This window comes from Burkholderia sp. AU30280, from assembly GCF_020420125.1.
Lineage (GTDB): Bacteria > Pseudomonadota > Gammaproteobacteria > Burkholderiales > Burkholderiaceae > Burkholderia.
The window spans coordinates 1-113,711 of record NZ_JAIZRY010000015.1 but is presented as its reverse complement, the minus strand read 5'-3'; the positions used below and the strand labels follow the sequence as shown (position 1 = coordinate 113,711).

The following is a 113,711-nucleotide window of genomic DNA, read 5'->3' as shown; positions in this document are numbered from 1 at the left end:
CCGCCTCCGCGCACAGCGCGACGCTGTCGCGCGGACAGCTCAGGTAGCCGAGGCGCAGCCCCGGCGCGAGGATCTTCGACGTCGCGCCGATATGGAACGTCAGCTCCGGGCACAGCCCCGCGATCGCCGGCAGCCGGTCGCGCACGAGCGGGCCGTATACATCGTCCTCGATGATCGTTACGTGATGACGCCGCGCGATGTCGACGAGCGCCATCCGGCGAGCCAGGCTCATCGTCGTCACGGTCGGGTTCTGCAGGTTCGGCACGACGAAGATCGCCTTGACCGGCATGCGCTCGCAGATCCGCTCGATCTCGTCGGGCAGCAGGCCGTCGTCATCGGAAGGCGCGCTGACGATCTCGAACTGAAACACCGGCGCGAGCGCCTTGAGCCCGTAATACGTGAGGCGATCGGCGACGATCACGCCGTCGGTGCCGATCAGGCTGTTCAGCACCGCATACAGCCCGTGCTGCGCACCGCTCGTGACGACCACCTGATCGCTCGACGGCGCGAAGCCGGGCGCGGCAAGCCACCGCGCGCCGGCCGCGCGTGCCCAGTCGGGCCCCTGCGGCGGCTGGTATTCCTGCAGCGCGGCAAAACGCGGATCGTTCGGCAGCGTGGCGAACGTCTGCGCGAGGCTCGCGAGAAATTCGCCGGTTGCCGGACGGTTCACGGTCAGGTCGATCACGCCGTTGCCCGCCGCGAGCGACGCGCGGGCCGGCGCGATGCTCGGCATTGCGCCGCCGGTGACGAGCGAGCCGCGGCGCTTGCTGCCGATCACGAGGCCGCGCAGTTGCAGTTCCTTGTACGCGCGGGACACGGTCGACACGTTGATCCCGAGCTCGGTCGCGAGCTGGCGCTGCGGCGGCAGGCGGCTGCCCGGCGGATACGTGCCGTTGCGGATTTCCGCCTCGATCGAGCTCGATACCTCGACGTAAGTCGGCCGCTTCGCCGCTGCCGGCAGGCTGCCATCCCGCTCGCCGGAAAGTTTGTCTGATGCCATTTGTCGCCCGTGACCACACAAAAAGCGTTTGTCTGCCATTTTGACCTGCCCAGCGATTGTATCCGACATCCCCTCCCCGTCAAACGTCAGTTCAAATATCCGTTGAATCAATAAGTTGAAATCGGGTAAACACCAGCACCACACAATCTGATTTTGATTGCACACAAAAAATTGCTGTGTGATTCTTTATCTCAACTTTGTGTGACTCATGTGGACCGGAGGAGATGCGTCATGGCGAACGTCGCCATCGTGGGTGCAGGCTTCATCGGGCTCGGCGCGGCGGCATGGCTGCAGCGCGACGGGCATCGCGTGACGCTGTTCGATCCGGCCGGCGTCGGCCAGGGCGCGTCGTTCGGCAATGCGGCGACGTTCGCGCCGTATGGCTGCGTGCCGGTGAACGGCCCGTCGGTATTCCGCAACATCCCCCATTTCCTGTTCGCCGCCGACAGCCCGCTGCGCATCCGCTGGCCGTACCTGCTGCACGGCGCGCCGTGGCTCGCGCGGTTCCTGCTCGCATCGACGCCGGCGCGGCACGAACGGAGCGCGCGTGCGCTAGCCGCGCTGCTGTCCCATGCCGCCGACGGTTATGCACCGCTCCTCGAAACGCCGCGGCTCGCGGCGTTCGTGCGGCCGCGCGAATGCCTGTACCTGTACGCGCGGCAGGCGTCGTTCGACGCCGCGCAGCCGTCGCTCGCGCTGCGGCGCCGGCTCGGCGTGCCGTTCGAGACGCTCAACGCCAGCGCAATCCGCCAGCTCGAACCCGCACTCGCGCCGATCTTCACGCGCGGTGTGCTGTTCGTCGGAAGCTGGCATTTCTCCGATCCGTGCGGCTTTCTCGGCGAACTGTTCGCGCACCTCGCCGCCGGCGGCGCGACGCTCGAACGCGCGCGGGTCGACCGGATCGAGCCCGCCGGCGATAGCGTGAACCTGCATGCGGGCGGCGCCGCGCGCGCGTTCGATCACGTCGTGATTGCCGCCGGCGCACGCTCGCGCGCCTTCGCGGCCGCGTGCGGCGACGCGGTGCCGCTCGATACCGAGCGCGGCTATCACGTGCAGTTCGGCGCGCATGAACCGGCCGTCACGCGGCCGGTCGGCTGGGCCGAGCGCGGCTTCTACATGACGCCGCTCGACGAAGGGCTGCGCGCGGCCGGCACCGTCGAACTCGGCGGCTTCGACGCGCCGATGAATCCGTCGCTCGTCGCACTGCTCACGCGTTCCGCACGCGAAGCCGTGCCGTCGCTCGGCACCCCGACGCGCAACTGGCTCGGCTTCCGGCCGACGCTGCCGGACGGCGTGCCCGTGATTGGCCGCGCGCGGCGCAGCGCGCGCGTGATCCATGCATTCGGCCATCAGCATCTCGGCGTGACGCTCGCCGGCATCACCGGGCAAATCGTCGCCGACCTCGTCGCCCAGCGCGCACCGCCGCTGGACCTCACGCCGTACCGGGCCGCGCGATTCTGACGCGCGCCGCGACTTCCACCCCTGCAAGGAGGCATCATGAATCGTCGTAACTGGCTGGCATGGCTGGCGCTCTGTTCGATCGGCACGGTCGCCGCACCCGCGCACGCCGCGGATCCGGAAACCATCAGGATCGGCTTCGCCGGCCCGCTGACGGGGCCCGTCGCGCGCGTCGGCAAGGATCTGCAATACGGTGCGCAACTCGCGCTCGACGAAGAGAACGCGAAACATCCGACCGTGGGCGGCAAGCCCGTGCGCTTCGTGCTCGACGTGCAGGACGACCAGGCCGATCCGCGCATCGCGATCCAGGTCGCGCAGAAGCTCGTCGACGACGGCGTGATCGGCGTGGTCGGCCACTACAACTCGGGCTGCAGCATTCCCGCGTCGGCCGTCTACCGGCAGGCGAACGTCGCGATGATCACGCCGGGCTCGACCAATCCGCAGCTGACGATGCAGGGCTTCAAGAACGTGTTCCGCACGATGGGGCACGACGGCGTCGGCGGCGTGGTGGCCGGCCGCTTCGCGGTCGAGCAGTTGAAGGCGAAGCGAATCGGCATCATCGACGATCGCACCGCGTTCGGGCAGGGGCTCGCGGACGCGTTCGAGAAAGGCGTGAAGGACGCGCACGGCAGCGTCGTCGATCGCGAATACACGAACGACAAGGCCGTCGATTTCCGCGGCATCCTGACGACGATGAAGAGCAACAACATCGACCTGCTGTTCTTCGGCGGGCTCGACGAACAGGGGGCGATGCTCGTCAAGCAGATGCGCTCGCTCGGCATCCGCGCACAGCTGTTCGGCGCCGGCGCATTGAAGAGCAACGCATTCCTGACGATTGCCGGCAGCTCGGGCGAAGGCACGCAGGATCTCGAACCGGGGCCGGCGCTCGACAAGCTGCCGTCGGCCGTCGCGTTCGCGCAGCGCTACAAGGCGCGCTTCAACCAGGACGTCGAGCTGTATGCGCCGTTCGCGTACGACGCGGCGCTCGCGATGATCGCGGCCGTTCACAAGGCCGATTCGACCGATCGCGGCAAGATCGTCGCGAGCCTGCCCGGCGTATCGGTCACCGGCGTGACCGGGAAGATCTCGTTCGACGCGCGCGGCGACCTGATCAAGCCGCCGTACACGCTGTTCCGCGTCGAACAGGGGCAGTGGCGCAGCATCCGCACGGTCGGCGGCGCGTCGAACTGATCGACGCCGAGCAGCCGGCAGCAGGCGGCGTCACCGCGCCGCCTGCTGCCGCTGCACCTCCTGCGCTTTCATCTGCATATACGCGCCGCGCTCGACCTCGTGCAGTTGCTGCGGATACTGCTCGGTCGCGTCGAACCAGCGCGCGAGGCGCTGGTCGAGCGGCTTGTCGAGCGTCGCGAGATAGGTATCGATCGCGAGGTAGTAGCGCATCGTGTTGCGCTCCAGCAGCCCGCGCACGCCGCCGATGTACTGCGGCTGCGCGGCCGATCCGCCACCGATGTTCGTAAAGCCGACCTTGTCGCTGCCGACGGTCGCGAGGTAGGTCTTCATCGCCATGCGCCCGACCGTGCCGAAGCCATACGAATACGTGAGATGCAGGAACGTGCGCGAACCGCCGACCGGCACGGCTTCCAGCGCGATCCGGTAATCCTTCGTGCCCATCGGGCCGCTGTCGGCGGTCAGGTCGACCTGGAAATAGTCGGGCGTCGCGGCCGCCACGCGATAGCGGAACTGCACGCGATAGGTGTCCGACAGCTTCTGCTGGATCTTGCGGCCGAGGTTCACGTCGAGCACCGGGCCGTTGCTGCCGGTCGACGCATGGCAATACTTCGTGTTCAGGTGCAGGATCAGCACCGCGCACCAGTTCGCGGGGCCCTGCGCGGGATCGTCGAGCTGGCCGCTCACGACCGCGTATGGATAGTCGACCACCGCGTAGATGTCGCCCTTCAGCGACGACGACGCTTCCGCCGATTCGAGGACCAGCGGCCGGTGGAACGCGTTGTCCTTCAGTTGCGCGCCGAGGCTGCGGTAACGCTCGAGCAGCGTCGCCGCATCGTCCGCGCCGAACGACTGCGCGCTCCAGCCGACACATAAGGCCGCGACAAGCGCGTGCCAGGCGCGGCGAGCAAGCCGCGTGCCGCGCGGATCTCCGGATGTCTTCATTCTTGTGCTCCCGCCTGGCGCGTGAGGGTCGCGCACATGTTTCACAGAATACGCCTGGCCGCAGCGCAACATGGCACGCGAGCGGGCCGTTATCGACTCCGCTTCACCGGCACCGGCAACTGCGCGGCGGTGATCCGGATCAGTGCCGACAGCCATTCTCGATCGTCCCAGCGCTCGCCGCCGATCACGAGGTGCGGCTTCGCGCCCGGATACGGCGAACCCTCTTCGCACGTGCCGAGAAACGCGCGGCCTTCGGCCGTCGGCTTGATGAACAGCCGATCGTCGCAGACGAGCGCGACCATCTTGCCGTCGCAATAGATGCCGTACTCGCCGAACATCTTGCGCGCCGATACCGTGCCGGCCGCCGCCATCTGCTCGACGATGAAATCAACCGTGCCTTGGCTCGATGCCATCCGCTGCTCCTTTCAAAAAGTTTATGACTGTCGTGTGCGGCGGACCGTTCCGCACGATGGGTGAATCCCGCGGCGGTGCAGTGCGGCATTCATTCGTCGGCGGAACGCGGATTCACGCGCGGGCGGCAAGGCTTGCCGGCCCATGGCGCCCTGCGCTCTGCGCCGTGACAGTTGCATGACGGTGCAACCTCCAGTCCGCGCTGAAAACTGCGCTGCTTGTTTTCCGTCCGGCCGAAACCGCACGCATTCGCCAGCGCCGCACCACGGCCGCTCCACTTTCGAGCGTGGCGCGGAAACGCGGGTGGCAGAGGCAGAACACGCGCCGACAGCAGACATGCCCCGCACGCGACCGCAGCAGCCGCCCGACCGGAACGATGCCGTTACTTGTCCGCCGCAAACGCGCTCGACATCTGCCTCGCCCGCTTCACGTCGTCCCCGTGCAGATAAATCGACGTCGTCGAGATCGATGCATGTCGCAAGTTGTCGCGCACGGTCGTCAATTCGGCGCCGCGCGCCAGCGCATGCGTCGCGTGCGTATGACGCATCCAGTGCGGGCTTGCCTGCCGCAACTTCTGCGCGAGTGCGGGGTTGTCGGCATCGACCTGATCGGCCGTCTGCGCGAAGAAACGCTGCATCACCTTCCACAGCCGCACGCTCGTGATCGCGGCCGCGCCGTCTTCCGCGAGGCTCGGGATCAGCGGCGTGTCGGGCCGCCAGCGTGACGGCGTGACCGGCAGCCGGCGTGCGACCAGGAAACGGTCGAGCGCCGTGCGCGCGAGCGGCGGCAGCGCGACGCGTGCGGCCTTGCTGCCCTTGCCGATCACCTTCAGCCACGCGTCGCCGTGCGCATCGGTCTCGATGTCGCCGAGCGTCGCACCGACCAGTTCGCTGGCACGCAACCCGGTCGCATAGCCGAAATCGAGAATGAAGCGCAGCCGTTGCGCGGCGGCCGGCGTCCAGCCCGACTGCGGCGCGGCCGTCGTGCCCTTGCGGAACTCGAGCCCGTCGGCGATCGTGCGCACGAGCAGCCACTCGCCTTCGGTGAACGCATGCGACGTGTCGAGTGCGTTCGCGCCGCGCGTGTCGCGCACCTTGACGCCCGCGAACGGATTCGCGAGCAGGTAGCGCTGCTCGATCAGCCAGCGGAACAGCGCGCCGAGCACCGACAGCGTGTACGCGGCCGAGCGGGCGGACAGCGCGCCCGAGAACGGCCGCCAGTCCGGCGCACCGCGCGGCCGCACGGGCCCGACCCAGCGTTCGTGCGGCGTCGGGCGCCGCACGAACGCGCGATACGCGAGCGCATCCTCGGTCGTCAGCGACGACAGCGCGCGGCCGCGCTCGACGATCGCCCACAGGATCAGCCGCTCGGCCTCCTTCCGGTATGCACGCCGCGTCGCGGCCGATTCGTGCAGCGACAGCCACGCGTGCACGGCCGCGTAGTCGTTGTCCGCATCGAGCGTGCTGGTCGCGCGCGGCGCGCGGAACGTGCCGGCCGAACCGTCGACCTCGTGCGGCAGCTTCAGGTGCTCCCACGGCACGATGCTGCCGCGCGGCGTCGCCGCGATCAGCGCGCGCGCCCGTTCGGTCAGTTCCGGATGCGCGGCGAAAAACGCCTCGATGTGCCGCGCGCTCGCCACGCCGAGGCCCGCGATCGCGCGCCACCACTGGCGCCGGCGCGGAATCCGCACCGTCAGATCGGCGAGCGTCGCGATCCCGTGCGCACGCAGCGCGACGACCGCGCGCGCGGGCAGCCACAGGCCGACATCGTCGCTGATCTGCGGGACCGGTGTGTGCGCGTGACGCAGCTGGCCGATCGCTTCCGCGGCAGCCTTCGCCTCCTGCAAACGCTCACCGTCGGCATGACCGAGCCGCTCCGCGAGATCGGGCCGGCCAACCTGCCGCGCGACGCGCACGAGGCGGCGCCGGATGCCGCCGATCACGCCGCGCGCCGACCGTCCTTCGCCAAGCCGATCGGGCAGATAGCGCTCGACGGCCTGGCGCACGGTCATGCCCGCGTACCACGCGCGCAGCGCGGCAAGTTCGTCGGCGTCGGGAAAGCCTGCGGGCGCAGGCGCGGAATCGGAGGAAGGCGGTGAGATGAGACGCGGTTTCATAGGCGCCAGTTTGACAGAAGCGCGCGCGGCCGCAAACGTCGCGCGTGGCGCGCCGGGCAGGATACGCGTGCACGAGCGAGACGCTCGACACGGCCTGTTATGCTGCGCACTGCATTCGCGCGTCATCCGTCCGCCGCTTCCTCGCATCACGTGGCAGCGGGCGCGATCCGCATTGATTTGCGCTGGACGTTCCGGCCATCCGTATCGGTATCCGCAGCGGGATATCGAAGGTCGCGCGGTTCGTTCAGTGCATTTCCGGCCGTCGGTCAATCACACCTTTACCAACAAGAACCGCCATTTCATGACATCCCGCCTGCTTGCCGCGCTCGTTGCCGCGGCCTTGAGCTGCACCGCCCTGCCCGCCGCCTTCGCACGCACCTACGTCGCGCCGACGGCGTCGCTCGGAACAGGGGCCTACGTTCACCAGTTCGTGTTGCGCGACCCCGTCACGCGCGAGCCGCTGCCGAATGCGCGCTACCGGCTGTTCCTGCCCGGTCAGGTCATCGCGGGGCTGCCCGTCAAGCCGGAGCAGCATGACAGCGTGATCTTCGGCACGACCGACGCGGCCGGGCGCACCGTCCGGGTCCGGCTGCCGAAACGGCATCCGGAGAAGCAATGGGTGTTCAACCCGATCGTCGGCGACGGCGATCTGGGCGAATCGTTCCGGCTGGTCGACCCGGGCGGCACGGCGCCGCTCGGCCATTTCCCGTACGTGCTGGACGTGGAGAACGAATATCTGGCGTGCGGCTATTCGGATGCGAACGGCTACACCTACTACGCGCAAACCCACACGCCGCGCAGCGTCAATCTTTACACCGGCATGCTGGCCGGGTCGGCCGACGCCGACTGGTGCGCGGGCCCGGGCCTGACCATCGCGAACAGCGCGAACACGCCGGGCGCGCCTGACCTGTACACGCAATACCTCGGCAGCCTGGTCGCCAACGGCGACCGGATCAGCAGCGAATTGCGGCAGCAGATCGTCGCCAAGCTGCTGTCGCTCGCGATCGCCGAACGCGACGAGGGCCGCGTGGCCGCCGCGCTCGATTTAGACAGGATTCCCGACGATCACCTGAACGACATCGGCTACCAGCTCGCCGACGCCGGCATCGCGGTCGAGCGCGGGCTCGCGATGATCGACGCGCATCTCGCGCAATCGCCGAACGATGCGTATGCGCTCGACAGCAAGGGCTGGGCGCTGTATCGGCTCGGCCGCTACGACGAAGCGCTCACGTGGTTCAACCGCTCCATCGCGATCTTCGCGAAGGACGGCGACACGGACGAGGACGCGAGCGAAGCCTATGCGACCGGTCTGACGCACAAGGGCGAAGTGCTGTGGAAACTGGGTCGCCGGGATGAAGCGCGCGAAGCGTTCGCGCAGGCGCGGAAGGTTCAGCCGAAGAACGGGGAGCTGGCGGAGACGTTGAAGCGGCTGAACGTGCAGGCGAGCCCGGACAGCGCGACGCCGCCCGGTACGAGCGGCACGTAACGGCACGCGCCGCGGGTCGTGATCGTCGGGACAACGCCGGTCACGGCTGGCATGGATCGTCGCGGGACAGCATGTAGACGTTCCCGGACGCGTTCACCCTCGCGTGACGGTTGGCGGCAAAGCGCTGCTTCGTGCCTACGCGCATTCGTTCAAGGAGCGATGCAACGCAACGCGTCACTCCTCGCCTTTCGCGCCCGGATTGAGCATCACGACAAAGCCGGCCACGCCGACGATCAGCGCGATCGCGCCGCCGCGCAGCGCCGTCGTGTTGTCGAACAGCAGCCCCGACACGACGGCCATCATCCCCGCGAGCGACACGAACACGGCGATCGCCGCGACGACGATCCGGGACTGGCGGCGTATCATCGCGCGCGCCCGGCCGTTAAGCGGCGGCAGCCGTAGCCGCGAGGTCGTCATCGTCGCCGCGAATCAGCAGCACCGGGCACGTCGAGCCGCGCACGAAGCGCTCGGCCACGCTGCCGAGCAGCACGCGCCGGATACCGCGCCGCCCGTGCGTGCCGACCACCGCGAGATCGATCCCGCCTTCCTTCACGTAGCGCTGCAGGCGTTCCGCGATGTCCTCGCCGATGCTCTCGGTCTCGACGAGTTCGGCCTCGCCCTTCGCGCCGGCCAGCGCGATGACCTGTTCGGCTTCGCGCAACACCTTGCGCCCGTCGTCGCGCAGTTCCTCGACAAGCGCGTGCGGGTCGAGACGGCCCGCGTAGTTAAAGAGCACCGACATGTCGACGACGTACACGGCACTGACGTGCGTGTCGCCTGCCAGCGCGACCTTCACTGCCTCGGCCAGCGCCTGTTTCGACGAAGCGCTGCCGTCGACGGCCACCATGATCTTCTTGTACATGCGAACCTCACTGGGGTGAATGGCCGCGCGTCCGATCGCACACGGCCTGTCACCATCATCGGCGGATGGCCGGCTCGAATGTTGACGGCGATCAAGGTCGAGCGGGAGCCGCACGTGCGGCAAAGCGACGCGACGGGCAGCCAATACATGTCGCTCGCGGCAAGGTCGCAAACCCGGCTGACCAAGCGCCCGAAACAGCCGGATCGAGCGCTCATCGTGCCGAAAGCGCTATCATCGAATGTGCGACTTTCGTCCGGCCCTTATTTGCCGACCCACTTTCAACTCGCTCAACCGACATGACAACGACTACCGAACGCGTGGACGGCGCCGCCCAGCATCTCGTCGCCGCCCGCCATGCCGGCTCGCCCGGCCCGCTGCTGCCCGATGCGCTGCGCCCCGAGAACGTCGAGACCGCCCTCGCGATCCAGCAGCGCGTGGCCGACCTGCTCGGCGAACCCGTCGGCGGCTGGAAATGTGCGCTGCCGCCGCCCGACCGCGTGATCCTCGCGCCGATTTTCGCGTCGACGATCCGCGAGGCCGATGCGCCGTACCGCGTCGTCGGCGGGCCGATCGTGCGGATCGAACCGGAGATCGCGTTCGTGCTCGATCGCGACCTGCCCGCGCGCGGCGAGCCGTACGGCGAACAGGACGTGCGCGACGCGATCCGCGAAGTGCGCATCGTGCTCGAAGTGCTCGGCTGCCGCTATGCGGAGCCCACGCGCGCGTCGAAGTTCGAACTGCTGGCCGACGGGCAATTCAACCAGGGGCTGTGCGTCGGCCCGGTCGTGCCCGACGGGCTGAACGTGCCGCTCGAGACGCTGGCGCTGTCGTTCGAGGGCGCGCTGAACCGCGCGATCGACGGCCGCCATCCGGATGGCGATCCGCTGAAACCGCTGGTGTGGCTCGTCAATTTCCTCGCCTCGCGCGGCGACGCCGTGCGCGCCGGGCAGATCGTGACGACCGGTTCGTACGCGGGCGCGATCGACGTGCCGCTCGGCGATGCGCTGACGGTGCGGTTCGGCGAACTCGGCAGCCTGTCGGTGACGTTGACGGCGTGATGCGCGGGGCACGCGGGCACGGCTGAGCGGGCTGGGCGGGCTGGGCGGGCTGGTCGTTGCCCGTTGCCCGTTGCCCGTTGCCCGTTGCCCGTTGCCCGTTGCCCGTTGCCCGTTGCCCGCAGGGTGACGGCAGCACCCGTCGCGTGGCTCACTTTGTGGCCGGTGTCAGGTGCTTCGCTACCCACGCTTCCGTGACGGCAGCGTCCTCGCGGCCACGCCCGCGACGACGCATCCGAGTCCCACCCACGCCGATGCCGACAGCGATTCGCCGAGCAGCGCCATGAACGTGTAGGACGCGCCCCATAACGTCGAGAGCGCGAGGAGCAGGAGCCGATCCGCGACGGCGGGCGGGCTGCGGCGCATGACGGGCTGCTGCATGGCGGGGAGGCACGTTCGCGGTTCATGACGGAGTCGGAATCGGCCCGTTCTGCACGGGCCGCATAAGCAGATAATGTCAGTGACCTGGCGCGCACGCTTCAGCGTGACGCGAAATGTGGATTGCCGGTTGATCGGCCGGGTCGATGCCGATGCCGATGCCGGACGATCGTTCGTCTGCCCTTGTACGACATGACCTTCAGGACAAACCGCGGCAACGGACACCGAGGGCTTCAATGGATGAAACGACAGGCGCGATCAAGCGCGCCGCCAGCTACCGCGCAGCAGGCGAGCAAGACATCGACGCGCTCGTCGAACTGGTCAATGCGGCGTACCGACCGACGACGGCTGCCGCCGGATGGACCCATGAATCCGCATTGATCGACGGCCCGCGAATAACGCCGTCACAGCTCGCCGCGACGCTGCGGGCACCGGACGCCGTCCTGCTCGTCGCCGAGATCGACGGCGGCGTCGCCGGCTGCATCGAAGTCAGGAAAGACGGAGACGCGGCCTATATCGGCACCTTGGCCGTCGCACCGTCGATGCAGGATCGCGGGCTCGGAAAGGCGTTGCTCAACGAAGCCGAGCAATTCGCCGTTCGCCGCTGGAAGCTCGGAACGGCCGTGATGGTCGTCCTGTCGGCCCGCCACGAACTGATCGACTTCTACTTGCGCCGCGGCTATATGCGAACGGGCGAGCGGACGGGCTACCCGTTCGACGCCGGCGTCGGCCGGCCGCGAGACGAAACCCTGACCATCGAAACGTTGACCAGGAACATCGCTCGCGACTGATGCCGCGTGCCCCGCCACCAAGCCCCTTCGCAACGACACACCCCGCATCCCGCCCGTCCCGGCGTGATAACGTTGCACATCATCGCGCGCGCAAGCCCGAACCTCAGGCATGTGCGCCGCTTCCACGCCGATACCGACCATGTCGCTGACACCGCTTCCCGCCCTGCTCGACGAAACACTGCGCACCGTCGCGCGCCGCTACCGGCTGCCGCCGCTCGACAGCGCGTCGTCGCCGGCCGACGCCGCCGCCAACCCGGCCGCCACGCTCGCGATCGTGATCGAGGAAGCGCGCAGGATGCGAAGCGACGGACAGACGCCCGACGCGGTACTGCGGCAGCGCTTCGTCGACGCCCTCGCGCAGATGATCCGGGATGCAATGGACACGCGCGCCGGCGATCCCGCCTTTCAGGCCGCGGTGCTGCGACACGATGCGCCGAGCGTGCGCGAATACGCGTCGTTGTCCGCCCGCGCCGAGCAGGACCGCCGCGCGCTGCACTCGGCCGTCAACGCGATCGCGCACCCGGCCAAGCTCGAGCGCAGCGCCCGCCCGTGGCAACGCGACGGGCTCGCGCGGCTGCATGCGGCCGCCGCCGCTGCGTCGTGGGCCGAACTGCACGACACGCTGCGGCAACTGCTCGCGCTACCCGACATGGCGACCGACGCCGCGTTCGAGCAGGACATCGTCAAGCTGAAAGACAGCGCAGCGCTCGAGCGCATGCTGCGCGTCGACGCACTGGCGTCGGACGAGCACGTGCGTCGCTACCGTGCGCTCTGGGTACGCCAGGGCCCGCTCGAAGGCAGCACCGTCGCCGTCGCGCAGGGCGTCGCGTCGCAGCAGCGCGGCGCGGCCGTCGAAGCGCTGGCCGCACAGGCGCTCGACGCGCTGGCCCGCCGGCTCGACGCCGTCGACGCGCACCGCACGTACCGGGTGGTGACGTCGATGCGTGTACCGTCATCGATACCGGGCCGCCACGATCGCGCGAAAACCGAATGGGACGCAATCCTGCTCGAACGCCCGCGCGGCGATGACCCGGCGCCCGCGTGGAACGTGCGCTTCCTCGTCGAAGCGAAGGCGTCCGCGGATGCCGCGACGACCGACCTGCCGCGGCTGTTGCGCGGCCTGAACCTGCTCGCGCAGGCCGACCCGGACACGATCTATTCGTTCGAGACGCACCAGGGCACGGTGCGCGTGCACGGCGCGTCGCTGCATGCGCTGACGACCGACGAAGCAACGCTGCCACGGGAAGTGCTCTATTGCTGCGATGCCTCCGCCGACGCGACGCCGCGCCTGCTGGGCGCCGCAAGCCGGATGCAGCTGCTGTCGGCGCAAGCCAGCCTCGAATACGCGAGCGCGCTCGCGCAGCGGCCGGATGCCGATCCGGGCGGCCTCGGCGTCGTCTGGCACGCGCTGCTGACGCTGCCGCAATGGCATGCCGTGCTGCACCAGTACCCGTCGTTGCGGCAGGTCCGCGAGCTGATGGTGGCGATCGACGACTTGCGGGCCGCGATCGACGATGCGGCCGACGACGGCGTCGCCAGCAGCGCGTACGCGTAAGACGGAAGCCGCACCGGCCATCGACACGGCTTGCCCGCCGGCGCGCACCGGTCACCGATGCGCCCGGCCGCGGCCCGCACCTGCGAAATTCGTGCATGCAGTGCGGTACGATACGCGCCGGGGCGAAAACGCCTCACCTGAGAGACCGGCCGCTGCGGCCCCACACCCGGCACAAGAAAAACATGCCCAAACACCCATTGCTGCACCGACACCTGTTCGCCGCGCTGGCGGCCGGCCTGTTCTGGATTCCGGCCGCCCATGCCAGCGGCGACGACGGCTGCTATGCGCCGACCACGCTCCGCCAGACCGCCTACTCCTGCGCCAACGTGCCGATGCTGAGCCCCGCGAACGACACGCGCATCAACGCGATGCTGATGATGGTCGACAGCGCCAAGGTCGCGCAGGCGTTTCCGGATCCGAAGACGATCCCGGCGAAAGACCGGATCAACCAGATCATCGTGCCGTTTCCGATGGACTTCTCCGGATGGATCTATATCGGGCAGAAGGCGCCCGATAAAGATGGCAACGCAACGGATGCCGAAACGCCGTCGAACCAGTACGCCGACGGCGAAGGCAGCATCTGCCGCAGCATGGCCTCGGGCGCCGACGCGTTCAACGACGCCCTGGGCAGTGCCGGCGGCCTCCCCGCCGATGAAGCCGCGCGCCTGCGCGCGGCGCGCGCCGACATCGCGCAGAAAACCTGCGCGGCCGGCGGCGCAAGCGCCGCCTGGACGAAACCGCCGGTCAAGTCGCCGCTCGGTCAGCAGTTCGCCGCGTACCTCGACGGCACGAACGCGTTCTACCGCGCCGACTTCCTCACCGCGACCAAAGCCTTCGCGAGTGCGTCGCACAGCGCGAACCCGTGGCTGAAGGAAACCGGCCTCTATATGGCCGGGCGCGCGCAGTTGAACGCCGCGCAGGCCAACGTGTTCGGCAACGACAGCCCCACGCCGTCGCGCGACCGCGTGGAGAAGGTGTCGCTCGACGCCGCGAATACGGTGTTTCGCACTTACCTGAAGGTGTATCCGCAGGGGCGCTATGCGACCTCCGCGACGGGGCTGCTGCGGCGTGTCGCGTGGCTCGGCGGCAACGTGACGCAGCAGGCCGACCTGTACGGCCACGCGCTCGCGCGCTGGTCGCCGGCGACGTCGAACGTGCCGCTGATCCAGCTGGCGAACGAACTCGACAGCAAGCTGCTGTTCGGGCCGGAATTCGACGCGCGCCAGATCCAGTCGCCGACCGTGCTCGCGACCGTCGACCTGCTGCGCATGCGCACGTCGGACAGCAGCGATTCGAGCCGCAAGCCCCTGACGCTCGACGACCTGCAGGCGCAGAAGCCGCGCTTCGCGAACGCGCCCGCGCTCTACGACTACCTGCTCGCAACCTGGTATGTCCAGCTCGGCCGCAAGCCGGACGCCGCGCTCGCGTTGCTGCCGCAGACTCCGGCCGAGCCGCTCGACTACTTCGGCCTGAGCCAGCAGGCGCTGCGCGGGTTCGCGCTGGAGGACAGCGGCCAGACCGACAAGGCGCGCCAGCTGTGGCGCGACCTGATCCCGCTCGCCAAATTCCGCTTCCAGCGCGAAGCGCTGGAACTCGCGCTCGCGATCAACCTGGAGCAGGCCGGGCTCGTCAACGACGCGTTCGCCGACGATTCGCCGGTGCAGAACGCCGCGATTCGCGCGGTGCTGCTGCAACGCTCGGCGAATGCGGACCTGCTGCGCGCGCAGGCGCAAAACCAGGCGGCCGGCGGCGCGCTGCGCGACACCGCGCTGTATACGCTGCTGTACAAGGAACTCACGCGTTCGCACTACGGCGAGTTCATCGCGGACGCCGCGCTCGTGTCCGGCAAGCCTGCCGATCCGTTGAAGCCGTTCGTCGCAGCCGGTGCGAAAAACGAAGACGGTTATCCGTGCCCGTCCGCGAACGACATCGCCGCGGCGCTCCAGCAGAATCCCGCCGATGCGAAGGGGCTGAACTGTCTCGCCGATTTCGTGCGCCTGCACCCGCCCGCTGCCGGCCTCGAAAGCGATCCGGTGCCGCCGTGGATGCGCAACGCGTCGGCGGCCTCCGCCACGCGCATCCCGCCGGCGCTCGGCGGGGCGCCGTCGCAGTTCCCGGGCAAGCCGTACGAGCGGATGTCGAGCTACGTGACGGTGATGGCCGATGCACAGGCGAACCCGAACGACCGCGCCTACGCGTACTACCGCGCGATCAAGTGCTATGCGCCGGCCGGCTACAACGAATGCGGCGGCAAGGACGTGCCGAAGAACACGCGCAAGCGCTGGTTCGATGCGCTGAAGGCCAGCTACCCGGGCAGCCCGTGGGCGCAGAAACTTCGCTACTACTGGTGAGCACCGCGTGACCCGTATCGCGTGCCTGGCGTGCATCGCACTGCTGCTGGCCGGACGCGTCGCACTGGCCGGCACCGTCGATGCCGCACGGTACGACGCGTTCTGGCTATGGGCGGGCGTCAAGCCGCAGGCGGTCGTGCACGGCGCACGCACCGTCTACGTGCTGCAGGGGCAGATCGAGGCATCGCCGCAGGACGAGTCGCAGGTCCGCGTGATCGCGCAGGGCGTCGCACTGCCGCCCGCCCCGCAGGCGCGTGTGTGGCTCGTCTATCGAGCGCATACGCTGCGCTGGACGCCGCGCGTCACGCAGATCATGCTCGCGCAGCTCACGCGCTGGCGCGCATCGGGCCGCACGATTACCGGCATCCAGATCGACTTCGATGCGCGGACGCGCCACCTGCAGGATTACCTCGAATTCCTGCGGTCGCTGCGCGAGACACTGCCCGCCGATTGCCGGCTGAGCATCACGGGTCTGCTCGACTGGAGCAGCCGCATCGATACCGACCAGGTCAACCAGCTCAGGGGGATCGTCGACGAAGTGGTCGTGCAGACCTACCAGGGCCGCAGCACGATCCCCGACTACGCGAACTACCTGCCGCGCGTCGCGCGGCTGCAGTTGCCGTTTCGCATCGGCATCATCCAGGGCGGCGAATGGGACGCGCCGCCGTACCTCGCGACGAACCCGTGGTTCCGCGGCTACGTCGTGTTCCTGCGCAACGGCTAGCTCGGAGAAAGCCCGGACGGTGCCGGACATGATGGAACTCGATAAAGGCGTTGGGGCAAACGAAGCGTGACGCCGATCGCCGACGGGCTTACGCGGCACCCGCGATCGCGCCGCCGAGCCCGGCAAGCGCAATCACGAGCAGCGCGCCCGCCGACGAAGCCGTGATCCAGCGCTGCTTGCGATGAATCAGCGGATGGTTGATCGCGGCCATGTAGGCGGTCAGGATCGTGAAATCGACCGCGATCCACAGCGCGGCCAGGATGGCCAGGCTCACGCGCGAATCCGGCGTGATGGCGACAAACTGCGGAAAGAACGCGACGAAGAACAGCAGGTCCTTCGGATTCGCGATGCCGACCAGAAAGCCGCGCACGGCACCCGGCAAGCGCCGCGCCCGCGATGCCGGTTCGCCTTGCGCGGCGTCATGGCCCTCGCGCGCACGGCCGGCGCGCCATTCGCCGAGCAGCGTCCGGACGGCCAGCACCGCGATGAAGAGGCAACCCGCCACATGCAACCCCGTGAGCAGGCGCTCGCTGACGAGCACGACGCCGAACACCATCAGCATCGCCCCCGCGATCATCACGAGGCTCGCGGCATTCGCGCCCACCGCGGTCAGCATCCCCTGGCGGAAGCCGCGCCGCGCGACGGTGCCGACCACGAGCATGACGACCGGGCCGGGCGTCGCGATGAGCAGCACGATCGCGGCGAGATAGGCGAACAGCAGCGGGTAATGGAGTGCCATGAGGAGTGCCATGACAAAAAGTTGTTGAATGGGTTAACGCGTGTGCCCGGCGCGGTGGCATCATCGGGATTCAGCGCGGCGGATTGCAGGGTTTAATGAAGTATTACGTGCCCGGCCCGCAGCTGAAAAACGGAAAATCCTGCCGGATGACATGAGTTTTATTCATATTCGAAACCCGTGAAGGCCAAACCGCTCCCCCCTGTCTACGCGCTGCGTGCGTTCGAAAGCGCGGCGCGCACCGGCTCGTTCACGCTGGCCGCCGAGGAACTGAGCCTCACGCAAAGCGCGGTGAGCAAGCACGTCAGGACACTCGAGTCCTACTTCGGCCGGAAACTGTTCGTCCGGCGCGGCCCGAAAATGACCGTGACGGCGGAAGCACACATCCTCGCGTCAGGCCTGCGGCGCGGCTTCCGGCAGATCGAGGAAGCCTGCGTGCTGTTCCAGTCGCAACGCGACGTGCTGAAGCTCAAGGCGCCGTCCACGCTCACGATGCGCTGGCTGCTCGACGCGCTGGCCGCGTTCCGCGACACGCAGCCGGCGTTCGAGGTGCAGATCGCGAGCGTGTGGATGGATGTCGATACCGTCGATTTTTTCAGCGAATCCTACGATTGCGCGATCCTGCTCGGCGCAGGCAGGTTCGGCGAGGCCACGCAGTGCGTGAAGCTGTTCGACGAATGGCTGATTCCGGTGTGCTCGCGGGCGACCGCGACGGTTGCACGCACGAATCCGGCGGCGTGCGAGCTGATCCACCCGTCGCCCGATCGGCGCGACTGGCGCCGCTGGCTTAAGGGCAGCGGCCATGATCTCGACGTGGACATCACGCGCGGGCAGGTGTTCGACATGCTCGAACAGGGGATCGCGGCGGCCATCGCCGGCCACGGCCTCTCGATCGGCGATCTCGCGCTGTGCGCGACGGCCATCGACGAAAAGCAGCTCGTGCTGCCGTTCAAGACGGCCGTCAATACCGGCGACGCGTACTATCTCGTGTGGCCGGAAGACTCCGCCAAGGCCGCGCAGGTACGCGAACTGCTCGCGTTCCTGGAGAGCCGGATGCCGCGCCTGACGTTTCCGGGCATCCGCTTCAACGGCCCGGGTTGACCGCTGCGGCCGGCGATCCCGCCGCGTTGCCGACGGCGCGACTGGCGCAACCTCGCGCCACCGGCCCGCAATGACAGCGCAGGCCCGCCGAGGCAGGCCTGCGCCGACGACATTACGCCTGCACGAAAGCCAGCAGGTCGGCGTTGAGGACGTCCGAGTTGACCGTCAGCATCCCGTGCGAGTAGCCCGGGTACGTCTTCAGCGTGCCGTTCTTCAGCAGCTTGATCGACTTCAGCGCGGCATCCGCGATCGGCACGATCTGGTCGTCTTCGCCATGCAGCACGAGCGTCGGGACGGAGATCGCCTTCAGGTCCTCGGTCTGGTCCGTTTCCGAAAACGCCTTGATGCCTTCGTAATGCGCTTTGGCGCTGCCTTCCATCCCCTGCCGCCACCAGTTGCGGATCACGCCCTGATGCACGGTTGCGCCTTCGCGGTTGAACCCGTAGAACGGGCCGCTCGGTACGTCGAGGAAGAACTGCGCGCGATTGTCGGCGAGCGCTTTCCGGAAGCCGTCGAACACCTCGAGCGGCAAGCCTTCGGGGTTCGATTCGGTTTTCAGCATCAGCGGCGGCACCGCGCTGACCAGCACCGCCTTCGCGACGCGGCCGGCCGGCTCGCCGTGCTTCGCGACATAGCGCGCCACTTCGCCGCCGCCGGTCGAGTGGCCGATGTGCACCGCATTGCGCAGGTCGAGCGCTTCGACGACCGCGAACGCGTCTGCCGCGTAGTGATCCATGTCATGGCCGTCCGACACCTGCGCCGACCGGCCGTGGCCACGACGGTCGTGCGCCACGACGCGATAGCCCTTCTGGACGAAGAAGAGCATCTGCGCGTCCCAGTCGTCCGCGGACAACGGCCAGCCATGATGGAAGACGATGGGCTGCGCGTCCTTCGGGCCCCAGTCCTTGTAGAAAATCTCGACGTGATCCTTCGTTGTGACGGTTGGCATCGCGATGGACTCCTGTAAGGTGGATGAACTCGGCGCAGTGGCCGGCAGCCATTATCGGACAGGTTTGTTAAACGATGATGCGACGATGCAAATGATCGTCGACACTTTCGATAACGTGGACGGCCCCGCGACGGGCGAACGATCGTGCGCCGCCGCGCGTCAACCGTCCGTCGACAGCGTGACGGCCTCCCACGCCCGGATTTCCTCGTCCAGCGCCGCCAGCTTGCCGCGCACGAGCTGCAGCGCATCGCTGCCGAGCAGCAGGTGCGCGGGCGGATGTTCCGCCGCGATCGCCGCGAGCATCGCCCGTGCGGCCTTCGCGGGATCACCCGGCTGCTTGCCGCTCTTCTCCTCGCGCGCCTGACGAATCGGGTCGAAGATCGCGTCGTAGTCCGCGATCGAGCGTGGCGTGCGCAGCATCGAGCGGCCGGCCCAGTCGGTGCGGAACGAACCCGGCGCCACGGCCGTCACGGCGATGCCGAACGGCGCGAGTTCCTTGCCGGCGACCTCGGAAATGCCTTCCAGCGCGAACTTGCTGCCGCAGTAGTAAGCGATGCCCGGCATCGTGATGTGGCCGCCCATCGACGTGATGTTCAGGATGCGGCCACGCCGCCGCTCGCGCATGTACGGCACGACCGCCTTCATCATCGCGACCGCGCCGAACACGTTCACGTCGAACTGCCGGCGCAGCTCCGCGAGCGGCGCTTCTTCCATGATCCCTTCATGCCCGTAGCCGGCGTTGTTCACCAGCACGTCGACGGGCCCGACTTTCGCCTCGATTTCCGCCACGACGCCGTCGATGCGATCGAAGTCGGTCACGTCGAGCACCCGCGCGAATGCCCGCGCGGACAGCGCGTCGAAATCCCGCGCCGCCTGCGCGCCTCGCACGGTGCCGACCACCGTGTGACCCGCCGCGAGCGCCTCCTGCGCGAGCGCGCGGCCCAAGCCGCTACTGACGCCGGTGATGAGGATGAGGTTGCCGGATGCCATGTGAACTTCTCCCGAATGTCGATAGGAGCGTGCATACTAGTCTGGCAAACCACGTCGAATAAGCCCGATTCCGCTGATTTTCTTGCACAAAACTATGAGCACCGATCCCGCCTCCGCCCGAGCCCCATCGCTGCCGACGCGCGACCGGAAGCGCCTGGCGGCGCTGCTGCGCGCGCTGGCGCCCGACGAAGGCTACAACCTGACGGCGCTGCCGAGCGTGCGCATCCTGCGTTCGAACCGCGCGCTGTCGCGCACGCCGGTGCTGTACGACCCGGGCATCGTGATCGTGTGCCAGGGCCGCAAGCGCGGCTACTTCGGCGGCGAATGCTACCTGTACGACGAACACCACTACCTGGCGGTGTCCGTGCCGGTGCCGTTCAGCATGGAAACCGACGCCACGCCCGAGCGCCCGCTGCTCGCGCTGTACCTGCACCTCGATTTCACGATGGCCGCCGAACTCGCGGCGCAGATCGACCGCGCAGGCACGGCGGAGCCGGTGCAGACGCCCAGGAGCATGATGTCGACGCCGATGGATGCAACGATGCACGCGTCGGTGCTGCGTTTCGTCGACGCGATGCACCGGCCGCTCGACGCCGCGGTGCTCGGCCCGGCATTGCTGCGCGAGCTGTATTTCCGCGTGCTCACCGGCGCGCAGGGCAGCGCGATGCGCAGCGCGCTGGCGATGCGCGGGCAGTTCGGCCGGATCGGCCGGTCACTGCGCGTGATCCACGCCGATTACGCGCAACCGCTCGACGTGCCGCAACTGGCCAGCGAAGCCGGCATGAGCGTGCCGAGCTTTCACAGCCACTTCAAGGCGATCACGCAGGTCTCGCCGATGCAATACCTGAAGTCGACGCGGCTGCATCAGGCGCGCTTGCTGATGGTGCGCGAGGATCTGACGGCCGAGGCGGCCGGCTACGCGGTCGGTTATGGGAGCCCGTCGCAGTTCAGCCGCGAATTCAAGCGCCTGTTCGGCCTGACGCCGGCGAAGGAAACGCAGCGCATGCGCGCAAGCTTCGCCATTCCGGCGGCATTCGCGGATGCGGTGTTCGTGTCGTCGCATTGAGGTGCGTCGACACCTGCGGTCACGCATGCCGTCACGCATGCCGTCAGCGCGCGGCGGCGCGCACCAGCCCGGCGAGCGAATTCAGGATGAAGGCCGTCACGCCCCAGATGTCCTGCGCCTGCTCCGCCCAATACCATGCGCCCGTGCGTTCGCCGTCCGTGTATTGCCGCGGCAGATCCGGATTCAGCAGCGCGGAGAACGGAAACTCGAAGATCTCCGCGACTTCCGCGGGCGCCGCCTCCCATGTCGCCGTGTCCGGCACGATGCCGATCACAGGAAAGATCGCGTGATTGCGTTTTCGGGTTTTATGGATCGGCAAGCTGCCGGCCACGCGAACCGCGCCCGGCGCGAGGCGGATTTCCTCGAACGCCTCGCGCAATGCCGTCGCGCCGATATCGCGGTCGGACTCGGCCGGGCGTCCGCCCGGGAAACTCACATGCGACGAGTATTCGCTGAGATCCGACGCGCGCTTGGTCAGCAAGATCGTCGGCTCGCGCCGCGCGACGATCGCGACCAGCACCGCCGAGAATTTCCACTGCCTGTCGTTGTCCGCGAGGAGTTGCTTCGCTGTCGGCCAATCAGTGCCGGCCGGGATGCCGCAGCGTTCCACGCCGCGGACGATCGCGTCCAGCAGCGCCTGCGGCGAGCCGGTTTCCGCATGCGCGCCGACCCGCCCGCCGCTGGCGTTCGAGGCGCTTCCGTCGGGTTCCATGTCTTCCTCCTGCGTGCGGCAACCGGCACGCGCCGAACGACACGGAGCCCGGCACGTGTTGCATGGGCACGGCGTCGTGGTGGCCCATCCGATGAGCCCGTGCTCGCAGGCGATCGAGCATGACACGCGCCGGAGCGTGAATGCCTGTTCCGGCGCGAAACTATCCGCCAGCGTTCGGAGGGTCGAATGCCGGAACCGGATCGCCGTCGATCAACGGTTCATGCCGATCATGCACGAAAAATGAAGTTCCGATTCGATCGTGCGCGCACGCAGGTCGGGTCCGCCCTCAAGCGGCGGAGGTCGGCTCGCCCCGCGCGTCGATGCGGGTCGATGCGGTACCGATCAACCCGGCCGCCGCGATGGTCGCAGCCGTCACGACCATCATCGCGCCCCACCCGACCCGCGCGTTGAGCAACCCTGCCGCCGCCGCACCGCCGGCACCGGCCGCGTAGTAAAGCGTCAGGTACGCTGCGCTCAATGCCCCGGCCCGGGCCGGCTGAATCGCGACCACGCGCGTCTGGTTCGCGACCTGCGCGGCAAAGCAACCGGCATCGAACATCGCCAGCCCCACGCCCAGCCATCCGGGATGACCGAGCGCAACGGCAAGCAGCAAGCTCGACACGGCCGCCACGAAGAGCCCGCCGCGGATAACCGCGCGATCGCCGAATCGATCGGCGAGTTTTCCGGCCACGCGCGTCACGCCGAGACCCAGCACGCCCGCGAGACTGTACGCGCCGATCGCCGCGGCGCCGAGGCGATACGGCGGCTCGGCCAGGCGAAGCGCGAGCCCCACCCAGACCAGGTTGAACGCGAAGAACCAGAGCATGCCGGCACCGGTACGGCGCCTCAATTGCGCGCTATCGCGCAGCAGCCGCGCAACGGCACCGAGCGCGTTCGCCCGGCCGGGCAGCCCTTCCGGCCGGGCGCCGGGCAACAGCGCGGCAGCGCCTATGGCGGCCAGCGCAACGCACCCGGCCAGCACGAGCAATGCGCCGCGCCATCCGCACCATTGCGACAGCACGCCGCCCACGAAGCGGCTCAGCAGGATCCCGGCGGAAATGCCCGCCGACACGGCCCCCATCGCCACGCCACGCCGCTGCGGATCCGCATGTTTGCCGGCGACGGCGCTGCATTGCGCCGCCACCGTCGTCGCCGCGCCCACCAGAAAGAAGCAGGCGTCGAGCGCGAGCGGCCCGGGCGACCACGACGCGCACGCCAGCAACCACGCGAGCGCGCCCATCTGCGTCGAGACCAGCACGCGCGGACTGAACCGGTCGACCAGCGGAACCAGCCATGCAAGACCGACCAGGTAACCGAGCATCGTCACGGACGAGAGGGCCGCCATGCGCGACGCAGCCACGCCGAACTCGCTCGCGATGGCCGACAGCGACGGCTGCAACGCATAGCCGTTCGCGATTGCCACGCCGGCCGCCAGTGCCAGCACCACCGTCACGGTGCGCGACAGCGGCACGCGGTTGCCGGCGACGGTCACGCAGCGGCCCTGACCGCGATCGCCTCGACTTCCACCAGGATCTCCGGATCGACAAACGGAAGCGCATGCACGAGCGAAAACGCCGGCCGGATATCGCCGTAGATTTCGCCATGTGCGCGCGCCGCGGCTTCCCAGTTGTCGAAGTCCGCCACCACCAGGCGGCTCTGGACAACGTCCGACAACGAGAACCCGCTGTCCGCCAGCACACGGTCGATCGTCGCCAGTGCGTCACGTGTCTGCGCGTACACGTCCGCGCCTTTGCCGGCCGTCCCCGAAATGTAGATGGTGTTGTCGACGACCACGGCGCGCGAGTAGCCGACCTTGGGCTCCCACGGGGAGCCGGTGCTGATCCGTTTACGCATCTTGAAGATCCCTCCAGGCAGGTTGACGAACATTGATTACTACTTGGGTAGTACTTTTGAGCGATTGTATACTACTCCAGTAGTTAATCAAGGAATCCCACGCAGGTCGTCGTGGGCGCAGGAGCCGAGACACATGAGCGAGAACACGGAGCTGATCACGTCGTTGATCCGGCTTGGATTCACCCAGTACGAGGCGCAGGCCTACGCGGCCCTCGTCGGACAGGCCGCGCTGACGGGCGCGGAAGTCGGCCGGCGCGCCGGCATGCCGCCATCGAAGATCTACGAAACCCTGGGTCGCCTGGAAACGCGCGGTGCGGTGCTCGTGAACCGGTCGGAACCCGTCCGCTATGCGGCCGTGCCCCACCGGTCGTTGCTCGAGGACTTGCGCACGCGCTTCAATGCGGATCTCGAACTGGCCGCGGGCGCGCTCGATCGGCTGCCGGTTCAACAGGAGCCGGGGCTCGTCTGGTCGTTGAGTGGGCGGGAAGCGATCGCCAGCGCATTCGCGCGCGTCATCGTCAATGCGAAAACGCAGATCTTCGCGGGTGTCTGGGACGAAGAGATCGACGATCTCGGGCCGCTGCTCGAGGCCGCCGCGGCGCGGGGCGTCGACACACACGTGGCGATCTACGGCAATCGCACGCTCAACGGGCCGCGCCACTATGACATGGCCAAATGCGGCGCCAGCGCGCGGCTCAGGCTGTCCGGCCGCCGGCTCGCCGTCGCGGTGGCGGACAACACCGAGGCCGTGGTGGCGGAATTCGGCGATCATTCACCCGATCACGCCACCTTGACGACCAATCCGGTCATCGCGCTGCTCGCGGTCGAGTACATCAAGGCGGACGTGAGCGGGCGCGTGTTGATCGACGCAATGAGTCCGGCGGAGTACAGGAAAATCCTGAAGCATCCCGACATGCAGGCGATGCTTGCGCCGCTCGACAAGCCGAGCTGACCCATGCGACGCTGCGCGGTTGCCGGTGCATCGAGCCGCGCGCCCCCTCCCCAGGTACGGTAATCCTCCCATGACCTCCTATGCCTTCCGCCTGCTGAATGTCTTCGCCGAATCCACGTTCGGCGGCAACCCGCTTTGCGTATTCGAAGATGCGCGCGCGATGGACGACGCGACCATGCGGGCACTCGCGGTGCAGTTCAACCTGTCCGAAACGACCTTCCTGCTGCCGTCGGAGCGCGCGCATGCGCGGGTTCGCATCTTCACGCCGGGCCATGAAATGGCCTTTGCGGGCCATCCGACGCTCGGCACCGCGCATGTCGTGCGCGACCTGCTGGGTACGGGCAATGATCTCGCGCTCGAATTCAAGGCCGGCGTGGTCGACGTCAACGCGCGCGACGACGTGTGGACGTTCACCGCGCCGCACGCAGGCATGCCGAAGACGGCGCCGTGCGCATTGCCCGACGCCCGGATGGCGGCCGTGCTGGGATTGACGGAAGACGATCTGCTCGCCCCGCCGATCTGGGTCGACACCGGCGCCGACCAGTTGCTGGTCGCGCTCAAGGATCCTGCCGCCGTGCGCCGCGCGCAGCCCGACAGTGCATGTCTCGGCCTCTGGCCGACCAGCAGCCTCGGCCGCAAGACCGCCTATGTGTTCGCGTTCGACGCCGAGCGCCCAGGGACGGTGGTGTCGCGCTACTTCTTCGTGAAGCAGGGCAGCGTCTCGGAAGATCCGGGCACGGGGTCTGCGTGCGCGAATCTGGGCGGGTGGCTGCTCGCGATGAAGCGCGACCTGCCTGCCGCGTTTCAGGTCGCGCAAGGTGAAGCCGTCGGCCGGCCTTGCCTGCTGCGGTTGTCGGTCAGCGCAGCCGGTGAAATCCGCGTCGGCGGGCGCGTGATCGAACTCGGGCGCGGCGTCGTCAACGTGTAGCGGCGGCGGCGTTTGCTATGCTGCGCGCATCGCCAGCCCGAGCCGATTGCCGCCCATGAACGACCTCGCCCCCGACCTTGCACGCACACTGAACGACGCCTGCGACGCCTGCTTCGGCACGACCGCCGTCTGGCCGCTCATCGAGCGCGCGTATGGCGAGCCGCAACGCTACTACCACACGCTCGCGCACCTGGCCGAGCTGTTCGCGCATCTCGCGCCGTATCGCGCGGAACCGCTGTGGCCCGCGATCGAGCTCGCGGTATGGGCGCACGACTTCGTGTACGCGACGACGCTGCCCGATTATGCGGACAACGAAGCACGCAGCGCACGATGGCTCGTGCAGGTCACGAACGCACACTGCGGCGAGTCCTGGTTGCATGCGCACGCATCGCACGTGCGCGTTGCGCACGATCTCGTGCTCGCGACGAAGTCGCACCGGCTGCCCGATACGTTCGCGTCCGACCCGGACCTGCAGCGCGCCGGGCGGATTTTTCTCGACGCCGATCTGGCGATCCTCGCGGCCGCGCCCGACCGGCTGCGCGAATACGACCGCGCAATTGCTCTCGAATGGGCGCAGGATCCCGATGCGCCATCCGCGGCGTTCCGCGCGGGCCGCAAGCAGGCGCTCGAACATCTGCGCGCGCAGGCCCCGCTGTTTCAATCGGCGGAATTCGCGCCGCTCACACCGCGCGCGCTGCGCAATCTCGATACGTTGATCGACGCATACGCGTGAGCGTCGGGCGCGCACGCCTTGCCGCCGCCGGATCGGGCGAACTGATGTCCAAGTCACCGAATTACGTCAAATTAATTCGTAGTCTGCGTTATGTGCCGCAATGTCTTTGGCAGCATGACAAGCGGACGAGACCGTATGCGCTCTTGACCTCGTCTCCGACTGGTCCAATCGAATAACGACCGATACCGCCCATCGGCGCGGCAGTCTTTCCCTGCCCGGAAACCCATGTACAATCGCGCGCCATGAACGCACTTCGCCGCTTCCTGCTCCGGCAAGGCGTCGCGCGACAGCTTCTGTGGGGGTTCCTCCTTGTAACGCTGCTGTCCCGGGCGCTGATGTCGAGCGCCCTAATGCTCGATCCGGATGGTCCGGATGCGGGCTCGGTGGTGCTGTGTTCGGGCCGCGGCCCGCTGATTGTCAACGTGGCTGCGCTCGCTGCCCGATTCGATGCGGATGCGCCGATCACACCGGCCAACGATGCGTTCGCGCTCGCCGGCGCGCTGAAGCATGATGCCCATGCCGGCAACGCAGCGTCGTCCGCCGGCGGCGACGGCCTCTGCGTATTCGGTGCGGCGCTGTTCACGGCGCTGGCGTCGGTCGCGCTACTGGCTCTGTTGTTTCCCGTCGCGGCACCTCAACGGTTCCGGATTCATTTCGACTTCCCTCGCGTGGTGCGGTCAATATTCGACGATCGCCCGCCCTGCCGCGCCCCTCCTCTGTTCTGCTGATCGATTTGCCTGACGGCCCGCGTACGTCGACGTGCGCGGATCGTCACGTCGTTCGTTTCACATCATCCGATTCAAGCGATCACCCGGCAGCGCCCGCCGCTCCGGCGACGTCGCCATGCGCGCCATGACCGTCCGCGCATGACGTGTCGTCGTCCGTTCCGCCGGCGTGCGCACGCGAGTGTGCCGCGCGTCGACGGCCCGGCCCCGAGCCGGCCAGATCGATCGACGAGCACGAGGAACTGACACCATGTCGACCACCGCTTTGCGGGCCCTGTCGCCCGCCCAATCCGCCCGCGCCGGCTACCGGACGCTCTGGCGCCGGCACTTCCATGCCGACCTGTTCAACACGTTGCCTACTTCCCATCATGAAGCGACTTTTTCGGATCCAGTCGTTCGCGGGACGAATGGCATGCGGCATCGCGCTCGCCATGGCCACCGCGAATGCATGCGCTGCCGACGCCCCATCCTCGGCCGCCACGCAGATCGCGCAACTGCTCTCCCATACCTACGACGGCCCCGACAGGCATGTCGTGACCGAGGCCGTCGCCCTTGCCGGCAAGTTCGCGATCGCCGACTGGACGCAGCGCGACATGGCCGGCCGTGCGCTGCTGCGCGTCGTGAACGACCACTGGACGATCGTCACCTGCGGCGGCGCTGCGTTGAAGGATCCCGCGTGGCTGAAGGATGCCGGTGTGCCGTCGTCGGAGGTGCACGTGCTGCGGTCTCGTCTCGCGGATGCTGAGCGGCCGATGCGTCCGGTCACGACCGCGCGTTTCGACCGATTCCTCATGCCTTCCGACGTGTCGTCCGCATCGGGTGCCGCCCCGCATTGACGTCACGTCCCGGCGTGCCGTGGCCGCGGCACGCGGGGAATCCTCCCGATTCCAATCAACCGAACCAGAGCTTTTTGATGAGCATCCGACACACCCGGAAAACGTGGCTTGCTCCCGCATGCATCGCGATCGCGATGACCGCGCAGGCCGAGCCCGCCGCACAACCTGACGCCGAGCGCGACGACGGCGAGCCTGTCGATACGCGCGGCGGCCACACCCACGCCGCACCGAAAACCGGTCCGACCACGACCACGACCCGGACCGCGACCGCGACCGCGACCGGCGACTCTACCTTCATACTCGGCACCATCGACGTCAGCGGCACGCGTACCGGCGCATTGACGTCGAGGAACATCCTGACCTCGGTCGACCGCGTCGACGCCGAGCATCTCGAGAACCAGAACGCGCGCAGTCCATGGGAGCTGTTCGGCCAGTTACCGGGCGTGCTGCTGACTGATTTCAACCAGGGCACCACTTCAGGCAAGCTGTCTTTTCGCGGCTTCAACGGCGAGGGCGAGATCAATGCGGTCAAGCTGCTGATCGATGGCGTGCCGTCGAACAGCAACGACGGCAACATGCCGTTCATGGATGCCGTGTTTCCGCTCGAAATCGACTCGCTCGAGACGGTGCGCGGCACCAACGACCCACGCTACGGGCTGCACGCGATCGCCGGCAACGCGTCGATCGCGACACTTACGGGTGGCACCTACGCGCGCGGCCGGATCGGCTATGGCAGCTACGACACGTTCGATGCGGAAACGGTCGCCGGCCATGAAACCGACACGTTCTCGCAGAACTACGCGTTCGGCTACCGCCAGTCGGACGGCTATCGCGATCACTCGGGATCGGACAAGGTTGGCGTGGCCGGCAAGTGGTTCTACAGCCCGACAGCCGACGTCCGCGTCGGTTTCTCCGCACGCTACGCGCGCGTGTCGGCCGACGAGCCGGGCTACCTGAGCGGTGCGGACGCCCGCGCGAATCCGCGCACCTCGTATGCGTTCAACTCGACCGATCAGGCAACTCGCGAAACGGGGCAGTACGCGCTGTACGCCGACGTGAATCTGACGAACCGGCTGTCGTGGTCGACGATCGCATACCTGAACACGTTTCGCGAGCGCCGCTGGGTCACGTTCTCTTCGGCGACCAGCCAGCAGGAGCGTTTTTCCGACGAGCGACATCTCGGCTTCCTGAGCACCCTGACGTTCCGTCCGCGCGTGAACGGGCTGCGCGATTTTGCGCTGGAGGCCGGCGTGAGCGGCGAGTGGCAGGACGATGTCAGCCGCCGCTGGCTCACCGACCGCCACGTGCGCACGTCGCAAACCCGCGATCAGGCGTTCTCGTACGACACCTGGGGCGCTTACGTGCAGGCCGTCGTGAAGCCGGTCGAAGCGCTGAAGATCGTGCCGGCCTATCGCGTCGACGTGTTAAGCGGGCATCTCACCAACAACCTGAGCGGCGCGCGCTACGACATGAACGGCTATGGCGTGATCGGCCAGCCGAAAATCAGCGCGGTCTATACGCCGTGGCACGGCTACAGCGTGTACGGCAACTACGGTCGTTCATTCCAGGTCGGCGTCGGTGCCGGCGCGTACAAGATCCCGCCGCGCACCGGCGATCTCGCGCCGTCGATCAACGACGGCTGGGAACTGGGCGTGAAATTCCAGCCGGCGGACTGGCTTGACGGCCGCGTTGCTTACTGGGAACAGCTCGCGACCAACGAGGTGCGCCGCAAGCTGAACGACCCGACCGGCGACTACGACAATCTCGGCAAGACGAAGCGCCACGGGGTCGATCTGCAGGCCAACCTGCGGGTGGCGCGGGATGTCGGGCTGTGGTTCGGGTACACGTACCAGATGGCGCGCATCGTCGATCCGGGGCCTGCGAGCCCGGCGAGCGCCGGCAAGCAGGTCGATCACGTGCCGAACCATCTGTTGTCGGCCGGGATCGACTGGCGGGCAACGCCCGAGCTCGACGTGTCGGCATGGGGCAATGCCCAGAGCGCGTACTACCTCGAGCAAACCAACTCGACCGGCCGCTTCGGCGCGGCGGTGACCGTCAACGCGCGAGCCGCCTATCGCGTATCGAAGCGGGCAACCGTCGAGCTGCAGGTGACGAACCTGTTCAACCGGTTCAACGAATACGTCTGGTACGACGGCTCGCAGACACTGCATTCGCCGGCGCCCGGCCGGGCCGCGTTCGCGTCGCTGACCGTGCGCTACTGAAACGTCACGGCATGCGTTCAATCGAAAAAGGGAATTTCCGCATGGTTACGATGGCATGGCACTACACGGTCATGTTGCACTTCGAGTCCATCATCATGAGCGAGGTCATCATGCCGAAAGCGCTCGACATGGCACCGGAAGCGAAGCCTGTCGCGTGGTTTTCGCGCAATCCCTACTGGGAGAAAACGGCCAACGGACGGGCGATCGACCCGGGCACCGGTGATCGCGTGACATTGACGATGTGGCAAACGCGCCAGGCCGGCGGTGGACTCGTACGCTTCGGGATCGACGCGACGAAGCTGCTTCACGATCAGGCACTCTGGCGGCGGGCGCGGATCGAGGACACGGCACGCGACGCGCTCGTCGCAGCAGGCGTGCGTCAAGGCGCCGATCCGCTCCAATGGTACGGATCGGTCAAACCCGTTCCGGTCGAGCGGCTCGTCATCGAGTCACTCGACGATACGTACCGCTGGCAGACATTCAAGTGGTAGAAGCATGCCGGTGCGTATCGGCACCGGCATGCTCGTTCGCCATGCTTACTTCGCCATCGTTCCCGGCGCCTTCACCGTGCACTGCGCGGTGACTTTCTCGCCGTCGCCGAACGTGAAGGTGAGCGGTAGCGTCGTACCGACCTTCAGCGGATGCGTCGGCTGCTCGAGCATCACGTGATAGCCGCCCGGCGCGAACGACAGCGTGCCGCCGGCCGGCACCGTCGCCTTGTCGACCATCACCATGGTCGACGTGCTGCCGTTCGATTGTGTCTGGTGCAGCATCGCCATGCCGAAAGCATCGCTGTCGACGCCGGTCAGGTCGATCGGGTTGCCGCTGCTGTTCTTCACGTTGAAGAAGCCGCCCGACGGCAAATTGCCGGGCATCCCGCGAATCCAGCAGTCGGAGACGGCGACCGATTGTGCGGGCGCCGCGTGCGCGACCGGCGACAATGCGGCGACGGACAGGTAAGCGAGCGCAGCAAGCGTTTTTTTCGTGATATTCATTGTCGATCCTCTGTCATGAATGGTTGGATAACCAAGGGGCCCCTTCCCCCTGCTTTGTTCCGTGGGCAAACGTATCGTCAGGACGCGCCCGCCGTCGGCGCGGTATGGCCCAGCAACGCTGCAAGCGCCAGGACCGCGACCATGACGACGGCCTCGACGGCAAGCGCCCTGTCGAAGCGGCGTTGCGCGGCCGGATAACCCGTATCGTGCCGTTCGGCACGCAAGCGCAGATCGGGCAATACGACCAGGCGGTTCCAGCCGCCGAGCAGTGCCGCGAATGCGACGCACGTGAGCTTCGCCGCGAGCACGCGGCCCCAGGCTATGCCAAACAGCGCCGCGCCGGTGTGCGCCGTATCCTGCAGCACGTTGTAGAGCCCCGTGACGAGCACGACAGCGAATGCACCGGTCGCGAGATGGGAGAGCGCCGAGCAGAATGCAGCCGTCTGCTGCGCCGGCACGCTCGCGGCCCCGGTACGCCCGAGGCACCGCAACAGGGCCGTGGCGGCGATCACGCCACCGGCCCACATCGCGGTCGCGAGTACGTGCGTCAGGTGCACCGCTTCACGCCACGAAAAGTCGCCGCCATCGGCTGCGTGACCCATGGCCGCCTTGCCGGCGGCCCAGAGCAGGATGCCCGCGGCACACGGCACGGTGTCACGGCCGCGCGCGAAGATGCCCGCCGCGACGAGCAGCGCGCCTGAACATCCGATCGACCAGGCGACACCGAAATGCGATTCCGTGAGCACGGCGACGACGGCAGGCTCGGCGTCGCCGAGCGGCGAGCCGCTCATCACGGCGGCTTGCAGCCAAAGATAGCCGAACGCCGTCAGCGCGAGCGCGAGGCCGAGCGCAGCACGCACGACGCGCAGCGCCCGCTGGTCGAACAATCCGATGCGCCGGTCGATGGCGCCGCACGCGAGCAAGCCCGCTGCCGTGGCGAGCAGCAGGTCCTGCACGGCGGCCAACGCGATCTGCACGTTGACGAGCACGTCCACGGCTACTTCACCGTGAACGCGTAGTGCCCCTGCGTGCGGTGGCCGTCGAGCGCGACGGCCACCCATGCGACCGTGTAGACGCCCGGCGCGAGCGGATTCAGCGCGACGGACATGTGCTTGCGGTTCGACGCATCGACCTCGGCCTTGCCGTTCGTGACGGCATGGCCCTGCGCATCGGTGACGGCGATCGAACTGAACGCGGGCTCGAGCCCGTCGTCGAAATCGATCGCGACTGTCTTCGGCGCGCCGGTCACGGTCTCGCCCGCGGACGGCGCCTGATGCGTCGGGAACGCATGGGCATGCGCGAACTGCGCGCCCGCGAGCAGCAGCGCGGCGGCGGCCGCGCGCAGGGTGGTCAGTCGGTTCATGGCGTTTCTCCGTCGATCAGAACAGCGGCTTGCCGAGCGAGCCGGGGAACAGGTCGTCGAAATACAGATGCGCATCGAAGATCACGCCGACGTGATTGCCGCTCGCGCGATTGACCGGAATCTGCGCCTCGACGCCGAACTGCCCGTAGCGATTGAGCCATAGTACCCCTGGGTTGATCGTCCCGGTCGTCTGGCCCGAACACGCGCCCGCGGTGCAGGTGCTCATCGGCGCCTCGACGACGAACACCATGTTGCTGAGCGGCTGCGGCAGGCCGAGGTTCTTCACCTGCTGCTGCAGGTACGGGATGCTGTACTGCAGCGTCAGGCCCCAGCCGAACGAATTCGGCCCCTGGTCGGACGACGCGGTGGTCAGGTTCGGCCCGAGTTCGGCCGTCAGCGCGAGCGGGCGCAGGTAGCCGAGCGACGCCGGCAGATCGCCGAAGCCCTTGCCGAGGTAGACGGTCGGCGTGAACGTCGAGTAAGCGTTCGCGATCGATTTCGCGCCGGTGCCGCCGATTTCGGTTTCCAGACCGACCGACGCCATGAACTCGTGCGCGGCATTCGTGTAGACGAGGTACTTCACGCCAAGCGTGACGTTGTCCCACCCCTTCGCGGAGCCGCCGTTCGGGTCGTTCTGCGACACGTACTGGCTGGCGACGCTGAATGCGAGGTTCTTCGTGATCAGCTTGTCCCACTCGTACGACACGGTATTGACGTTCATGTTGTCGCCATTGTCGTCCGGCGACTTGATATGGCCGAACTGCATGTCGAACTCGTCGCCGACACCGGGATCGTCCACGGTCATCGTGGCAGGAAAGACGCGGTCGCCGACCACGGCGTGCGCATTGGCGAAGGAAGCATGGGAAAGGCCGGCGATGGCGGCCAGCAGCACGGCACATGCGCGGGGCGCGTGCCGTTCGTTCAAGCGTGGCATGTTGTGTGTTCTCCGGTTGTCGTTCGATGCCGTCGCGCACGTGCGCGACGAACGGCCGCTCGCTCCAGTCGCGAAGCGGCGGCTTGTCAGGCAGAAAAATCAGACGAGATCAGGAGAACGCGGGAGGCGCGCGCGATTGCGCGACGGTATGGACGAGACGCACGCGTGCCGGAATCGACGCCGACACGATCGGCTGTTGCGCATCCGGACGCGGAACGGCGAACGCGACCGCATGGCCCGGGAGTGCAACGGCGTGAGCAACGAAGCTGCAATAAGGGCAAGCCTGCCAGTGCGCCTTGACGCCATGCGCGGGCTTGCCGTCATCGTGCGCGATCACCCCTTCATCGGCGCTCGCCGTGCAATAGACGGCCAGCCCATCGACGAGCCGGTGACGCGACGCCATCATCTGCGAAACCGCAGGGGCGAGCGCCATCATCAGGATTGCGATCAATCCGATCAGGCTGCCGGGCTTGCGGAAACGGGCGACGTGCATGACGCGCAGAAACGATGACGTGAGGTGTGACGGACGGCGATTATGCCATGCTGAAAACAGGAGCAAGCTCTTGAAATATTCAGGTAAACGAATGCGATATTTCCGAATGTAATTTGAAAGAATGTGGGTCGAGCACCGTCGCGAATGGAATCGACTTTTCCATTTCCGCGCGGTATAAGCGGTGCTGATTTCTCTTGAAGCAGACACAACGGGAAACCGGTGAGATTCCGGTACGGTCGCGCCACTGTGTCGGGACAGCGATTTGAAATCGCAGTCGATCCCGAAGCCAGACCTCGTTATGCACCTGCCCCTTCACTATTCGGAACGCGTGCTTTCCGGGAGATTTTCAATGCTTGAGCGATTCACCCAGACTTTCAACGACTCGAATCTCAGCGTACGGCGGAAGTTGCTGGGCATCTATGGCGTGCTGATCGCCATCAACGTGCTTGCGTGGGTATGGGCCCTGGTGGCGTTCCATGCCTATCCGGTCCTGCTCGGCACCGCGATGCTCGCATACGGCTTTGGGCTCCGCCATGCGGTCGACGCCGACCATATCGCCGCGATCGACAACGTCACGCGCAAGCTGATGCAGGAAAAGAAGCGACCGGTCGCGGTCGGGTTCTTCTTCTCGCTTGGCCATTCGACCGTCGTCGTACTCGCATCGATCGCGGTCGCACTCGCGACCACGGCGATCCAGAGCCGGTTCGACAACTTCAAGGCGATCGGCGGCATCATCGGCACGGCCGTTTCAGCGTTTTTCCTGTTCGCGCTCGCGCTGATGAACTTCATGATCCTGCGCGGCATCTACCGCGCCTGGCGTCACGTCCGCAGTGGCGGCGCCTATGTCGACGACGATTTCGACATGCTCCTCGCCGATCGTGGCTTTCTCGCGCGGCTGTTCCGCCCGCTGTTCCGGCTCGTGACGCGGAGCTGGCACATGTACCCGATCGGCTTCCTGTTCGGCCTCGGTTTTGATACAGCAACCGAGATCAGCCTGCTCGGCATCGCCGCGACACAGGCGGCGAAGGGCCTGTCGCCGTGGGCCATCATGGTCTTTCCCGTCCTGTTCAGCGCAGGCATGTCGCTCGTCGACACGCTCGACGGCCACCTGATGCTCGGCGCTTACGGCTGGGCTTACCAGAAGCCGCTGCGCAAGATCTACTACAACATGACGATCACGCTGGTGTCGATCGTGGTCGCGCTTGTGATCGGCGGCATCGAGGCGCTCGGCCTGCTCGCTGATCAGCTTGAGCTGAAGGGTGCACCGTGGGACGCGATCGGCACACTCAACGACAACTTCGGTATGCTCGGCTACATCATCATCGCCATCTTCGCGGTCAGCTGGATCGCGTCGATCGTGATCTATCGAGTCAAGCGTTTCGACGAGGAATGGTTGAAGACGCGCACGTGACATGGCAATCGACATTCCAGCGACCGAGGTTGCACGATCTGCGTCGGCTCGTACGCCATGCCATCGCGCAGCCTGACTTGGAGCGTCGCTACAGGCAGCCACTGCCCGCTCCGACACGATCCGGACGACACTCCGCCCATGAATGGCAATTCGCTGCCAAACAGGGGGCAAGGAAAGCGTGCCTTCAGCCTAGGCGATACCGGCACGCCTGACGCACCTGTCGGCGTCCGGGAGGGCAGCGGGGAATCCGATTCCCCGCCGCGCTTCGATACTGCTCAGGCGAGTTCTACCGGACCGTGGTCGTCGCAATGATCGCCATGCGGGTGATGAAGATGGCCGTTGACCAGGTAGTCGACGTGATCGCCATGCGGTACCCGCTCGTGCCCACAGCCGGGGCCGTGGATGTGGCCCGGTTCATGGCCGCCGCAACCCGGCGTGCACTGGTCGGGATTGTTTGCACTGACCTCGACCTTGTGTTCGTCGACATGATCGCCATGCGGATGATGTAAATGGCCATCGTGCAGATAGTCTACGTGGTCGCCGTGCTTGATTGCGGTGTGTCCGCAGCCCGGGCCATGCTGATGGTCATGGTGAGCATGATGAGGTTCGTTGCATGGGTTCATGCTTGTCTCCTTTGTCCGCACGGGAACATTCGATGACCACCTGTCGATGCCCCATCGAAAGCGGCTTCGACGGGGAACCAGCCTGGCCCGGCTCTGCGCCATCAGGAAGCGAAACCGGAACGCGTGACACGCCTCCTAACAATACTCCCGGCCAATCATGAAGGCCAGTCGGCATGGCTGCGTCGAGCGAAACTCACCGACCTGCAACAAACAGGGTCATTGTGCACGACGAATGCAATGTTATATCATCTCCATCTTGGCGTGACGCGTACGTCCTGTTTGCTCACGCCGGCAAGAGGCTTCCCGTAGACGGGAAATGGCGCCTTAGAAATGATATGTTATAACGTTTCCAATCATTTCGACGTGCCTTTCAGCGTGCTCTCGCGGGAAAAAAAACGACCCCCATCCCGAACCGCACAATGAAAATCAACCGCCTGCTACTGTCTCAGGCCGCCATCCTGGCGTTCGCCGCGTTCCTCCAGGCTGAAGCTTTCGCCGCCGATGCCGGCGCGACCCTTGCCGGCACCGTCGCCGATACGCAAGGTCACGCGCTCGTACACGCCCGGATCACGCTCCAGGATGCTGACGGCCATACAGTTGCGCACGCGCAGTCCGGCGCCGACGGCCACTTCCGGTTCGACAATGTCGCGCCCGGCACCTATGTGGCAGTCGTCGACGCGCCCGGATACACGACCGGCACGAGCATCTCGACAGTCGCAGCAGGCAAGGCACCCGCCCCGGTCGACGTGACGCTCGGCAAGGACGCCGGCACGCTGGACGTGACGGTGAACGCGAAACGGCTCGATCGCGCGCGCAACGGGCTGCTTCCGGAAGTCGGCGCCAGCGTCTACCGGTTCTCGCGGGCCGACATCGAGACACTGCCTCAAGGCGAGAACACGCCGCTCAATCAGGTGCTGCTGCAAGCGCCGGGCGTTGCCTACGATTCGTTCGGACAACTGCATGTGCGTGGCGACCACGCGAATCTGCAATACCGGCTGAACGGCATCATCATTCCCGAGCCGATCAGCGGCTTCGGCCAGTCGCTCGACTCGCGGATCATCGACCAGATGAACCTCGTCACCGGCGCGCTGCCCGCGCAATACGGCTACCGGACGGCCGGCGTCGTCGACATTCGCACGAAATCCGGTGACACCGGCAACGGCGGCACGATCGACGTCTACGGCGGCAGTCATCAGACGATCCAGACGAGCGCCGACGTATTCGGTTCGAACGGCCCGCTCAGCTATTACTTTTCCGGTACGCTCGGCGAAAACAATCTCGGCATCGAGGCGCCGACATCGAACGGAAATCCGCTGCACGACCACACGCGGCAAGGCAACGCGTTCGGCTACCTGTCGTATCTGCTGAATCCATTCACGCGCGCGAGCCTGATGTTCGGCACAACGAGCAATCGCTTCGAGATCCCGAATACCCCCGGCATCGCGCCCGCGTTCACGCTCAACGGGAACTCGACATTCGACTCGGCCGCGCTCAACGAGACGCAGGCGGAACTGAACAACTTCGCCGTGCTCGCCTTGCAAGGCACGAACGGCGGTGCGCTCGACTATCAGGTTGCGCTCTTCACGCGCTACACACGCACGAAATTCAATCCCGATCCGGTCGGCGATCTGATCTTCAACGGCGTCGCGTCCGACGACTTCCACAGCAACCGCGCGAACGGTGCCCAGGCGGACTTCACCTATCGACTGAACGACAGCCATACACTGCGTGCCGGCCTGATGTTCGAGCGCGAGCACGCGGTCTTCAACAACAACGTCGCCGTATTTCCTGTCGACGCCAACGGCAATCAGCTGTCGGATCAGCCGACCACGATTTCTGATTCGAACGACAAGTCGGGCTATCTCTATAGCCTCTATGCGCAGGACGAGTGGAAGATCACGCCAAAGCTGACGCTGAACTACGGCCTGCGTGTCGATCGCATGAACGAATACGTGCAGGCCGGGCAGTTGAGTCCGCGTATCGGCCTTGTCTATCAGCCAACGGAATCGACGACGCTGCACGCAGGCTACGCGCGTTATTTCACGCCTCCGGCGTTCGAACTCGTGTCCGATTCGACGATCGGCACCTTCAATGGCACGACGAACCAGAGCCCCAGCGCGCAGAACGATCCCGTGAAACCCGAGCGCAGCCACTATTTCGACGTCGGCATCACGCAGCGGCTCACACCCGCGCTCACGGTCGGGCTCGACGCGTACTACAAGAAGGTGTCCGATCTGCTCGACGAAGGCCAGTTCGGCACCGCACTGATCTTCACGCCGTTCAACTACCAGTACGGTCGCGTATACGGCCTCGAATTCACGTCGAGCTACAAGCAGGGCAACGTTTCCGCGTATATGAACATCGCGTATAGCCGCGCGCAGGGCAAGAACATCGAGTCCGCGCAATTCAACTTCGGTCCCGACGAGCTCGCTTACATCGCGAACAATTGGGTGTATCTCGATCACGACCAGCGTATCACGGCGTCGTTCGGCGGTGCGTATACGCTCGGCAAGACGACCTTCAGCGCCGACGGCATCGTTGGAAGCGGCCTGCGGAGCGGCTTTGCGAATACCGATCGCCTGCCATGGTACGCACAGGTCAATCTCGGCGTGCTCGAGCACTTCGAGGAACCGATCGTCGGCAAATTCGACGCGCGCGTATCGCTCATCAATACGTTCGGCCGCGTCTATGAACTGCGGGACGGCTCGGGCATCGGCGTCGGCGCGCCGCAATTCGGACCGCGGCGCGCGATCTACGCCGGCCTGACCAAGCACTTCTGAGCTCCAGATCACACGAGGTAACACACGATGAATGAATGGGCAGGTTTCACGGATGCGTTGCGCATCGGCGGCTGGGTCGTTTATCCGCTCAGCGCGCTCGCGATCATCGCACTTGCGATCACGCTCGACCGTGCATACGTGTTCTGGCGCTTCACGAGCGGGCGCGGCAGCGCTGCCCTCGCCCTGCCGGAGCGGCACGTGACGCGTCGACTCGCCGCGATCTTCGATCAAGGCACGACGCCGCTCTGGCACGTCGAAGCGAAGCTCGATGCCGCCGCGCAGCAGGTCGAGCGCGACATGAGCCGCGGCCTCTGGCTGCTCGAAACGATCGTCACGGCCGCACCGCTGCTCGGACTGCTCGGCACGATCGTCGGGATGATGCGCTCGTTCCGGCTGATTGGCGGCGACGGGCTCGTGAGTCCCGCCGGCGTGTCGGGCGGCATCGCGCAAGCGCTCGTCGCGACTGCGATCGGCCTCGTCATCGCGCTCGTGTCGCTGTTCGCATTCAACTATTTTTCGCGACGCGTCGACAGATTGATGGACGATCTCGAATCGTTCGCGAACGAACGGCTCGCCGAAATGCGGCTGGCGCGCGAACAGGCGGGGACGGCGTCATGAAGCTGCGCCGTTCGCGCACATCGAAGCGCGGCCGTATCGAGATCATTCCAATGATCGACGTGATGTTTTTCCTGCTCGCGACATTCATGCTGACCTCGCTCGCGATGCAGCGTCTCGACGCGGTCGGGATCAATCTGCCGCGTGGACACGCGCAGCAGTTGCAGGCGGATCGGCCAGTGACGCTGGCGATAAGCCGGACGAACCAGATCTTCGTCAATCAGCAACCGGTGTCGCTCGACCGCGTGAACGGTACCGTCGCCCATCTGCTCGGCCGGAATCACGATATTGTGATCGCGGCGGACGACGGCGCAACGCATGGCATCGTCGTGCAGGTGATGCTGGAAGCCCGGCGGGCCGGGGCCGAGCATTTTCTCATCGCGGTTCATCGTGACTAGGAACGCGCTCGAATCAGGTTCGGCGCCCGATCGTGACGGGCGTCGGTTCGCGGGAACGATCGCGCTCGCCAGCGTGATCTGGGGTGCGTTTCTCGTGAGTTCGACGCGGCTATTCTCCGGCGACGAACCGGCTCCGCACACCCCGGATTCAATTCAGATGCAGCTGGTCGAACTGCCGCCAAGCGCGCCACCCACGACGCATGCGGTATCGAAAGCGGCACCCATCGAACACACCGTATCGAAGCCTGTACCGCTACGGCCAGCGCAGGCGCTCGCGCCGGTTCGGCCTGCTGCCGCCGCGAAGCGGTTCGATCCGGCTTCATCGCACGACGCGCTGCCGACGCAACAACCGGTTGCGTCACCGGAGACACACACCACGCATGCGGCACTCGACGATGCGCGGCCTGCCTCTGCGACGAAAGCGGACACCGCCACGACTCATTCAGCCTCGGCGGGCAATGCGCAGGCACGTCTGATTTCGCAGCCGCTGCCCGAACTCCCCGACGATCTGCGCGAGCAGGGATATCAGGCGATGGCGGTCGCACGCTTTCTTGTCCACGCAGACGGCACGTTCGACATCGATCTTGTCAAACCGACGCAGAATCCTCGACTCAATCAAATCCTGCTCGAGACGCTGCGCCGATGGCGCTTTTTCCCCGCGATGGAAAACGGGCATCCTGTCGAGAGCCAACAGGACGTGCGCGTGCATTTCAATGTGAATTGAGCGATTGGGGTTGCCCGCGCGAAGCAGGGGTACGCGCAAACCCGCGCAGTAATGGCAATGCGCAGCGCGTTGTCGCGGCGATCCGGGCCGACAGTCGATATTCGAGTGTGAATCCTGTCGGCTCCGGCCGCCACCAGGTAATGGAGCCGCCCCGAGAGGATGCCGAGCGCCTGACGACGGGCGCACCCGGCAAGTGGTTCGGCAAAGGACCGTTGCTTTTGGGGCTGAGCGCCAGCCCTTGTCGCAGCCAGACCGGCCTCCAGCGGCAAAGTGCACGAAAATCAGGAGAACCCCTGATGTGCATCAATCTGGTTGTCACAGCACGGACTACCGAGAACCAGCGCCATTCTGACGTGAACGTCCCCGCCCTCACCTCCCAGCCGCCCCGCCGACAAGCTCCTTGATCACGATCAATCGTCGGCAGGATGCGTCGCAGTAAATATTGGCCGTGGCCTTTGCCCGCAACTCGGCTCCGTACTGCACGGACCTGTACACGGGCGCCCCCAACCGCGACTAAAACCGATGAACACAGCATCGATCGCCAGTGCATCCAGCCGACAGCTTCCCGGACGCGTCGTCGCAGTCCGCGGTGCAGTGGTCGATATCGCGTTCCCGTCCGGCATGCTGCCGCCGGTGGATACCGCGATCTCGATCGAAATCGATGGCGGGAGTTCGATCGTCGCGGAAGTCCAGGCCCACCTCGATGACCGGACGGTCCGCGCACTGGCGATGCAGTCGACCAACGGATTGCCGAGAGGCGCGTCGGCGCAAGCGTCCTGTCAGCCGATTGCGGTGCCGGTCGGCAAAGCCGTACTCGGACGCCTGATCGACGTGATGGGTACGCCGGGCGACCAGGGCGAACCGCTTCCGGTCGATGTCCAGCGCCGTCCCATTCATCAACCGCCACCGGCATTGTCCTCACAGGACAGCACAACCGGCATCTTCGCGACTGGCATCAAGGTCGTCGATCTCCTCGCCCCGCTCGCCCGGGGCGGCAAAGCGGCGATGTTCGGCGGCGCCGGCGTGGGCAAGACCGTCCTCGTCATGGAGCTGATTCATGCGATGGTCGAGCGCTACCAGGGCATATCGGTGTTCGCCGGCGTCGGGGAGCGCTCGCGAGAAGGCCATGAACTGCTGGTGGACATGCAGCATTCCGGCGTGCTGCCAAAGACCGTGCTCGTGTACGGTCAGATGAACGAACCCCCGGGGGCGCGCTGGCGCGTTCCGCTGACCGCCTTGACGGTTGCAGAATATTTTCGCGACGAACAGCGCCAGAACGTGCTGCTCCTGATGGACAACGTATTCCGCTTCGTCCAAGCCGGCGCCGAAGTATCAGGTTTGCTCGGGCGGCTCCCGTCACGCGTCGGCTATCAGCCGACTCTGGCGAGCGAAGTGGCGGCGTTGCAGGAGCGCATCGTGTCCGTCGGCGGCGTCTCGATCACGGCGATCGAGGCGGTCTACGTTCCGGCGGACGATTTCACGGACCCTGCCGTCACGACCATCGCCGCGCACGTCGACAGCATGGTCGTCTTGTCGCGCACGATGGCCGCCGAAGGCATGTATCCGGCGATCGATCCGATCACCTCGTCGTCGATCCTGCTCGATCCGCTGGTGGTCGGCGCCGATCACGTTCAGGTCGCAACCGACGTGCGGCGCACGATCGAGCATTACCGCGAGTTGCAGGATGTCATTTCGCTGCTAGGCATCGAGGAACTGGGCACGGACGACCGCCGGATCGTCGGACGGGCCCGCCGTCTGCAGCGGTTTCTGACCCAGCCGTTCGCCGTCACCGAAGCGTTCACGGGTGTGCCGGGCCGCTCCGTCGCGATCGACGACACCATTGCCGGATGCCGCGCCATACTCGACGGCGAATGCGACGCGTGGCGGGAACAATCGCTGTACATGATCGGGACGCTTGACGAAGCCCGCGAGCGGGAGCGGGAAACAACATGAGCACCGCTCTCCACATGACCATCGCGACGCCGGCCGGGATGCTGGTCGATACACCGGATGTCGTCGCCTTCCGTGCGGAGGATGCGACCGGCAGTTTCGGTGTTCTGCCCGGGCATACCGATTTTCTGACCGTGCTGTCACCCTGTGTCGTGCGCTGGCGAACGGCAGACGGCACGCGCCGGTTTTGCGCGGTAAGCAGCGGCGTATTGCGGGTCGTCAACGGCACGGACATCAGTATCGCGTGCCGTGACGGCGAACTCGGCGATGCGCTCGAGACACTGCAAGCACGCGTGCGGGAAACCCGCGAATCGCGTCTCGATGCGGCGCGCAGAGTGCGCGTCGAGCAAACGCGCCTCAATGCTCAAGCGATTCGGCAGATACTGAAGTATCTGCGTCCCGGTGCGCCGGATACGGCAGCCTGCCCTGACGGTATCGACGAGGGCGCCGGACATGAGCGCTGAACCCCGAAAGGATGCGCCTGCCCGATCCGGCCCGGAGGCGAAAACCCACGAGCCCGACGCGCCGGTACTCGAACAGACCGCGCAACGCGCCGTCCAGCGCGACAGGCTGGCACGCGACGTGCCGGAGCCGACACTCGGCTCCCGACTCGGGCAGATCGGCATGCTTGGCTGGATGATCGTGATCCCGGCGTTGCTGGCGTTATGGCTAGGGCATTGGCTCGACCGGCATTTTCATACCGGCGTGTTCTTCTCCGCGCCGCTGCTGATGCTTGGCGCGGCGTTCGGTCTGTGGTCCGCGTGGCGCTGGATGCATCGCCAGGGCCCAGGGAGCTGAAACGTGATACCGATCCAGACGTGGTCCCTTCCCCTCCAGACTGCCGTCGGCGGAATAACCGGCGGGATGGTCGGCGTCGCTTATTTCGCGTCGCTACTCGTCAACGTGCGCTGGTATGCACGGGATGCGATCAGCATCGCCATCATCATGCATCTCGTTCGCTTCGGCACGCTCGCCGTAGTGCTATTTGGCCTCGCGCAAATCGGATACGGCGCGTTGCTGAGCAGCCTCGTCGGCATCATGCTCGCTCGCCGCGTGATGATCCGGTTGCCCGGAGGTTCGTCATGATGCATTCACCGCTCATGACCGAACCGCTGTTTCGCATCGGGGAGGTACCCGTCTCGACGCCGGTGGCAACCACCTGGGTGCTGATGGCGCTCATTGCCGTCGCCGCGATAGCGATGCGCCGGCGACTGTCGCTGACGCCCGGCAAACTCCAGACGGCGGCCGAGTTGTTCGTCTCGACACTCGACAGCCAGTTGCAGGACACGATGCAAGTTGAACCCGCGCGTTGCAGAGCGTTGCTCGGAACGTTGTTCCTGTTCATCCTGACGTGCAACTGGTCCGGCGTGATCCCGGGTGTCGAGCCCCCTACCGCCCATCTTGAAACCGACGCCGCCCTCGCCGGCATCGTCTTCGTGTCGACGGTGCTTTACGGCATCCGCGAGCGCGGGCTCGCCCGGTATCTCGCGTCGTTCGCACAACCGACCTGGATCATGATTCCGCTCAATCTGGTCGAGCAGATAACCCGTACCTTTTCACTGATCGTGCGCCTGTTCGGCAACGTCATGAGCGGCGTGTTCGTGATCGGCATCGTACTGTCGCTCGCGGGCCTGCTGGTTCCGATTCCGCTCATGGCGCTCGACCTGCTGACAGGCGCGGTTCAGGCATACATCTTCACGGTACTCGCGGCGGTCTTCATCGGCGCCGCGCTCGGCGGCGAAGGCGCGCCCGCATCGCATCCACCGCAAGGGGCATCATGAACAACTGGATTCAACTGGCAAGCATCGTCGCGGCTGCGATCGCCGTTTCCTTCGGCGCAATCGGCCCGGCACTGGCCGAGGGCCGCGCCGTCGCTGCCGCGATGGATGCATTGGCGCGCCAACCGGAATCGGCGGGTACGATTTCACGAACGTTATTTGTCGGCCTGGCGATGATCGAAACCATGGCGATCTACTGTCTCGTGGTCGCCCTGCTCGTTCTGTTTGCCAATCCGTTTACCAAGTAAGCATTGGCCATGCGAATCGACTGGTGGACACTCGGCTTCCAGACGGTCAACGTCCTCGTCCTGATCTGGCTGCTGTCGCGCTTTCTGTTCAAGCCGGTTGCCAGGATCATGGCCGATCGTCAGCAAGCCGCCGCGCGTCTTCTGCAGGACGCATCGGCCGCCCGCGACGCGGCGCAGCAGGATCGCGACAAGGCGGCCAGAGATGTTGCCGAGCAAGAGGCCGCTCGCCTGAAGCGATCGAGTGCGGCCACCGTCGAGGTCGAGCACCTTAAGGCATCGCTGCTCGCCGACGCACGTGCCGAGGCCGATGCGCTGAGAAAAGCCGCCGAGGCTGAAATCGAAGCGATGAAAAAAGACGCGCTGCGTGACAACGCGGCACGGGCCAGCCAGTTTGCGATCGACATCGCGGCCCGATTGCTCACGACACTCCCGGCCGGCTCGCTGGTGGAAGGCTTCATCGAGCCACTCGCAGAAGCCGTCCGGGCACTGCCTGCGGAGGACCGCGCACGCCTCGGCCGCGACGGCGAAATGCCGCGCCTGATCGCCCCGCGTACGTTGCGCGACGACGAGCTGGCCCGCTGTCGCTCGATGCTCGCAACGGCGCTGGGTCACGACACGCCGATACACACCGACGTCGATCCGGCCTTGATCGCGGGACTCGAACTTGTCGCGCCGCACTTCATCGTGCGAAACAGCTTTCGACATAGTCTGGAATCCCTGAAGAGCGATCTCATTTCCCATGGCGACGAACGAAACGCGTGACGGCACAGCCGATACATGGCTGGCGCACGGCAGAACCGTGCTGGCGGCGCTGAATCTCGCACCGCAGGCGGAATCGGTCGGGCGCGTCGAGCACATCGCTGACGGTATTGCACGGGTGAGCGGCCTTCCGCATGTTCGCCTGAACGAGTTGCTGCAGTTCGACGGGGGACAGTTCGGATTCGCGCTCAAGCTGGACGTCGACACGCTCAGTTGCGTGTTACTCGACGCCGAAAGCGGCATTGCGGCCGGCACGCGCGTCTCGGGTACCGGCCGCGTCGTCGAGGTGCCGGTGGGCTCGAACCTGCTCGGGCGCGTCGTCGATCCGCTCGGGAGGCCGCTCGATCGCGGCCAACCGCCGAAATGTTCGGCGTCCCTTCCGATCGAACGCGCCGCGCCGTCGATCATCGAACGCGCAGCGGTCTCTCAACCTGTCGAAACAGGCATCCTCTTGATCGACGCGCTTTTCGCGATCGGCCGCGGACAGCGCGAGCTGATCATCGGCGATCGGGCAACGGGCAAGACGTCCATCGCGGTCGACGCGATCGTCAACCAGAAGCATTCCGACGTGATCTGCGTGTACGTGGCGATTGGCCAGCGGGCCACCGCAGTCGAACGCGTCATCGATGCGGTTCGACGGAACGGCGCACCGGAGCGCTGTATCTTCGTCGTCGCATCGGCGGCCGATCCGCCCGGTCTGCAATGGATCGCACCGTTCGCAGCGTTCAGCATTGCGGAATACTTCCGCGATCGGGGTCAGCACGCGCTCGTGGTCATCGACGATCTGACGAAGCACGCCGCAACGCATCGTGAGCTGGCACTCCTGGCACGCGATCCGCCCGGACGAGAGGCCTATCCTGGCGATATCTTCTACCTGCATGCCCGCCTGCTCGAGCGGGCCGCCAAGCTTTCCGCCGAGCGCGGCGGCGGCTCGTTGACCGCGCTGCCCATTGCGGAAACCGATGCCGGGAATCTCGCGGCGTACATTCCAACCAATCTGATCTCGATTACCGACGGGCAGATCGTGCTCGACGCCCACCTGTTCGCGGCCAACCAGCGCCCCGCCATCGATGTCGGGCTCAGCATCAGCCGGGTCGGCGGCAAGGCCCAGTTGCCGGCACTGAGAGCTGCGTCGGGACGATTGCGGCTCGATTATGCGCAGTTTCTCGAGCTCGAGATGTTCACGCGCTTCGGCGGGCTCAGCGATACCCGAATCAAGGCGCAAATCGATCGTGGGGAACGCATTCGCGCCTTGATTGCGCAACCGCGATTCGCGCCGCTACGCCCGGTAGGCGAGATCGCATTGCTGTTTGCACTGGCCGACGGCGTATTCGATGCATGCGCACCGTCGGCGATCGCAGCGGTGCGAGTCGCTCTTCCCGCCCGCCTCGATTCGACCGGTATCGCGACCAAGCTCGGTCCCGTGCTCGTTGCCGGCCACGACGTGTCATCCGATGATCGCGCCGAACTCGTTCGCATCGTCCGCGATCTCATACCGCAATCGGCGGAACTCCGGAGCGACCGATGAGCAATCGGCTCGGCGACGTTCAGAACCGACTGGGTACGGTCCGCGAACTGGAATCCGTGGTGAGCGCGATGCGCGGCATCGCGGCGACACGCACGCGAGAAGCGCTCTCGCGCCTGCCGGGAATCCGCGCATGCGCCGATCTGATCGGCCTTGCGATCGCTGACGCAATGAGCATTGCCGTACTACAGCCACCCGAGCGCCCGGGGTTGCCGCTTCCGGACGACACCCATGTCTATATCGTTATCGGCCCGGAACACGGCTTCGTCGGCACCTACAATCAACGTGTGCTTCAGGCAATCCACCGGCCGGGAACCGGATCCGTCGAGTATTTCATCGTGGGCGATCGCGCACGAAGTGCGGCCGACGAGCTCGGTCTCCCGATGACCTGGTCATCGGAAATGATCGTTCACGCCGATGCCGCGTCCGATCTCGCAGAGAAGATTGTCAATGCGCTGTATGGTCGCCTGCGTCACGGCAACGCGTCGCATGTCACGCTCGTGCACGGTGTACCGCAAGCGATCAGCGAAGCGGTCGTCCAGACGACATCGCTGCTGCCCTTCGATTTCCGGCGATTCAAACAGGTCACGCCCCCCTTTCCGCCGGTTGTCACGCTCCCGATACAGCAACTGCAGGAAAGACTGGCCGAGGAATATGTCTACACGCAGGTTTGCGAGGCTATCATCCTGTCGTTCGCGGCGGAGAACGAAGCGCGCATGCGCGCAATGATCGCGGCGAAACGCAATATCGACGACACCGCGCAACGCCTGAGCCGGGACTATCACCGCTTGAGGCAGGAGCAAATCACTGCCGAAATCGTCGAACTATCGACCGTCGACGGGGGCGTCGCGTCATGATTCGCGACCGGATTGCCTTTGCCGGTTCGAGGTCGCCGTCAACTTCCGGAGAAACCATCCGAACGTCATTCCCTGTGTCAGCACGGAGAACACAACAACGACATAGGTGACGGTCACGACCAACTCACGCTGCGGCCCATGTGGAAGCAATAGCGCGAGCGCGATCGAGATGGCACCGCGGAGGCCGCCCCAGATCAGCAGCGTGGTTGTGCCTTTCGGAAACCGGATACGGAGATTGATTGCCCAGAGCGGAATGGCCACGCTCACCGCTCGCCCGACGAGCACACAGACGATGGCAACGAGACCCGCTATCAGATACGGTCCGGTCTGATGGACCGAAACAACCTCAAGGCCAATCAGAAGAAAGAGCACGCTGTTCATCATCTCATCGACGACCTCCCAGAATATGCCCAGATAATCGCCGGCCTGTCCGGCCGCCGCCGTCATTCCCCCCTTGTTACCAACGAACAGTCCGGCCACCACCACGGCGATAGGGCCCGATGCCCGTGCAACCTCTGCCAGTGCGTACGATCCCATGCAGAGCGCGATGGACAGCAAGATCTCGACGTGGTGATTGTCGATGCTGCCGACGAGGCGGAACACGAGCCAACCGGTCAACCATCCCGCCAATGCGCCTCCAACGGCCTGCTGAAGAAACGAAAATGCGACGGTGACCGGATCTGGATCATGAGCACCGGTCGCTATACCCAGTAGCGTCAGAAAGACGATTGCACCCACACCGTCGTTAAAGAGACTTTCCCCGGTAATCCGGGTTTCCAGCTCCTTCGGCGCACCCGCCTTCTTGATGATGCTCATCACGGCAATCGGATCAGTGGGGGAGATGAGCGCCCCGAACAGCAATGCATACATGAAGCTGATACGAACACCCACCCACGACGACGCGTACCAGAACGCGACACCCACAACGGAGGTGGAAATCAGTGTGCCGACGGTCGAGAGCACACCGACTGTCCACTTGACCTGACGTAGGTCACCAAAGTCGACGTGCAATGCGCCGGCGAACAGCAGAAATGGCAGAAAGCCGTGAAACAGGAGTTCGCTGAAGTCGATCTCCGGGATCAGTCGCGCATACCGCGCGACGTCGATTTCCCCGATTTCTCCCAGCGTGACGAGCAGGACGGTCACGACGAGCGCGATCGTCATCACCCCGATAGTCGGCGGCAAACGAAAAGCGCGGTGGTTGACGTAGCTACCTAGTGCAGCCAGGACAATCAAGGCAGTCAGCGCTTGAAAAAACGTCATGTTTACCTATCCGAGGTCCTGCTGAAAGTTGGCCGCCCCACCCCATGACCGCATGTCTTACGCAGGGCACCGGGCGACGAATCTTCTGAGTTGAATCGCGTTCAAGATTTGACGCATTCGTCAGATCGTACCGCGGCGCGAAGGAGCATACATCACCCGTATCGGGCACCAGTCACGGTTAATGTCCATCGTGACATCGGCCGAAGCCGGGCGGTATACCCGGGCGCGAAAATCATCGCGCCCCAAGACAATCGGCCGCACTCATTCCGGCTTCTTAAGCACAATTTAATTCTCGCGACCTACGGTGGAATCGTCGCGTCACGAAATTGCCCTACCGACGGTTTCGCTCAACCGGTTCGGCTCCGCGCGACAGGAGCGTAGTCATGGCAAGCATCGGATTCACGCGTATCACGGTCGCCAGTGTCGCAATTGCAGCGTTGTCGGCAAGTTGCATGTCGAAGGCATCGGTTGCCCCGTCGCAGACAACGCGGGCTCCTCCACTCGCTCTCTCCACAACTTCAGACATGGCGGCCTATCCGGGCATCGTGTCTGACTTCGAGAACATAGCGAGGGTAGACGGGCCCGCCGTCGTAGCGGTCAACGCATCTCCACTCGATACTGCATCAGGTGTGAAGCAACTATGGCCTCCGCCAAGCGTTGGAAACGATCCGTTCCTTCGCTTCTTCAGGGAATTCTCTCCCGTACCAGGCGACGATCGCGGTGCCCTCACACGGCAACACGCCAGCGGCTTCATTATCTCGCCGGACGGGGACATCCTCACAGATGCTATGCCGTAACGGCCACGTATCACAGGAAAGTCATGCGTCGGAGCGTCTCAATACAGGCGTCGTCGCATGCGCATGCGGTGTTCGTCTGGACCATGTGAATCGACACGAGGCGCCGGGCTACCCTGTTCGGCCACCGTTTCAGTCACGGTAGCCGCCGTGACGGCACGTGCGCCTTTTGTCTTGAAGGAGTGGACATGGACGAGAAGCCGATCGAGTCTGCGGGCCCCGACGTCAATCGCCGTCGTTGGCTCATTGCGACAACCGTCGCGGGTGGCGTCGGCTCAATAGCAGCGGTCATTCCCTTTGTGGATTCGCTGACCCCGCCCGCCAGCGCGCTCGCGGCAGGCGCCCCGGTCAAGGTCGACATCAGTCAGTTGTCGGAGGGCGGGATGTTGACGGCTGCATGGCGAGGCAAACCGGTGTTCATTGTCGATCGATCGCCGGCCATGCTCGCAAGCGTCATCATGGCGACCCCACTGGTCGCTGATCCGGACTCGCTCCACGCGTTCTCGATGCCGCTGCCGAACTATTGCAGAAACCCGTTTCGCTCGCGGCCCGAGCATCGGAACATTCTCGTCGTGGTCGGCGTTTGCACGCATCTCGGTTGCACACCGACCCCCAGGTTTCAATCCGGGCCTCAGCCGAACCTTCCCGACAACTGGCCAGGCGGCTTCCTGTGTCCATGCCACGGATCAACCTACGATCTGGCCGGACGTGTATTCCGCGACAAGCCGGCCCCGCAGAACCTCGACGTTCCGCGCTACATGTTCCTGTCACCAACCGAATTGCTGATCGGTCAGGACGAACATGGCGCAGCATAGCCTCGACAATCCGCGAAGCTGCCCATTTCCGCGCTCAACGACCACGGTTGAAGCGTAAGGGTGGCTCCTTTCCCATCAGGTACGCCTGGGGCGTCAGGGGTCATCGGTGGTCAGCGGGAAAATAGCGCGTCGACAACGCTTCGTACAGCGGCGGAGCAAAGAATCGCGACACGCGGCTGGCGATCAGCGCCGTGGCCATCAACGAGATGACCAGCGCGTGGCCGTTGATCATCTCGATGACGATCACGAACGCGGTGATCGGGCTCTGCGTGACCGCGGCAAGATAGCCGACCATGCCAAGCGCGATCAGCATCTGCAGCTGCATGCCCGAGAACAGCGTATGCAGCGTGTTGCCGATCCCTGCACCGATCGCGAGCGACGGCGCAAACAAGCCACCCGGCGCGCCAGGCAGGTACGAGCCGATCATCGAAACCATCTTGAACACCGGGTACAGGACGCTCACGTTCGCATGGCTTTCGAGCATGCCGCGGGCTTCCGCGTATCCGCTGCCGAACGTATGGCCGTGCGTCGCCACGCCGACGACTGCAACAACCAGCCCGCACGCTGCGCCGAACAGCACGGGCTGGCCGGCACGAAAATCCTGAAGCCCTCGCGGCATCCAGCGTCGCGTGTTGAGTAACAGCCAGCAGAAGATTCCGCCCATGACGCCGGCGATCACGCCGATGAGGACGACCGCAAGCACCAGCGACTCAGGCAGGCGCGCGCCGACATCGATCGTGCCGAAATAAACGTAGTTACCCTGAATGCCGAGCGACACGATACCGGCGAAGATGATCGCCGTGATCAGCACGCCGCTCGTCCTTTGTTCGAAACTACGCGTGAGTTCCTCGATCGCGAACACGACGCCGGCGAGCGGTGCATTGAACGCGGCGGAAAGGCCCGCTGCCGCGCCCGCGAGGGCCAGCCGGTGCTCGAGGACGCCCGGGCGGATCGCACGGAACCGCTGGGGATAAAACTTCCGCAGGTTGAACATGAGTGCGGCGCCGACGTGAATCGTCGGACCTTCGCGACCGATCGTGAACCCTCCGAGAATGGCCAGGAACGAGACGAGTATCTTCCCGATCAGGATCCGGACCTTGAGCAACCGCGCCCCCGTGTTGCCTGGAGCATGCAGCATGGCAATCACCTGCGGAATGCCGCTCCCCTCCGCACCATCGAAGAATCGCCGTGTCAGCCAGACCGTCACCGCACCGATCGTCGGCGTGACGATCAGCGGCAACCAGGCATGTTCGGCGGCGTAGCCCAGAAACACCGCGTAGCCGAAATCGATCAGCTTCGCGTAAAGCACCGCTACGAGGCCGACAGCCACCGCACCCAGCCAGAACACGCCATAGTGAAGCCACAGACGCCGCGCATGCAGCAACGCGCGTCGATCTGCGAGCGCGGAAATACGGATCATCGGTCTCCCCCTACCCACTCGTCAGTCTTGTTCATTGTCAAACGATGCCCCGATCGTTCAGGTTCGCCGCGGCGGCGGCTTCATGCCGAAAGCGATCGCCAGCCATACTGCAACCACGTCGGCACGCACCAGAAACACCGTGTTCGGGCCACCTTGCTTCAGCAGCCAGCCGCCCGCGATGCCGCCGAGCGCGAGGGCGATCGACTGCGTGGTGTTGTAGAGGCCCGTGGCCGCGAGCGACGCGGTCACGCGCAATTCGGGCGCAGTCATGCGGGAAGGCACGGTGGGCGACTGGGACATCGTTGACGCGATTTACCGAACAGATCCAGCAACAGACAAAAAAAACCCAGCTGGGCAGCCGGGTTCAAGAAGCTCGCCCCGGCCTTTCATACCGGGACGGCCGGACGTCGAGTGACGTGAGCTGATGGAGCACATCTGAATTCACAATTTCGCAGAATTTCCGCATCGTAACACGACAACTAGTCACGATGTGACATTTCTCCTACTCTAGTAAAGGAGATCATCTTCCCGATCCGCGTGAACCCGAAGATCTTACGATTCACCCTTCAGCTCATTTACAAAACTCCGTCGCCCGTCGAAAAAGAACCGCTCGGTTCACTGTGCTTCCCGCAGCGATGCCGCGCCCCGTTCCGTTGATCCGCGACCCATTCCGTTCGATCGAACGCCCTCTTCGGGAGACCCGTGATGAAAGGCTTGATGCGATATGCGGTGGTGTTGGCCCTTGTCCTGTTCGGTGGGTGCCATTCCGCAACAAAGACGTCCAGCACCGCCGGCATGATGAATCAGGAGGCCGCAAATGGTCAGGCGATCGGGACGCCGTCGACCATGGCTGACGAATTGAACAACCCCAACAGCCCGCTCGCGAAACGCAGCATCTATTTCGATTTCGACAGCTATGAAGTGAAGCCTGAATACCAGTCGCTGCTGCAGGCGCATGCCGACTATCTACGTCTTCATCCCGCGCGACACGTCCTGATCCAGGGGAATACCGACGAACGCGGCACCAGCGAGTACAACCTCGCGTTGGGCGAGCGCCGGTCGCAGGCCGTGCTTCGCACACTTGAAACGCTCGGCGTGCCCGATTCGCAGATCGAGGCAGTCAGCTTCGGCAAGGAGAAGCCGGTTGCGTTGGGCCACGACGAAGCATCGTGGGCACAGAATCGTCGCGCGGATATCGTTTATCGATGACGCGCCAGCGTGGCGGGAGCCCGCTCCCGCCACGCATTGACCGGCGGAATCGGTTCGGCACCGATATCGCGGTCACAAGCCCATGAAGTACGTCCGGACGTCCATCTCGGCGGACCATGACTGCACATCGGTGCGTTCATCGAACTCGACCGGCTTCCCCCGGTAAAGGCAACAGTATCCATTCGCCGTTCTGTAGACGATGACCCACTCGCGATCGTCGCTCGCCTCGTCTTCCAGGTTGCCGGCCAGCACTTCCTTCCATTCATCAAGATGCAGGGCCACCGCAAGGCGCCGACGCAGAACGGCCAGCTCAACGCTGAGTTTCATGCTGCCCCTCCTTGCCGGCAGGCGCTTCGGCCCGATTCGACGCGTGGCTGTCACCGTGCTGTTTCCCTGACCGCCGGCTGCGCTCCGTTTCGCGCCGGTTCTCGGGAAAGATCCTGATGCTGCTCGCCACCGCGTCTGCGATGTGTTCCTTGGCAATGACCCCGACCACTTCCATTGCCCCCTCTTCTTCGGGCTGGGTCACGACCACCGCCATGGTTGCGTGCTTCTGACGCAGCTTGCTGATCACGTCGAACGCCGCTTCACCCGGCGCGACCACGATGAAATTGTGTTGAGCGAGCGCACCGAGGGTCACCGAAAGATGATCGTGCGAAATGGCCCGGCGCAATCCGGTGTTGATGCGAAGCACACCCTCGATCCGGCCCGATCGCGTGACGACCACGTGGCGGAACGGGGGGCCGTCCAGATTGCCCAGAATGTCGCGGAACAGTACCTCGGCGTCCTGCACGAGCACGTCCGTCTCCATCACTTGCGCCGCGTTCTGTACGAGAAACATGTTGGCATGCAAGGCGTTCGGAATCACGTGGCCGCGACGCACGAGCTTGAGCGTATAGATGCTTTCGCGGCAAAGCAGGCGCCGGGTCGCGAGGCTGACCGCAACGGCGATGATCATGGGCAGCACGATGTCGTAGTCGCGGGTCATCTCGAAGATCATCGCGACCGCTGTCATCGCCGCGCCGGTTCCGCCGCCCACCATCGCCCCCATTCCGACCATCGCGAACGCAGGCGCGCTGACGGGTGCCGCGGGCAGTACCGCCTGGACGAATGCGGCAAACGCCGCCCCCAACGCCGCACCGATGAACAGCGACGGCGAGAAGACGCCGCCCGAGGATCCCGAGCCCAGGCTGATCGATGTCGCGAGGGTCTTGCAGAGCGCCAGTGTGATCAGGAACAGGCTGCCGCCGAGTTGTCCGTAAAGCAGCGCCTGAATCGTTGCATATCCCACACCTTCGACGTAGTAATGCCCGGCGAAGCGCATCAGCAGGTAGATCGTGACCCCGACGAGCGACATCCCCAGCGCGTGACGCGCATAGCGGCCCGGAATACGCTCGAAGACATCCTCCGCAAAATGCAGTCCATGGGTCAGCAGTGCGGCACCGGTACCCGTGACGATGCCGAGCGCCGCATACAGCAGGAGTGTCAGCACACTGCCCGGCCGATCGGGAATCGCGCCGAGCTGGGCCGGCACCAGAAACGCCGGCGCACTGCCGAAGAACAACCGTCCGACGAACGTCGCCGTGCCGGTCGCCAGCGCGACGGGAAGGAACGTGTTCACGCTGATTTCGGGCATCATCAGTTCGGTCGCGAACAGGACACCGCCGATCGGCGTATTGAACGTGGCGGCGATCCCGGCACCCGCGCCCGCGGCCACGAGCGTGATGCGCTGGCCGGCAGTCATCCTGACGGCTTGCCCCAGCGTCGAGCCGAGCGCCGAACCGATCTGGATGATCGGCCCCTCTCTACCGACCGCCGCGCCGGTGCCGATGGCGAACGCGGATGCCAGCGATTTCACGATCGCGACCACCGGGCGAATCACCCCGCGCTTGAAGTAGATCGCGTCCATCACCTCGGGCACGCCGTGCCCCTTCGCCTCCGGCGCAAAGGTGCAGACGAGCCACGTCACGACGAGGCCACCGACCACCGGCACCAGTATGACGAACGCCCCCCAGACGGAAGGCGGCGTGAACTCGCTCGCGTTGTACGAGGCAGACAATCGGCCGAGGAAAAAGGCGTTATGCACGAAGCCGATCAAGCCGCGAAATGCCACGGCGCCGATTCCGGTGACGACGCCGACCACGATCCCCAGGCAACTCAGGCGATACATGTCGATCGGCGACGCGTCGTCTTCCGTTTGTGACGAACGCTGGACGCGACCGGTTTCCACGCGAAGCGATGCGAGTTCGCCGGCCGCGCTGTCCTCTCCTCCTGTCGATCCCGATGTCATGACGCCCGCCTGTGTCGAGTGTGTCGATCCGTCAACTGGTCTCGTTCATGCGCCCCATCATCTCCGACGTCTCGCCGGCGTCGAGCGCACTGCGCATGGCCAGCGCAAGCACCACCACGCTCCAGACGGCGACCAGCAGAATGTCCCAGCCGAATCCGATGACGCCCAGGCCGCCGCCGATACCGCCCAGCCACGACAACAGCCACAGCCCGCCGAACCACGGGAGCAACCACGCGATGTGCTGCCAGCCGAAGTCTCGCGCGCTACGGCGCAACACGACATGATGGTGAAGCGCGTAGAGGACGAAGCCGATCGCCACCAGCGAAAACAGGAAGTTGTTGGTCTTGAAGCCGGTCCAGTAGATGACGAGGTTGCTGCACACGAATGCGAGCGGCGCGATCAACCCGGCCCCGCTCATGCGGAACGGCCGCTGCAGTTCCGGCACGTTGCGTCGCAGGACGAGCAGCGCGATCGGCCCCAGCCCGTACGTGAGCACGGTGATCGACGTGATATAGCTCACCATCTGCTGCCACGCCGGGAACGGCATCAGGAACAGCACGCCGACCGCCCACATGATCAGTACGGCCACCCAGGGAATCTTGTTGGCATTCAACCGCGTCAGCATGCGCGGGCCTGCGTCCAGCTCTCCTGACGCGAAGAGGATGCGCGAGCCGCCGGTGACGTACATCAGGCCGGTGCCCCCTGGCGAGACGTAGGCGTCGATGTAAAGCAACGTGGCCATCCATCCCATGCCGAGGGTCGTTGCGAGCCCCGCGAACGGTCCCATTTCGCCCTTGAAGCTGAGGTTGTTCCAACCGGCGGCAAGATCGGCCGGCGCAAGCGCGTAGATGAAGGCGACCTGCAACAGGATGTAGATGACGGCGGCCAGCAGTACCGCGCCGATCACGGCCAGCGGGATGTTTCGATGCGGATTGGCGCTTTCGCCGCCCAGGTCGATCGCGGTTCGAAAGCCCAGATAGCTGAAGACGATGCCGGCGGCCGGCAGCGCGGTGAACATGCCGGACACATGGTAGCTGCCAGGCGCCGCCTGCATGACGCCCCAATGCGTACTCGCACCCAGCAAGCCTGCAATCGTCAGAAGCGGCACGAGTATCTTCCACCACGTGATGGTCGAGTTCACGCCCAGCAGCCAGCGGATCACCATCAGGTTCAGCAATGCCATGACGCCGAGCAGGCCGGCGCATGCGACGAAGCCGGCGGCCGTCAGCAAGCCTGCGCTTCCAGGCTGGATGAACCACGGGAGATAGTTGTTCGCGTACGTGACGATCGCCTCCGCCTCGACCGCCGGAACCGGCACGTACGCCAGGAACAGGAGGCCGCACCAGATGCGGCCCAGTCCGACGCCATGACTCGCATGGCTCATGTGCACCAGCGCTCCGCTGCGCGGAAACATCGCCGCGAGCTCGGCGAAACACAGTGCGATCAGCATGATGATGACCGCGCCGAGTACCCAGCTGCCGATGCTCAGCGGGCCGGCGATGCGCGATGCGTGATAGGCGCCGAACAACCAGCCGGAACCGACCATGCTGGTCGTGCTGGCGAACAACAGCCCGATGATTCCGGCGTCACGCCGGAGTTTGCCTTCCAGATTGAGGCTCGAGGTCGTGCTCATATGCCACTCCTTGCAAACGACCTCCCCCTGCTGCGTGTGTGTTCGTTCTCCCACCCTGCCGGTTCTTGTGACGGCCGATGTGTGTCGGCCGTTCGGGGAACCCGTTGCGCGCGCATCGCTGTCGCGCGCTCAGTTGATATCGGTGACGTCCTGGAAAGCCCAGCCGAACGCCTGAATTTCCGACTTGTGCAAAGCCGCAACCTTGCGCAAGCAATCCGCCCCTTTTTCTGTCAGATGGATCTCCACTTGCCGTCGATCCTGCTCGCTCGTCTGGCGCCGGACGAGCCCGGCCGCTTCGCAGCGGGTGACGAGCGCCACCGTGCCATGCGAGGACGCCTGCAACCGCTCGGCAATCTCGCCGACTGTCGCCCACGAGCGGTCCGGGAACGCACAGGTGTGCAACATCAGCATGTATTGCAACGGCGTCAGCCCCTCGGCACGCAGGATTTCCTCCGAGAAACGCAGAAAACGCCGCAGCCGGTAGCGAAATTCGGATAGCTGCTCGAGGTCGTGTTTCGTGGCGCTTGCGCCGGCCTTTCGATTACTTGCTGCCATCACGAACTCCTGGAACACCGGGAGTTTTCTGGAATCATGTCATCACGTGACCTAAAATATAGGCGCGTGTGACGGGTAGTGCAAAGTGCTTTCATCGGTCGCTGCTCCGGTCACTGTGTGGATTGACCCCATCAACCTGAATCGGTGAGGAGAAGTGGAAGGCATTTCGCTACCGCTGCTGGTCGCCCTGGTCGTCGTACAGCCCGGCCATTCGACAAGCTCACGTGCGGGAACGGCCAGCCACGTCGTTGTCCCGGCGCGGAATATACTGCATGTGGACAACCCTTGGGCGTGGCCAAGCCTCGCACCCAACGTCAGTCGTCCGGTGGCAAGCAATCCGACGTCCACCCCGGTCTACATCCCCAGCGTGACGTATCACCCCGACGGTTGGGGCGCACACTCCAGGTTGGCGGGTGATCGATTTCGGTGGTGACCGGTCGATCCGGGATTCCGCCAAACTTCCGCCGCAAGTGTCTTTCTCGTCGCGCCATTTCGCGACGCTCCCCCGACCGCCTCGCTTCCAGGCATGACCTCCAAGTCTCGATGACATCGTCATGCCGGAATTTTCCACTTCCAAGTGGGACAGTTTTGTGAGCCAGGGTCACACCAAGTGTCACCCCCAAAACACCACGTGATTGCATTTTCACATTTTATGTGATTCCATTATCACATCTCGCACGCCGCCGCCGCCCCTGCACGCGGCGCATCCCATACCAAGGAAGACACGCAGATGGAGACAATCGCCGTCATCGGCAGCAACATGGTCGACCTCGTGACTTATGTCACACGCATGCCCGCCCGGGGCGAAACGCTCGAAGCGCCGAACTTTGCGCTCGGCTGCGGCGGCAAGGGGGCGAACCAGGCCGTCGCGGCCGCCCGCCTCGGCGCGCGTGTCGTGATGGTCACGAAGGTCGGCGACGACGTCTTCGCCGACAACACGATCCGCAACTTCGAGCGCGAAGGCATCGACACCACGCACGTGCGCAAGGTCGCCGGCGTGCCGAGCGGCGTCGCGCCGATCTTCGTCGAACCCGATTCGAGCAACAGCATCCTGATCGTCAAGGGCGCGAACCGCCACCTGACGCCGGCCGACATCGACGCAGCCGCACCGCAGCTCGCCGAATGCGCACTGATCGTGCTGCAGCTCGAAATCGAGCTCGCCACCGTCTATCACGCGATCGAATTCGGCGCGCGGCACGGCATCCCCGTGCTGCTGAACCCCGCGCCCGCGGTGGCCGATCTCGATTTCGAGCGGATCCGCTCCGTCGAATTCTTCGTGCCGAACGAAACCGAGCTCGCGATCGTGTCGGGCATGCCGGTCGATTCGCGCGACACCGCGGCGCGCGCCGCCGAAGCGCTGGTCGCACGCGGGCTCAAGCACGTGCTCGTCACGCTCGGCAGCCACGGTTCGCTGCTGGTATCGCGCGACGGCGTGCGGCACGTGCCGGGCGTACCGGTCGACGCGCGCGACACGACCGGCGCGGGCGACGCGTATATCGGCTGCTTCGCGCGCTGCTACGCCGCGTCGCGCGACGCGCTCGACGCGATGCGTTACGCGTCCGCGTACGCCGCGCATTCGGTCACGGGCCTCGGCACGCAGAAGTCGTACGCCGACACCGCGACGTTCGAACGCTTCCTCCGCGACGCCGGCATGTGAACGGCGCCTTCATCGACGAGACAATTGGGAAGGAGACACCCATGGGCCGAGCCAGAATCGAACACACACCCGACGGCTATTACCTGAACCGCACGCCGCTCTTCGCGTTCACGCTGCTGTGCTGCCTGTTCGCGCTGTGGGGCACCGCGGCGAACCTGAACGACGTACTGATCGCGCAGTTCAAGAAGTCGTTCTTTCTATCCGATTTCGAATCGGCGTTCGTGCAATCCGCGTTTTATCTCGGCTACTTCTTCCTCGCGATTCCGGCCGCGACCGTCGTGAAGAAGTTCAGCTACAAGACGACGATCCTGGTCGGCCTGCTGCTCTACACGACCGGCTGCCTGCTGTTCTTCCCGGCCGCGTCGATGGCGAAGTACGGGATGTTCCTCGTCGCGCTGTTCGTGATCGCGGCCGGCCTGTCGTTTCTCGAGACCGCATCGAACTCGTATTCGACGCTGATGGGCCCGCGCGACACCAGCACGCGGCGGCTGAACATCTCGCAGACGTTCTATCCGTTCGGCGCGATGGCCGGCGTCTACACGGGCAGCTTCCTGATCTTCAAGGAAGGCGATGCGTCGCACGCGCAGCTCGCGGCGATGTCGGCGGCCGACGCCCGCGTGCACCAGCTCGCGATGATCCAGGCCACGCTCGAGCCGTACAAATGGCTGATCGTCGTGCTCGTCGCCGTGTTCATCGTGTTCGCGCTCACGCCGTACCCGGCCTGCAAGGGCAACGGCCCCAGCGTGGCCACGCACCGGATCGACGCGCGCGGCACGCTTGCGCGCCTGTTCGGCAACCGGCGTTTCGTCGCGGGCGTCGTCGCGCAATTCCTGTATGTCGGCGCGCAGGTCGGCGTGTGGAGCTTCACGATCCGGCTGGCGATGCAGATCGGCGGCCTCACGGAGCGCGGTGCGTCGCACTACCTGCTTGCCACGTTCTTCGCATTCTTCGTCGGCAAGCTCGTCGCCACGCTCGTGATGAAGCGCGTCGGCCCGGCCAAGGTGCTGATCGTCTACGGCATCCTGTGCATCGCGCTGCTCGCGTACACGATCGGCGTGCACAACATCACGGCCGTCTATGCGGCCGTGGGCGTGAGCGTGTTCCTCGGCCCATGCTGGCCGACGATCTACGGCCTCACGATCGACGGCCTCGGCAAGGACACCGAGTACGGCGGCTCGATTCTCGTGATGAGCATCGTCGGCGGCGCGGTCGTGCCGCTGATCCAGGGGCTGATTTCCGATCACACGGGCGGCAACATGCAGCTCGCGTTCGTCGTGCCGCTCGCGTGCTTCGCCGTGATCGTCTACTACGGCTTCTACTGCCTGCGCCACCTGCCGGCCGCGACGCCCGGCACGGCCGCCGACGGCAACGCGCCCGCGCGCTACGCCGCCCCCCGCAACACGTCGGGAGCGTGAGCATGCAAGGCGAAATCGACCTGCGACGCGACGACTTCCGCGACACGCCGCACACGCTGTACCGCACCGACGGGCTCGTCGTCACCGCGTTCGCGTATCCGTCCGGCGTCGAGGCGCTGAAGCTCGAGAACCGCCGCGGCCATCTCGTCGTGCTGCCGTATCTCGGCCAGATGATCTGGGCCGCCGCGTTCGACGGCCGCGACCTGACGATGAAGCACATGTTCCGGCAGCCGAAGCGCGCGGCATCGATCATCGATACGTACGGCTGCTTCATGTTCCACAGCGGGCTGCTGCGCAACGGCTGCCCGGGGCCGGACGACACGCATGCGCTGCACGGCGAGATGCCGTGCGCACCGATGGATCGCGCGAGCCTTGTGGTCGGCGCGGATGCGCGCGGTGCGTTCGTCGAAGTGACCGGCGAATACGAATACGTGCAGGGTTTCGGCAGCCACTATCTGGCGTGCCCGTCGGTAAGGCTCGCCGAGCACGACGCGCGGATGACGATCGCGATGGACGTCACGAATCTCGGCGGCGCGCCGATGGACCTGATGTACATGGCGCACCTGAACCATGCGTACGTGCCGGGCGGCCGCCTTGTGCAGTCGCTGCCGCGCGGCGGGGTGCGGCTGCGCGACAGCGTACCCGCGCACGTGAAGCCGACCGCCGCGTGGCGCGACTATACGGCCACGCTCGCGCGCGAACCGGAACGGCTTCACACGCTCGATGCGCCTGCGCTGTACGACCCGGAGATCGTGTTCTTCATGAACGACGTGGCAACGGATGCCAACGGCGTCGCGCATTTCCTGCTCGAGCATCCGGATGGCGGCGCGTTCCACACCGCATACCGCCCCGCGCAATTCCCGCATGCGACGCGCTGGATCCTGCACAACGCGGACCAACAGGTCGCCGCGTTTGCGCTCCCGTCGACCTGCGAGCCGGAGGGTTACGAAGCCGAACGCCGCAAGGGCCATGTGGCGACGCTCGCGCCGGGCGCGACGCGACACTTCGAAGTCGTCACCGGCTACCTGAGCGCGGCGGAAGCCCGCAATGCGTGAAGCGATGGGCGGCCGCGTTGCGTCAGGTCACGAGCGCGATCCCGTGTTCGCGGATCGCCGTTTCGTAGCGGCGGCTCAGTTGCCCGTCGGAGATCACGTAGTTGAAGTCGGTCAGTTCGGCGAAATAGGCCGCGCGCACTTCGTCGAACTTCGTGTGGTCGACCAGCAGGAAGCGGTTCTGCGCGCGCGCCATCACCTTCTTCTTCGCGTCGACCTCGTGGAAGTTGAAGCACGTGACGCCGCAGCGCTCGCTCACGCCGGCCGCGGAGATGAATGCCTTCGACACGCGCACCGTGTCGAGAATGCCCGTCTCGGCCACCGACTCGAACACCATGTTCTTGCGGTGGTACGCGCCGCCGCACAGGATCACGCTGCAATGCGGCTTCTGCTGCAGCTTCGCGAACACGTTCAGCGAATTGCAGACCGCCGTGAATTCGAGGTCGTCCGGAATGAAGTCGACGACGAACGGCGTGGTCGAGCCGCAGTCGACGAAGATCGTGTCGCCGGTCGTCACGAACTGCGCGGCCAGCTTGCCGATGCGGCGCTTCTCTTCGGTCTGCCGGTTGTTCTCGGCGCTGACCACATACTCGCCGATATCGCTGCGCTGCGCGGCGAAGTGGCGCGTCACGTAACCGCCGATCAGGCTCAGGCCGTGCGGGTTGTCCGCGAGATCGCGGCGGATCGTCATCTCGGAGACGCCGAACAGCTCGGCGACTTCCCTCAGATGAATCGCGTTCTGCCCTTGCAGCACGTTCATCAGTGTCTTGATCCGTTCGCCTTTCTTCGTTTCCATGCCAGTATCCTGCGTGCCCGTCGCATCCGTCGCTTGTCGTGCCGGGCGTGCAGGCCCGGCCGGAATGTCGTATTTGTAACAAACCGATGTGAAAACATCAACTTTACGTGTGCCCGTCCGGCACACGCTTCGTGGAGTCCTGAAACATGCCGCTTTCCAACGCCCAGCTCGCTCAAACCATCGATCACACGCTGCTCGCGCCCGACGCGAGCGACGCGCAGATCCGCGAACTCTGCCGCCAGGCGGCCGAGCATCGCTTTTACTCGGTCTGCGTGAATTCGGCGAACGTGCCGCTCGCCGCGCGCGAGCTGTCCGGCACCGGCGTGCTCGTCTGTGCCGTGGTCGGCTTTCCGCTCGGTGCGGGGCTGTCGGCCGCCAAGGCATTTGAAGCAACCGCCGCGATCGCGGCGGGCGCCGGCGAGATCGACATGGTGATCAATATCGGCGCGCTGAAGAGCGGCCGCGCCGACGACGTGAAGGCCGACATCGACGCCGTGCACCGCGCGTGCGGCGCGGTACCGCTCAAGGTGATCCTCGAAACGGGGCTGCTGACCGACGACGAGAAGGTGCGCGTGTGCGAGATGTGCCGCGATCTCGGCGTCGCGTTCGTGAAGACGTCGACGGGGTTCGGCCACGGCGGCGCGACGCTCGCGGATGTCGCGCTGATGCGCCGCACGGTCGGCCCCGTGCTCGGCGTGAAGGCATCGGGCGGCGTACGCGACCGCGCGGCCGCGCTGGCGATGCTCGAAGCCGGCGCGACGCGGCTCGGCACGAGTTCGGGGGTGGCAATCGTGACCGATCAGGGTGGCAGCGACGCCGGGTACTGACGCGTGAACACCGGCTTTCGCCCGCGCGCGCCGCAAGCGAAGGCCGGTTGCCCGAACCAGCGCCCGGACAACGCCGCACCGTCGGCGGAACCGGCGCCGCGGATCGGCCGCCTGAACGGCGCGCCCGGCCCCGGCGCGCCGTTCAGGCGGCGATATCCGTCTTGAACGCGTCCGGCGCGTGCCTGCGCAGGATCTCGAGGCATTTCTTCCGGTCGTCGACGCGCATTTCGACAAAAGGCAGCCTGACCTTGCGTACCTTGCTTCCGCCCGACCGCGTCGCGACACGATAAAGCACGATCAGCGAGAAGGGGCCGCGCGTCACTTCGACGACATCGCGATACGGCACGGAGATCCGTTGCACCTTGAAGGTGTCGGCGAAGAATACGGCGCGCGTCATGACGAACATGTACCCAAGGCCGCCCAGCGCCCCAATGAACGGCATGATGAACGTCGTGAAGCTGAAAAACGGATCCGCGCTGGCGGCCCAGATGCAGCCGCCGCCGATCACGACCAGCGCGAACACCAGCATCGGTAGCGCAAAACGGCTGCCGCGCACGATCAACTCGGGTTCGGATTGCTGCGCCAGATCATTCATGTTTGCCTCCCGGCGTGGACGTGTGTGGGTTCTTGAATTCGTCTCGCGATGCGCGGCCCTGCGATGCCGATGCACCTGACACGTGGCACGGCGCCGGCAATTCTACTCGCGATCGATGCGGCCGCCACCGCGCCCGGTTCGGCAGCGCGACGCCGCCCCGCGTCTTCCCCCCGCGCGGCAACCCCGGCACAATGCCGCTCATGCGCCACGACAACGCCTTCGTTTACCCGTCCGCCGGCCTGATCGGCCGGCTCGCCAACCGGATCGTCGCGAGCGGCCCGCTGCTGCGCGCGCGCCGCGCACTGCTGTCGCGGCTGCCGTTCCTTCAGCTCGCGAGCGACGTCGAGAACGTCGTGTATTGCACGTGGGTTGTCGATGTCGCGGCCGTCGCGCACCTGGTGCCGCGCGGCGTCGCGCTCGCGAGCCGCGACGGCCGCACGCTGTTGACGACGCTCACCTATGCGCACCGGCACTTCGGCCCGCGCGTCGCAGGCCCGCTGCGTCGCATGTTTCCGTCGCCGCTGCAGAGCAACTGGCGGCTTTACGTCGATGCGCTGCCGGGCGGGACGCCGGCCGACCGAACGGTGTTGTTCGTGAAGAACGTGTTCGACCACCCGCTCTATGCGCTCGGCAGCCGCCTCTTCAGCGATGCACTGCCGTCGCATCTCGCGCGGCGCTTCACGCATGCCGTGCGCGACGGACGCTACGACACGCGGCTGGCGGGCGGCGGCGGCAGCGCGCCCGACTTCCACTGCACTGCCGAAGCATCGGACGATCGAGCGCTGCCCGACGCGTTCGCGCCGTTCTTCAAGGACTGGCGCGATGCCGTCGCCTCCCTGTCGCTGCAGCACGCGGCGGTCGCCCATGTCGCGGACTGCGACCGCCTGGCGTACGCGTCGATCGACCTGCCGATCGACGTCGACGCGGTCCGGCCGCTGAAGACGGTCGGGCCCGCGGGCGGCGGTGACTTCCTCGCGCGCATCGGCGCCACCGGCGAACCGATGTGCTTCGTCGTGCCCGACGTCGCGTTCCGCGTGCTCTCCGAGCGGCTGCTGTAGCGCGGCGCTCAGCCGGTGCGCCGCGCGGTCTCGTATGCATCCGCGTCGTCTTCCTCGGCAAGCCGCCCCGCATAATCACGCGCGAACTGCACGGCGATACGGCCCGAGCGCGCGCCGCGTTCGAGCGCCCACTGCAGCGCGGGCTCGCGCGCCGCGCGGATCCGCGCGGCATCGAAACCTGCCGCGCCGAGACGGCTCTCGACGACGGCCAGGTATTCGTCCTGCGTGAAGCCGTAGAACGTCACCCAGATCCCGAAGCGCTCCGACAGCGAGATCCGCTCCTCGACCGCATCGCCGGGATGCAACTCGCCATTCTCCGCGCGGGACACGTTCGCGTTGTCGCTCGCGTGCTCGGGCATCAGGTGGCGGCGATTGGACGTCGCGTACACCAGCACGTTCGACAGGTCGCTCGCGACCGACCCGTCGAGCACGGTCTTCAGCCCCTTGTAGCCGGTCTCGCCCGCCTCGAACGACAGGTCGTCGCAAAACACGATGTAGCGCTCGGGCCGCGCACGCACCAGCTCGACGATCGCCGGCAGGTCGTTCAGCCCTTCCTTGCTGACCTCGATCAGCCGCAACCCGTGCGCCGCGAACGCGTGCAGGCACGCCTTCACGATCGACGACTTGCCGGTGCCGCGCGCGCCGGTCAGCAGCACGTGATTGGCCGCGAACCCGCGCACGAACTGCCGCGTGTTCCGTTCGACGATCGCCGCCTGACGGCCGACATTGCGCAGCGCGTCGAACGCGACGAGCGCGGGCGACGGGATCGGCTCGAGCGGCGCCGCCCGATGCCCGCCGCCGAAGCCGCGCCAGCGGAACGCAACGGCCGCATCGAAATCGACGGCCGCCGGCCGCCCGGCGGGCGCCATCGCTTCGAGCGCGGCCGCGATCCGTTCGAGCTGGCGCGCGAGCGACGCCACGGCAATGGGTGTGCGCCCGTCCGGCAGCGCGGCGACCAGGTCCTGCATGTCGCGCTCGCCGCTCATTGCCGGGCACCCTGCGACACGCCTGCCTGAAACGGGAACCGCTGCGCGATCGCCACGCCGAACAGCGCGACGCCGCCGCCAACCAGGTGATAAAGCCGCAGCGATTCGCCAAGCAGCACGATTGCACCGCCGGCCGTCATCACCGGCAACAGGTTCATGAACATCGCGCAGCGGCTCGGGCCGAGCAGCCGCACGCCCTGCATCCACAGATACGGCAGCACCACCGACGCCAGCACGCCGGCATACAGGATCAGCGGCACACTCGCACGCGTGGGCCACGCCGCCTGCGCGGGCAAACGCAGCAGCATCGGCGCCATGAACACGAGCGCGGCGAGCGCCTGCACGTAGGTCGACTGCCACGCCGGCAGCACGCCGATGCGCCAGCGCTTGAGCAATACGCCGTAGAGCGCATACGCGGCCGACGCGGCCAGCATCAGCAGGTCACCCGCCTGCACGCCGCGCGCGGCGATCGTCGTCGGATGCCCTTCGGCAATCAGGTAGATGACGCCCGCGAGCGACAGCACCCCGCCGCCGACCATGCCGGCACCCGGCGGATCGCCCAGCAGCAGCGAGCTGAGCGCCATCGTCATCAGCGGCACGAGCGCCGTGATGATCGCCATGTTGGTGGCGCTGGTCGTTTTCGCGGCCTCGTAGGACAGGCTCTGGAACAGCGCCATCGCGAGAAAGCCGAGCACCGCGAGCTTCGGCAGGTGCGCGACGAGCGCCGCGCGGTTGCGCCACGCGGGGCGCAGCGTGAACACGCTCATCAGCGCGACGGCGAGCAGCAGCCGGTAGAAGGTGATCGCCGACGGGTCGATCGTCGACGCCGACAGCTTCGACACGACCACGTTGCCGGCCCACAGCGCGATCGCGCAGAAAGGAAACAGAAAAGGAGACTTGTTCATCGCATTTGACGGATTAATATCCTGACAGGGGTGTGGCGTGGAGGGGAACGCCATCGTGCCCGCTCGTCCAACTGCCTGTCTCACGCCAAAATGTCACGACTTGTCGCCAATCGGACACTCGAGTCCACCCCGCCCGGTGCTCACCTGCGCTTCGAATCGACGCCGATGCCCGTATCGGCGATGGCGGCGACGTACGCGCACGGCACGTCGATCGCGCCGCACCGGCATCGCCGCGCGCAGCTGCTCTATGCGATCGAGGGCGTGATGCACGTGCAGTCCGAAGGCGCGTCGTGGGTCGTGCCGCCGACGCGCGGCGTGTGGCTCGAAGCCGGTCTCGACCACACGGTGCAGATGAGCGGCGACGTGCAGATGCGCACCGTCTTCGTCGAGCCGGGCGCGGTCGAGCACCTGCCCGCGCGAAGCTGCGTCGTGGAAGTGCATCCGCTGCTGCGCGAGCTGATCCTCGCCGCGGTCGACATCCCGCTCGACTATGCGCCGGGCTCGCGCCACGATCACCTGATGCACCTGCTGCTCGCCGAGGTGACGGTCGCGCCGCTGCTGCCGCTGTACCTGCCGTGGCCGCACGACCCGCGCCTGCGCACGATCTGCGACGCGCTCGTCGCCGCGCCCGACGACCTGCGCACGATCGCCGAATGGGCCGACCTGCTCGGGTTGTCGGTCCGCACGCTCCATCGCGCGTTCCGGCGCGAGACGGGGCTCAGCTTCCGCCGCTGGCGCGAACAGGCGCGGCTGCTGCTCGCGCTCAAGCGCCTCGCGCACGGCGAGAAGGTGCTGACCGTCGCGATGGACCACGGCTACAGCAGCCAGAGCGCGTTCTCCGCGATGTTCAAGCGGCATTTCGGTGTGTCGCCGTCGGCGTTTTATGCGTAGGGCGTGCGCGTGCGCGGCACGGGCATCGTTGACGATAGAATCGCGACCATGCATCCGGCCAGCCCGCACCGTTTGTCTGCATCGACGCACGAATCCCATCCCGTGAATATGCTCACGTGGGAACACGCGCCGATCGTCGATACCTTCGCCGTTCAGGCCGGCTACGGCCATCTGCTCGTGTTGACGATGGACGGTTCGCTGCACGGCATCGATCTCGATACGGGGCGCCGCACGCCGCTGTGTTCGGTGCCGTTGCCGCCACTCCCGCCACCGACGGGTCACACCGCATTCGGTACGCCCGCCTATCGCCTGCACGCTTCGCCTGACGGCCGGTACGCGGCGATCGTGACCGACTACGGGCGGCGCGGTCTCGTCGTCGACGTCGCCACCGGCTCACCGACGATGCAGCTCGACGGCGGCGACTACTATCCGCATACCGTCCCGTTCAGCGCATGCTTCCTCCGTCATCGCGATCGCACGATCTTCGTGCACCGTACCGCCTGGAACCGGCTCGATGCGGCCAACCCGGCCACCGGCGCATCGCTGACCGCGCGCGACATCGCGCCGTATACGAACAACGACCGGCCCGCGCATTACCTCGACTACTTCCACGGCCGCCTCGTGCCGAGCCCCGACGGCAGCCGGCTGTTCGATGACGGATGGGTCTGGCATCCCGTTTCGATCCCGCGCGCATGGTCGGTCGCCGCCTGGCTCGACGCCAATCCCTTCGAAAGCGAAGACGGCGCATCGGTGGTCAGCCTGACCCGGCGCGACGACTGGGACACGCCGGCCTGCTGGATCGACAGCCGGCATATCGCGTATTGGGGGCTCGCGGACTGGGACGAGGACGAATTCGCCGAAACCGGGCAAGACGCCGGCGTGCGCATCCTGGATGTGACCGAAGCCCTTCAATCGAACGACCGGCGCATCCCGATGGCGACCGAACCCGACCGGATCGGCGGCCTGTTCAGCGATGGCGCATCGCTGTATGTCGCGACACCCGCCGGCACGACGATCTGGCGCATCGCCTCGGGTACGCCGCTCGGCGCGCTTCCGGGCTTCGTCGCACGGCGGCACGATCCGGTACGCGGCTCGTTGATCGCATTCGACGCCGGCACGATCGCCGAATACCGGTTGCCCGGGCAGGCCTCACCCACCGCCTGACGCGCGCCGTCACCGCGCCGCAATCCCCACGATGAAAAGCACGCACGCGGCCGCCGACGCCACCATGCGCACGTGATTCCACCTCGTCCAGTCGTGCACGTAGCGCGCCCACAGCGCCGCGCCTTGTGGCGTCGACGGATCGGCCGCGGCGAGCGCATCGTTGAGCGGCACGTTGACCGCCATCGTCACCGCGAACATGCCGAATACGTACAGCATGCCGCCCGCGACCGCCGCCGTCGCGCCCGCCTGCTCGCGATCGAACAACACGATCACGACCAGCGCGAGTGCCATCAGCGTCGTGACGAGAAACAGCGGCATGAACGGCGAACGCACGATGTCGACGTTGATCGCGTTCATCGCGGCCACGCCGGCCTGCGGCGCGATCCGTCCGAGCGACGTCATCACGAACGTCGAGAACGCGAAATACACGCCGGCCATCAACCCGCAGCCGATGGCCGAGCCCCACAGCAATGCGGCGGTCGCGAACGCGATCATGATCGTGCGCCCCACACGCCGGTCGCGGCCGTCGCGCGCGCATAGTCGGCGAAATCGCGTGCCGGCCGCCCGAGCGTTTCTTCGATGCCGTGCGTCACCGCGCTGTTGCGCCCGTCGAGCACCACGCTGAACAGATCGTCGAGCAGCGCGACGACCGGCTCGGGCACGCCAACCTCGCGCAGTCCGGCAACGAACGCTTCGGCCGGGATCTCGCGATAGACGATCGGCCGGCCAGCGGCACGCGCGATTTCGGCGACCGCCTCGGCAAACGTCAGCGCGCGCGGGCCCGTGACCTCGATCACGCGGTTCGCGAAGCGCGCATCGGTAAGCGCGGCCACGGCGACGTCCGCGATGTCGTCCGCATCGACGAACGGCTCACGCACCGCGCCGGCCGGCAGCGCGACTTCACCGGCCAGCACGCCGTCGATCAGGTAGCCCTCGGAGAAGTTCTGGTTGAACCAGCTCGCGCGTACCACGCCCCACTCCACACCCGACGCCTGCAACGCGGCCTCGGCGGCCTGCGCGCCGGGCTCGCCGCGCCCGGACAGCAGCACCACGCGCTCGACGCCGCTTTCCCGCGCGAGCCGTGCGAATGCGGTGATCGCATCCACCGCGCCTTCGACGGCCAGGTCGGGCTGGTACGTCACGTACGCGGCCGATACGCCTTCAAGCGCGGCGGGCCACGTCGCGGGCGCCGTCCAGTCGAAGCAGGCAGCCGACGTGCGCGACACGGGCCGGGTTGCGATGCCGCGCGCGCGCAGCCGTGCATCGACGCGGATGCCCGTCTTGCCCGAACCGCCGACGATGAGGGTGGGAAGTGCCGACATGACCGTCTCCTTTGACTAAAATACGAGAATATCTCGCGTTTCAAAAACACGATAGACTCTCGCATTAGCAACGTCAAGTTTTCCGGAGGCAGCATGGGCCGACAAAAATCAGGGCAGAACGACGCGCCCGAAGCAGCGGCTGACTCGGCGACTACGCCGGCGCGCGCGCGGCTGGTGCCGACGCAGCAGCGCAGCCGCGAGCGGTTCGAGCGCATCCTCGCGTGCGCGTCGGAGGTGATGATCGAGAAAGGCTGCGACGCGTTCCGGATGAGCGACATCGTCGAACGCACGGGCATCTCGTTCGGTTCGCTGTACCAGTACTTTCCGGACAAGGCGGCCGTGATCGGCACGCTCGCGGAGCGCTACAACGAAGCCGGGCACGTCTGCGTGCGGCGCGACCTCGCCACGATGAAGACGCTCGACGACCTGCACGCCACGCTCGCCCGCATCACGGACAGTTACTACCGGATGTTCGTCGACGAGCCGCTGATGCGCGATATCTGGCGGGCCACGCAGGCCGACCGCGCGCTGCAGGCGCTCGACCGGGCGGACGGGGCGTTTCTGGCGGGGTTGTTCGCGGATGCGCTGGCCGACGTGGCGCCCGGCACGACCCGCTCGCAACGCAGCGCCTTCGCCGAGTTGATGATGATCCAGATCGCGGCGGCCGTACGCCACGCGATCACACTGCCGCCGAAGGCGGCGCGGCAGCTCCTTGCGATGTTCAAGCGGACATTGCCGAAGGATTTATCGGTACTTGACAGCCAGGATGTGCTCAAACCTTCGAACCGTGACATTCGGACGTCTCACCAGAAATAAAATATTCGCTAATACAATTACACAAATTCATATGGGCGCAATCCGAGACCCCGGCGCCCGAATCCCCTATTTTCCATTCAGACCTCCACTCAAGACCCGCCGCTCCCGAGAGCCCGGGTCTTTCGCCTTTCGCGCGGGGCCAGCCATTTCGTGACGCGATGCTCGTTTCGCCTTGGTGAACTTCTCGAGACTTTATTCAGCGTCCCGGCAACCTGATTCCACCGAAGTCAACAAATCGCAAGATGATTAACCAAAATCAGCCGATTCAATGAAATGCTGATGATTAATGGAATCGATTTCAACAAATAATTCAAATTTCCAACCCACTTGACCATTTACTTTCCAATTTTTGTTCCGCTAAGCTTGCGGCACATTTTTAAACCAACCCGATCGGTCGATGAATTCCAGGAAACAATTAATCCGAATTAAATCGACCGATTGTTGCTTATTTCTAAAATCAAATGAGACGCAATAAATCCACAAAAACCGGCAAGTCATCATGTGATTGACCGGATTCTCCGTGCGTCGCCCGGCGACCTGTGCCTGTCGCCCCGACCACGTCTCCTTGCCATCGCGATTCAGGTTGCGCGGGACAGGCCCGACCCCATGGCCCGCCCCGCGCCGCACCGCTATCGCGGACTTCAAACTCACACTCTTGCGAGCGCTGACGATGGACGACTTTTGCCGCGCGAACCTGCCCCCTGCCGAAGATTGGCCGACGTTTGTCTTTGAGTTGCCGGGGCTGCAGTTTCCGCCGTTTCTCAATTGCGCCGCCGCGCTGCTGGATACCGCCGTCGAGGAACGGGGCTGGGGCGATCGCGTTGCGATCAGGACCGAGTCGGGCATCACATGGACATATCGCGAACTGCGCGATGCCAGCAACCGGATCGCCAACATGCTGGCCGACGATGCGGGCCTGGTAGCCGGCAACCGGGTGCTGTTGCACGGCACCAATCACCCGATGCTGGCCGCTGCGTGGTTCGGCGTGGTCAAGGCCGGCGGCGTGGCCGTCGCGACGATGCCGAAGCTGCGCGCGGGAGAACTGTCGACCGTCATCGGGCGAGCCCGGGTCACGCACGTCATCTGCGAAGCCGGGCTGTCCGCCGAGCTCGACGCGGCGATGGCGCGCATGCAGTGGCGCGGCGACGTCCGGCGCTACGAGACGAACGACACGCAGCCGCACGCGGGCTGGCTCGGCGGCTATTCGGCAACATTCGCGGCCGCCGGCACGCGCGCGGACGATCCTTGCCTCATCGCGTTCACGTCGGGGACGACCGGAGAACCGAAGGCCACCGTCCATTTTCATCGCGACGTGATGGCGGCCTGCCACTGCTTTCCGCAGCATGTGCTCAAGCCCGGCGCCGATGACGTCTTCTGCGGGTCGCCGCCGCTCGCGTTTACGTTCGGCCTCGGCGCGCTGCTGCTGTTTCCGATCAGTGTCGGCGCGAGCGTCGTGCTGTTGCAGAAAGCGAGCCCGGAACGGCTGCTGGCCGCTGTCGGCCGGCATCGGGTCAGCATCCTGTTTACGGCGCCGGCGGCCTATCGGGCCATGCTCGACCATCTCGACGGGCATGACGTATCGTCCCTGCGCAAATGCGTGTCGGCGGGCGAGGCGCTCCCGTCGTGGACGCGCGCCGCATGGCACACGCGCACCGGCCTGCACCTGATCGACGGAATCGGGTCGACCGAGATGCTGCATATCTTCGCGTCCACCGGCGACGCCGGCACGAAGGACGGAGCAATCGGCCAGGCGGTGCCCGGTTACCGCCTGGCCGTGGTGGACGAGCACGGCCAACGCCTGCCGCCCTACGAAATCGGCTATCTGGCCGTGCAGGGACCGACCGGGTGCCGCTACCTGAATGACGCGCGGCAACGCGACTACGTCAAGCACGGCTGGAACCTGACGGGCGACAGCGCCTACCTCGACGACGACGGCTATCTGTTCTACCAGGCACGCGCGGACGACATGATCATCAGCGCCGGCTACACGGTGTCTCCCGGCGAAGTGGAGCAGGTGTTGCTGCGCCATCCCGATATCGCCGAGTGCGGCGTCGTCGGGCAGATCGACGAATGGGGCGGCACGCTCATCTGCGCGCATGTGGTGCTGCGACCGGGCGTCGGCGGCTCGGAGGCGTTGACGACGCAACTGCAGCAGCACGTCAAGAACGTGATCGCACCGTACAAATGCCCGCATCGCGTGACCTATCACGCCGGCGGTTTGCCGCGTAACGAATCGGGCAAATTGCGTCGCGCCTTGCTCCGGCAGGCGGGTCATGGCGCGACGCGCCCCCAGAATCAAACAGTCCAGAACGAACACGCCCTATGAAAATTCTCGGAGCCTCGGTGGCCATTCCGGACCCGGCGACCACCGCGCAATCCTGCGCCAACGATTATGCGATCAAGGCAGCCAGGCAGGCGCTGCTGCAAGCCGGTTGCCTGCCGTCGGAACTGGACCTGATCGTCAGCCTGTCGATTTCTCCCAGCCGGATGGCGGACGCGCCGACGATCGCCGGGCCGCGGCTGGCGCACCCGGTGCAGCGCGACCTGCGTGCGCGACACGCGGCCGTGTTCGATCTGCTCGACGCGGACTGGACGCTCGCACTCGATCTCGCGCACAGCCATTGCAAACAGCTCGGCTATCGACGCGCGCTTGTCGTTCGCGCGGAGGCGCTCGCGGACGTCGAACAGGTGGCCACGAGCGGTTTCGCCGACGGCGCGGGGGCGATCGTGCTGACGCCTGCCGGCCAGGACCGCGACCACGCCAGCCGCTACGCGGACCTCGACGCGCCCCCGTTCGCGACGCTCGACGCCCTTCCCGCCCGGCGCGTGAACGGCGCCCTGTCGCTGGCCCGCTTCGAGAGCCGGTTCGATCCCGCAACCGGCCGGTTCGACGCCGAACCGGCCAATGCGGCCACCGCGGTGCGCGCGCTGGCCGACGCGATGCAGAGCCGCATCGGCCGGCGCGCCACCCCGCTGTTTTGCGAATCGTGGCTGAGCGGATGGCCATCGATCGCCATCGGCGCGGGTCGCGATTTCCACGTCGATGTCGTCGCCGGTTCGGCGGACATCCCGAACCCGTTCCAGTTGCCCGCGTGGCTTTCGTCCCGCGTCGCACATTCGATGTCGTTGCGTGACGACGAACGTACGGTGGTCGCGATGACACTGGATCCGTTCCGGCCGCGCATCGCCTGCAGCATGATGGAGGTCTGACAGTGCACAACGTCCGAATCGCAAGTCTCGCCTGCCGCCTGCCGGCACGCCAGGTGCCCAACGACGATCCCGTGTTCGCGGGCGTCGAGCCCATTCCGTCGGAATGGTGGCAATTCTGGGGCATCGAATCGCGCTACATGATCGATCCCGATGCCGGCGAATCCGAGCTTGCGCTGGCCGAGCGCACGGCCCGCGACGCGCTCGCCCGTGCCGGCGTGGAGGCCGCCGAACTCGATCTGGTGCTGTTCAACATGACGTCGCCGTTCGTCTCGCTCCCCGACGGCCGGCGCCGTTTCGCACCACGGCTTGCGCGTGTGCTGCGCGACCGGCTCGGCGCCACGCGCGCGCTCGACGCCGACGTCGAGATGGAATGCGCGAGCTTCGTGCTGCAACTGCAGATCGCCGCCAACCTCATCAAGCAGGGACGGGTGAAGCGTGCGCTGGTGTGTTCGACGGAGCGCATGTCGGCCGTGGTCGACTACACCAGCAAATCGTCGACGAACTTCGGCGATGGCGCGGCCGCGGCCGTGCTCGTCGCCGAGCCGGCCGATCCCGGCGGCGCCGATTGGCTGGATGCCACGTATCGCAGCGATGCAACGCACTACGACCTCGTGACGATGCAGTGGCGTCACGCCCGGGCTGCGACAGACGACGACTCGGCAGCCGGCGCCGACAACCCGTTCGGCGTGTATTTCACGCTCAAGCCCGAAGCGCAGGAGGCGATCGCCCGCTTCATGCCCGTGGCCATTCCCGATATCGTCGAGCGGCTGTTGCACCGCAGCGGTACGGACATCGCCGACGTCGACGCGATGGTGTTCCATCAGCCGTCGGCGCTGCTCGTGCGCGCATGGGCACAGCGGCTCGGGCTCCAGCCCGACCAATACGTGATTCGCGTGGCCGATTGCGCGTGCCTCGTGTCGGCCGCCGTGCCGTATGCGCTGTACGAGTCGATCCAGGAAGGCGTGATCCGGCCGGGATCGTTGGTCGTGATCGCCGGCGCCGGCGCCGGCTGGGGCTTCGGCGCGCAATTGTGGCGCTGGGGCGAAACCGTCGTGACCGATGCGGACGATGCCGTCGCCGCCGCGATGGAGCAGGAGGTGCAAACATGACCGCCAGACTCGTCATCGCCGGAATGGGCCACGCGCTGCCGGAGCGGATCGTCGGCAACGACGAAGTCGCCGGCATGATCGACACCAGCGACGCGTTCATTCGCGAACGAACCGGCGTCGTGGCGCGTCGCTATCTCGCCCCCGACCAGCATCTGGCGGATCTCGCGTGCCCGGCCGCGGAACGGGCGATGGCCGACGCCGGCGTCACGGCGCACGACGTCGATCTGCTGATCGTCAATACGCTGTCGCCGGATCATCACGATCCGTCGCAGGCGTGCTACATCCAGCCTCGGCTCGGATTGCGGGAGATTCCGTGCTTCGATATCCGCGCGCAATGCAGCGGCGGGCTCTACGGGATCGAGATCGCGCGCCATTTCCTCGCGAGCGGCCTGTATCGCAACGTGCTGCTGATCTGCGCCGAGGCCCTGTCGCGGCGAATCGACACCAGCAATGCGGGCCGCAATCTGTCGATCCTGCTGAGCGACGGCGCCGCCGCGCTGCTGCTGCAAGCGACGGACCACCCGGCGCACGGGCTGATCGACCTGACGCTCGGCGCCGACGGCACCCAGTTCGACCTGCTCAGCACCGAAGCGCCCGGCGCGCGGCGCCCACGCTTCATCGACGAGGACGACATCGCGGCCGGCCGGCACCATTTCCGGATGAAAGGCGCGCCGATGTTCGAAGACGCCACGCGGCGCATCGTCGACGCGTGCCGGCAGATGCTCGACAAGCACCGGCTGACGCTGTCGGATATCGGCCTGGTCGTACCGCACCAGCCGAACCTGCGCATCCTCGACGCGGTCATCGGGCAACTCGGGCTGCCCCGCGAGCGGTGCATGATTTCCGTCGAACAGCTGGGCAACATGGCCAGTGCGGCGTTTCCGGTCGCGCTCGCCCTCGCGCGCGAGCAAGGCCGCATGCCGGTCGGGCAGCTCAACCTCTTCGTGACCTATGGCGCGGGCGCGACGTGGGCCTGCGCGCTCTATCGGAGCTGAACGGCATGCTGAACGCTTCCACGGGATGGATCGAGCCGCGGCTGGCCGTCGTCGGCACGGCTGACGTGCCGCTGTACGTGATCGTCAACGACGAGGCCGCGACGCTGATCGAGGGCGGCCTGAGCGGCATGACCGAACTCGTGTGGCAGCAGCTTCACGCGCTGCTGCGCGACTTCGGCGGCATCCGGCATTTGCGCTACTGGCTGATCACCCACTCGCACTACGACCATTGCAGCCTGCTGATGACGCTCAAGTCGCGCATGCCGTGGCTCCATGTATCCGGCTCGCCCGACGCGTTCGATGCGTTCCAGAGCCCGTCGGCCTGCCGAACCATTCGTCAGCTCGACACGCACGCGTCGATGTCGTGGCAGCCCGCCGCCGACGCCGATTTCACCGAGTTGTCCGACCTGCCGTTCTACCCGGTCAATCCGGGCACGCAGCTCGACATCGGCGCCGGGATGCAGATTCGCACGATCGCGCTGCCGGGCCACAGCCGTTGCCAGTTCGGCTACTACTGTCCGCAGCTGGACATCGGTTTCGTGTCGGATGCGCTCGGCGAGTATCACGGCGCCACCAGCTGGCTGCCGCTGGTCTTCCAGGACCTGTTTGCCTATCGGCACTCGCTACAGGTCATCGAGCAACTGCAGCCGCCGCGGCTCGCGTTGGGACACCACGGCATCCTCACCGGCGAGCTCGCCCGATCGGCCGTTCGGCACGCGCGCGCATGCCTCGATGCGCGTGAGGCCGACGCACGCGCGGTTCGCGGCAACGCCGCCGCCACGCACGAGCTGGCCCACCACTGGACGGCACGTTATGCGGCCAGGAGCGAACGGGTGGTGCCGCATTTCCTGCATCTCAAAAGCATGAGGCACATGATCGACCTGTTCCATCGCGCCGAATAGCCTCCTCGGATTCCCGCCGCGGCAACGCGTGAGCGCCGCCCGGCGTCAGGCCGCTGCTCGCTGTTTTCATTCCTCTTCCGACGACACCATGACCACTGCGATTTTGCCGACCACGCTTAGCGAATTGCTTCAGAACCGGGCCGCCACACTCGGCGACAAGACCGCCTACGTGTTCCTGAGCGGCCCGCCCGAACAGGAGCAGACCGAATCGATGACCTTCGCGGAACTCGACGCACGTGCGCGCCGGGTGGCCGCGCTGCTGCGGCAGAACGCGATCGACATCGGCGACCGGGTCCTGCTGCTGTGCCGGCCGGGGCTCGACTATGTCAGCGCCTTCATGGGGTGCCTGTATGCGGGCGCCATCGCCGTTCCCGCCTACCCGCCGCGCAACAGGCAGCACATGGTGCGGATTGCCGGCATCGTCGAGAACGCAGGCGCGGACACGATCCTGTGTTCGGCCGAGGACCATGCACGCTGCGCGACCTGGCTCGCCGATACCGACGTATCCGGCAGCACGCTGCTCGACGTCGGGGCCGCGCAGGCGCTGGAGCCCGTGCATTCGCCCGCCCGCGTGCAGCCATCCCAGATCGCCTTCCTGCAATACACGTCGGGCACCACCGGCAGCCCCAAGGGCGTGATGGTGTCGCACGGCAACCTGATGCATAACCTGGGGCTGATGCGCGAATGGTTCGCCTATGACGAGCAGAGCACGATCGTCAGCTGGCTGCCGCCCTACCACGACATGGGCCTGATCGGCGTGATCCTGACGTCGCTCTACGGCGGCTTCCGGAGCGTGCTGATGGCCCCGGAACGCTTCATCCAGCATCCGTACCTGTGGTTGCGCGCGATCAGCCAGTACCGTGCGGACCTGACGGGCGCGCCGGATTTTGCTTACCGGATGGCCTGCCGGCGGATCTCCGACGAACAGTTGGCGACGCTCGACCTGTCGTGTGTTCGTACCGCGTATAACGGTGCGGAATCCGTGCGCGCGAGCACCCTGTCGGATTTTGCGCAGCGCTTTGCCGCCGCGGGCTTCGACGCCGGAAGTTTTCGACCGTGCTACGGGCTGGCGGAGGGCACGCTGTACGTCGCCGGTCGCATGAAGCAGTATCCGATCCGGACGCTATGCGTCGACCAGGCTGCCCTCCAGCGGCAATCCGTGGTGCTGCGCGACACATTCCTGGGCGTGTCGCAGCAGCCGCTGGATCGTCCGGGCGAACGGGTCCTGGTCAGCGTGGGCCGCACCGACGGCGAACAACACGTGATCGTGCGCGACCTCGAGACGAACGAGCGTTGCGCCGATCGGACCATCGGCGAAATCTGCGTGGCCGGCCCGAGCGTCGCCGCCGGCTACTGGCACCTGGACGAGCAGACGCATTCGACCTTCCAGCACCGTCTGGCGGGCCAGCGGGACCAGGTGTTCATGCGCACCGGCGATCTCGGCTTCATTCTGGACGACGAACTTTACGTCACCGGCCGGCTCAAGGACATGGTGATCCTGGCCGGCCGCAACTACTACTCGGAAGACATCGAGTACGCGCTGATCGTCGGCGTGCCGGAACTCGTGCCGAACGGTTGCGCGGCCTTCATGGACGACCAGGTCGACGCGGAACGTCTGATCGTCGTCGCGGAAGTCGAGCGCACGCAGCGCAAGGGCAATCTCGACAGCCTCATCGACGCGATTCGCCAGGCGATCTGGAATCGCCTCGACATCGGCCCGAGCGCGATCGTGCTGGTGTCGCCCGGCAGCGTGCCGAAAACGTCGAGCGGCAAGGTGCGCCGCAGCACGTGCCGCACCCAGTTGCACGACGGCGCGCTGACGATCCTCGCGCAGTGGGACGTCGAGGGCGGCGTACAACCGCCCGCGACCGATCGCGGGCAACCCGCGCGCCCGGCAGCGGTTGCCGACAAGCCGGCGGCCAACGATCGCCGGCGCGATGACAGCGCCACCGTCGACGAACTGAACGACTGGCTCAGGCACTATGCCCGCACGCGGATCGATTCGCGAACCATCGACGAGCGTCGCACCATTCCGCCGCACATCGTGCTCGATTTCGGGAATCGGGGCCTGCTCGGCATGCCGATCGACCGTTCGCACGGCGGCCTCGGCCTCGGCCTGCGCGACATGTCGCGCGTGATGGCGCAGTTGGCCACGATCGATTCGACCCTGGCTTTCTTCGTCGCCCTGAACAACACGCTCGGGATCCTGCCGATCATGCAGCATGCGCAGCCGCCCTTGCGCGAGGAACTGCTGCCGAGCCTCGCGAGCGGCCGGATGCTCGCCGCGTTCGCGATCACGGAGCCGGCCGCGGGCTCGCATGTGCGCGCCATTGCCTCCCGCGCGCAGCGCATCGCGTCCGGCGACTGGCTGGTCACGGGGAACAAGTGCTGGAGCGGCTCATCCGCGTGGGCGGGGATCATCAACGTGTTCGCGAAGCAGGCCGACGGCACCGGCATGGTCGGCCTGGCGGTGCGCCCCGGCACACCGGGCGTGCGGATCGGCGCCGAGGAACTGACGATGGGCGTGCGCGGCATGATCCAGAATTCGCTGCATCTGGATCGCGCGCGAATCAGCGACGCATACCGGCTCGGCGACATCGGCCAGGGGATGCACGTGGCGCAGCACGCGATGAACGTTGCGCGCCTTGGCATCGCTGCCGTCAGCGTGGGCGGAATGAAACGCTGTGCGCAGCTGATGCATCGCTACGGCGCGCGGCGCCAGGTCGGCACCGGCCTCCTGCTGGACAACCCGCTGAGCCGCCTGCGCCTGGGCGAATTGCGGGACCGCATCGACGGGCTCGACGCGCTGGTCGAGCACCTGTCCACCGAACTGGATCTCGGCATCGCGCCGCCTGAAGATTGCCTCCTGATTGCGAAGATTCTCGGCTCCGAGCTGCTGTCGCAATCCGCTGACGAGATGATGCAGTTCCTGGGTGGCCGGGGTTATATCGAGACCAACCTGGCGCCGCAGATCTTCCGGGACGCGCGCCTGACCCGCATCTTCGAGGGGCCGACCGAAACGCTGCTGGTTCACCTGGGCAGTCGTCTGCTCAACGGCAGCGACGATCTGCTGCGCTATCTGGAGAGTGCGCTGAGCGCCGGTGCGCTGGCCAGGGAACTGCGCGAGCTGGGCGCGCAGCTGGCGCAGGACGGGCTCGCCAATGCGGCGAAACTCGACGGCGCCGCGCACGCCGCCGTCTGGGTCAATTATTGGCTCGGCACGATCGCGCAATGGGGATTGCTGCTGGCGGTGATCGAACGCGCGGCGGCACAGCAGCGCATCGGCGACGGCACGCTGCGCTGGGCGCAGCGCCAGTACGAACTCGCGATCGAGGCGGCGCAACGGCAGGTCGGCCTGCGATCCGCGTTGCCCACGACGGTGGAATTGAACGACTGGGCCGCGCGCACCGGGTTCGAGATCGGCTCGATCGAGCAAACGATCCCGGGCGCAAGCCAACGCATCGATCCGTTGCTGGACGCCGATACCGGCGCGCATTCGGTCTCCCGCGCGCCCGATGCGCCCGATGCGCCCGCCGGCGAAGACGCCGGTCCGGCCGCCGCCCCGATCGTCAACGAGCCGGCAAGCCTGCTCGATCGCCAGCAGGTGCATGCCGTCGAACAATGGCTCATCGCATGGCTGGGCGAGCGCCTCAAGCACCGCACGCTTCGATTGACGCGCGAGTCGACGTTCGCCGAGATCGGCTTCGACTCGATCCTCGCCGTCGAAATGACGCTGGTACTCAGCGAGGCGTTCCGCGTCACCGTCGATCCGTCCGCGGTCTGGGACTACCCGTCCATTCGCGCGCTGGCCGCCCATCTCGCGCCACGAACTCACGGCGCCGCGCCGGCGGTTGCCGTGGCGCACGCCGATCCGGATGCATCGTCACGCATTGCAGCCCAACCTTCGACCCTGTGAGACCGTCCAACATGCACGCCCGATTCGACCTTGGTGATTCCTCCACCGCACTGGCCCGGCAGCTCGAACACTATCTCGGCGCCTATCCCGACGAAACCCGTACCTTGCTCGGCCTGTCGGCCGGCACCACGATCGGCGTCGAGGTGCTCGACATGGAGCTGCCGGTCAAGCTCGAGCAACACACAGATGCAGCCACGCTGCGCATCGGCCGGCACGACGCTCAGCGCGTGATGGCCTATACGCGCAGTTGCAACTGGGCGAACGGCATCGTGCTGGTGCCGACGCTGGCGCGCCTGGTGTTTGCCGGCGCGTTCCGCGGCCTGAGGGCCGGAGCGCCCCGCGCGATGCGCGCGTTCGCGACGTCCCGCCAGCCCGACCCGACCCGTAACCTGGGGATTCTGTGGGGCGCCTTCAACCTGTTGAGCCTGGCCGGCTGGCTGACCCTCGATCGCGGCGACGAAGACGCCGAATATGCACTCACGCCGGCCGGCGAATATGTCGTGGCATGCGTCGAGCGCACCCGGCCGCTGTTCGAGCAACTGGCGAATGCCACGTCGGTGCTCCAGCATCTGCACGCCCTGTGTCATCGAACGCGCGCGGCGGCCGGCGACAGCATGCTGTATGCCCAGCTCGCGCGGATCTGCGTAGCGGGTTGGCCGGAGCTGCCGCGCCCGGCCACCGATCTGGAGCGTCAGGCGAACGGACAGCTGCGCACGGCGATGGACGGCCTGTTGCTCGGCCCGACCTGGGTCGCACTCGATATGCCGGTGTTCGACAGGCAGCCGGACGGCCAGTACTCGCAATCGGCGCCCGGCATCCTCGGCAGGCTCGACAGCGAGCCCGATGGCGTCCCGGTCGGCGCCTGGACGCAGGCTGATCCTGTCGTGCTGCACGCGGCCTGGGCGCTGATGTGCAAGTTCGGCATGGCGGAAATCGATCGGGAAAAGGTGCGCCTCACCGAGTCGGGCCGGATTCACCGTCCGATTGCCGCCCCTTACGCGGGGTTGCCCGCGTCCTATCTGCGTTCGTATGCGCTGCTCGACGAACTGCTGTTCGGCAACCCCGATCCGCTCGATATCGATAGCGACGGCCACATCGATCGCGTGATGAACGTGTATGCGTCGAGCGGCGCCGGGTCCGGGCCGGCGTCACAGGAAATCACGACGAAAATCCTGCGCAAGCTGTTCGACGAGACGCCGCTGGATCGCCAGCCCTCGGGCATCGCCGACATGGGCTGCGGCGACGGCAGCGCGCTGAAGCGCCTGGCGGAATACGTCATTGCGTCGACGCGGCGCGGCCGGCACCTCGACGCCTATCCGCTGCTCGTGATCGGCGCGGACTACAACGAATCCGCGCGCGGCCGCGCAGCCGCCACGCTGTCTGCGCTGCGGGACATCTCCGGCGTGCAGGTACGCGTGATCGCCGCCGACATTTCCCGGCCCGACCGCTACGACGAAGCCGTGGCCGAAAGCGGCCTGACCGTCACGCAGCCGGACGGCAGCGTGCGCCCGGCGCAACTGAGCGACTTGTTGCATACCTTCATGTTCCTGGTCCACAACCGACGGTTGAGCATCCGTCGCAAGGACGCCGCCGAGGCGATCCTCGAGCGTCATCTGCGCACCGTCGATCGAGCACGCCTGCGCGCGGTTGTCGATCAGCACTACGCGGGCACGCTGGCGGTATCGGATCAGGCCGAGCTGCCGATCTCGCTCGACCAGATCAAGCGTGCGTTCAAGGTGGCGTACAGCGATGCGGAAGGCCTCGTTCCCGGTTACGTGGCGGCCGCGGATCTCATCGATTTCCTGACCCGCTGGAAGCGCCACGCGAAGCATGGCTTTCTCATCGTGGAAGGGCACAGCCCGTGGGCGGAAAATCTTTGCGCGCGTGCGCCGGGCGGGCCGGACACGTGGTTGCGCACCGAGCAGCTTCCGTCAGTGTTCAACTGGGGCATGCATTTCGTGTCGCGTCAGTTCATGGCGCCGTTCAACGAATTCACGCTCGCGTTGACCCTGGCCGGCCTGCGCCCCGACAGCCCGATTCATGGGCGGATTCATCCGGAGGGGTTCCCGGGGCCGGATCTGCTGAGCGACTATCGATTCTTCAGTATCGCAAACTATGTTGCCGATACCGGCACGGATCGCTAGCGCGGTGGCGGCGCGTCATGTCGACGCGCCGCGGCCCTCGAATTTCCGTTCGAGGGCCGCTTCCTGCTTCCTGCTTTGATGCGTCGGGCGCCGCGGTGGCCGGCGTCCGGTCACGCGGCGCCGGCCCGTGCCGGTCAGCGCTTCGCCGGCACCGGCGGCTCGCCCGCCGTCGTCGCGCTGCGCGCCCAGTCGGCGAACTCGGTGTCGTAGCGATTGCCGATGTACGCGACATAGTTTGCGTAGCCGTCGTAATCGCCCACCCGGAAGCGCGCCACGATCGTGTCGACGTCCGCGCGATGGCGCTCGAACATGAAGCGCGTCGCCATGTAGCCCCACCGGTACGCGCGCGTGACGTAGTCACTCGACGAGTAACGCGTGCCGAGCACGTCCGAGAACCGGTACGCGTTCGTGCGCGCCGCGTCGATCGATTCCTGGTTGTCGTTCTTTCTCGACAGATACTCGGCGACGCCTTCGATCCACCACACGGTCGGCTTCGCGGTGCTCACCGAGAAGTCGCCCGCCATGTCGTAGCGGCCGTCGAGATAGTGCGTGAACTCGTGCTCGAGGTTCCACACCTTGAACTCGGGCCGCAGCCAGGATGCCTCGTGCGCGATGAAGCGCGCCTGGTTGCCGGGTGCCGACGGATCGCCCTCGAGATACATGCCACCGTTGTCGGTGCTGATGCCGTAGATCACCGACGCGTATTTTCGATAGTTCGCGTAGTCATCGAAAATGACGAGCTCGATCGTGTCGTTGCGATCGCCCGCGACCGGCTTGCGCCCGGTCTTCATCATCCGGTGGAAGTAGTCGTCCTGCTGCGCGACCGCCGTGCAGACCGACCGCAACTGCGGCATCGTCATGTCCTGCGCGAGAATGCGCACGCCCGCATTGCACGCGTAGCGATTCGAGAGCACCGTGTCGGCCAGCCGCTTCTTGTAGTCGCAGGTGCCGTAGTCCGCGCAGTTGCCCGGATCGCCGTAGTCGGCCGCTTCCGCCGCCGCGAGCCAGAGGTCGCTGTCCGCGCCCGTCATGCTCGTGGACGCGAGCATGTCCTGGATCATTTTCTTCACGCGCGGCTTCTGCGTCGGATAGCGGAGAAAGCGAAACGTTTCGCGCGCCGCGTCGGCCAGTTGATAGGCGGCGCTCGTGTTCGACAGGCTCGCGCGGTTCGCGGTGACGAAGCGGTTGAGCGTCTCCGGGAGCGTCGCGTCGCTGTCGAGCATCGGCTGCGCGCCGCTGCGCTGGTGCGCATAGAAGAACACCGTGAGCAAGCCGGTAAAGCCGCCCGCCGCACTGCGCTGCAGCAGCGGCGCCGCCGCCTGCGGATTCGCCGCGCTCACGGTGTAGGACGCGATGCGGTTCTTCAGCGTCGGCAGGTAGTACGCTTCGTCCCGCATGTTCGTGATGAGCTTCATCAGCTCGTTCGCGGTGCTCGGCGCACGCGAATTGTCGCGATAGAGCGCATCGCCCTCCAGGCTTTGCTTGATATACGGGCGCAGCGACACCGCGAGATTCGGAATCGGGTTCGCAATGCCCGATACATCATATTGGTAATAAGCGGCGCGCAGATAAATCAGCAAATTGACCAGGATCAAATTGCTCGCGTCGTATTGATAGATTTCCTGTACGAAACGACCCGCAACAGCGTGCACGTTTTCGGCATTGAAGATCTGTGTGGCCTGCGCTTTATCGACCGAGAACAGGCCGTAATGGCATTCGTAATCGGGAAGATTCGCGATGTAATCGGCGAGTGCCGCGCCGCGATACTGGGCCATCACCGACATGTCGCGGCAATCGGCGCCCGACGTGCTGCGCTTGCTGCGCGCGGCCGGCTGCTTGAGCTGCGAAGGCCTGGTCAACGCGGCACGATCCTGCTCGCTGAGCGGCAGGTTGTACTGCGCCTGCTCGGGCGACACGGGCAGATTCTGCGGCACGCGAGGCATGCGCGCCTGCTTGGGTTGCGTCGGTTGCGTCGGCTGCCCCGGCTCGGTATTGGCCGACGCGGTACCGGCCAGTCCGGCGAATACCGACCACGCGACGATGGCCGACCAGCGGCGGCTTTTTTGAAGCACGTCGTTTATTGCCACTTTATTTTCTCTCGGTTGTTTTTGCGCAACCAAGATATAACATTACAGTTTGAAACGTCAATTTAATCGACATGAAAGAATTCAGCGTTAATTAGCTTTATTATTCATAGATAAAAATCGATTTACGAAACAATTCAACCGTCCGGCACGGCCCGCCTACATCCGGTCGAGCGACAACGCGCATGCGTCACTGCCCGGCGGACAGTATTCGGCGAGCCTTGCGATAAACATGCACTGAAGCCAGGCGTCACCATCGAATGAAAAACGCGGATGGCGAACCGCACCGGATGAATACACCATCCGGCACGACTCGCCACCCGCGTTGAAGACTTTCCAGCCCGCCGCTTACTTGCTGTAGTCGTACACCCCGCGCCCCGTCTTGCGCCCGAGCCTTCCGGCCGTCACCATCTCGCGCAACAGCGGGCATGCACGATACTTCGGATCGCCGAAGTCCTTCACGAACACGTCCATCACCGCGAGACACACGTCGAGGCCGACGAGGTCGGCCAGCGCGAGCGGCCCGATCGGGTGGTTCGCGCCGAGCTTCATCCCCGCGTCGATCTCCTCGGCCGACGCGATGCCTTCGGCCAGCACGAAGAACGCCTCGTTGATCATCGGCACGAGAATCCGGTTCACGACGAAGCCCGGCGAATTGCGCACGCCGATCGGCGACTTGTCGAAACGCTCGGTCAGCTCGCGCACCGCCGACGCGGTCGCGTCGCTCGTCTGCAGCCCGCGGATGATCTCGACGAGCGGCATCAGCGGCACCGGGTTGAAGAAGTGCATGCCGACGAAGCGTGACGGATCGGCGAGCGGCGCCGCGAGCGCGGTGATCGAAATCGACGACGTGTTGGTCGCGATGATCGCTTCGGGCCGCGCGACGGCCTCGATCTGCTTCAGGATGCGCCCCTTCAGCTCGACGTTCTCGGTCGCGGCTTCGATCACGATATCGGCCGCTGCAAGCTTCGCGTAGTCGGTCGACGTCGTGATGCGCGCCAGCGCCGCATCGCGCGTGGCCGCGTCGAGCTTGTCCTTCGACACGAGCCGCTCGAGGCTGCCCTTCAGCGTCGCGATGCCCTTCTCGAGCGCGGCGTCGCTGACGTCGATCATCACGACATTGAGTCCTGCCACGGCGGCGGTCTGCGCAATGCCGTTGCCCATGGTTCCGGCGCCCACGACGCCGACAATTTCGATGGCCATGAAATTTCCTGTGTGTTCGGGTGCTGAGCGTTCGATTATCAGATGTTCTCGAAGATCGCCGCAATCCCCTGGCCGCCGCCGATGCACATCGTCACGAGCGCGTAACGCCCGCCGATGCGCTTCAGTTCGTACAGCGCCTTGACCGTGATCAGCGCACCGGTCGCGCCGATCGGGTGACCGAGCGAGATGCCCGAGCCGTTCGGGTTGACCTTCGCCGGATCGAGGCCGAGTTCCTGCGTGACCGCGCACGCCTGGGCCGCGAACGCCTCGTTCGCCTCGATCACGTCGAGATCGCCGATCTTCAGGCCCGCGCGTTCGAGCGCCTTCTGCGTGGCCGGCACGGGGCCGATCCCCATGTAGGCCGGATCGACGCCCGCGTGTGCGTACGCGACGAGGCGGGCGAGCGGCTTCACGCCCTGCGCGCGCGCGGCGTCGGCGCTCATCATCAGCACGGCCGCAGCCGCATCGTTGATGCCCGATGCGTTGCCCGCCGTCACCGTGCCGTTCTCCTTCGCGAACACCGGGCGCAGCTTCGTGAAATCGTCCGCGCTCGCGTCGTGACGCACGTGCTCGTCGGTGTCGAACGCAACTTCACCCTTCTTCGTACGGATCGAGATCGGCAGGATCTGGTCCTTGAAGCGCCCTTCCGCGATCGCGCGCGCCGCGCGACGATGCGATTCGAGCGCCAGCGCATCCTGCGCGTCGCGCGAGATGCCGTACTTCGCCGCGACGTTCTCGGCCGTCACGCCCATGTGGATCGTCTGGAACGGGTCGTGCAGCGCGCCGAGCATCATGTCGACGAGCTTGCCGTCGCCCATGCGCTGGCCGAAGCGCGCGGCCGGCACGGTGTACGGTGCGCGGCTCATGCTTTCCGAGCCGCCGCCGATCGCGACGTCGGCGTCGCCGAGCATGATCGTCTGCGCGGCCGACACGATCGCCTGCAGGCCCGAACCGCACAGGCGGTTCACCGTCAGCGCGGGCGTGTGCTGCGCCACGCCGCCGTTGATCGCTGCGACGCGCGCGAGATACATGTCCTTCGGCTCGGTGTTCACGACGTGGCCGAACACGACATGCCCGACTGCGTCGCCCGGCACGTTCGCACGCGACAGCACGTCGGCGACCACCTTCGCACCGAGGTCGGTCGGCGAGAAATCCTTCAGGCTGCCGCCGAAATCACCGATCGCGGTACGGACACCGCTTACCACCACGACTTCTTTCGCTGCATTGCTCATCGTCTCTCTCCGGTTCGTTCGCGCCCGCAGGCGCGGGGATGCGTTGCGTTACATGTTCGGGTAATTCGGCCCGCCGCCGCCTTCCGGCGTGACCCACACGATGTTCTGCGTCGGGTCCTTGATGTCGCAGGTCTTGCAGTGCACGCAGTTCTGCGCGTTGATCACCAGCCGGTCGCTGCCGTCGTCGTTCTTCACGAACTCGTACACGGCCGCCGGGCAGAACCGCCCCTCCGGCCCCGCGTAGGTACGCAGGTTCACGTTCACCGGCACGTTCGCATCCTTCAGCGTCAAGTGCGCCGGCTGGTTCTCCTCGTGGTTCGTGTTCGAGATGAACACCGACGACAGCCGGTCGAACGTCAGCTTGCCGTCCGGCTTCGGATACTCGATCGGCTGGCATTGCGACGCCGGTTTCAGCATCTCGTGGTCCGCGTGCTTGTGGTGCAGCGTCCACGGCACGTTGCCGCCCATCACCTTCTGCTCGAGCCCGACCATCAGCGTGCCGAGGTACAGGCCCTTCGCCATCCACTGCTTGAAGTTGCGCGCGCGGTACAGCTCCGTGTACAGCCACGACTGCTTGAAGGCGTCCGGATATGCGTTGAGCTCGTCCGACTGGCGGCCGGCCTGCACCGCGTCGAACGCGGCGTCGGCCGCCAGCATGCCGGTCTTGATCGCCGCGTGGCTGCCCTTGATCCGCGATGCGTTCAGGAAGCCCGCGTCGTCGCCGATCAGCGCGCCGCCCGGGAACACCGTCTTCGGCAGCGACAGCAGCCCGCCGGCCGTGATCGCGCGCGCGCCGTACGACACGCGCTTGCCGCCTTCCAGGAACGCGCGGATCGACGGGTGCGTCTTGTAGCGCTGGAATTCCTCGAACGGCGACAGGTACGGGTTCGTGTAGCCGAGGCCGACCACGAAGCCGACCACGACCTGGTTGTTGTCCATGTGATACAGGAACGAGCCGCCGTAGGTATCCGACTTCAGCGGCCAGCCGGCCGTGTGGATCACGAGGCCCGGCTTGTGCTTGGCCGGATCGATTTCCCACAGCTCCTTGATGCCGATCCCGTACGCCTGCGGATCGGCGTTCGCGTCGAGCTTGAACTTCGCGATCAGCTGGCGGCCGAGGTGGCCGCGGCAGCCTTCGGCGAACAGCGTATACTTCGCGTGCAGCTCCATGCCGAGCTGGAAGTTCTCGGTCGGCTCGCCGTCCTTGCCCACGCCCATGTTGCCGGTCGCGACGCCCTTCACGGAGCCGTCGTCGTTGTAGAGAATCTCCGCGGCCGGGAAGCCGGGGAAGATCTCGACGCCCAGCGCCTCGGCCTGGGCCCCCAGCCAGCGCGTGACGTTGCCCAGCGAAATCACGTAGTTGCCGTGGTTCTGGAAGTTGGCGGGCAGCGCCCAGTTCGGCGTGGTGACCGCGCTTTTCTCGGACAGGAACAGGAAGCGGTCTTCCGTCACCTCGACGTCGAGCGGCGCGCCGCGTTCCTTCCAGTCGGGGAACAGTTCGGTGATCGCGCGCGGGTCCATCACCGCGCCCGACAGGATGTGCGCGCCGATCTCGGAACCTTTCTCGAGCACGCAAACGCCGATCTCGGCGCCTTTCTCGGCGGCCAGCTGCTTGAGCCGGATCGCCGCCGACAGCCCGGCGGGGCCGCCGCCGACGATCACGACGTCGTATTCCATCGATTCGCGCGGGCCGTACTGCGCGAGCAAGTCCTGTGTGGTCAAAATCCTGTCTCCTCCTGCGTCCCGACCGTCAATCGATCAGAACTGGTCTTCCGTCAACGCGAGCACGCCCTCGTTGCCTTTCGTGCCGACGATCGACGCTTCGAGCGCGCCGGCCTGCACCAGCACGTGCTCCGCGTAGCATTGCGCGATCGCGATCTTCGCATCGAAGAACGCCGGGTCGCTCGCACGCTGCGCCTGCGCCGCCACCAGCGCGCGGCCCATCTGCCACCCGCACAGCACCACGCCCGCCAGCTTCAGGTACGGCACGCTGCCCGCGAACACAGCGTTCGGGTCCTGCTTCACGTTTGCCACCACGTAATCCACCACCGACGACAACGCCTTCGCGCCCTTCTCCAGCTGCGCCTTCACCGACGCGGCCGCCGCGCCGTCCAGCCTGCCCAGCGCCGCCACCGTCTCGCCGATCTCCGCGATCAGCGCCTTCGCCACCGCGCCGCCGTCGCGCATCGTCTTGCGGCCCACCAGGTCGTTCGCCTGGATCGCCGTCGTGCCTTCGTAGATCGCCAGGATACGTGCATCGCGGTAATACTGCGCCGCGCCCGTCTCCTCGATGAAGCCCATCCCGCCGTGCACCTGCACGCCCAGGCTCGCCACATCGTTCACCATCTCCGTGCTCCAGCCCTTCACCACCGGCACCAGATACTCGTAGATTGCCTGATGACGCGCACGCGTCGCCTCGTCCGAATGGCGGTGGGCAATGTCGCTGTGCGCGGCGGCCACGTACGCCAGCGCCCGCGCGCCTTCGGTCAGCGCGCGCATCGTGCCGAGCATGCGGCGCACGTCCGGGTGATGGATGATCGTCACCGACTGCCTGGCCGAACCGTCCACCGGGCGGCTCTGCACGCGCTCCTTCGCGAATTCCGCCGCCTTCTGGTACGCGCGGTCGGCCACGCCGATCCCCTGCATCCCGACCCCGAAACGCGCCGCGTTCATCATGATGAACATGTATTCGAGGCCGCGGTTTTCCTCGCCGACCAGGTAGCCGATCGCGCCGCCGTGGTCGCCATATTGCAGCACCGCCGTCGGGCTCGCCTTGATCCCGAGCTTGTGCTCGATCGACACGCAGTGCACGTCGTTGCGCGCGCCCAGCGAGCCGTCGTCGTTGACCAGGAACTTCGGCACGATGAACAGCGAGATGCCCTTCACGCCTTCCGGCGCGTTCGGCGTGCGCGCCAGCACCAGGTGGACGATGTTGTCCGCCATGTCGTGCTCGCCCCACGTGATGAAGATCTTCGTGCCGAACACCTTGTACGTGCCGTCGCCCTGCGGCTCCGCGCGCGAGCGCACCAGCGCCAGATCGGAGCCCGCCTGCGGCTCGGTCAGGTTCATCGTGCCGGTCCATTCGCCCGAGATCAGCTTCGGCACGTAGCGCTGCTTCTGCTCGTCGGTGCCGGCCGTCAGCAGCGCCTCGATCGCGCCGTCGGTGAGCAGCGGGCACAGCGCGAACGACAGGTTCGACGCGTTCAGCATCTCGATGCACGGCGTCGCGATCAGCTTCGGCAGCCCCTGGCCGTCGTATTCGGCCGGATGCTGCAGCCCCTGCCAGCCGCCTTCGACGAACTGGCGGAACGCGTCGCCGAAGCCCGGCGTCGCGGTCACGACGCCGTCCTTCCAGCTGCTCGGGTTGCGGTCGCCTTCGACGTTCAGCGGGGCCAGCACCTCGCCGCAGAATTTCGCGGATTCGTCGAGCACGGCCTGCGCCGTGTCGTAGCCGGCATCCTCGAAGCCCGGCAACTGCGCAACGGCGTCGATGCCGGCCAGTTCCTTCAGCACGAACAGCATGTCCTTGACGGGGGCGTGATAGCTCATGGTCGATGTTCCAATCAGACGGGGTATGTGGGGCGCTATGGGGCTTGATGCGGGAAAACCGGCTCAGGCCCGGGCGACGACGTGAGGCATCGTAATGCCAGGGCGGGCGATTCTTATTGTCATATCCGGCCCATGTGGTGACAAAATCGGCCACGGGATGTGGGGGGGGTGGGCGGGGAAAGGTCGGCTGGATAGGGGTTTGACCGGAGCCGGTTTCGATCATTCAGATGAATCGGCGAGCAATCGGCGTGCCGCGTTGGGGCGGTCGGGGTGGCCGTTTCGAACAGCCATTCTCGCGGATGCAGATCCCCGACGAGCGCCCGGACGCTGGAAAGGAGTGGTCACGTTTGACGGGCTACCGCAGCCCGTGAGAAAGCTCAAGCCCCCGCTGACTGAGCTAACCAAGAACGCTCGATACGGTTCCGACAACTTCCTCGAGGAACACCTTGATCATCGGATGGTTGCGCTCGCCGCGGCGATAGGCGACATAAATCTTGCGCCGCACCTCCGGCTTCAACTTGACCCACGCCACGCCGGCCGGTGCCCGCAGTACCCGGAGCCCGGGGGCAACCGACACCGAGCAGCCAGAGGCCACCATGGCTTCGACCATTTCCGATCCACGACATTTGGCGTTGATACGAGGCTCGAAGCCGGCGCGACGACACAAGTCGATGACGAAACCGCCGAAGGTACTCCACGTGGATTCCATCGCCCAGGTTTCGTTCCGGAGATCGGCAACGCCAAGCGACGGCATGTTGCTCAACGGATGATCCGTCGCGACCGCCACGTAAAGGACATCCTCCGCCAGCGGCACGACCTCGATGTTCTCCCGGTCATTGCCCGCCGCGATCGAAAGATCGTCGATCAGCGCGATATCCGTTCGCCACGCACGGAGCGCCGCGACCGCATCAATTGGCTCCAGTTCTTCCAGTTCGATTTCCAGGCGCGGATACGCGGGCCGCAGCTTCTTGAGCACGTCAGGAAGTACCAGCGAAGCAATCGACGGAAACGCAGCTACGCGTAGTTCCCCCACTAACTCGCGCCGCAGCTCGGCCAATTCCGAGCGCGCCTCGTCCAGCACGACCATCACCCGTTCGGCGTGACCTGCCAATGCATGCCCCGCCGGCGTGAGCCTGACGCCACGGCCGACGCGCTCCGTCAGTTTGACGCCCGCCTCCTCTTCCAGCTGCGCGATCTGCTGTGAAACAGCCGATGGTGTCAGGTGCAAAGCTTCAGCGGCGGCCGCCATCGTGCCATACCTCGCCAGCTCCAGGAGTGCCTTCAGTCGCCCGACTTCCAACGCGTACCTCCACAAGGTGGATCGTTAAAAATAGCTAATGCATAACTCAATAAACGATAAGTATACGTGGATGAAATTGCTACCTAAAGTAGCCAGCCAGCAATAGCGGAAAACACGGACATGCCGTCGCCAGACTTCGCGTCAGCAATAAATTGACTGGCTGAACCATCGACTTCGATCGCTCGGGTGTGTCTGCCGCTGATTGTCGCCCCCCCATTTTTCATCGCGTGAAGAAAACGATGCGTGATTCCATACTCAAGATCGCGGTACTGTTCGGCGGCGCCAGCGAAGAGCGCGACGTCTCCATTTCCAGCGCCGCTCAAGTGATCAAGGCACTGCGTTGCGCCGGCCACAGCGTGGTGGCGATAGACACCTCTCGTGGCCCGCTGTCGCCGGAAGACGATGCGCTTCTCCTGACCTCGCGGATAAAGGATGCACCGCCGCCGTCCTGCGTGTCGGCCCAATCGCCGTCGACTGTCTTCGACCTGCTTCGCTATCGCGAACTGACCGAAGCCGATGTCGCATTTCTTGCACTGCACGGCGGCGCCGGTGAGGACGGCACCATTCAGGCGATGCTAGACCTGGCGGGCGTGCCTTATACGGGCAGCGGACACATGGGTAGCGCAATTGCCATGAACAAGAACATGACAAAGCGCCTGTTCTCCTCCACCGGCATCCGCACGCCACGCTGGTTGATGCTGCCGTGCGACTTCGATGCCATACCCCGACGCGTCGGCTATCCGCTCATCGTCAAGCCGAATCGGCAGGGCTCCACAGTTGGCCTGTCACTGGTACGCACTCCAGACGAACTGGAAGACGCGGTGCGCGTCGCTCGCCGGTTCGACACGCAGGTGATGGTGGAACAGTACATCGCCGGCCGGGAGCTGACTGTCGGCGTACTCGGCGCACAGGCACTGAGCGTCGGTGAAATCGTCATCGAGCCGGGGGCGATTTTCGATTACCGGTCGAAGTATCAAGCGGGACATGTGCTCGAACAGTTTCCGGCCAACTTGCCGGCGGCCACGCTCGAAGCGGCGCAACGCATCGCGTTGCGCGCTCACGCCCTGCTGGAACTCGACGGCTACAGCCGCACGGACCTCAGGCTGGACGCGCACGGCATTCTCTGGTGTCTCGAAGTGAACACGCTGCCGGGCATGACCGCCACGAGCCTGCTCCCGCAGTCTGCGGCCGCATCCGGTATCGCATTTCCGCAGCTCTGCGAGCAGATCTGTCTTGCGGGCATCAATCGCCATCAGCATCAGGTGCTCGCATGACTTCCAGCGCGCCAACCTCTTTCGCGCGCCATGCGCGAGCGAACCTCCAGGAATTGTTCGGCTTCGATTCAATCCGGGTACCGCGTTACCGCCTGCTCGACGGCGCAACGCCGATTCACCCGCTGCCGCGCCTGAGTGCCTTTCTTGGCGGTGCGACCATTCATGTGAAGCGGGAAGATGTCGCGGGCGTGGGCGGCGGCGGCAATAAATTGCGGAAACTGGAACTCCTGATTGGCGAAGCATTGCACTCGGGAGCCGACACGGTCATCACGGTTGGCGCGAGGCAATCGAATCACGCTCGGCTGACCGCGGCTGCGGCGGCGCGCGCGGGCATGCAATGCGAGGTGGTTCTCACACGCTCCGTGCCGCGCGACGACGCGGATTACGTTGAAAGCGGCAACATCCTGCTCGATCACCTGTTCAACGCACGTGTGCACGATTTGCCGGCTTCGGCCGATGCGATGGCATACGCCATCGCCCGTGCAGACGAACTGCGTGCGGCGGGCCATCGTGTCTATGTCTGCCCGTTCGGTGGATCGAGTCCTGTCGGCTGCCTCGCCTATGCCGCGTGTGCAGCCGAAATCGCCCAGCAGTCCCGGGCGCAAGGCAACCACTTCGATCGGATCATCGTGCCCAACGGAAGTGGCGGCACGCATGCCGGGCTGGTTGCCGGCTTTGCGGCACTCGGGGCCGGGACGATCGAAGTCGACGCGTACACCGTCTATGCTCCAGCCGCAGACGCTTATCGCGCCACGCTCGACAAGGCGCAACAGACGGCCCGCATCATCAATCGCGATACGGAAATCTCGCCCGATGCCGTTCGCGTCGACGCGTCGCAACTCGGCGCCGGCTACGGCATTCCCACGGAAGCGATGCGCCGAGCCGTGCGGCTGCTGGCCTCGCAAGAAGGCCTGTTGCTCGATCCCGTCTATAGCGGAAAGGCGTTTGCAGGGCTGATCGAAGGGGTTACCTCTGGTCGTTACGCGCGCGATCAAAACATTCTCTTCGTCATGACCGGGGGGTTACCTGGCTTATTCGCCTACCGGCACGAGTTTCAGACGACTGGAGATGGTTGAGTGAATCCCATAGACCGTCCTGATACGGCATTTCAAGGCGAATCGAGGCCACCGAGTTCCCGTGCAGACTCGTTCGAAAGCACCGAACGTCTTCGTCGCGTCGATGGTACGTCCGGGCTGCGTGGCCGCAACACCATGACATGACCGTTCGAGCGCGGTCATGCGGACCTGGACACGCCATATCGACGCGGGCGCCCTGTCACTCGAATGTCTCGTTGAATTCGCTCGAAGAGAGGAGCAGGCGATGCAATCACCCGGGCTTTGGCTGCGGTGCGCGGGTGCCGCGTTGGTTTTACTGTCGGCCTTTCAGACTCAATCGTACGCGGCGGCCCCCGTGGTCACGGAACATTCGCTGACGGCCAACGGAATCAAGCTTCACTACCTGGAGGCGGGCACCGGGAACGGCACGCCCTTCGTACTGCTGGCCGGCTACGGCGAGACGAGCCCCATGTGGCTGCCGCTCATGCCCAAGCGGGCCGTGAATCACGTCGTGATCGCGCCGGACCTGCCGGGCGTCGGCGCGTCGGGCATCCCTGCGGGCGGTTACGACAAGAAGACGATGGCTCAAGACACTCACGCGCCGGTGCATCCGTGAGAGCCACGAAAAGTTCGGCGTGTGTGATTCATAGACATCGTTTCAAATAAAATGAAGCGATGGACCGAGAGATCGCCGTGCGATTACGTTGGATGCGCATGTATCACGAGACTGGCAATGCCGGCCGCGTGTGTGCGCGATGCGGCATATCTCGACCGACACTTCGTAAATGGCTGTGCCGCTACCAGGAAGACGGCGAAGCAGGACTCCAGTCTCAAAGCCGTCGTCCACTACGCAGCCCAAACCGGAAGGTTTCCGAGGCTGATCGGGCGACGATCCTCCAATTGCGTGCCGAGCGCAAAAGCGCATGGCGAATTCAGAATGAATTGCGACTGTACGAGCAACGAGAACTATCCCTCACGACCATTCACAAGATCTCGAGCGCGCCGGGTGTAAAACCGTTGATTCGATCCAGGCGACCGGCGCAGCCGAAACGCGATAGCCGGCCGGTGCCTGGAGACCGCGTCCAGACGGAGACAATGAAGATCGCTCGAGGTGCATACCAGTACACCTTTGGAATCGAGAAAGGATTGAACCGTGTACAAGCAATGTCCGAAGCCCTTGCCGCGCACCCGTGACGAACTTCTCCGTTCGCTCCAGGAGACCGAATTACCGGAGGAAATTGTGCTGCATCTCGCAGCCCAGGCGCGGTCGGCTCTGCTCTTGACCACAGTCCCGGCCGGTGCGGATGCGATATCCCTTGGCACGAGCAAACTCGGAGGCACCCCCGACCTCCCTGTCGGATCAACATGGCCGGAGCGCCCTCCCTATCCGGACGCGGCGAAACGCGTCGCCGCATACCGGCGCGAGGCCGAGAGGCTGCTGGTGGATTCGAGGAAGCCGGGCTCGTGGATGACCCCTGAGCAAGGCGAGACGTTCAGCAGAGACTCTCTGGTCCGTGCCAATGCGATGGATAAGCCATTCCCACTCGCCTTCTTCGGGCAGTTCGACCTCGCGGCGCTATCACAGGTCGAGGGGTTCGAGCCGATGCTGCCAAAGGACGGTCGGCTCCTCGTCTTCTATGATTTCTGGGAGACGCCGGAGGACTTTACCCCTGAAGCGGCCGTCGGCTGGCGCGTAATCTGGGACAGGACTCCGACCGAATCGTTAGCGCGCGCGGCTATCCCCGAGGCGCTCGCAGCAATCTCGGACGACCACTGGACCACGATCTTCAAGCCGGCGCCCCTATCCGCCACACCCGTCGTTACGCCAATCCCACCAAACGACAAGAGCTGGGATGCCTTCGATCTCGATGACGAAGAATTGCTTGATACCTATTGCGAGTGGCTAGAGGAATTCGGCACGCCCGCCGACAAGGACGGAGAGAACCACCAGCTTGGTGGCTATCCGCGCACGCTGCAGAACGGGTTGCAGGCCAGGAGCCAGCTTGCCGCCAACGGTATCGACTGCGGTCGCAGCAACGCTTGGGACACGCCCGCGGCGAAGGCCCTGCTTCCCGGGGCCAAATCCTGGCGGCTTCTGCTCCAGATCGGCGCCGACGCGAACACCGGGATGGAAGGGCCGGGCGCCTACTACGTCATCATACGGGAGGAAGACCTTGCCGCCCGCCGTTTCGAGCAAGCTCGGGTGATCTATCAATGCGACTAGGTGGAACTCTCCTCTGAAGCGCATCCCCTTCAACGACTGCCCCGGTGATCGAAAGCACACCGATTCCTTAAGCACTGGCCGCCTGATCCTGCCGACCGACCCGCATATACCATGCTTGACTATTTCTCAGTTCCGGCCTTTTTGCGGTGGACATTGCTCATACACACATGAGCTAAAGAACCGCCTCCGATTGCCGTAATCAGGGATCTATTGGGAAATCGAGTTTTAGGAACAACGTGAAACGGCAATTCTGGATTGGAATCGGTTTAATTTGTGCGGCGCTTAGCGGATGTGCAACCCGGCAACTTGTGGCTACGCCTTTGGCTGAATCACGGATCGGCGTGAAGAGCTACGCAGAGATGTCTTATCAGCCACTTGCACTGAACGATGCAAAGACGATTGACTTCGACGCGAACACTTCTCCGGTGGCTCGATTTCCAGACGGTCTTGGCGTCTATGCTCCCTTCTCCCTGGATCAACAGTCCACGGCGACCGCTTTGCGCGTCCGCACATGGTTTTCGAGTACGTGGTTGCCGCTGGCAACGGTACTGAAGCCGTATGTCATATTCCTCGATGCCGACAAGCGCGTTGTCAGCCACGTCGAGTCATTCGACGGCACGGACGGGTCGACCTTCGTGAAGGGCCACTACAGGCAAACCTACTTCATCGTCCCCTCTGGCGCGCGATTCTTTATCCTCTACTCGGCTTCGTCGGAATCCGATCGAATGATTCTCACGGCACAAACCGGCAAACGGTGGGCAATCCCCAACGCTTATAGCGGCACGGTAGAGGTAAAACACGAGGTTGCGCACCAATGAAAGTTAAAACACCAGGGGCGAAACGCCTGACTCGATTGGCGATGTTTGCGTTCTCCTTGTCGGTGACAGGGTGTGTAACAACAAACTACATGCCACCGCCCGGTGTGCCGACGGCACACATTCGCTTCCGCGAAATCGGCGAAGGTAAATTCTTCCTCTATCAACCCCCTCCGTTGCCGGGTTGCTACGTGCCGAGCGATCCACTGGGCGGCGAACCCATTGGCGTGGCGGATATTCCTTTCAAAGACGACCACACGATCATTCTCTTTTCGACACATCGACAGCAGCCGCGACTGGGAATGCCAATCGCCGATAAATATATCGACCAAAGTTACTTCGAACTCAGGATGCAAGCGGATCATTTGCTGACGCTGCGCGTTGCCCTTCCGGGACTAGACCAATACGATAGCGCCTTTCGCTTCACCCCCAAATCCGGGGAAAATTATGAGGTAACAGTCCGTCCGGGAACGCCGCTGAAGGTCGATGTGTATCGCATCGACAGCCACGACGGACACTACGCCGTACAGCGTGTTGAGGACCTCGAAATCATTCGGCGATGTTCTTGAACGTGGCGATGCGATCGGCCGTTGACGAGTGAGCTTGAGTCATTCGGTCTGGCACGGGAAATGCCCGCTTCGGGTCGGCACCCACCGCTACAACACCCTGCAGCGCGGGCCTCGGCTCATCTTTCTGACCGAGGCCCTTCCAAACAAAGCGCAGGCACTACCGCATCATTGAAGTACCGTTCTCAGGCGCACGGGTACGTAGAAAGGTTCATGTGACCATGCGAATCTGCCAGCAACCACGACTCGCAAGCGCACTCTGCCGTTCGACCAGCGGCCGACGATCACAACAGGCAAGCCCCCTGCAACCCGATTCGACCGCCTCCCGAATCAACCCGCCAACCTCATCGCCACCAACGGCCCGACAAACGCCTCAAAGTGCGGCAACCAGATCGGTATCGCCTCCTTGACCGAAAACATCCCGTGCCCGTTCTTGCCGAACGGCGGCTCGACAATCATCTGCCCGCGCCCACCTGCCCCTTGAAACGCGGCAAACCAGGTCGCCACAACCTCCGGCGCGAAATACTTGTCGTTCTGTACGTAATGCCAGAGCACCGGCACGCGCGTCGTACTCGCAAAATGCCCGATCGTGTCCGCCATCTGCTTCGGATCGCACGGCATCCCGGGATGAGTCGTCGGGTTCCCCCCACGCCCGCCCGAGAAGTTCACCACCGCGACTACCCCCTGCGGCGCGTAGCTGGCCGCCGCCAGCGAAGCAAAACCACCCGCCGATTGCCCGACCAGCACGACGCGGTTTCGATCCACCTGCGGCAACGTCTGCCCATACCGCACCGCCGCCAACACATCGCGCGCGGCCTGCTGCCCCGCAGCAAGGTAGTCGGGATGCCGGCACGAACCCGCATCCTCTTCATCGACCCCGCCCGTCGCCCCGTACCCGCGGCGGATCGGCACGATGACCGCGAAACCGAGTTGCACGAACGTCCGGATCTGCGGCAACGCGCGGTAGCGGCCCACCTTCGGCCGGTCGCGCGGATCGGGCGGGCTGCCGTGGCTCAGCACGATCAGCGGAAAAGGCCCCGGGCCGTCCGGCATGTAGGTGGTGGCAACGATGTCGCGTGTGCCCGCCCCTTCGTCGACCGGGACCTTGACGACGGTTTCATGCAGATCCGGCGCGATGGACGTGTCTTCGACCGCCGTCGCCGCGCAGCCGACGACGGAAGCGATCAACGCGCCCGAGATCAGCACGCGACACAGGCGGATGGCGATCCGGTTTCGACGAACGACGATGCTCATGGGTGATCTCTCCACGAATCCGCAGCCGACGCGACGGCCCACGCTGCCGCGGCACATACGGCGAAGGCATCAGTGTATCCGGGCGGCGGCGCGGTCGGGACAACCGCACGCGCACAGCCCGCCGCAGCGGCATCGCGATCGTCACCCGCCATCACCACCGGTAACTCACATCCCCCGTCACCATCAACCGCGTGCCATAGAAACACCCGCCCGCCGAAAAGCACGACGACACATAAGTCCGGTCGAACAGGTTGTTCACGTGCGCTGCAACACGCCACCCCTTCCACGCAGGCCGTTCAACGCCAAGGTCATACGACAGCCCGAGATCGAACAGCACGACAGCCGGCACATCGAAAGTATTGACGTTGTCGCCCGCGCTGCGCCCGACATAACGTACACCGCCCCCCACCTTCAACCCGCGCAACCCAGGCCGCTCCACCGCATAGTCCAGCCACAGCGACGCGAGATGGCGCGGCACCGCCGCCACGCGCTTGCCGACGACAGTCGGATCCGTATCGGCCTGCACCGTCGTGTCGAGATACGTATACGCGGCAATCACATCCACTTGCTTCCACACGCGCGCACGCCCTTCCAGCTCGATCCCGCGCGATCGCACCTCCCCCGTCTGCACATTGAAGAACGGATGCTCCGGATCCGCGGTCAGCACATTGCGCTGGCGAATATCGAACGCCGCGATCGACGCGTTCTGCAGCCGATCCGGCGACTGATAACGCAACCCGACCTCAAACTGCTTCGCCTTCGTCGGCGTGAACGGCTGTCCATCGAAGCGCGTGCCGAGTGCCGGTTCGAACGACGTCGAATAGCTCAGGTACGGCGCGAAGCCGCTATCGAACAGATAGACCGCTCCCGCACGCCCGGTGAACGCCCGCGTGCTCTGCCGCACGCTCGCGGATCGCAGCAGGTCATCGGTCGTCGTGCGCGACCACTCCTCCCGGCCGCCGAGCGTAAAGACCCACCGATCCCAGCGCACCTGATCCTGCAGATAGACGCCGATCCGGTCAGGCGTCTGGCGCGTCTGCTGCGCGACCGGCGGCACCGCATACGGCTGCCCGTAATCGGGCGCGCGCGTATCGAGCGGCGGCGCCGCACCGAAGCCCGACCCGACGAGATTCGCCACCGCATGCTCATACGACAGCCCGGCCAGTACCGTATGCTCGACCGGCCCCGTCATCACGCGCATCTCGGCCTGGTTGTCGAGCGCGAGATGGTTCACGTGCTCGCGCGACCACGACAGCGAACGATTCAGCACGCCCGGCGCCAGATACGGCGCAATGAAATTGACGGCCGCACCCGCGAAGTCGACATCGAGATGCGTATAGCGCACGTTCTGCCGGACCTTCCACGTCGAATCGAAACGATGCTCGAACGCATAGCCGATCATCGCCTGCGTGCGGTCGTAGGTATCGAAGCCCGGCAGTCCCGGAAAGAAATGCGTCGGAATCCGCCTTCCCGCATCCGGCCAAAGCGTGCCGAGGGCCGGCAGCCAGCCCGCGAAGTTGTTGTGCGGATCGCGCTGGAACGACCCCAGCAGCGTGAAACGCGTATCGGCGTTCGGCTGCCACGTCAGCGACGGCGCGACGACGATCCGCTGCTGTCGCGAATAATCGATCTGCTCGTCGGCCCGGCGTGCGAGGCCGTCGATCCGGTAGCGCCACGTGCCGTCCTGCGTCACGGGTCCGCTGAAATCGAATGCAAGCTGCCCGCGATCACGGTTGCCGGTCTGCACGGCAAGCAGGCGCTGCGCATCGCGCGTCGGCCGCTTGCTGACCATGTCGACGATGCCGCCGGGGCTCGCCTGTCCGTACAGCACCGACGCCGGGCCGCGCAACACGTCGATGCGTTCGAGCGTCCACGGATCGACGACGCTCGCGGCCCAGTTCACGCCTTTGGGCAGCGGCAGGCCGTCGAGCATCTGCGGATTGATCGCCGCCGCCGCGAACCCGCCGAAGCCGCGCAGGAACACGCTTTCGAGCACGCCGCCGGGGCGCGAGTCCGCATAGGCGCCCGGCGTGTAGCGCAGGCTCTCGCCGACGCTATGCACGTCCTGACGGTCCATCTGCTCGCGCGTGACGACCGACAGGCCCTGCGGCACCTCGACGATCGCCGTGTCGGTCTTGGTGCCCGCGCGCGACACGTCGGCCGCGACGCCCTGCACGGGGCCGACGCCCGTCTCGCGCCGCCCGTCGACGACGATCGGCGCGAGCATCGGCGCATTCGCGGGCTCGCCCGCGTCCGGCGCATCCTGCGCCGCGGCGGCAACCGGCATCGCGGCCGTGCAGGCCAGTGCGGCCGCCCAGCCCGGCACGCGCCGCAACGCCGCGCGCGGCAACGGAAATCCTGGCCGCGCACGGCCGCCGGTGTGTGATCGATTCATCTCGGGTTATCCGGAAAGCGGAGACGGACGTCGGCGGATTCACCGCGCCCTCGGGTAGGAAGACGGGCCGCTCTTGCAACGGCGACCTCGACTGAACAGCGAATGGGAATCATTTACGTCGGCGCGGCGCGGGTAAATGCCGGTGGACGCAATCGACGAATGTGCGGCACGCATCGATCGGTCGAAGATTTATTCGTCTGACGTTAACAAAATGTCACGTTTGAATATCGTTATCCTGAACGACCAAACGAATGATCGGATGATAGGATAGCGACACCCTCAAGTTTCAAGCGAAACACGCAATGTCAAGCCTGCCCCCGGCCACCCGACACTCGCTCGTCGATTCGGCGATCGAGATCCTCAAATCCAACATCACTTCCGGCATCTGGCGCGTCGGTCAGCGCATTCCGACCGAGCTCGATCTCGCGAAACAGCTCGAGGTCGGGCGCAACACGGTGCGCGAGGCAGTCCGCACGCTCGCGTATTCCGGCGTGCTCGAAGTACGCCAGGGCGACGGCACCTATGTGCGCCGCAACGTCGATCCGGCGGAGACGATGCGCGACGTCGATCGCGCCGCGCGCAGCGACCATCTCGAGCTTCAGTGCATGCTCGAAACGGAATGCGCGCGCTACGCGGCGCGCCGGCGCACCGACGAGGATCTCGCGACGCTGCGCAAGCTGCTGAAGGCACGCGGCGAGCGCGAAGCGACGCGCGACGTGAAGAAGTTCGTCGAGCGCGACCGCGCGTTTCACATCGCCGTGGCCGCCGCATCGCACAATCACGCGCTGGAAGCGCTGTATCGCTATTTCTCGGGCTCGATCCTCGCGAACGTCGAAGACATCCTCGTCGAACTCGACGAGGCCGAGATTCCCGAGCCGGACATGCGGGCGCACCAGGCGGTGCTCGACGCGATCGAACAGCGCGACGAGAACAAGGCGGTTCGCGCGACACTCGCGATCCTCAAGCCTCAGATGACCTGGCTCGAGACCCGCGAGACGCCCGCCGCCTGACGCGCCCGGCCCGCGCTACGCCGCGACGGCCTCGATCACGTCGATCTGCCCGTCCGGCGCGGCGCGCACCCCGGCGGGCCGCCAGCCGGCGGCGCCGAGCAACGCGTCGTATTCGTCGCGCGTGCGCTCGCGGCCACTGCCCCAGCACATCATGTGGATGTCGTAGAGCTTCGAGAAATGCGCGACGCCCGGCGCCGGCACGACCCGTTCGATCACGAACACGCGCGCGCCGTCCCGGGCGCTTTCGCGTGCCCGCTTGAGGATCGCCACGCACTCGTCGTCGTTCCAGTCATGCAGGATCAGCTTCAGCAGATAGACGTCGGCCGCCGGCACCGCGTCGAACATGTTGCCGCCCGCCTTGCTGCAACGCGTGCTCACGCCCATCCGCTGCGCCCAGTCATCCGCATCGCCGTCGATCACTTCGGGCAGGTCGAACACGACGCCGGTCAGTGACGGAAATCGCCGCAGCAGGCTGCACAGCATGTGCCCCTGGCCGCCGCCGATGTCGCACGCATGCGTGCCCGGCGCGAACGTGACGTCGCGCAGCGCATCGACGACCTGTTCCGACTGCACGGTCGAGAAGCTCGACATCGCGCGCTTGAAATCGGTGCGGTAACGTTCGTGGTCCTTCGCATAGTCGAATGCCATCGCGCCGAACTCGCGAATGAAGCCATTCTGCTGTCCCTCGCGCACCATGTCGGGCAGGTGCGCCCAGATCGCGTAGTGCTCGGGGCCTTCCTGCAGCAGCACGAAATCGCGTAGCGTGCTCGGGGCGTCCGCATGCAGCAGCGCCCCCGACGCGGTGGCCCGGAAGCCGCGGCGCGTGTCCTCGTCGAGCAAGCCAAGCGACGCAAGCGCGCGCAGCAACCGATACAGCAGCGGCTCGTCGACGTCGAGCTTCGCTGCGAGCGCGGCCGACGACACCGGCGCGTCCGTCGTGACCGCATCGAACACGCCGAGCCGCGTGCCCGCATACAGGATCCGGCTGCGCCAGCGTCCGAACAGCGTGTCCAGCACCTGTTTTGCCGCATTTTCCATAAAGCACTCCTGAACATGAATCGACCGCGCCGGCGCGTGACGCACCGGGCGATCGCATCGTCAACGAAGCATGCGGATCACTGCTCGTGCAGGAATTCCCGGATCGGGTAGCCGACGTGGCGCTGCGCATCGAGCGTGTAGCCGAGGATGCGGTCGCCGCGCTTGAGCTCCGTGATGTTGTGCACGCTGCCCTTCGGCCCGAGCACGCGCACGTGCCAGTCGTCCTGCGCGATGATGTTGATCGCGCGATTGGCGGCATTCTTCGCCTCGATCAGCAGCAGCGGACGCGTCTCGACCTTCGCGCGCCCGACCACGACGCGGCGCGCCTTGCCCTGCACGTTGACGGCGAGGATCTCCGCGCCCGATTCGAGCTCGGCGAGATAGCGCGTGCGGTTGTCCGGCGCGACGACGTACGAATGGAGCGCGGCGGCGTTCACGCGGAACGGGCGCGTCGGCATGTACGGCAGCGGGTGCGTCTCGCTGCTGATGAGGATCATGCCGGTCGAATACGAGCCGACGAGGATGCCCTCGTCCTGCTCGAAGCGCGAGCAGGTATCGACGCACACGCGTTCGCCCGGCCCCAGGTGCGTGAGCCCGACGATCTCGATTTCCTCGAGCTGCAGATCCTCGACCGTGTCGCTGCAGATCGACACGAGTTGCGTGGCCTGCCCGACCTGCGTCGGCGTGAGCAGCACGCCCTCGGGGCCGCGCTGCAGCACGTTCAGCGTGACCTCCGCATCCTCCAGGTCGGCGACGACGGTGATCAGCTCGCCCGTCGCTCGATCGGCGGCCGCCAGCAGGATCTCGAGCGGGATCTTGCTCGGGTCCTGCAGGAATTCGACGAGCAGCCACGGCGTGGACGTCGACAGCTCGCACGCACGGGTGAGCGTCGCCTCGCCCGTCACCTCGATGAACACGCCGAGTTCGACGCCGTCCGGCACCGCGAAATCGACCGGCAGGCCATCCTTCACGAGGACGATCTGCACCTGCTCGAGCAGCGCCGCATCGGCCGGCTGCCGATCGACGACCGCGACCTTGCGCGCGCTCGGCGGCAGCCGGCCGGCCTGCTCCGCATCCTTCACGACGAATGCGGACACGCCGACATGCAGCGCCTCCTCGGTGATCTCGTCCGCGAGCTCGCCGATGTTGCGCAGGTCAATCCAGGAAAGCTTCTTCAAGGCCAATCTCCTTCGAAAGGGGATAACGCAGGTTGAATGACAGGATGAAACTAGCGGCTGACGGAAACGGCCAAACGCGACGCGGCGGCCCTCATCCGGCAATCCACCCAGCCGGCGCCCGGTTCGAAGCCGGCAAGCCGGACACCGGGCGCGACATCGGCGAGACCGACGCGTGCGCCGTCGTCGGTCCGGAACTGCACCGCACGGTCGCCGCGCATCACGACGCGCGTGTTCGCGCCGGATGCGCTGCGCGTGTGCAGCGCGACGAGCGGCGCGGATTCGATCCGCACGCGGCCGACCACGATCGCGCGCGTGTCGCCTGCCGCGCCGACCGTCAGGATCCGCTCGCCGGAACGCAGCAGCGAAAGCTGGCGCGCGCGGTCGCCGCCGCAGAACACGAACGATTCGGCCGAGCCCGCGTCGATGCCGAACGCGAGCGGCTGGCCGGGCGGGTGCGCGGCGCCGGCCGCGACGACGAGCAGCATGCTGGTCGCGCTCGCGCCGGCCAGCACGCACTCTTCTCCGTCCAGCTGCGAACAGCCGTCGATCACCGCATGCAGCCCGGCGCCGAGCGGCTCGACGCGCTGCACCTCGAACGTTTTCAGCTTCAGCGGCTCGCGCGGGCGCAGCTCGCCGCAGGCAGCCAGCACGCCGCGCAATGCGGCCGCATCGCGCGGTGCGAACGCGATGTCGACCGGCGACTGCGCATGCTTGCGCGCGAGGTAGGCCGCGCCGTGCGGGTCGGCCAGCGATACGACGATGCGGCACGCGGCATCGCGGACACCCGCGAGCAGGCGCTCGAGCGGCACCGTCGTCGCGAGCGCGTAGTCGAGCAGCACGAGCGCGTGCCGCGCGATCGCGGTGCGCGCGGCGTCGAAATCGGCCGCGCCGTCGATCCTCACGCGAACGCCCGCGAGCGGCGCATGCGCGTCGTCGACCAGCGTCGCGACGCCCGCCATCGAAACGGCCAGTTGCGCGACCGCGCCGGGCGCGCACGTGTCGCGCTCGGCCTCGGCCACCACGAAGCGGCACGCGCCGGCCCTCGCTGCGTCGGCCGCGACGGCGCCTGCCTGCGCGCCGAACGCGCGCAGGTCGATCCACGGATAGCGATACATGGAACCCCTCGATGATCGAAAGAAACCGGGCGCGACGGCCCGGCGCACCGGCTCAGGCGGCCAGGTGCGCGGCGCGGCGCTCGACGCCGTGCACGGCATCGGACAGGCGGCGGATCAGCGGTGCGGCTTTCGGCGCGGCGAACACGTTGCGACCGGCTGCAATGCCGAGCGCCCCCGCGTGCATCACGCGCGACGTGAACGCGACGAACTCGTCTTCCGGCAGCTTCGCGCCGCCCGCGACCAGCACCGGCAGCGACGAGCCGGCGATGATGTCGGCCATGCTCGCGGCGTCGCCGCTGTACGGCAGCTTGACGATGTCGGCGCCGAGATCCGCCGCGACGTTCGCCGCATGGGCAATCAGTTCGGTCTGCGGACGATCGCCGAGGCCCGGGCCGCGCGGATAGATCATCGCGAGCAGCGGCAGCGACCAGCGCGCGCACTCGGTCGCGATGCGGCTCAGGTCGAGCAGTTGCTGGCTTTCCGTTTTCGAGCCGAGATTCACGTGCACGCTGACCGCATCCGCGCCGCTCGCCAGCGCATCCTCGACGCTCGCGAACAGCGTCTTCGCGTTCGCATCCTCCGCGTAGCGCGTGCAGCCGTTCAGGTGCACGACGAGCGCGAGATCGCTCAGCACGTCGGGCGACAGGAAGCGCGCGCGGCCGCGATGCACGACGATCGCGTCGCCGCCGTGCGCGGCGATGTCGCCGACCAGTTGCCGCAACTGCTGCGGATGGGCGATCGGCCCGTCCGCGAGCGAATGGTCGAGCGGCACCATCAGACACTTGCCCGACGCGGCGCGCACCACCCGCCGCATCCTGAGCGCCTTGCCAGAAACCGATAGAAGAGCGTCCATCCTTGATTCCTCGCCGGAATGGAGAGGCCGGCCCGTGCACTTCAGCCTGCCCCCGGAGTGCCCGCTTGCGGGCGGAACTGGAGCAACAACCGAGCAACGCTTGCAGCAAATCTTGCATCGTGTAAGACTTGCATAGACCCAATCATCCTATGATTGGATCATCCTTGCAAGTACATTGCGAGCGATCCCGCTTCCCGACCGGGGGACGCATTCGACGCGGCATCGGGTCCCCTTTGCAGACAACGGCAGCACATCAACCTGTGAGGTGTCTATGAAGTTCGGCGTGTCCTTTTTGCCCGATACCGGCCCGGCCGACCGCCCGGCGGCCGACTACTATGCGCACGCGCTGAAGCTCAGCGCGCTGGCCGACCGGCTCGGCTACACGTACGTGAAGATGACCGAGCACTACCTGAAGCCGTACGGCGGCTACAGCCCGTCGCCGCTGATGTTCCTCGCGGCCGCGGCCGCGCAGACGAAGTCGATCCGCCTGATGACGGGCGGCATCCAGGCGTCGTTCCATCATCCGATCCAGCTCGCGGCCGAGGCCGCGCAGCTCGACGCGATCTCGAACGGGCGGCTCGAGCTGGGCTTCGCGCGCGCGTTCCTGCCGTACGAATTCGATGCGTTCGGCATCGATCTCGATTCGAGCAAGGCGCGTTTCCAGCAGACGATCGACGCGACGGTGCGCCTGCTCGCCGAGGAATCGGTCAGCGAGGACACGCCGTTCTTCCGCTATCGCGACGCGCAATCGCTGCCGCGCCCGACGCAGCAGCCGCGCCCGCCGGTCTGGGTCGCCGCGCTGCTCACGCCGTCCAGCTTCGAGTGGATCGGCGAACGCGGCTTCAACCTGCTGATGGCCGCGCCGCCGCGCAAGGCCGCGCTCGCGAAGACACAGGAGATGGTGGCGCTCTATCGCGAGACGTTCGAGCGCCATCACGGCCACACCGGCCGCCGGCCGCAGGTCGCGATCAGCATCCCGCTGATGATCGGCACGTCGGACGCGCACGCGCTGGCGCTCGCGGAGCCGCGCCTGCGCCATCACTGGCGCTATTTCGCGGAAGCCGCGAAATCGTGGGACCAGGTGCAGTCGTCGGCCTATCAGGGCTATAACGAGGCGATGAAGAACAAGATGGGCGGGATGGACACGGCCGACCTCGACGCGACCGCCGTGCTCGGCACGCCCGACACCGTGCGCCAGCGCATTCGCGCGCTGGAAGCCGATCTCGGGCTCGACGCGATCCTGTGGCACATCGACTATGGCGCGCAGCCGTACGAGCTGATGAGCAACAACCTGGAGGTGTTCGCCCGCGACGTGCTGCCGGGACTGTGACGCCATGCCGATCCCTTCCGGACCCACAGCGAACTCGCCCATGACACCCTCCCTGTCACTCGACACGATCGTCGTCGGCGCCGGCATCGGCGGCCTGGCCGCCGCGCTCGCGCTGCGCCGCGCCGGCCATCGGGTCACCGTCCTCGAGCAGAGCCGGGCGTTCCGGGAAGTCGGCGCGGGGCTGCAGGTCGTGCCGAACGCCACGCGCGCGCTGCGCGCGCTCGGCGTGCTCGACCGGCAACGGCTGGCCGCCGTCGCCCCGACCGCGACGATCCGCCGCCGCTGGCAGGACGGCAGCCTGCTCGGCGCCTTCCCGCTCGGCGACGACGTCGAGGCCGCCTTCAACGCACCGTACTGGAACGCGCATCGCGCCGACCTGCATGCCGCGCTGCTCGACGCCGTGCGCGACCCGTATACAGCCGGCCCGCCCGTCGCCGTGCTCGGCGGCGTCGCGGTGCGCGGGCTCGTCGCGTGCGGGCCGGACGGCGCGACGCTCGTCGATGCGGCGGGCACGCGCTGGCGCGCGGATCTCGTCGTCGCGGCCGACGGTATTCATTCGACGCTGCGCCACGCGCTGCTCGGCGACGACGCGCCGCACTACAGCGGCGACGACGCGTATCGCGCGCTGATCGACGTCGATGCGATCGATCCGCGCTCGCCCGCGTTCGAGATCGTCAAGGAACCGCAGGTGACGATCTGGCTCGGGCCCGGTCGGCACGCGATCCATTACTGGGTGCGCGACCGCCGGCTGCTGAACCTCGTCGTGATCGTGCCGGGCGACGGCAGCACGCGCGAATCGTGGAGCAGCAAGGGCGACCGCGCGACGCTCGAGGCCGAGCTCGACGGCTGGGATCCGCGCCTCGTCGGGCTGATCCGCTGCGCGTCGGACCTGAGCCGCTGGTCGCTGCACGACCGCCAGCCGCTCACGCGCTGGGTGTGGGACAGCGTGTGCCTGCTCGGCGACGCGTGCCATCCGATGCTGCCGTACCAGTCGCAGGGCGCCGCGCAGGCGCTCGAGGACGCGGTCGTGCTCGGCCGGTGCGTGACGGGGCTCGCGTCGAAGGAGGCGCTCGGCGCCGCGCTGGTCGAGTACCAGCGCTTGCGGATCGACCGCAGCGCACGGATCCAGCTTGCGTCGGCCGGCAACGGCGGCGTGTTCCACCTGCCCGACGGCCCCGAGCAACAGGCGCGCGACGCCGAGCTCAAGTCGCGCCGCGCCGACTTCAAGTCCTACCACTGGACCTGGGCCGACGCGTACCAGCTTTGACGCCCGCCCCGGCGCCGTGTGGCGCGCGCCGCGCGGCGCCGGGGCCCTCGTGACAGGACCGCATTAGGATGAACACCGTGGACATTGCGCAGCAACTGAAACAGGCGATGCGCGGCGTAGCCGCCACCGTCACGATCGTCACGACCGGCGGCGATGGCGCCGCGGCCGCACCGTGCGCGCTGACCGCCAGCTCGTTCACGTCGGTCGCGCTCGATCCGCCGACCGTGCTGGTGTGCATCAACCGGCGCGCCAGCATTCACGCGTCGATCACCGGCCACCGGCGCTTCTGCGTGAACGCGCTGCGAAGCTGCCACGTGCCGCTCGCGCTCGCATGCAGCACGACGGGCTCCGAAGCGCGTTTCGCGCACGATGCGTGGCGCACCGACGCGGCGACCGGCCTGCCCTACCTCGAGAACGCGCAGACGTCCTTCTTCTGCGACACGCTCGAACAGGTCGAGGTCGGCTCGCATTCGATCCTGGTCGGACGGGTCACGCGCGTCGCGATGTGCGACGACGTGAACCCGCTGATGTACGTGAACGGCGCATTCGCCGCCGTCCGCTCGCTGTCGCCCGATGCCGGCGCCGGCCAGTGACACCCCGATGCGTGCGCCACGCGTGATGCCGCGCGCAATCGTTGCGTGCGTTGCAGTCACGCTGCGCGCGCCTATCCCGCATTACCATTGCGCCGCATGCACGCGATGACACGGAGAAGCCGATGGCACCCGACCTGAACCTGCTGATTTCGCTCGACGCGCTGCTCGAAGAGGGGAGCGTCGTCGGCGCCGCACGCCGCATGAACCTGAGCCCGCCCGCGATGAGCCGCACGCTCGCGCGCATTCGCGAAACGGTCGGCGACCCGATCTTCGTGCAAGCGGGCCGCAAGATGGTGCCGACGCCGCGCGCGCTCGAGCTGCGCGGCGTCGTCCGCGAAACCGTGGAGCGCGCGTCGCAGTTGCTCGCCCCGTCCGCGGAAATCGATCTCGGCACGCTCGACAAGCAATTCAACGTGCGCGCGAACGACATCTTCGTCGGCCTGCACAGCAGCCGCCTGCTCGAGGAGATGGCGCGCGGGATGCCGCGCGCGATGCTGCGCTTCACGCCCGAGGAAGACGACATCGACGACGATGCCTTGCGCAGCGGCCGCATCGACCTGTTCATCAGCGCATCGCGCCGCCTGGGGCCGGAAATTCGTGTGCAGCCGCTGTTCACGACGACCTTCGTCGGCCTCGCGCGCGACGACCACCCGATCTTCGACGACGACATCACGCCCGAGCGCTTCGCGCGCTGGCCGCATATCGGCGTCTCGCGGCGCGGCAAGTCGGCGGGGCCGATCGACGACGCGCTCGCCGCGCGCGGCCTCGCGCGGCACGTGCTGCTCGTCGTGCCGACGCCGTATGCGGCGATCTTCGCGCTGCAGGCGTCGGACCTGATCCTGCCGCTGCCCGAGCATCTCGCGCGCGGCGCGGTGCAGGCCGGGCTCGGCGTGCGCGCGTTCGAACTGCCGGTGCCGCTCGAAACCGTGCTGATCACGCAGGCGTGGCATCCGCGCTTCCAGAGCGACCCCGCGCACCAGTGGTTGCGGCGTGTCGTGCGCGGGCTGTGCACGGGCCAGCCGGTGCTGCATCCGGCGCACGCGTGACGCATGCGTCGCACGCACTCGTCGAGTGCAAAGACGTCACTGTTCGGCATGCATGGCTCGACCGTAGACTGGCTTCGTCCTTTCTCATGGAGCAAGCGCAGTGCATGACGCAGCCGATCAGACGCGCGCCGTCGCGGCGCCGCCCCGCCGCCTGAATCGCGCGGCCGCGGCGCTGATCGCGCGCATCGACATCTTCACGCCGCGCGGCGCGTATGTCGCGCGCTCGGTCATTGCCGCCGCGCTCGCGCTCGGCGTCGCGTACCTGCTCGAACTGGAAACCCCGTACTCGGCGGCGTCGACGGTGCTGCTCGTGATCAACCCCGTGCAGGGCGCCGTGATCGGCAAGGGCGTGTGGCGCGTGGTCGGCACCATCGCGGGGATGGTCGTCGCGTTCGTGCTGATGGGCTGCTTCGCGCAGCAGCCGCTGCTGTTCATCCTCGGCTTCGCGTTCTGGCTCGGCCTCTGCGTTGCAGGCATGACGCTTCTGCGGCACTTCCGCGCGTCGGGCACCGTGGTGGCCGGCTACACGATCGGCCTCGCGACCTACGGCGCGATGCAGCATCCCGAGCTGACCTTCGAGCACGTGATCGGGCGCGGCTCGACGGTCGCGATCGGCGTGCTGTGCCTGAGCCTCGTGTCGATGCTGCTCGGCACGCGCGACGTGCACGCAAGACTCGAAGCGCTGGTGACGCGCGTCACGGCCGACGTCGCACGGGCCATCGCCGCGCAGCGCAACGGCCTCGCGGCGACGCCCGCCGACGACAAGCGGCACGCGCTGTTCGCCGGCATCTACGGCATCGACGATCTGCTCGCGCTCGGCAAGGCCGAATCGGAAGATCTCGCACAGCGCGCGGCTGCCGTGCGGCACGGGATGGCGTCGCTGTTCGGCGCGCTCGCGGGCGGCACGCCGCCGCTGCCGGCCGACAGCCCCGGCGCGCAAGCGGTCGCGTCGCTGCAGCCGCGCCTCGCGGCCGCGTGGCAGGCCGCCGCCGATGCATTGGGCGCCGGCCCCGGCGGCGCGGTGCACGCGCTTGCGCTGCTGGGCGACGCGCGCGAACGCTTGCGCGACGCGCTCGACGGCATCGCGCTCGGCGATCCGCGCGACGAGGCGGCGTGGCTGATTGCCGGCGAGCGGCTGATCGAACAGATCGACGACTACCGCGCGGCGCTCGACGGGCTCGTCGAATTGCAGCGCCCGCGGCCGGGCGACCGGCCCGCCCGGGTGCGCTTTCACCGCGACACGGGCGCCGCGCTGCGCAACGGCGTGCGCTCGGCCTGCGCGATCGCGCTCTCCGGCGCGCTCTGGCTCGTGACCGGCTGGAACCAGGGCGACATGATGCTGCTCGTCGTCGCGCCGTACTGCGCGCTGCTCGCGACCGCCGGCAACCCGGCCGCCGGCGCGCAGGCGTTCATCAAGGGCACGGTGCTGGCCGTGCCGGCCGCGTTCGTGTGCGCGTTCGGCATCCTGCCGCGCATCGAAGGCTTTCCGCTGCTCGTCGTGGCACTCGCGCTGTTCTGGATGCCCGGCATCTACGCGACGAGCGTGCCGAAGACTTCGCTCGCGGGGCTCGCGTATCTGGTCGCGTTCAACACGCTGACCGGCGCGACCAATCCGTTCCGCCCCGACGTTGCGCTGTTCCTGAACCAGTCGGTCGCGTGGGTGCTCGCCACCTTCCTCACGCTGCTCACGTTCCGGCTGATCCTGCCGCGCAACCTGGCCACCGATGCCACGCGGATGCGCCGCACGATCCGCGACGACACGCTCGCGCTCGTGGCCGGCAAGCGCGTCACGGCAGCGGGCTGGCAGCAGCGCCAGCAGCACCGCATCGCGCAGCTCGGCGCGCTGCTCGCGAGCCAGCCGGCCGCGATGACGCAGGCGAGCATCGAGGCGCTCGCGGCGCTGCACGTCGGCAAGGAACTGCTGCGGATCCGTCGCGGCGCCGCGCGCGACGGGCTGCCCGACGCCGCGCGCCGCCGCGTGCGCGCCGGGCTCGCCGGCCTCGCGCGGCATGCC

Annotated in this window: 103 protein-coding genes, 2 pseudogenes and 1 riboswitch (1 of these 106 running past the window's edge); of the genes and pseudogenes, 62 read left to right on the top strand and 43 right to left on the bottom strand. The window is 66.2% G+C overall.

Translation table 11 applies throughout. From position 1 onward, the window contains the following. A protein-coding gene (locus LGN17_RS29235; RefSeq protein WP_226200537.1) for a PLP-dependent aminotransferase family protein crosses the window boundary here: on the bottom strand, window positions 1–1,000 show its 5' portion. 413 nt of this gene lie to the left of the window's left edge; the window shows 1,000 of its 1,413 coding nt (coding positions 1–1,000); its start codon is at window positions 998–1,000; its stop codon lies beyond the left edge, outside the window. A 231-nt stretch (window positions 1,001–1,231) separates the two neighbouring features. Here LGN17_RS29235 and LGN17_RS29230 point away from each other — a divergent pair, with 231 nt between their 5' ends. Further along, window positions 1,232–2,461 carry an NAD(P)/FAD-dependent oxidoreductase gene (locus LGN17_RS29230; RefSeq protein WP_226200535.1) on the top strand — a complete coding sequence of 410 codons (1,230 nt, stop codon included), beginning with the start codon at window positions 1,232–1,234 and terminating at the stop codon, window positions 2,459–2,461. Window positions 2,462–2,497: 36 nt separating this feature from the next. Continuing rightward, on the top strand, window positions 2,498–3,649 hold the full coding sequence (locus tag LGN17_RS29225; RefSeq protein WP_226200533.1) for a branched-chain amino acid ABC transporter substrate-binding protein: 1,152 nt from the start codon (window positions 2,498–2,500) through the stop codon (window positions 3,647–3,649). Between the two features lie 30 nt (window positions 3,650–3,679). On the opposite strand, the gene LGN17_RS29220 is transcribed toward LGN17_RS29225, so the two are convergent. The 3 genes from LGN17_RS29220 to LGN17_RS29210 form a co-directional block, all read right to left on the bottom strand. Then, on the bottom strand, window positions 3,680–4,591 hold the full coding sequence (locus tag LGN17_RS29220; protein ID WP_226200532.1) for a hypothetical protein: 912 nt from the start codon (window positions 4,589–4,591) through the stop codon (window positions 3,680–3,682). 89 nt (window positions 4,592–4,680) lie between these two features. Further along, window positions 4,681–5,004: a TfoX/Sxy family protein gene (locus LGN17_RS29215; RefSeq protein WP_226200530.1), complete on the bottom strand. Its 324-nt coding sequence runs from the start codon at window positions 5,002–5,004 to the stop codon at window positions 4,681–4,683. 380 nt (window positions 5,005–5,384) lie between these two features. Next, window positions 5,385–7,118 carry a site-specific integrase gene (locus LGN17_RS29210; protein WP_226200528.1) on the bottom strand — a complete coding sequence of 578 codons (1,734 nt, stop codon included), beginning with the start codon at window positions 7,116–7,118 and terminating at the stop codon, window positions 5,385–5,387. 301 nt (window positions 7,119–7,419) lie between these two features. Between LGN17_RS29210 and LGN17_RS29205 the strand changes: the two genes are divergently transcribed. Further along, on the top strand, window positions 7,420–8,604 hold the full coding sequence (locus LGN17_RS29205; protein ID WP_226200526.1) for a tetratricopeptide repeat protein: 1,185 nt from the start codon (window positions 7,420–7,422) through the stop codon (window positions 8,602–8,604). A 174-nt stretch (window positions 8,605–8,778) separates the two neighbouring features. Here the strand turns inward: LGN17_RS29205 and LGN17_RS29200 are convergent, their stop codons facing one another. Continuing rightward, window positions 8,779–8,970 (bottom strand): DUF2964 family protein, encoded by a 192-nt coding sequence (locus LGN17_RS29200; RefSeq protein WP_226200524.1) that lies wholly within the window; start codon window positions 8,968–8,970, stop codon window positions 8,779–8,781. A gap of 16 nt (window positions 8,971–8,986) precedes the next feature. Beyond that, window positions 8,987–9,466: a universal stress protein gene (locus LGN17_RS29195; protein ID WP_226200523.1), complete on the bottom strand. Its 480-nt coding sequence runs from the start codon at window positions 9,464–9,466 to the stop codon at window positions 8,987–8,989. 78 nt (window positions 9,467–9,544) lie between these two features. Between LGN17_RS29195 and LGN17_RS29190 the strand changes: the two genes are divergently transcribed. From LGN17_RS29190 to LGN17_RS29165, 6 genes are all read left to right on the top strand, one after another. Continuing rightward, window positions 9,545–9,766, top strand: coding sequence for a hypothetical protein (locus LGN17_RS29190; RefSeq protein WP_226200521.1), 222 nt, complete (start codon window positions 9,545–9,547; stop codon window positions 9,764–9,766). After that, on the top strand, window positions 9,763–10,524 hold the full coding sequence (locus LGN17_RS29185) for a 2-keto-4-pentenoate hydratase (protein ID WP_175952070.1): 762 nt from the start codon (window positions 9,763–9,765) through the stop codon (window positions 10,522–10,524). Before LGN17_RS29190 ends, LGN17_RS29185 begins: the two co-directional genes overlap by 4 nt. A gap of 521 nt (window positions 10,525–11,045) precedes the next feature. Continuing rightward, window positions 11,046–11,690 (top strand): GNAT family N-acetyltransferase, encoded by a 645-nt coding sequence (locus LGN17_RS29180; RefSeq protein WP_226200520.1) that lies wholly within the window; start codon window positions 11,046–11,048, stop codon window positions 11,688–11,690. Window positions 11,691–11,829: 139 nt separating this feature from the next. Then, on the top strand, window positions 11,830–13,245 hold the full coding sequence (locus tag LGN17_RS29175) for a 3-deoxy-D-arabino-heptulosonate 7-phosphate synthase (RefSeq protein WP_226200518.1): 1,416 nt from the start codon (window positions 11,830–11,832) through the stop codon (window positions 13,243–13,245). 182 nt (window positions 13,246–13,427) lie between these two features. Further along, complete coding sequence (locus tag LGN17_RS29170; RefSeq protein ID WP_226200516.1) at window positions 13,428–15,596, top strand: hypothetical protein; 2,169 nt, start codon at window positions 13,428–13,430, stop codon at window positions 15,594–15,596. 16 nt (window positions 15,597–15,612) lie between these two features. Next, the gene (locus LGN17_RS29165; RefSeq protein WP_226200630.1) at window positions 15,613–16,320 is read left to right on the top strand and encodes a DUF3142 domain-containing protein; all 708 of its coding nucleotides are present in this window, start codon (window positions 15,613–15,615) and stop codon (window positions 16,318–16,320) included. Window positions 16,321–16,408: 88 nt separating this feature from the next. Here LGN17_RS29165 and LGN17_RS29160 read toward each other — a convergent pair whose 3' ends face one another. Continuing rightward, window positions 16,409–17,059 (bottom strand): LysE family translocator, encoded by a 651-nt coding sequence (locus tag LGN17_RS29160; RefSeq protein WP_226200514.1) that lies wholly within the window; start codon window positions 17,057–17,059, stop codon window positions 16,409–16,411. Between the two features lie 177 nt (window positions 17,060–17,236). Here LGN17_RS29160 and LGN17_RS29155 point away from each other — a divergent pair, with 177 nt between their 5' ends. Continuing rightward, window positions 17,237–18,157: a LysR substrate-binding domain-containing protein gene (locus LGN17_RS29155; protein ID WP_226200512.1), complete on the top strand. Its 921-nt coding sequence runs from the start codon at window positions 17,237–17,239 to the stop codon at window positions 18,155–18,157. Window positions 18,158–18,269: 112 nt separating this feature from the next. Here LGN17_RS29155 and LGN17_RS29150 read toward each other — a convergent pair whose 3' ends face one another. Together LGN17_RS29150 and LGN17_RS29145 are read right to left on the bottom strand one after the other, a co-directional pair. After that, complete coding sequence (locus LGN17_RS29150; RefSeq protein ID WP_226200510.1) at window positions 18,270–19,106, bottom strand: alpha/beta fold hydrolase; 837 nt, start codon at window positions 19,104–19,106, stop codon at window positions 18,270–18,272. Window positions 19,107–19,265: 159 nt separating this feature from the next. Further along, a complete protein-coding gene (locus LGN17_RS29145; protein ID WP_226200509.1) occupies window positions 19,266–20,096 on the bottom strand; it encodes an oxidoreductase in 831 nt (276 codons plus the stop codon). A 94-nt stretch (window positions 20,097–20,190) separates the two neighbouring features. Between LGN17_RS29145 and LGN17_RS29140 the strand changes: the two genes are divergently transcribed. Beyond that, on the top strand, window positions 20,191–21,162 hold the full coding sequence (locus tag LGN17_RS29140; RefSeq protein WP_226200507.1) for an AraC family transcriptional regulator: 972 nt from the start codon (window positions 20,191–20,193) through the stop codon (window positions 21,160–21,162). Between the two features lie 43 nt (window positions 21,163–21,205). Here the strand turns inward: LGN17_RS29140 and LGN17_RS29135 are convergent, their stop codons facing one another. From LGN17_RS29135 to LGN17_RS29125, 3 genes are all read right to left on the bottom strand, one after another. Then, the gene (locus LGN17_RS29135; RefSeq protein ID WP_226200505.1) at window positions 21,206–21,874 is read right to left on the bottom strand and encodes an NUDIX hydrolase; all 669 of its coding nucleotides are present in this window, start codon (window positions 21,872–21,874) and stop codon (window positions 21,206–21,208) included. 286 nt (window positions 21,875–22,160) lie between these two features. Beyond that, window positions 22,161–23,366, bottom strand: coding sequence for an MFS transporter (locus LGN17_RS29130; RefSeq protein WP_226200503.1), 1,206 nt, complete (start codon window positions 23,364–23,366; stop codon window positions 22,161–22,163). Next, complete coding sequence (locus tag LGN17_RS29125) at window positions 23,363–23,728, bottom strand: RidA family protein (protein WP_175034245.1); 366 nt, start codon at window positions 23,726–23,728, stop codon at window positions 23,363–23,365. Before LGN17_RS29125 ends, LGN17_RS29130 begins: the two co-directional genes overlap by 4 nt. Window positions 23,729–23,861: 133 nt before the next feature. On the opposite strand from LGN17_RS29125, the gene LGN17_RS29120 reads away from it, so the two are divergent. The 7 genes from LGN17_RS29120 (at window position 23,862) to LGN17_RS29090 (ending at window position 30,615) form a co-directional block, all read left to right on the top strand. Further along, the gene (locus LGN17_RS29120; protein WP_174957458.1) at window positions 23,862–24,680 is read left to right on the top strand and encodes a TrmB family transcriptional regulator; all 819 of its coding nucleotides are present in this window, start codon (window positions 23,862–23,864) and stop codon (window positions 24,678–24,680) included. A gap of 70 nt (window positions 24,681–24,750) precedes the next feature. After that, window positions 24,751–25,608, top strand: a complete 858-nt coding sequence (locus LGN17_RS29115; RefSeq protein ID WP_226200501.1) for a PhzF family phenazine biosynthesis protein — start codon at window positions 24,751–24,753, stop codon at window positions 25,606–25,608. Between the two features lie 55 nt (window positions 25,609–25,663). Continuing rightward, window positions 25,664–26,341, top strand: coding sequence for a hypothetical protein (locus LGN17_RS29110; protein ID WP_226200499.1), 678 nt, complete (start codon window positions 25,664–25,666; stop codon window positions 26,339–26,341). Between the two features lie 242 nt (window positions 26,342–26,583). Continuing rightward, window positions 26,584–27,069 carry a DUF2946 family protein gene (locus tag LGN17_RS29105; protein ID WP_226200498.1) on the top strand — a complete coding sequence of 162 codons (486 nt, stop codon included), beginning with the start codon at window positions 26,584–26,586 and terminating at the stop codon, window positions 27,067–27,069. A gap of 428 nt (window positions 27,070–27,497) precedes the next feature. Next, window positions 27,498–27,902 (top strand): copper uptake system-associated protein, encoded by a 405-nt coding sequence (locus LGN17_RS29100; protein WP_226200496.1) that lies wholly within the window; start codon window positions 27,498–27,500, stop codon window positions 27,900–27,902. Window positions 27,903–27,979: 77 nt separating this feature from the next. Beyond that, window positions 27,980–30,124 carry a TonB-dependent receptor gene (locus LGN17_RS29095; RefSeq protein ID WP_226200494.1) on the top strand — a complete coding sequence of 715 codons (2,145 nt, stop codon included), beginning with the start codon at window positions 27,980–27,982 and terminating at the stop codon, window positions 30,122–30,124. 41 nt (window positions 30,125–30,165) lie between these two features. Beyond that, window positions 30,166–30,615 carry a hypothetical protein gene (locus tag LGN17_RS29090; protein ID WP_226200493.1) on the top strand — a complete coding sequence of 150 codons (450 nt, stop codon included), beginning with the start codon at window positions 30,166–30,168 and terminating at the stop codon, window positions 30,613–30,615. Window positions 30,616–30,660: 45 nt separating this feature from the next. Here the strand turns inward: LGN17_RS29090 and LGN17_RS29085 are convergent, their stop codons facing one another. The 5 genes from LGN17_RS29085 to LGN17_RS29065 form a co-directional block, all read right to left on the bottom strand. Beyond that, window positions 30,661–31,119, bottom strand: coding sequence for a copper chaperone PCu(A)C (locus LGN17_RS29085; protein WP_226200491.1), 459 nt, complete (start codon window positions 31,117–31,119; stop codon window positions 30,661–30,663). Window positions 31,120–31,196: 77 nt separating this feature from the next. Continuing rightward, window positions 31,197–32,114 (bottom strand): copper resistance D family protein, encoded by a 918-nt coding sequence (locus tag LGN17_RS36785; protein WP_226200489.1) that lies wholly within the window; start codon window positions 32,112–32,114, stop codon window positions 31,197–31,199. A gap of 2 nt (window positions 32,115–32,116) precedes the next feature. Next, a complete protein-coding gene (locus LGN17_RS29075; protein ID WP_175952151.1) occupies window positions 32,117–32,482 on the bottom strand; it encodes a copper resistance protein CopC in 366 nt (121 codons plus the stop codon). A gap of 16 nt (window positions 32,483–32,498) precedes the next feature. Then, entirely contained in the window at window positions 32,499–33,416 is a 918-nt protein-coding gene (locus LGN17_RS29070; protein ID WP_226200487.1) for a hypothetical protein, read from the bottom strand. Between the two features lie 109 nt (window positions 33,417–33,525). Then, window positions 33,526–33,909 (bottom strand): DUF2946 domain-containing protein, encoded by a 384-nt coding sequence (locus tag LGN17_RS29065; RefSeq protein ID WP_226200485.1) that lies wholly within the window; start codon window positions 33,907–33,909, stop codon window positions 33,526–33,528. 161 nt (window positions 33,910–34,070) lie between these two features. Further along, window positions 34,071–34,223: riboswitch (cobalamin riboswitch) on the top strand. Window positions 34,224–34,258: 35 nt separating this feature from the next. Between LGN17_RS29065 and LGN17_RS29060 the strand changes: the two genes are divergently transcribed. Then, the gene (locus tag LGN17_RS29060; RefSeq protein ID WP_226200483.1) at window positions 34,259–35,320 is read left to right on the top strand and encodes a HoxN/HupN/NixA family nickel/cobalt transporter; all 1,062 of its coding nucleotides are present in this window, start codon (window positions 34,259–34,261) and stop codon (window positions 35,318–35,320) included. A gap of 275 nt (window positions 35,321–35,595) precedes the next feature. Here the strand turns inward: LGN17_RS29060 and LGN17_RS29055 are convergent, their stop codons facing one another. Then, window positions 35,596–35,943, bottom strand: coding sequence for a hypothetical protein (locus LGN17_RS29055; protein WP_175952468.1), 348 nt, complete (start codon window positions 35,941–35,943; stop codon window positions 35,596–35,598). Window positions 35,944–36,362: 419 nt separating this feature from the next. Between LGN17_RS29055 and LGN17_RS29050 the strand changes: the two genes are divergently transcribed. From LGN17_RS29050 to LGN17_RS28990, 13 genes are all read left to right on the top strand, one after another. Beyond that, window positions 36,363–38,723, top strand: a complete 2,361-nt coding sequence (locus LGN17_RS29050; RefSeq protein WP_226200481.1) for a TonB-dependent receptor — start codon at window positions 36,363–36,365, stop codon at window positions 38,721–38,723. A gap of 27 nt (window positions 38,724–38,750) precedes the next feature. After that, entirely contained in the window at window positions 38,751–39,341 is a 591-nt protein-coding gene (locus LGN17_RS29045; protein WP_226200479.1) for a MotA/TolQ/ExbB proton channel family protein, read from the top strand. Continuing rightward, window positions 39,338–39,736 (top strand): ExbD/TolR family protein, encoded by a 399-nt coding sequence (locus LGN17_RS29040; RefSeq protein ID WP_226200478.1) that lies wholly within the window; start codon window positions 39,338–39,340, stop codon window positions 39,734–39,736. Before LGN17_RS29045 ends, LGN17_RS29040 begins: the two co-directional genes overlap by 4 nt. Before the next feature lie 157 nt (window positions 39,737–39,893). Further along, window positions 39,894–40,460, top strand: coding sequence for an energy transducer TonB (locus tag LGN17_RS29035; RefSeq protein ID WP_226200476.1), 567 nt, complete (start codon window positions 39,894–39,896; stop codon window positions 40,458–40,460). Between the two features lie 522 nt (window positions 40,461–40,982). Continuing rightward, complete coding sequence (atpD, locus tag LGN17_RS29030) at window positions 40,983–42,413, top strand: F0F1 ATP synthase subunit beta (RefSeq protein ID WP_226200474.1); 1,431 nt, start codon at window positions 40,983–40,985, stop codon at window positions 42,411–42,413. Next, window positions 42,410–42,874: a F0F1 ATP synthase subunit epsilon gene (locus LGN17_RS29025; protein WP_226200472.1), complete on the top strand. Its 465-nt coding sequence runs from the start codon at window positions 42,410–42,412 to the stop codon at window positions 42,872–42,874. Before atpD ends, LGN17_RS29025 begins: the two co-directional genes overlap by 4 nt. Beyond that, window positions 42,864–43,208: an AtpZ/AtpI family protein gene (locus LGN17_RS29020; protein WP_226200470.1), complete on the top strand. Its 345-nt coding sequence runs from the start codon at window positions 42,864–42,866 to the stop codon at window positions 43,206–43,208. The genes LGN17_RS29025 and LGN17_RS29020 overlap by 11 nt, the downstream gene beginning before the upstream one ends. Window positions 43,209–43,211: 3 nt before the next feature. Continuing rightward, window positions 43,212–43,496, top strand: a complete 285-nt coding sequence (locus LGN17_RS29015) for an ATP synthase subunit I (RefSeq protein WP_319000873.1) — start codon at window positions 43,212–43,214, stop codon at window positions 43,494–43,496. Next, window positions 43,493–44,191: a F0F1 ATP synthase subunit A gene (locus tag LGN17_RS29010; protein WP_226200466.1), complete on the top strand. Its 699-nt coding sequence runs from the start codon at window positions 43,493–43,495 to the stop codon at window positions 44,189–44,191. Before LGN17_RS29015 ends, LGN17_RS29010 begins: the two co-directional genes overlap by 4 nt. Next, window positions 44,188–44,436, top strand: a complete 249-nt coding sequence (locus LGN17_RS29005) for a F0F1 ATP synthase subunit C (protein ID WP_124496478.1) — start codon at window positions 44,188–44,190, stop codon at window positions 44,434–44,436. Before LGN17_RS29010 ends, LGN17_RS29005 begins: the two co-directional genes overlap by 4 nt. Window positions 44,437–44,445: 9 nt before the next feature. Then, the gene (locus LGN17_RS29000; RefSeq protein ID WP_226200465.1) at window positions 44,446–45,198 is read left to right on the top strand and encodes a F0F1 ATP synthase subunit B; all 753 of its coding nucleotides are present in this window, start codon (window positions 44,446–44,448) and stop codon (window positions 45,196–45,198) included. Further along, window positions 45,176–46,723, top strand: coding sequence for a F0F1 ATP synthase subunit alpha (locus LGN17_RS28995; RefSeq protein WP_226200463.1), 1,548 nt, complete (start codon window positions 45,176–45,178; stop codon window positions 46,721–46,723). Before LGN17_RS29000 ends, LGN17_RS28995 begins: the two co-directional genes overlap by 23 nt. Next, window positions 46,720–47,577 (top strand): F0F1 ATP synthase subunit gamma, encoded by an 858-nt coding sequence (locus LGN17_RS28990; protein ID WP_226200461.1) that lies wholly within the window; start codon window positions 46,720–46,722, stop codon window positions 47,575–47,577. The genes LGN17_RS28995 and LGN17_RS28990 overlap by 4 nt, the downstream gene beginning before the upstream one ends. On the opposite strand, the gene LGN17_RS28985 is transcribed toward LGN17_RS28990, so the two are convergent. Beyond that, a complete protein-coding gene (locus tag LGN17_RS28985; RefSeq protein ID WP_226200460.1) occupies window positions 47,572–48,840 on the bottom strand; it encodes a cation:proton antiporter in 1,269 nt (422 codons plus the stop codon). The genes LGN17_RS28990 and LGN17_RS28985 overlap by 6 nt on opposite strands. Before the next feature lie 982 nt (window positions 48,841–49,822). Here LGN17_RS28985 and petA point away from each other — a divergent pair. Continuing rightward, window positions 49,823–50,449, top strand: a complete 627-nt coding sequence (petA, locus tag LGN17_RS28980; RefSeq protein WP_226200458.1) for a ubiquinol-cytochrome c reductase iron-sulfur subunit — start codon at window positions 49,823–49,825, stop codon at window positions 50,447–50,449. Window positions 50,450–50,549: 100 nt separating this feature from the next. Here the strand turns inward: petA and LGN17_RS28975 are convergent, their stop codons facing one another. Both LGN17_RS28975 and LGN17_RS28970 read right to left on the bottom strand, forming a co-directional pair. Further along, window positions 50,550–51,869: a chloride channel protein gene (locus LGN17_RS28975; RefSeq protein WP_226200456.1), complete on the bottom strand. Its 1,320-nt coding sequence runs from the start codon at window positions 51,867–51,869 to the stop codon at window positions 50,550–50,552. A gap of 57 nt (window positions 51,870–51,926) precedes the next feature. Then, window positions 51,927–52,103, bottom strand: a pseudogene (locus LGN17_RS28970) (MFS transporter); the annotation flags it as partial. 471 nt (window positions 52,104–52,574) lie between these two features. On the opposite strand from LGN17_RS28970, the gene pal reads away from it, so the two are divergent. Beyond that, entirely contained in the window at window positions 52,575–53,078 is a 504-nt protein-coding gene (gene pal / locus LGN17_RS28965; protein ID WP_226200454.1) for a peptidoglycan-associated lipoprotein Pal, read from the top strand. Between the two features lie 72 nt (window positions 53,079–53,150). Here pal and LGN17_RS28960 read toward each other — a convergent pair whose 3' ends face one another. From LGN17_RS28960 to LGN17_RS28945, 4 genes are all read right to left on the bottom strand, one after another. Next, on the bottom strand, window positions 53,151–53,405 hold the full coding sequence (locus tag LGN17_RS28960; protein ID WP_226200452.1) for a hypothetical protein: 255 nt from the start codon (window positions 53,403–53,405) through the stop codon (window positions 53,151–53,153). Continuing rightward, window positions 53,389–55,368, bottom strand: coding sequence for a chloride channel protein (locus LGN17_RS28955; protein WP_226200450.1), 1,980 nt, complete (start codon window positions 55,366–55,368; stop codon window positions 53,389–53,391). Before LGN17_RS28955 ends, LGN17_RS28960 begins: the two co-directional genes overlap by 17 nt. 31 nt (window positions 55,369–55,399) lie before the next feature. Continuing rightward, window positions 55,400–57,001, bottom strand: coding sequence for an APC family permease (locus tag LGN17_RS28950; protein ID WP_226200448.1), 1,602 nt, complete (start codon window positions 56,999–57,001; stop codon window positions 55,400–55,402). A 129-nt stretch (window positions 57,002–57,130) separates the two neighbouring features. Next, complete coding sequence (locus LGN17_RS28945; protein ID WP_226200446.1) at window positions 57,131–57,556, bottom strand: MarR family winged helix-turn-helix transcriptional regulator; 426 nt, start codon at window positions 57,554–57,556, stop codon at window positions 57,131–57,133. A gap of 730 nt (window positions 57,557–58,286) precedes the next feature. Here LGN17_RS28945 and rbsK point away from each other — a divergent pair. Genes rbsK through LGN17_RS28930 form a run of 3 tightly spaced genes read left to right on the top strand, consistent with a single transcriptional unit; the run spans window position 58,287 to window position 61,683 of the window. Next, entirely contained in the window at window positions 58,287–59,213 is a 927-nt protein-coding gene (gene rbsK, locus LGN17_RS28940) for a ribokinase (protein ID WP_226200444.1), read from the top strand. Between the two features lie 41 nt (window positions 59,214–59,254). Further along, window positions 59,255–60,628: an L-fucose:H+ symporter permease gene (gene fucP, locus LGN17_RS28935; protein ID WP_226200442.1), complete on the top strand. Its 1,374-nt coding sequence runs from the start codon at window positions 59,255–59,257 to the stop codon at window positions 60,626–60,628. A 2-nt stretch (window positions 60,629–60,630) separates the two neighbouring features. Continuing rightward, complete coding sequence (locus LGN17_RS28930; RefSeq protein WP_226200441.1) at window positions 60,631–61,683, top strand: aldose 1-epimerase family protein; 1,053 nt, start codon at window positions 60,631–60,633, stop codon at window positions 61,681–61,683. 22 nt (window positions 61,684–61,705) lie between these two features. On the opposite strand, the gene deoR is transcribed toward LGN17_RS28930, so the two are convergent. After that, window positions 61,706–62,476, bottom strand: a complete 771-nt coding sequence (gene deoR / locus LGN17_RS28925; RefSeq protein ID WP_175951984.1) for a DNA-binding transcriptional repressor DeoR — start codon at window positions 62,474–62,476, stop codon at window positions 61,706–61,708. Between the two features lie 146 nt (window positions 62,477–62,622). Between deoR and deoC the strand changes: the two genes are divergently transcribed. Next, entirely contained in the window at window positions 62,623–63,303 is a 681-nt protein-coding gene (gene deoC, locus LGN17_RS28920) for a deoxyribose-phosphate aldolase (RefSeq protein WP_226200438.1), read from the top strand. A gap of 142 nt (window positions 63,304–63,445) precedes the next feature. Here deoC and LGN17_RS28915 read toward each other — a convergent pair whose 3' ends face one another. Further along, entirely contained in the window at window positions 63,446–63,865 is a 420-nt protein-coding gene (locus LGN17_RS28915; RefSeq protein WP_226200436.1) for a hypothetical protein, read from the bottom strand. A 224-nt stretch (window positions 63,866–64,089) separates the two neighbouring features. Between LGN17_RS28915 and LGN17_RS28910 the strand changes: the two genes are divergently transcribed. Further along, the gene (locus LGN17_RS28910) at window positions 64,090–64,956 is read left to right on the top strand and encodes a DUF2071 domain-containing protein (RefSeq protein ID WP_319000872.1); all 867 of its coding nucleotides are present in this window, start codon (window positions 64,090–64,092) and stop codon (window positions 64,954–64,956) included. An 8-nt stretch (window positions 64,957–64,964) separates the two neighbouring features. Here the strand turns inward: LGN17_RS28910 and LGN17_RS28905 are convergent, their stop codons facing one another. Both LGN17_RS28905 and LGN17_RS28900 read right to left on the bottom strand, forming a co-directional pair. Then, on the bottom strand, window positions 64,965–65,942 hold the full coding sequence (locus tag LGN17_RS28905; RefSeq protein ID WP_226200433.1) for an ATP-binding protein: 978 nt from the start codon (window positions 65,940–65,942) through the stop codon (window positions 64,965–64,967). Then, window positions 65,939–66,847, bottom strand: a complete 909-nt coding sequence (locus tag LGN17_RS28900) for a DMT family transporter (RefSeq protein ID WP_226200431.1) — start codon at window positions 66,845–66,847, stop codon at window positions 65,939–65,941. The genes LGN17_RS28905 and LGN17_RS28900 overlap by 4 nt, the downstream gene beginning before the upstream one ends. 90 nt (window positions 66,848–66,937) lie before the next feature. On the opposite strand from LGN17_RS28900, the gene LGN17_RS28895 reads away from it, so the two are divergent. After that, window positions 66,938–67,738: an AraC family transcriptional regulator gene (locus LGN17_RS28895; RefSeq protein WP_175951978.1), complete on the top strand. Its 801-nt coding sequence runs from the start codon at window positions 66,938–66,940 to the stop codon at window positions 67,736–67,738. A 102-nt stretch (window positions 67,739–67,840) separates the two neighbouring features. Beyond that, a complete protein-coding gene (locus LGN17_RS28890; RefSeq protein WP_226200430.1) occupies window positions 67,841–68,902 on the top strand; it encodes a hypothetical protein in 1,062 nt (353 codons plus the stop codon). Window positions 68,903–68,911: 9 nt separating this feature from the next. Here LGN17_RS28890 and LGN17_RS28885 read toward each other — a convergent pair whose 3' ends face one another. Both LGN17_RS28885 and LGN17_RS28880 read right to left on the bottom strand, forming a co-directional pair. Then, on the bottom strand, window positions 68,912–69,397 hold the full coding sequence (locus LGN17_RS28885) for a DUF1772 domain-containing protein (protein WP_226200428.1): 486 nt from the start codon (window positions 69,395–69,397) through the stop codon (window positions 68,912–68,914). Next, window positions 69,394–70,224: an NmrA family transcriptional regulator gene (locus LGN17_RS28880; RefSeq protein ID WP_226200426.1), complete on the bottom strand. Its 831-nt coding sequence runs from the start codon at window positions 70,222–70,224 to the stop codon at window positions 69,394–69,396. Before LGN17_RS28880 ends, LGN17_RS28885 begins: the two co-directional genes overlap by 4 nt. 93 nt (window positions 70,225–70,317) lie before the next feature. Between LGN17_RS28880 and LGN17_RS28875 the strand changes: the two genes are divergently transcribed. From LGN17_RS28875 to LGN17_RS28840, 8 genes are all read left to right on the top strand, one after another. Continuing rightward, window positions 70,318–71,040 (top strand): TetR/AcrR family transcriptional regulator, encoded by a 723-nt coding sequence (locus LGN17_RS28875; RefSeq protein WP_226200424.1) that lies wholly within the window; start codon window positions 70,318–70,320, stop codon window positions 71,038–71,040. A gap of 670 nt (window positions 71,041–71,710) precedes the next feature. Then, window positions 71,711–73,366, top strand: coding sequence for an AMP-binding protein (locus LGN17_RS28870; protein ID WP_226200629.1), 1,656 nt, complete (start codon window positions 71,711–71,713; stop codon window positions 73,364–73,366). Then, a complete protein-coding gene (locus LGN17_RS28865) occupies window positions 73,363–74,250 on the top strand; it encodes a hypothetical protein (RefSeq protein WP_226200423.1) in 888 nt (295 codons plus the stop codon). The genes LGN17_RS28870 and LGN17_RS28865 overlap by 4 nt, the downstream gene beginning before the upstream one ends. Next, a complete protein-coding gene (locus tag LGN17_RS28860) occupies window positions 74,229–75,359 on the top strand; it encodes a 3-oxoacyl-ACP synthase III family protein (protein WP_226200628.1) in 1,131 nt (376 codons plus the stop codon). Before LGN17_RS28865 ends, LGN17_RS28860 begins: the two co-directional genes overlap by 22 nt. After that, entirely contained in the window at window positions 75,356–76,354 is a 999-nt protein-coding gene (locus LGN17_RS28855) for a ketoacyl-ACP synthase III (RefSeq protein WP_226200421.1), read from the top strand. Before LGN17_RS28860 ends, LGN17_RS28855 begins: the two co-directional genes overlap by 4 nt. A gap of 5 nt (window positions 76,355–76,359) precedes the next feature. Continuing rightward, window positions 76,360–77,256 carry an MBL fold metallo-hydrolase gene (locus LGN17_RS28850; protein WP_226200419.1) on the top strand — a complete coding sequence of 299 codons (897 nt, stop codon included), beginning with the start codon at window positions 76,360–76,362 and terminating at the stop codon, window positions 77,254–77,256. Between the two features lie 88 nt (window positions 77,257–77,344). Next, a complete protein-coding gene (locus LGN17_RS28845) occupies window positions 77,345–81,172 on the top strand; it encodes an AMP-binding protein (RefSeq protein WP_226200417.1) in 3,828 nt (1,275 codons plus the stop codon). A gap of 11 nt (window positions 81,173–81,183) precedes the next feature. Further along, window positions 81,184–83,316: a class I SAM-dependent methyltransferase gene (locus LGN17_RS28840; protein ID WP_226200415.1), complete on the top strand. Its 2,133-nt coding sequence runs from the start codon at window positions 81,184–81,186 to the stop codon at window positions 83,314–83,316. A 134-nt stretch (window positions 83,317–83,450) separates the two neighbouring features. Here the strand turns inward: LGN17_RS28840 and LGN17_RS28835 are convergent, their stop codons facing one another. The 6 genes from LGN17_RS28835 to LGN17_RS28810 all read right to left on the bottom strand — a co-directional run bounded on the left by LGN17_RS28835 (window position 83,451) and on the right by LGN17_RS28810 (window position 92,684). After that, window positions 83,451–85,388: a collagenase gene (locus LGN17_RS28835; protein WP_413227057.1), complete on the bottom strand. Its 1,938-nt coding sequence runs from the start codon at window positions 85,386–85,388 to the stop codon at window positions 83,451–83,453. A gap of 360 nt (window positions 85,389–85,748) precedes the next feature. Beyond that, entirely contained in the window at window positions 85,749–86,603 is an 855-nt protein-coding gene (locus LGN17_RS28830; protein WP_174989283.1) for a 3-hydroxybutyryl-CoA dehydrogenase, read from the bottom strand. Window positions 86,604–86,641: 38 nt separating this feature from the next. Further along, window positions 86,642–87,835: a beta-ketothiolase BktB gene (gene bktB, locus LGN17_RS28825; protein WP_226200411.1), complete on the bottom strand. Its 1,194-nt coding sequence runs from the start codon at window positions 87,833–87,835 to the stop codon at window positions 86,642–86,644. A 48-nt stretch (window positions 87,836–87,883) separates the two neighbouring features. Next, window positions 87,884–89,512: an electron transfer flavoprotein-ubiquinone oxidoreductase gene (locus LGN17_RS28820; RefSeq protein ID WP_413227060.1), complete on the bottom strand. Its 1,629-nt coding sequence runs from the start codon at window positions 89,510–89,512 to the stop codon at window positions 87,884–87,886. A gap of 81 nt (window positions 89,513–89,593) precedes the next feature. Further along, complete coding sequence (locus LGN17_RS28815; protein WP_226200407.1) at window positions 89,594–91,384, bottom strand: acyl-CoA dehydrogenase; 1,791 nt, start codon at window positions 91,382–91,384, stop codon at window positions 89,594–89,596. Window positions 91,385–91,781: 397 nt separating this feature from the next. Beyond that, the gene (locus LGN17_RS28810; RefSeq protein ID WP_226200405.1) at window positions 91,782–92,684 is read right to left on the bottom strand and encodes a LysR family transcriptional regulator; all 903 of its coding nucleotides are present in this window, start codon (window positions 92,682–92,684) and stop codon (window positions 91,782–91,784) included. Between the two features lie 239 nt (window positions 92,685–92,923). On the opposite strand from LGN17_RS28810, the gene LGN17_RS28805 reads away from it, so the two are divergent. The 7 genes and pseudogenes from LGN17_RS28805 to LGN17_RS28775 all read left to right on the top strand — a co-directional run bounded on the left by LGN17_RS28805 (window position 92,924) and on the right by LGN17_RS28775 (window position 98,621). Continuing rightward, on the top strand, window positions 92,924–93,958 hold the full coding sequence (locus LGN17_RS28805) for a D-alanine--D-alanine ligase (RefSeq protein WP_226200404.1): 1,035 nt from the start codon (window positions 92,924–92,926) through the stop codon (window positions 93,956–93,958). Beyond that, the gene (locus tag LGN17_RS28800; RefSeq protein WP_226200402.1) at window positions 93,955–95,034 is read left to right on the top strand and encodes a D-cysteine desulfhydrase family protein; all 1,080 of its coding nucleotides are present in this window, start codon (window positions 93,955–93,957) and stop codon (window positions 95,032–95,034) included. The genes LGN17_RS28805 and LGN17_RS28800 overlap by 4 nt, the downstream gene beginning before the upstream one ends. A 160-nt stretch (window positions 95,035–95,194) precedes the next feature. Beyond that, window positions 95,195–95,629, top strand: a complete 435-nt coding sequence (locus LGN17_RS28795; protein WP_226200400.1) for an alpha/beta fold hydrolase — start codon at window positions 95,195–95,197, stop codon at window positions 95,627–95,629. 77 nt (window positions 95,630–95,706) lie between these two features. Continuing rightward, window positions 95,707–96,141 (top strand): annotated as a pseudogene (locus LGN17_RS28790) (helix-turn-helix domain-containing protein); the annotation flags it as partial. A gap of 25 nt (window positions 96,142–96,166) precedes the next feature. Then, window positions 96,167–97,237: a YwqG family protein gene (locus tag LGN17_RS28785; RefSeq protein ID WP_226200398.1), complete on the top strand. Its 1,071-nt coding sequence runs from the start codon at window positions 96,167–96,169 to the stop codon at window positions 97,235–97,237. A gap of 236 nt (window positions 97,238–97,473) precedes the next feature. Next, window positions 97,474–98,055 (top strand): hypothetical protein, encoded by a 582-nt coding sequence (locus tag LGN17_RS28780; protein WP_226200396.1) that lies wholly within the window; start codon window positions 97,474–97,476, stop codon window positions 98,053–98,055. Continuing rightward, window positions 98,052–98,621: a hypothetical protein gene (locus LGN17_RS28775; protein WP_226200394.1), complete on the top strand. Its 570-nt coding sequence runs from the start codon at window positions 98,052–98,054 to the stop codon at window positions 98,619–98,621. Before LGN17_RS28780 ends, LGN17_RS28775 begins: the two co-directional genes overlap by 4 nt. A gap of 327 nt (window positions 98,622–98,948) precedes the next feature. Here the strand turns inward: LGN17_RS28775 and LGN17_RS28770 are convergent, their stop codons facing one another. Both LGN17_RS28770 and LGN17_RS28765 read right to left on the bottom strand, forming a co-directional pair. Next, the gene (locus LGN17_RS28770) at window positions 98,949–99,872 is read right to left on the bottom strand and encodes an alpha/beta hydrolase family protein (RefSeq protein WP_226200392.1); all 924 of its coding nucleotides are present in this window, start codon (window positions 99,870–99,872) and stop codon (window positions 98,949–98,951) included. A 151-nt stretch (window positions 99,873–100,023) separates the two neighbouring features. Then, window positions 100,024–102,267, bottom strand: a complete 2,244-nt coding sequence (locus LGN17_RS28765) for a TonB-dependent siderophore receptor (protein WP_226200390.1) — start codon at window positions 102,265–102,267, stop codon at window positions 100,024–100,026. A gap of 302 nt (window positions 102,268–102,569) precedes the next feature. Between LGN17_RS28765 and LGN17_RS28760 the strand changes: the two genes are divergently transcribed. Next, window positions 102,570–103,277 carry a FadR/GntR family transcriptional regulator gene (locus LGN17_RS28760; protein ID WP_175951949.1) on the top strand — a complete coding sequence of 236 codons (708 nt, stop codon included), beginning with the start codon at window positions 102,570–102,572 and terminating at the stop codon, window positions 103,275–103,277. A 15-nt stretch (window positions 103,278–103,292) separates the two neighbouring features. Here the strand turns inward: LGN17_RS28760 and LGN17_RS28755 are convergent, their stop codons facing one another. From LGN17_RS28755 to LGN17_RS28740, 4 genes are all read right to left on the bottom strand, one after another. Next, a complete protein-coding gene (locus LGN17_RS28755) occupies window positions 103,293–104,315 on the bottom strand; it encodes an acetylserotonin O-methyltransferase (RefSeq protein WP_226200389.1) in 1,023 nt (340 codons plus the stop codon). Window positions 104,316–104,392: 77 nt separating this feature from the next. Continuing rightward, on the bottom strand, window positions 104,393–105,493 hold the full coding sequence (locus LGN17_RS28750; protein ID WP_226200387.1) for a 3-dehydroquinate synthase II family protein: 1,101 nt from the start codon (window positions 105,491–105,493) through the stop codon (window positions 104,393–104,395). Between the two features lie 50 nt (window positions 105,494–105,543). Next, window positions 105,544–106,608, bottom strand: coding sequence for a 3-dehydroquinate synthase II family protein (locus tag LGN17_RS28745; protein WP_226200385.1), 1,065 nt, complete (start codon window positions 106,606–106,608; stop codon window positions 105,544–105,546). Window positions 106,609–106,660: 52 nt separating this feature from the next. Continuing rightward, window positions 106,661–107,461, bottom strand: a complete 801-nt coding sequence (locus tag LGN17_RS28740) for a 2-amino-3,7-dideoxy-D-threo-hept-6-ulosonate synthase (RefSeq protein ID WP_226200383.1) — start codon at window positions 107,459–107,461, stop codon at window positions 106,661–106,663. Window positions 107,462–107,744: 283 nt separating this feature from the next. On the opposite strand from LGN17_RS28740, the gene LGN17_RS28735 reads away from it, so the two are divergent. From LGN17_RS28735 to LGN17_RS28715, 5 genes are all read left to right on the top strand, one after another. Continuing rightward, a complete protein-coding gene (locus tag LGN17_RS28735) occupies window positions 107,745–108,791 on the top strand; it encodes an LLM class flavin-dependent oxidoreductase (RefSeq protein ID WP_319000871.1) in 1,047 nt (348 codons plus the stop codon). A gap of 40 nt (window positions 108,792–108,831) precedes the next feature. Beyond that, window positions 108,832–110,058 (top strand): FAD-dependent monooxygenase, encoded by a 1,227-nt coding sequence (locus tag LGN17_RS28730; RefSeq protein ID WP_226200379.1) that lies wholly within the window; start codon window positions 108,832–108,834, stop codon window positions 110,056–110,058. Window positions 110,059–110,126: 68 nt separating this feature from the next. Continuing rightward, window positions 110,127–110,651: a flavin reductase family protein gene (locus tag LGN17_RS28725; RefSeq protein WP_226200377.1), complete on the top strand. Its 525-nt coding sequence runs from the start codon at window positions 110,127–110,129 to the stop codon at window positions 110,649–110,651. Window positions 110,652–110,773: 122 nt separating this feature from the next. Next, on the top strand, window positions 110,774–111,697 hold the full coding sequence (locus tag LGN17_RS28720) for a LysR family transcriptional regulator (protein ID WP_175970378.1): 924 nt from the start codon (window positions 110,774–110,776) through the stop codon (window positions 111,695–111,697). A gap of 100 nt (window positions 111,698–111,797) precedes the next feature. Further along, on the top strand, window positions 111,798–113,711 hold a 1,914-nt coding region (locus LGN17_RS28715), incomplete at its 3' end, for an FUSC family protein (RefSeq protein ID WP_226200375.1).

What these genes read in the sequence shown, in the direction of transcription:
- LGN17_RS29230 (WP_226200535.1), top strand. Translation starts at nt 1,232, where the DNA reads ATGGCGAACGTCGCCATCGTGGGTGCAGGCTTCATCGGGCTCGGCGCG.
- LGN17_RS29225 (WP_226200533.1), top strand. Translation starts at nt 2,498, where the DNA reads ATGAATCGTCGTAACTGGCTGGCATGGCTGGCGCTCTGTTCGATCGGC.
- LGN17_RS29220 (WP_226200532.1), bottom strand. Translation starts at nt 4,591, where the DNA reads ATGAAGACATCCGGAGATCCGCGCGGCACGCGGCTTGCTCGCCGCGCC.
- LGN17_RS29215 (WP_226200530.1), bottom strand. Translation starts at nt 5,004, where the DNA reads ATGGCATCGAGCCAAGGCACGGTTGATTTCATCGTCGAGCAGATGGCG.
- LGN17_RS29210 (WP_226200528.1), bottom strand. Translation starts at nt 7,118, where the DNA reads ATGAAACCGCGTCTCATCTCACCGCCTTCCTCCGATTCCGCGCCTGCG.
- LGN17_RS29205 (WP_226200526.1), top strand. Translation starts at nt 7,420, where the DNA reads ATGACATCCCGCCTGCTTGCCGCGCTCGTTGCCGCGGCCTTGAGCTGC.
- LGN17_RS29200 (WP_226200524.1), bottom strand. Translation starts at nt 8,970, where the DNA reads ATGATACGCCGCCAGTCCCGGATCGTCGTCGCGGCGATCGCCGTGTTC.
- LGN17_RS29195 (WP_226200523.1), bottom strand. Translation starts at nt 9,466, where the DNA reads ATGTACAAGAAGATCATGGTGGCCGTCGACGGCAGCGCTTCGTCGAAA.
- LGN17_RS29190 (WP_226200521.1), top strand. Translation starts at nt 9,545, where the DNA reads ATGTTGACGGCGATCAAGGTCGAGCGGGAGCCGCACGTGCGGCAAAGC.
- LGN17_RS29185 (WP_175952070.1), top strand. Translation starts at nt 9,763, where the DNA reads ATGACAACGACTACCGAACGCGTGGACGGCGCCGCCCAGCATCTCGTC.
- LGN17_RS29180 (WP_226200520.1), top strand. Translation starts at nt 11,046, where the DNA reads ATGCCGATGCCGATGCCGGACGATCGTTCGTCTGCCCTTGTACGACAT.
- LGN17_RS29175 (WP_226200518.1), top strand. Translation starts at nt 11,830, where the DNA reads ATGTCGCTGACACCGCTTCCCGCCCTGCTCGACGAAACACTGCGCACC.
- LGN17_RS29170 (WP_226200516.1), top strand. Translation starts at nt 13,428, where the DNA reads ATGCCCAAACACCCATTGCTGCACCGACACCTGTTCGCCGCGCTGGCG.
- LGN17_RS29160 (WP_226200514.1), bottom strand. Translation starts at nt 17,059, where the DNA reads ATGGCACTCCATTACCCGCTGCTGTTCGCCTATCTCGCCGCGATCGTG.
- LGN17_RS29150 (WP_226200510.1), bottom strand. Translation starts at nt 19,106, where the DNA reads ATGCCAACCGTCACAACGAAGGATCACGTCGAGATTTTCTACAAGGAC.
- LGN17_RS29145 (WP_226200509.1), bottom strand. Translation starts at nt 20,096, where the DNA reads ATGGCATCCGGCAACCTCATCCTCATCACCGGCGTCAGTAGCGGCTTG.
- LGN17_RS29140 (WP_226200507.1), top strand. Translation starts at nt 20,191, where the DNA reads ATGAGCACCGATCCCGCCTCCGCCCGAGCCCCATCGCTGCCGACGCGC.
- LGN17_RS29135 (WP_226200505.1), bottom strand. Translation starts at nt 21,874, where the DNA reads ATGGAACCCGACGGAAGCGCCTCGAACGCCAGCGGCGGGCGGGTCGGC.
- LGN17_RS29125 (WP_175034245.1), bottom strand. Translation starts at nt 23,728, where the DNA reads ATGCGTAAACGGATCAGCACCGGCTCCCCGTGGGAGCCCAAGGTCGGC.
- LGN17_RS29120 (WP_174957458.1), top strand. Translation starts at nt 23,862, where the DNA reads ATGAGCGAGAACACGGAGCTGATCACGTCGTTGATCCGGCTTGGATTC.
- LGN17_RS29115 (WP_226200501.1), top strand. Translation starts at nt 24,751, where the DNA reads ATGACCTCCTATGCCTTCCGCCTGCTGAATGTCTTCGCCGAATCCACG.
- LGN17_RS29110 (WP_226200499.1), top strand. Translation starts at nt 25,664, where the DNA reads ATGAACGACCTCGCCCCCGACCTTGCACGCACACTGAACGACGCCTGC.
- LGN17_RS29105 (WP_226200498.1), top strand. Translation starts at nt 26,584, where the DNA reads ATGAACGCACTTCGCCGCTTCCTGCTCCGGCAAGGCGTCGCGCGACAG.
- LGN17_RS29100 (WP_226200496.1), top strand. Translation starts at nt 27,498, where the DNA reads ATGGCCACCGCGAATGCATGCGCTGCCGACGCCCCATCCTCGGCCGCC.
- LGN17_RS29095 (WP_226200494.1), top strand. Translation starts at nt 27,980, where the DNA reads ATGAGCATCCGACACACCCGGAAAACGTGGCTTGCTCCCGCATGCATC.
- LGN17_RS29090 (WP_226200493.1), top strand. Translation starts at nt 30,166, where the DNA reads ATGGTTACGATGGCATGGCACTACACGGTCATGTTGCACTTCGAGTCC.
- LGN17_RS29085 (WP_226200491.1), bottom strand. Translation starts at nt 31,119, where the DNA reads ATGAATATCACGAAAAAAACGCTTGCTGCGCTCGCTTACCTGTCCGTC.
- LGN17_RS29075 (WP_175952151.1), bottom strand. Translation starts at nt 32,482, where the DNA reads ATGAACCGACTGACCACCCTGCGCGCGGCCGCCGCCGCGCTGCTGCTC.
- LGN17_RS29070 (WP_226200487.1), bottom strand. Translation starts at nt 33,416, where the DNA reads ATGCCACGCTTGAACGAACGGCACGCGCCCCGCGCATGTGCCGTGCTG.
- LGN17_RS29065 (WP_226200485.1), bottom strand. Translation starts at nt 33,909, where the DNA reads ATGCACGTCGCCCGTTTCCGCAAGCCCGGCAGCCTGATCGGATTGATC.
- LGN17_RS29060 (WP_226200483.1), top strand. Translation starts at nt 34,259, where the DNA reads ATGCTTGAGCGATTCACCCAGACTTTCAACGACTCGAATCTCAGCGTA.
- LGN17_RS29055 (WP_175952468.1), bottom strand. Translation starts at nt 35,943, where the DNA reads ATGAACCCATGCAACGAACCTCATCATGCTCACCATGACCATCAGCAT.
- LGN17_RS29050 (WP_226200481.1), top strand. Translation starts at nt 36,363, where the DNA reads ATGAAAATCAACCGCCTGCTACTGTCTCAGGCCGCCATCCTGGCGTTC.
- LGN17_RS29045 (WP_226200479.1), top strand. Translation starts at nt 38,751, where the DNA reads ATGAATGAATGGGCAGGTTTCACGGATGCGTTGCGCATCGGCGGCTGG.
- LGN17_RS29040 (WP_226200478.1), top strand. Translation starts at nt 39,338, where the DNA reads ATGAAGCTGCGCCGTTCGCGCACATCGAAGCGCGGCCGTATCGAGATC.
- LGN17_RS29035 (WP_226200476.1), top strand. Translation starts at nt 39,894, where the DNA reads ATGCAGCTGGTCGAACTGCCGCCAAGCGCGCCACCCACGACGCATGCG.
- atpD (WP_226200474.1), top strand. Translation starts at nt 40,983, where the DNA reads ATGAACACAGCATCGATCGCCAGTGCATCCAGCCGACAGCTTCCCGGA.
- LGN17_RS29025 (WP_226200472.1), top strand. Translation starts at nt 42,410, where the DNA reads ATGAGCACCGCTCTCCACATGACCATCGCGACGCCGGCCGGGATGCTG.
- LGN17_RS29020 (WP_226200470.1), top strand. Translation starts at nt 42,864, where the DNA reads ATGAGCGCTGAACCCCGAAAGGATGCGCCTGCCCGATCCGGCCCGGAG.
- LGN17_RS29010 (WP_226200466.1), top strand. Translation starts at nt 43,493, where the DNA reads ATGATGCATTCACCGCTCATGACCGAACCGCTGTTTCGCATCGGGGAG.
- LGN17_RS29005 (WP_124496478.1), top strand. Translation starts at nt 44,188, where the DNA reads ATGAACAACTGGATTCAACTGGCAAGCATCGTCGCGGCTGCGATCGCC.
- LGN17_RS29000 (WP_226200465.1), top strand. Translation starts at nt 44,446, where the DNA reads ATGCGAATCGACTGGTGGACACTCGGCTTCCAGACGGTCAACGTCCTC.
- LGN17_RS28995 (WP_226200463.1), top strand. Translation starts at nt 45,176, where the DNA reads ATGGCGACGAACGAAACGCGTGACGGCACAGCCGATACATGGCTGGCG.
- LGN17_RS28990 (WP_226200461.1), top strand. Translation starts at nt 46,720, where the DNA reads ATGAGCAATCGGCTCGGCGACGTTCAGAACCGACTGGGTACGGTCCGC.
- LGN17_RS28985 (WP_226200460.1), bottom strand. Translation starts at nt 48,840, where the DNA reads ATGACGTTTTTTCAAGCGCTGACTGCCTTGATTGTCCTGGCTGCACTA.
- petA (WP_226200458.1), top strand. Translation starts at nt 49,823, where the DNA reads ATGGACGAGAAGCCGATCGAGTCTGCGGGCCCCGACGTCAATCGCCGT.
- LGN17_RS28975 (WP_226200456.1), bottom strand. Translation starts at nt 51,869, where the DNA reads ATGATCCGTATTTCCGCGCTCGCAGATCGACGCGCGTTGCTGCATGCG.
- pal (WP_226200454.1), top strand. Translation starts at nt 52,575, where the DNA reads ATGAAAGGCTTGATGCGATATGCGGTGGTGTTGGCCCTTGTCCTGTTC.
- LGN17_RS28960 (WP_226200452.1), bottom strand. Translation starts at nt 53,405, where the DNA reads ATGAAACTCAGCGTTGAGCTGGCCGTTCTGCGTCGGCGCCTTGCGGTG.
- LGN17_RS28955 (WP_226200450.1), bottom strand. Translation starts at nt 55,368, where the DNA reads ATGACATCGGGATCGACAGGAGGAGAGGACAGCGCGGCCGGCGAACTC.
- LGN17_RS28950 (WP_226200448.1), bottom strand. Translation starts at nt 57,001, where the DNA reads ATGAGCACGACCTCGAGCCTCAATCTGGAAGGCAAACTCCGGCGTGAC.
- LGN17_RS28945 (WP_226200446.1), bottom strand. Translation starts at nt 57,556, where the DNA reads ATGGCAGCAAGTAATCGAAAGGCCGGCGCAAGCGCCACGAAACACGAC.
- rbsK (WP_226200444.1), top strand. Translation starts at nt 58,287, where the DNA reads ATGGAGACAATCGCCGTCATCGGCAGCAACATGGTCGACCTCGTGACT.
- fucP (WP_226200442.1), top strand. Translation starts at nt 59,255, where the DNA reads ATGGGCCGAGCCAGAATCGAACACACACCCGACGGCTATTACCTGAAC.
- LGN17_RS28930 (WP_226200441.1), top strand. Translation starts at nt 60,631, where the DNA reads ATGCAAGGCGAAATCGACCTGCGACGCGACGACTTCCGCGACACGCCG.
- deoR (WP_175951984.1), bottom strand. Translation starts at nt 62,476, where the DNA reads ATGGAAACGAAGAAAGGCGAACGGATCAAGACACTGATGAACGTGCTG.
- deoC (WP_226200438.1), top strand. Translation starts at nt 62,623, where the DNA reads ATGCCGCTTTCCAACGCCCAGCTCGCTCAAACCATCGATCACACGCTG.
- LGN17_RS28910 (WP_319000872.1), top strand. Translation starts at nt 64,090, where the DNA reads ATGCCGCTCATGCGCCACGACAACGCCTTCGTTTACCCGTCCGCCGGC.
- LGN17_RS28905 (WP_226200433.1), bottom strand. Translation starts at nt 65,942, where the DNA reads ATGAGCGGCGAGCGCGACATGCAGGACCTGGTCGCCGCGCTGCCGGAC.
- LGN17_RS28900 (WP_226200431.1), bottom strand. Translation starts at nt 66,847, where the DNA reads ATGAACAAGTCTCCTTTTCTGTTTCCTTTCTGCGCGATCGCGCTGTGG.
- LGN17_RS28895 (WP_175951978.1), top strand. Translation starts at nt 66,938, where the DNA reads ATGTCACGACTTGTCGCCAATCGGACACTCGAGTCCACCCCGCCCGGT.
- LGN17_RS28885 (WP_226200428.1), bottom strand. Translation starts at nt 69,397, where the DNA reads ATGATCGCGTTCGCGACCGCCGCATTGCTGTGGGGCTCGGCCATCGGC.
- LGN17_RS28880 (WP_226200426.1), bottom strand. Translation starts at nt 70,224, where the DNA reads ATGTCGGCACTTCCCACCCTCATCGTCGGCGGTTCGGGCAAGACGGGC.
- LGN17_RS28875 (WP_226200424.1), top strand. Translation starts at nt 70,318, where the DNA reads ATGGGCCGACAAAAATCAGGGCAGAACGACGCGCCCGAAGCAGCGGCT.
- LGN17_RS28870 (WP_226200629.1), top strand. Translation starts at nt 71,711, where the DNA reads ATGGACGACTTTTGCCGCGCGAACCTGCCCCCTGCCGAAGATTGGCCG.
- LGN17_RS28865 (WP_226200423.1), top strand. Translation starts at nt 73,363, where the DNA reads ATGAAAATTCTCGGAGCCTCGGTGGCCATTCCGGACCCGGCGACCACC.
- LGN17_RS28855 (WP_226200421.1), top strand. Translation starts at nt 75,356, where the DNA reads ATGACCGCCAGACTCGTCATCGCCGGAATGGGCCACGCGCTGCCGGAG.
- LGN17_RS28850 (WP_226200419.1), top strand. Translation starts at nt 76,360, where the DNA reads ATGCTGAACGCTTCCACGGGATGGATCGAGCCGCGGCTGGCCGTCGTC.
- LGN17_RS28845 (WP_226200417.1), top strand. Translation starts at nt 77,345, where the DNA reads ATGACCACTGCGATTTTGCCGACCACGCTTAGCGAATTGCTTCAGAAC.
- LGN17_RS28840 (WP_226200415.1), top strand. Translation starts at nt 81,184, where the DNA reads ATGCACGCCCGATTCGACCTTGGTGATTCCTCCACCGCACTGGCCCGG.
- LGN17_RS28830 (WP_174989283.1), bottom strand. Translation starts at nt 86,603, where the DNA reads ATGGCCATCGAAATTGTCGGCGTCGTGGGCGCCGGAACCATGGGCAAC.
- bktB (WP_226200411.1), bottom strand. Translation starts at nt 87,835, where the DNA reads ATGAGCAATGCAGCGAAAGAAGTCGTGGTGGTAAGCGGTGTCCGTACC.
- LGN17_RS28820 (WP_413227060.1), bottom strand. Translation starts at nt 89,512, where the DNA reads ATGGAATACGACGTCGTGATCGTCGGCGGCGGCCCCGCCGGGCTGTCG.
- LGN17_RS28815 (WP_226200407.1), bottom strand. Translation starts at nt 91,384, where the DNA reads ATGAGCTATCACGCCCCCGTCAAGGACATGCTGTTCGTGCTGAAGGAA.
- LGN17_RS28805 (WP_226200404.1), top strand. Translation starts at nt 92,924, where the DNA reads ATGCGTGATTCCATACTCAAGATCGCGGTACTGTTCGGCGGCGCCAGC.
- LGN17_RS28800 (WP_226200402.1), top strand. Translation starts at nt 93,955, where the DNA reads ATGACTTCCAGCGCGCCAACCTCTTTCGCGCGCCATGCGCGAGCGAAC.
- LGN17_RS28795 (WP_226200400.1), top strand. Translation starts at nt 95,195, where the DNA reads ATGCGGACCTGGACACGCCATATCGACGCGGGCGCCCTGTCACTCGAA.
- LGN17_RS28775 (WP_226200394.1), top strand. Translation starts at nt 98,052, where the DNA reads ATGAAAGTTAAAACACCAGGGGCGAAACGCCTGACTCGATTGGCGATG.
- LGN17_RS28770 (WP_226200392.1), bottom strand. Translation starts at nt 99,872, where the DNA reads ATGAGCATCGTCGTTCGTCGAAACCGGATCGCCATCCGCCTGTGTCGC.
- LGN17_RS28765 (WP_226200390.1), bottom strand. Translation starts at nt 102,267, where the DNA reads ATGAATCGATCACACACCGGCGGCCGTGCGCGGCCAGGATTTCCGTTG.
- LGN17_RS28760 (WP_175951949.1), top strand. Translation starts at nt 102,570, where the DNA reads ATGTCAAGCCTGCCCCCGGCCACCCGACACTCGCTCGTCGATTCGGCG.
- LGN17_RS28755 (WP_226200389.1), bottom strand. Translation starts at nt 104,315, where the DNA reads ATGGAAAATGCGGCAAAACAGGTGCTGGACACGCTGTTCGGACGCTGG.
- LGN17_RS28745 (WP_226200385.1), bottom strand. Translation starts at nt 106,608, where the DNA reads ATGTATCGCTATCCGTGGATCGACCTGCGCGCGTTCGGCGCGCAGGCA.
- LGN17_RS28740 (WP_226200383.1), bottom strand. Translation starts at nt 107,461, where the DNA reads ATGGACGCTCTTCTATCGGTTTCTGGCAAGGCGCTCAGGATGCGGCGG.
- LGN17_RS28730 (WP_226200379.1), top strand. Translation starts at nt 108,832, where the DNA reads ATGACACCCTCCCTGTCACTCGACACGATCGTCGTCGGCGCCGGCATC.
- LGN17_RS28725 (WP_226200377.1), top strand. Translation starts at nt 110,127, where the DNA reads ATGAACACCGTGGACATTGCGCAGCAACTGAAACAGGCGATGCGCGGC.
- LGN17_RS28720 (WP_175970378.1), top strand. Translation starts at nt 110,774, where the DNA reads ATGGCACCCGACCTGAACCTGCTGATTTCGCTCGACGCGCTGCTCGAA.